Genomic DNA, 115,343 nt, shown 5'->3' on the forward strand with positions numbered 1-115,343 from the left:
AAACAAATAGTAAATTGTCGTTTATAGTTCTATCGGTTAGCAATTTAAAATCTTGAAAAATAATACCTAACTTCCGTCTTAAATACGGAATGTCTTTTTCTTTAAGTGTTTTTAGGTTATAATCTACAATATGACCTTCGCCTTCGGTTAATGGTAAGTCACCGTAAAGTACTTTAATAAAACTACTTTTTCCAGTACCGGTCTTGCCAATTAAATACACGAAATCACCTTTATTTACTTCAACATTAACCTTAGAAAGCACTAAATTATCGCCTTGATAAATAGCGGCGTCTTTTAACTGTAAAATGGGACGAGACATAGTATAATTTTTAAGTCGTGTAAATGTATTACTAAAAAGTGAAATGCAAAAGTAAAGCTCGATAAGTTAATCGGGTTTAACAGCAATAAGGCTTATTAAAATCCAGAGTACATCTTTAAAAGTAATTTACTAAACAGAACATAATTAAGTATCAATTATTGCGTTATATCAATAATTAGTGTTTAAAATGCCTTTATCTGGGTTATTTATAGTTTAAGATACCTAGGTTTTAAGGTTTTTTAAAATCTAAACTTAAAATAAAAACAATTTGTTTTGAGCTTTTAATTGCAAACAAATAACCTTTAATTATCTTTGATTTTTCAAATTAAAAAACGCCTTATTAATGACTAAAAACAGTATTGTTTCTCTATTGGTAGCCTTAAGTTTTTGCGTTCAAGTGATGGCGCAAAAGTCTGCAACGTACACAAGCGATTTAGTGACATATCAAAAAGCACTTACCTTATTCAACAATCAACAATATCTCGCCGCTCAGTCGTTGTTTAAAACCATTAAAAAGGAGGCTAAAGACGAGGTTTTAAAATCGAATTGTAGTTATTATATTGCCAATAGTGCTGTAAGACTTAATCAGCGTAATGCCGATCAATTGGTGGAAGCCTTTGTGGAAGATTACCCAACAAGTACAAAACGTAATACGGCTTTTTTAGACGTGGCGAATTATTATTTCAAAAACGGAAAATACCCACATGCCAGAAAATGGTACGATAAAGTCGATGAAGATGCTCTGGCATACGGTGATAAAGAAGCGTTTAATTTTAATAATGGCTACTCGGCATTTTCTGTAAAACAATATAAGGTTGCCAAAACCTATTTGACCCGAGTTGAAAACTCTTCAGAATACGGGGCGCAAGCCAAATATTATATTGGTTTTATGGCTTATGAGGGCGATGATTACAATCAGGCAAACTCTTATTTTGATCAAGTAAGCGACCAAGAGCGATACAAAGAAAAGCTGTCGTATTACCAAGCAGATTTACATTTTAAACTCGGTAAATTTGAAAAGGCAATTGCCTTAGCAAAAGAGAGGTTGGAAACTAGCGATGCTGCTGAAGTGTCTGAACTCTCAAAAATTATTGGTGAAAGCTATTTCAATTTAGAAAAATACGCCAAGGCTATTCCTTATTTAAAAGCTTACCAAGGAAAAAAAGGCAGTAGAGATAGAACTGGGAAATGGAATAATACCGATTTCTATCAATTAGGTTTTGCGTATTACAAACAGGGCGATTACGAAAATGCCATTTCAGAATTTAATAAAATAGTTAGCGGTTCAAATACCGTTGCACAAAATGCCTATTACCATTTAGGGATAAGCTATATTAATTTAAACAAAAAACAAGAGGCTTTAAATGCATTTAGAAATGCCTCTCAAATGAATTTTAACCTAAAAATTCAAGAAGATGCTTGGTTAAATTACGCGAAAATTAGTTACGAGATTGGGAATCCATATCAATCGGCACCACAGGTTTTAGCTGCATATTTAGAGAAGTATCCTAATTCTAGTTATAAAGCAGAGATAGAAACCCTTTTAATCGATTCTTACATCACCTCGAAAAATTATAAAGAAGCGCTAAAGCTTTTAGAAGGTAAAAAGAGTTTTGAGAATAAGGCAGCCTATCAAAAAGTGGCATTCTATAGGGGTCTTGAATTGTATAACGACACGAAATACTTAGAAGCCGAATCGTTTTTCGATCGCTCTTTAGAGCAAGCCATAGATCCAAAATATACAGCGAGAGCAACCTTTTGGAAAGCCGAAGCAGATTACAATCTAACCAATTATAATGATGCTTTAGTGGGTTTCAAGCAGTTTGAACAGCAAGCAACTTCAGAGGCAACTCCAGAAATGGAAAACATAGATTACAATCTCGCTTATGCCTATTTTAAACTTAAAAACTACGTTCAAGCTGTGAAGCATTTCAATCAATTTATCGCCATCGATAGAGATGATGTAGTAAGACTAAACGATGCGTATTTACGATTAGGCGATGCACATTTTGTGTCTAGCCAATACCACGACGCTATAAAAGCTTATGAGGACGCCATAGAAATGAGTGCGATAAACGCAGATTATCCGTTTTTTCAAAAAACAATAAGTCTGGGCTATATTGGACAATCTTCTAATAAAATAAAAGGTTTAGAGCAATTTATCGAAACCTATCCCAAATCAAAATTAAGGGATGATGCCATGTTCGAATTGGCAAATTCTTATGTTAAAGTAAATGAAAAAGACAAAGCATTGCGCATGTATAATCGTTTAAATAACGAGTATAAAATGAGTTCTTTTGTTCCAAAAGCCTTATTGCGTCAAGGTTTGGTGCATTATAACGATAGTGAAAACGAGCAGGCATTACGTACATTTAAAAGTATAGCCAGTAATTATCCAGGCACGCCAGAGGCGGTACAATCGGTATCTACTGCGCGATTAATTTATATCGATTTAGGGCGTGTTAACGATTATGCAAAGTGGGTGAGAACCTTAGACTACGTTGAGGTAACTGATGTAGATCTCGATAATACCACTTATGAGGCAGCCGAGAAACAGTACCTACAGAATAATACAGACAAAGCCATTAAACAATTTAATGGGTATTTAAATGAATTTCCAAACGGCTTAAATGCATTACAAGCACATTTTTATGTCGCGCAATTATATTATAAAAAAGACTTATTAGCAAATGCAGCACCGCATTATAAATATATTATCGAAGCCTCGCAAAACGAATATACCGAACAGGCTTTACTGCGATTGTCTCAATTTCATTTAGAGAATAAAAGCTGGGAAGAAGCCCTGCCATTACTATTGCGTTTAGAATTAGAAGCCAATTTCCCGCAAAACACCATATTTGCACAATCTAATTTAATGAAAGCGAATTATGAATTAGAAAATTATAACGAAGCGGTTTCTTATGCCGAGAAAGTCCTTTTAAATTCTAAAATCGATAATAAAATTAAAAGTGACGCCCATATTATTATAGCGCGTTCTGCGATGAAAACAGGCGACGAAAGTCGTGCGCAAACCGCTTATGCCGAAGTAGAAAAAGTAGCTACTGGCCAAATGGCAGCAGAAGCCTTATATTACAAGGCTTACTTTAAAACCAGAGATGGTGCCTATGAGGCATCAAATAAATCTGTTCAAAAGTTAGCTAAAGACTTCTCTGGATATAAATATTATAGTGCTAAAGGTCTGGTGCTTATGGCGAAAAATTATTACGCATTAAAAGATGCCTTTCAAGCTACTTATATTTTAGAAAGCGTGATATCGAACTTTACAGAATTTGAAGATGTTGTAACTGAAGCTAAAGCAGAATTGAGCAAAATTAAAGCAGAAGAAGCCAAAACCAATGCCTCTGTTAAAACCGAACAAAACTAGTATTGTTACAGTCTGTAAAGTGTCAGGCCCAACAGATTAGTACCGTTGGTAGTCGAAGTGAAGTATTGTATAAATTAAAAAATCGAAAATAAATCCTTATGCGAAAGCACAAAAAATATATTTTATTAGCCATTGTTACTTTAAGTGTAACCACTGTTTTCTCTCAAATAAGAAAAAATGATACCATTAATACAGGTGTTGTAGATATCGTAAAACCTTACAAGCCAACTATTTCTGATGCTTTTAAGGTTAAGGAAGTCCCACCTTTGGTAGATGAAGAAACGGCGACAAAAAAAGAACTTAAATATAATATTTTGTCATTTCCTGTAGCCTCAACATTTACACCAGCAAAAGGCAAGGCTGCGGTTGTAGAAAAAGCAAAACCCATAGAATTGTTCGATAATTATGCAACTTTGGCCGTTGGGACCTATACTACTATTTTGGGCGAAGTGTATTTAAATCATGCCCTTAGCAGAACTGAAAGTGTTGGGGGGTATTTAAGTCATCACTCATCGCAAGGTGGGATTGAAGGTTTAGCCTTCGACGATAATTTTTCGAGTACAAAGTTAAATGCTAAGTACTCGAACGAATTGAGAGATTTCGCTTGGCAGGTAGAAGGTGGTTTTCAACATGATATGTTTAATTGGTACGGTGTGCCAGAATCTCAAATCACGGTAGCACAAGCAAATAGTATCGATGTCGATCATACATTTTATAGTGCGCATTTAGCTGGCGATATTACATTCGAGAATTCTTATATTAATTCAGCTAGTTTGTTATTAAGACATTTTGGAGATGATCAAGATTCTGAAGAAAACAGGTTTATAGCCAAAGCAAAAGTAGATGTTCCCATAAATAGCGAAGAAATCTCTACAGAGGTAAAGTTAGATTATATAGGAGGTACTTTTTACCGAGCTTACTCTGTAAACACCCCGTTAGAACATCGCAATATTCATCTAGCGGTGTCACCAACCTATCAATTAAAACAAGATGATTTAACGGTAAATGTTGGGGCATCAGTATCTTATTTAAGAAATTTTGAAACTAAGGACAATAATTTCTATGTGTACCCCAATGTTACGGCAACCTATCGCTTGGTAAGTGATGTATTAATCGCTTACGGCGGAATTACAGGCGAACTCATTCAAAATTCGTATTACGATTTTGCTTCAGAGAATCCATTTGTGTCGCCTACATTATTTGTCACGCCAACCGATCAACAATATAATGGCTACTTGGGGTTAAAAGGTAAAATAACTCGTAATTCAAGTTATAATATTAGTGCGAGCTATGTTGCTGAAAATAATAAAGCTCTAATCAGAAATAATGAGATTAGTTTAACTACTCAAAATTATGCCTACGGAAATTCTTTTGGTACCGTATACGACGACGTAGAAACCTTTGGTATTGCTGGAGAAATTGCTATAGATGTCGCCAGAAACTTTAAAATGAGTGTAAAGGCCGAATATTTTAAATACAGCACAGATAATGAAGCCGAAGCTTGGAATTTACCCGAGCTAAAAGGCTCGTTGTTTTTAGACTATCAGGTTACCGAGCAAATTTTTGCTGGCGCGAATCTATTCTATGTAGGCGAGCGTAAAGATCAATTTTTCTTGAATGATGGTTTTATATTTATAATGCCATCTACAGTGGTTTTAGAGAGTTATTTTGATGCCAATGCGCATGTAGGATACCATATAAACGATAAATTTTCGGTCTTTGCCAAAGCAAATAATATAACCAATGAAGGCTATCAGAAATGGCAGAATTTCCCTGTGCAAAGTTTTCAGGTTTTGGCAGGTGCGACGTATAAGTTCGATTTCTAATGTCGTTACGAGGCGTGTAACAAGGTGCTAATCTTTTGAGCTAAACTATATTTTTATTCATTAATGTCCGACAAAAGACATAAGACCGCTTCGCTAATAGACATAAGAACCAAGACTTGACTCTAACTAACTGATAAACAGAAGTACTTTAAATTAACAAAATAGTTCCTTTAAATCTTAATAATTATTTCAAGTAAGCAAGGTGACATTTTAAAAAACGTACAAAGTTCTTGATTTTAAAAGGATTGACAGCATTTTAATATTTTTAATCGGACACTAGTGATTTTTAATTAAAAATTAGTTTTCTGATCTCATAAATAGAACATTTAATTTTAAACATTTTAATAAAGACCAAACATCGAGTAATTTTGTTCGTAACGGAGACCTAAAAGGTTTCAAAAACCTGTTAGGTCTGTCAGGTTTTTATTATCGTGTAAATCGGTAGTGGTTAGTGCTCTAAAATAATGTTTATCATGTACTTAATGAAAACCTATACACTCTTCATAGCTTTCCTATCTCTCAACATTGGTATGTCACAAAGTGATGCACAAGTATTAACCTTGTCTCAGGCAGCATTAGAACTAACTCATCAAAAAGTAACTTACGATCCAAGTTATTTTTCGATTGCTTACCCTAATGGCTATGTGCCTAGTGATAAAGGGGTTTGTACCGATGTGATAATTAGAGCCTTCAGGAGACTTGGTGTCGATTTGCAAAAACGGGTTCATGAAGACATGAAAGCAAACTTTAGCGCCTATCCGAAAAATTGGGGTTTAAAAAGTACCGATAGAAATATTGACCACCGGCGTGTGCCTAATTTAAGGACGTATTTTGAGCGCCATGGCACCGAATTGCCTATTACTCAAGACCCCAATAATTATCTGCCAGGTGATATTGTGACTTGGAATTTAAAAGGCGGTGCCAAACATATTGGAATCGTGGTTAATAAAAAATCGAAAGACAATAAACGCAACTTAATTGTTCATAATATTGGGGCAGGACAGGTTATTGAAGACTGTTTGTTTAGGTTTAAAATTACGGGGCATTATCGATATCCCAAAAAGTAATATCAATTATAATCTTTAAAAGGGTTTGTTTTAGCACGTTTTTTTTATTTTTATAAAAAATTCTAATCATGACAAAACCTCTTTTTCTATTATTCGTAATCCTTATTGTAAGTTGTTCTAAAAAGCAACAAGTGGATTTAATTGTCACAAACGCCAATATTTATACCGTAAATAGTGATTTTGAAACTGCTACCGCTTTCGCGGTTAAGAGCGGAAAATTTGTTGAGGTTGGTCATGCTGAAGACCTGTCGTCAAAATACGAAGCTTCAAATATAGTAGATGCCGAAGGAAAAACTATAGTTCCTGGTTTTATAGATGCGCACTGCCATTTTTTAGGCTTAGGACTTAATAAACAAGCAGTAGATTTGTTTGGTACTAAAAGTTTTGATGAAGTCGTGCAACGCGTTGTTGAGTTTCAATCTGAACACAATTTAGATTTTATTAAAGGTAGTGGTTGGGATCAAAACGATTGGGACGATAAGGTTTTTCCTAACAAAAAGCAGTTAGATGAATTATTTCCTAATACACCAATCTATTTAACGCGAATAGATGGACATGCTATCATTTGTAATCAAGCCGCTTTAAATTTGGGTAATGTCACTAAAGACAGTGAAGTTGATGGCGGCGAAGTGGTTATCGAAAATGGAGAATTAACTGGTGTTTTAGTAGATAACGCCGAACGTTTAGTGCTCGATTATTGGCCAAAAACCACAAAAAAGGATATGGCAAATGCTTTATTAGAAGCACAAAAAATATGTTTCGATTATGGGTTAACTACGGTTGATGATGCTGGTTTAGACAAAGAAGCCATAGAAGTTATTGATAGTTTACAACAAGCAGGCGATTTAAAAATGCGTGTTTATGCTATGGTTTCGGCTTCAGAAGAGAATCTAGATTATTTTTTAAATAAAGGTATTATTAAAACCAATAGGCTTAATGTAAGGTCTTTTAAGTTTTATGCAGATGGTGCTTTGGGTTCAAGAGGGGCTTTATTGAAGGAGCCGTATAGCGATAAACAAGATCACTTAGGTTTGCTATTAACCGATTACCAGACTTTTAGTAGTGCAGCAAAAGCTATAGCCAATTCAGAATACCAAATGAATACCCACGCTATTGGCGATTCTGCAAACCATGCGATTTTAAACGTTTATAAAGAGGTTTTAGAAGGAAAACCCAATAGACGCTGGCGTATAGAGCATGCTCAAATTATTTCGCCAGAAGATTTCGATTTGTTTGATGATATTATTCCATCGGTACAACCAACACACGCCACAAGCGATATGTATTGGGCAGAAGATAGACTGGGTAGTAAACGTATTAAAGGGGCCTACGCTAATAAGGACTTACTCGATAAATACGGAAAGATAGCTTTAGGAACAGATTTCCCTGTGGAGCATGTTAGTCCGTTTTATACCTTTTACGCTTCAGTTGCGCGTCAAGATTTAAAAGGCTATCCAGAAAACGGCTATCAAATTGAAAATGCTTTGAGCAGAGAAGAAACTTTAAAAGGGATGACTATTTGGGCGGCTTATTCTAATTTTGAAGAAGAAGAGAAAGGCAGTATTGAAACGGGTAAGTTAGCCGATTTTATCATATTAGATAAAGACATTATGGAAGTTCCTGTTGAAGACATACCAAATATAAAAGTGCTTAGTACTTTTGTTGATGGTGAAAAAATGTAAGCTATTAAGCTGCTATTTTAAAAAGAAATAGCTGGGTACAGAACAAAAATTACTTAAAGAACTAATATCTGTGAATTTTCGTGACAATTTAAACCTAACATAAGAGGTTTCTAATCTGTTAGGTTTTCGTTAAAAACAGAAATACAGTACTTTTAAAACGATATATTCATATGTGTGCTAAATATATGAAATGAACTGAAAAAATCAGGCTTAAATTTGGAGTGTCTTCCAAAAAATCGACGTTCAGAAAACAGAATAATTAACTCAATCGTGCCAAATAATCAAAATGTTCGCCTTCAATTATCAGTTCACATTTAAGCCCAACAGCGGTACAAGCGGTTAATAAGGTGTTAAAATCCAAATAAAGCCATTTCATTGGGGATTCTTTCTCGCCTTTATACGATAAAAAATAATCGAGTTCACCATAATAGTTGGCATTGGTATCTATCCAAAAACCGCCATCGTCGTCTTCGTACATGTATTTAATGTCTGACGAATCCATTAATATTTGTCCGTTTGGCTTTAATAAACTTTTTAAATGCGATAAATATTTTGAAACTTGTGCTAATTCTTGAAAAATACCCGTTCCATTCATCAGTAGTAAAATGGTATCAAAGCTGTCTGTTTCCTCTAAAATAGGTTTGACTTCAGCTTGTAATACACCACGCTTTTTTGCGACTTGAATAGCGCCATTAGAGATATCAATAGCTTTAACTTTTAGTCCTTTTTCTTGTAAATATAAACTGTGATTTCCTGCACCACAGCCAACATCTAAAACCGTGCCTTTAGCAAGTTTTAAGGCCTGTTGTTCTAGTTTTGGCATGGCTTTATAATCTCGAAATAAATAGGGAATAGGTAGGGTGTCTTCGTCAGAAATATGTGTTGAGGTAATCAGGTCTTCAGAATAATTTCCGTTGTAATAATCTAATAAAGCGTTTCCAAAAAGGTCTTTCATAATTTATGTCATTGCGAGACTTTTTTTAAGTCGCGATAATTGTTTTGTTGTTTCTAAAAGTTGTTACACCGAGTTACACTGAGTTTACACAGAGATACACGGAGTGTTTTGAAAATTTATTATAATAGTGTTTAAATTTTTTAATAATACCTTTTCATAATTTACGTCATTGCGAGACTTTTTTTAAGTCGCGATAATTGTTTTATTGTTTCTAAAAGTTGTTACACCGAGTTACGCTGAGTTTACACAGAGATTCAGAGAGCGTTTTAAATATAAAACATGGTAGCACTTAAAAATCTAATCATTTCCAAAAAGGTCTTTCATAATTTATGTCATTGCGAGACTTTTTTTAAGTCGCGATAATTGTTTTATTGTTTCTAAAAGTTGTTACACCGAGTTACACTGAGTTTACACAGAGATACACGGAGCGTTTTAAATATAAATTATGGTAGCATTTAAAATCTAATCATTACCAAAAAGGTCTTTCATAATTTACGTCATTGCGAGACTTTTTTTAAGTCGCGGCAATCTTTTGTTTAAGCGTTACAATTTTAAATTTTATTTCAGTTATACTTCATTTGTGATGGCTAAAACACGTTTCATATTCCACGTCATTGCGAGACTTTTTTTAAGTCGCGGCAATCTTTTGTTTAAGCGTTACAATTTTAAATTTTATTTCAGTTATATTTCATTTGTGATGGCTAAAACACGTTTCATATTCCACGTCATTACGAGACTTTTTTTCAAGTCTAAGTAATCTTTTGTTTAAGCGTTACAATTTTAAAAACTATTTCAATCATATTTCCTTTGTAATGGCAAAACCAACTTTCATAATTCCCTTCATTGCGAGACTTTTTTCAAGTCGTGGCAATCTTTTGTTTTGTTGTTTCTAAAAGTTGTTACACCGAGTTACACTGAGTTTACACAGAGATACACGGAGCGTTTTAAATAGAAATTATGGTAGCACTTAAAAATCTAATCATTTCCAAAAAGGTCTTTCATAATTTACGTCATTGCGAAACTTTTTTTAAGTCGCGGCAATCTTTTGTTTAAGCGTTACAATTTTAAATTTTATTTCAGTTATACTTCATTTGTGATGGCTAAAACACGTTTCATATTCCACGTCATTGCGAGACTTTTTTTAAGTCGCGGCAATCTTTTGTTTAAGCGTTACAATTTTAAATTTTATTTCAGTTATATTTCATTTGTGATGGCTAAAACACGTTTCATATTCCACGTCATTACGAGACTTTTTTTCAAGTCTAAGTAATCTTTTGTTTAAGCGTTACAATTTTAAAAACTATTTCAATGATATTTCCTTTGTAATGGTAAAACCAACTTTCATATTTTACGTCATTGCGAGACTTTTTTCAAGTCGTGGCAATCTTTTGTTTTGTTGTTTCTAAAAGTTGTTACACCGAGTTACGCTGAGTTTACACAGAGATACACGGAGCGTTTTAAATAGAAATTATGGTAGCACTTAAAAATCTAATCATTTCCAAAAAGGTCTTTCATAATTTACGTCATTGCGAAACTTTTTTTAAGTCGCGGCAATCTTTTGTTTAAGCGTTACAATTTTAAAAACTATTTCAATGATATTTCCTTTGTAATGGCAAAACCAACTTTCATAATTTACGTCATTGCGAGACTTTTTTTAAGTCGCGGCAATCTTTTGTTTTGTTGTTTCTAAAAGTTGTTACACCGAGTTACACTGAGTTTACACAGAGATACACGGAGTGTTTTGAAAATTTATTATAATAGTGTTTAAATTTTTTAATAATACCTTTTCATAATTTACGTCATTACGAGACTTTTTTTTAAGTCGCGGCAATCTTTTGTTTAAGCGTTACAATTTTAAAAACTATTTCAATCATATTTCCTTTGTAATGGCAAAACCAACTTTCATATTTTACGTCATTGCGAGACTTTTTTTAAGTCGGGGCAATCTTTTGTTTTGTTGTTTCTAAAAGTTGTTACACTGAGTTTACACAGAGATACACGGAGCGTTTTAAATAGAAATTATGGTAGCACTTAAAAATCGAATCATCCCCAAAAACACCTTTCATAATTTACGTCATTGCGAGACTTTTTTCAAGTCGTGGCAATCTTTTGTTTAAGCGTTGCAATTTTAAAAACTATTTCAATGATATTTCCTTTGTAATGGCAAAACCAACTTTCATAATTCCCGTCATTACGATACTTTTTTTAAGTCTTGGCAATCTCTTGTTTCAGCCTTACAATTTAAAAAATATTCTCAGTCCTACTTCATCTGTAATGGCGAAAACACTACTTTTGCGCCATGGAAAACACGATAAAAACGCTTCCAAAACGCGCCAAAGATAAGCATAACGAAAACAAAAAATTCTTTAAAAAGCTTAAAAAAAAGCCACCAAAGAATTTGGACTATGTCATGCAAGAACTACACGATAACGAGTTTGAAAAAACCGAATGCTTAACTTGTGCCAATTGCTGCAAAACCACAGGTCCCTTATTTACCAACAAAGATATTGATAGAATAGCCAAACATTTTAGGCAAAAACCACAGCAATTTATAAACCAGTTTTTACGAATTGATGAAGATAACGATTACGTTCTGCAAACGGTACCTTGTACTTTTTTAGGTGCAGATAATTATTGCTCTATTTATGAGGTACGACCAAAGGCTTGCCGTGAATTTCCGCATACCGATAGAAAAAAATTTCAGCAAATCTCAAATCTAACCTTGAAAAATGTAGCCATGTGTCCTGCGGCTTTTAATATTGTTGAGGCTATGAAAAAGCGTATTAAAGTTTAGTTTCAGTTTTTATTTTTACTTCTATGTTAATAATTAATGGTGTATCTGTTTGGTGTCATTCTCGTAAAAAAATCAGCGTTACCTGGCAGCCGGCAGGTCTGCGTTATCCATAGGAAATAAATAGAATTTTTCCGCAGATTGGGCTGATTTATGCAGAAGAAAAACAAAGTTTTGTTCTTATAATGAAATTAGAGACGTCCCTTTAAAGTTACAAAGGATCGAATTATGATGTTTTATCACCAAAAAACAACAAAAGATTTACTGATAAAATTTGAGAATTAATGTTTTTGAAAAAAATTATTTTTTATCTTTAGAGACAGATCTTTATTTAATGGAAGCATTTTTAAACTATTTTGAGACCATTCCGGCTTTACATCGAGGCTTAATTATTGTTGGCGGATTAAGCTTATTTTGGCTTCTAGAAGGGGCCATGCCCTTATTTAATTTTAAGTATAAAAAATGGAAACACGCCATTCCCAATATCTTTTTCACCTTAACCACGGTGCTTGTTAATTTGCCTATGGCGTTCCTTTTGTTATGGACTGCCGATTGGACCTTAGCTAATAATTTTGGGATACTAAACTGGTTACCAGAAATGACATTAGGTATTTATATTTTTTTAGGGGTGTTGTTTATGGACTTTTTTGGAGCTTATTTACCACATCTAATAGAGCATAAAACACCTGTGTTATGGAAAGTACATTTGGTACATCACTCAGACCATAAGGTTGATGCCACCACAGCCAATAGACACCACCCAATCGAGAGTCTTATTAGGTATTTATTCACGTTACTCGGTGTGGTTATTATTGGGGCGCCCATTGGTATTGTTATGTTGTATCAATCGTTATCGATTGTGGCAACACAGTTTTCACACTCCAATATTAGCATACCCAAAAAAGTAGATAAACTTATAAGTTATGTGTTGGTATCGCCCAATATGCACAAGGTACATCACCATTATAAAATGCCGTTTACAGATTCTAATTACGGTAATATTTTTTCGATATGGGATAGGCTGTTAGGCACATATATGGAACTTGATACCGATAAGATTGTTTACGGCGTTGATGTTTTTCCAGATGAAAAAGCAAACAGTAGCATTAAAAATTTACTGAAACAACCATTTCAGGACTATCAAAATCCGATTAAAACTGAAAATTAATCGTAAATTAGATATTTTGCTCTCGTTTTTTTAAAGGCCGTTATATCTTCTTGCCAAGTGGCTCTAATAGCCGCTTCGCTAAGACCTGCTTCAATTTGTTTTTGTATTTTTTCGGTGCCTGCATGTCTTGTAAATCCGTTGGTGATAAAAAACAAAGACTTATCGGTCGAATTATTATAAGCCTTGATAATCCATTTTAAGGTCATAATCCTATCAATAGTTTCATCTTTTAAATCTTCACCATAGCACACCTCGTTTTTGTGTTTCGGATTTTTAGCACCAAAATTCTCAATAGGCGTGTAGCTAAATTTAAAAAAAGTGCTGTCTAAAAATGGTGCACCGTAGCGTTGAAATTGAAACTCTGTACCGCGACCAGCATTTACGTTTGTACCTTCAAAAAGTCCTAAACTTGGGTAGAGTTTAATAGATTGGTCGTTTGGTAAATTTGGTGAAGGCCTTATGGGTAAACTGTAAAAGGTGTCGTGTGTATAGTGCTTAACAGGTATAATGTTTATATCGCATTTTAAGTTATTCGGCAACCAATTTTCACCATTTACCATTTGCGCATATTCACCAATAGTCATACCATGAACTAGGGGGATGGGGTGCATACCAATAAAACTTTTATGTTCAATTTCTAGGGTGGGGCCATCAACATAATGGCCATTTGGGTTGGGTCTATCTAATATAATTAGGGGAATTTTGCCTTCGGCACAAGCCTCCATAATATAGTGTAAAGTCGAAATGTAAGTATAAAAACGAACACCAACATCTTGAATATCAAAAATCATCACATCTAAATCTTCAAGATGTTCGGCCTGCGGCTTTCTGTTTTTTGCGCCGTATAGAGACACCACTGGCAAATTAGTTTTAGTATCTATACCATCTTTAACGACCTCACCAGCATCGGCAGTACCACGAAAGCCATGTTCTGGTGCAAATACCTTTTTAATGCTAATGTTTAAAGCCATTAGGGAATCTACTAAATGGGTGTAGTTTTTATTTTTAGAATGTGGTTTGCGGTCTTTAAAAATTACCGATGTTTGGTTGGCAACAATACCAACACGTTTACCTTTAAGTAAATGTAAATAGTTTTCGGTTTGATTGGCACCAACAATAATAGGGTCTTGGTTTTGAGCCGTTTTATGCAAGTCTTGCACTTGCGTACCCATAGTATCTTTATTTTTCGATTTGCTTCCGCAAGAAATCATTAAAATAAACCCGATAATTATTGGGATTAAAACTGTATTTTTGAAACCGTTAATTAGCATCATATAAATTGAATTACGAGTTTTTTATAGCAAAACGCATTATTGGTAGTAAAGCGTATAAAAGTAGCATATCTGCACCAATAATAAAAATTGGTATTGCGGCGATTACTATTGGTATGGTGGTCATGATGATTGCTATTGCCACAGGTATTGGCTTGCAGCAAAAAATACGTGATAAAGTGGTGGCTTTTAATGGGCATGTAAATATCACCAATTACGACAGTAATAACTCGCAAGAAAGCTTGTTTCCCATTTCTAAAAACCAAGACTTTTACCCAGATTTTAAAAGCGTTGAGGGTATTGCGCATATCCAAGCGATAGCCACAAAATTTGGGGTAATTCGAACCGAAACCGATTTTGAAGGCGTTATTTTAAAAGGGGTTGGACCCGATTATAATTGGCGTTATTTTAAGGAGTTTTTAATAGAAGGCCAACTTCCAGATTATAGCGATACACGTAATGAAGACGTTTTAATTTCACAATATCTGGCCAATCGATTGCAATTTAATTTGAACGATACCTTCCAGATGGTGTTTAAAAAAGACGATCCCAATGCCATACCAAACATCATAACCTACAAGGTTGTTGGAATTTATAACTCAGGTTTTCAAGATTTTGATAAACAGTACCTTTTAGGCGATATTCGCCATTTACAGCGTATAAATCGTTGGGGAAAAGACCAAATAGGGAGTTTTGAGGTTTTTATAGACGATTATGATGAGCTTGAGAAAAAAGGCACCGAAATTTATCAAAATACACCCTCCACTTTAAACACGCAAACCGTGGTCGAGAAGTACTATTCTATACTGGAATGGATTAAAATTTTCGATAAAAATATATATGGCATCATTGGCATCATGATACTTGTAGCGGGTATAAACATGATCACGGCCTTGCTGGTTTTAATACTGGAGCGCACACAAATGATTGGTGTTTTAAAAGCCTTAGGGAGTAACAATTGGAGTATCCGAAAGCTCTTTCTTTACAACGCCTCCTATCTTATTATTTTAGGCTTATTTTGGGGTAATATTTTAGGATTAGGTTTGTTATTTGCTCAAAAGTATTTCGGAATATTTAAGTTAGACCCGAGTACATATTATGTTTCCGAAGCCCCAGTTTACATCAGTTTAGATTATATTTTGGCTTTAAATTTAGGCACCCTTATATTGTGTTTGCTCATGCTTTTAATTCCCACCTACATCATTACCAAAATATCGCCAGTAAAAGCCATTCGTTTCGAATAATAATTTGGGCGTTTTAACACGCTTTCACTACTCAATCTTTTTAAAAAGAGCCTTACTAAATAAGCGGCTTGGGTATGTTTTTTATATGCGGTACTGCACCAAGTTATCTACTATTTTGTTTTTAAAAAGGATTTCAAACAGGCCGTTCAATCGTTAACGCAATTTACAACAGGTTTTAATATTATCGGTCTTAAAAAAACTAAAAACAATAGCTTAAATTTGTACTATAAAAACAGAGTATGCAATACGCCAAAAACATATTAGAAACCATTGGGAACACGCCGTTAGTCAAGCTTAATGTATTAACAAAAGACTTGCCGTGTCTAGTCTTATCAAAATACGAAACCTTTAATCCGGGTAATTCTACAAAAGATAGAATGGCATTAAAAATGATTGAAGATGCCGAGGCCGACGGGCGCTTAAAACCTGGAGGCACCATTATAGAAGGCACTTCTGGAAATACTGGCATGGGCTTAGCTTTGGCCGCCATTGTAAAAGGCTATAAATGTATTTTTGTGATTAGTGATAAGCAGTCTAAAGAAAAAATGGATATTCTACGCGCAGTAGGCGCACAAGTTGTGGTGTGTCCCACCAATGTAGAGCCTACAGACGCGCGAAGTTATTATTCGGTATCCAAACGCTTAAGCGAAGAGACGCCTAACTCCTGGTATGTTAATCAGTACGATAACCCCAGTAACACCTTGGCACATTACGAGAGCACAGGACCAGAAATTTGGAAGCAAACCAACGGTAAAGTCACCCATTTTGTTGTGGGCGTAGGCACAGGCGGTACCATTTCGGGGGTTGGTAGATATCTAAAAGAACAAAATCCAGATATTAAAATCTGGGGTGTCGACACTTATGGTTCGGTATTTAAAAAATATCATGAAACTGGTGTGTTCGACAAAAACGAAATTTACCCCTATATCACCGAGGGTATTGGTGAAGATATTTTACCTGAAAATGTAGATTTTGGTGTTATTGACGGTTTTACTAAGGTAACCGATAAAGATGCGGCTATCTATACTCAGAAATTAGCCAAGGAAGAAGGGATGTTTTTGGGAAATTCGGCAGGCGCTGCCATAAAAGGGGTGCTACAACTAAAAGAACATTTTGCAAAAGATGATGTTGTCGTGGTATTGTTTCACGACCACGGTAGCCGCTACGTCGCTAAAATGTATAACGACGATTGGATGCGTGAACAAGGGTTTATCGAAGCCCCAGAAACGCAGTAGTATTACACGAACCTTTTGCTATAACTCATAAGTTTACTTTACCAATTTAAAGCGTTTTTGTATTTATTAATTCTAAAATTTAAAAACCTTATGAATGCTACTTACAAGAATCACTTGTAATATTAGCGGCTTATTCTAAATGAAAGGTCATCGGATTCGGGTAGGTAAACCTATATTCTAATTCGGTTTGCAGTTTATCAGATTGCACCCGTCTTCCAAATGAATCATCAATCTCCTCATGGGCTTTATCGCCTTTTTGATAGCTAATCACTGCACTTTTAGTAGGGTGTAGTGGCGCCACTACGTTATATGTTTTATTAGAAATCTTTAAGGCAATCATTTTTTCAATGATGTTACAAATATCGACATAGTGCACGTGGTTTACCACCTGATTCAAATTCGAGACCTTATAGTTACTAAAAACTCTGTTGGCACCCATTAATCCGCCTAAACGTAGAATATTAATTTGTGGATACCGTTCTCTCATAAAACGTTCAACAAATAAAATACTGGGGTTAAGGTCTTTTTCTGTAAAGGTGGTTTCTGTGATTTCGATATCTGTTTGGGGATAAATACCAATGGAACTCATTAAAAATACTTGCTTGTCAAAATTATCGATAAATAAGGATAAATTTGAGAATCTGTTTTTTAGAAGCGTTATGCTTGTTCGTTTAGAAAACGGTACGGTAATAATGAGGCTATCGATTTCATGTAATCGCTCCCAATAGTTATGGTTTTCGATAATGTCGGAATCCAAAAAATTAATAAGCGTCGGATTAAGACCTAAATCTTGGAGGTGATTTTCTTTGGTTTTCGAGGTGGTTGTTACAAAAATATCGTGCTCTTGTTTTAGGTGCTTTGCAATTTTTAAGCCTAGCCAACCACAACCTATAATCCCTATTGTCATATTAAAGTGCTATTTGTGAGGTAAATTAATGTAAAGAAGTTAATAATGCAATTATTGTTTTTTTAACAGGCTTTTGGTTATTTAACAGCGTCTCGAGTCTCCAATTCATTTAAAAAAAATCGGTGAGATTTTACATTGTTTCAGAGCGAAAATTCTAACTATACGTATCAAACCTTAAGGTGTCGTAACCTATTAAAAAACGAATATATTATAAAATCATTATATTTTGTTTAATAAAAACATTAAATAATTAAACAAAACAAAAACTATTCATTATATTTACACAAATCGAATACTTAAAAAATATAAATTATGAAAAAGTTAGCTTTTATTTTAACCATGACACTGTCTTTAGCCTTCTCAAAAAATACTTTGGCTCAAGGAACTATAGTTGATGTTGCTGTAGGAAATGAGAATTTTTCAACTTTAGTTACGGCATTAACGGCGGCCGAGCTAGTGTCGGCGCTTCAAGGTGATGGGCCTTTTACCGTTTTTGCTCCCACAAACGATGCTTTTGCTAAAATCGACTCGGCCACATTAAATTCTTTATTAGAGCCAGAAAATAAAAAGGCTTTAGCCAATATTTTAACCTACCACGTTGTTTCTGGTAAGTTAGTAGCTACCGATGTTGTAGCCGCTTTAAAGAAAGGTGACGGCACTGTAGAATTAGAAGCCTTAAATGGTGAAACCTTAACAGTGGTACAAAAAGACGATAAAATCCTATTGAAAGACGCTGCGGGAAACCATAGCGAAATTGTGGCCACCGATGTTATGGGGAGCAATGGGGTAATTCACGTTATTGATACCGTAGTAATGCCAGAATAATCAATTAGTTATTGAATATTTAAAATGATAAAGCCTCGGGAGAATTCGAGGCTTTTTCTTGATGCTAGTTTTTATGAAGCTGTTAACCTATAGCTCAACCGCATTATTATTCACAAAAAAGATAGCGTTGGCTAAAAATAGTTTTCCGTTTTCCCAAAAGCCTCTAAACACCACATCGTCTACCATATAAATCATACTGCCTTTACCAATACGTTCTTCGCCAAAAATTAATGAATGGTTTAGCTTTTTCAAGGTCTTACTCCCGACAAATCCAGAAACTTGTAAAGGATTATCACCTAAATACGCCACATTAAAGTTAGAATCGCCTAATAATTTATAAGAGCTGCTACCTAGCTTGAGCGAGTAATACGTGTCACCATAGCCAAAAGCCATAGGGTGTGTATTATCTACTTTTGTTTTAAAAATAGCCCCAGAAATCATGTTTTTTACAGCCTCACGCTCTCTATTGGCATAAGGTATTAGGTTGCTGCTATCTTTTGCCTTGTTATTGGTTTCGTTCTTTTTTAGCTTAAAGCCTTTTTTGCCTGCAAAAGCACTCATCGCGTTACCTATAGCGATAACTTTACCACCTTTGGCAACCCATGATTTTAATTTATTTAAACCTTTTTCATTTAAAATAGGCTTGTAATTTCCACTAGGCAGGATAAGTATATCAAATTTATTGATGTTGAAAGTATTAAAATTCTCGGTATTAATAGCAGTAACAGGGTAGTGTAATTGCTTCTCGAAAAAGTGCCAAAGCGCACCGTAGTTTAAAGAGGAGGTACCTTTGCCCGAAAGCATGGCAATTTTCTGTTTGTTAACCAATTTAATATCTGGTGATCCAAAATCGGGCCCACTTGTGGAAAAGCCTGAGGCTACAGCATGTAATTTTCGTCGATAGGTGTTGGCTGTCTTTAATAGCTTAGCTTCAAAATTATTTATGGTTTTATTATCACCTTTTACAATGATTAAGGATCCGCTGTTAAAGGTTTTTCCATCGGTTTTTAAGGGTTTCTCGGTAAACCTAACTTTAATATTCTGTTTTAGTAAATCAGCTAAAAATTCGGCATCCTTTAGGTGGTTCCACCTAACTATATAACCCGTTGCCGTTTCGCTTAGGGTATTTTTAAGTTCACTTGGTTGGGTGGTTTTCGTAGCTATTAGTTTATTACTGGCAACAGCATTTAAGCCATATGCATAGGGTAAACTCCAGGCTGTAATATCGTAAGTTAACGAATCGCTTAATTTGGCATTTGGCTCAAAAAGCACTTTTACCATTTTGCCTTTGGGTTGGTTGGTGCTCACTACTAAATCTTCCGATGTTGCGTTAATTCTCCCTTGGGAAGATGTGGCATAATGGTAACCGTTCACTCTTCCGCCTTGAGCGAAACCATAATTAATGTCGTGTTTATCTAAGAACTGGGTTAGCGATTTAATTTTATCGGCATCGCCTTGCATGACGTAGCTTTTATATTTTAAATTGGCAGTATTAAAGAATTTTTTAAACTCCGTATTTAACGCCTTAGCATGTTTTGAAGCCATTTCTACCGTCGATAAACCTGCAGAGGTATGGTGTTTAATGCGGTCTACAAGCGTTAAAACTTCACCTTCGTCGTTTAAAATACCTAAGCCTGCGCGTCCGTGTCCGGCCTGCTCGTAAGTCATTCCAATTGCTCCCAGATACGTTGGGTAGGTGTCTCCATAACTAGGGTAAAATAAATCGAAACGCTCTCGAGTAAAGTACAACCAGCCTTCAGCATCGAAATATTTTGCATTGTTTTTACCAATCTGAGTTTGGAAATCGCGCTGCCAATCGGTAATAATTTCATGAAAAGGTTCTGCTGCCGGCGCAAAATAATACGGCTCGTTTATGCCTTGCTCATGAAAATCGACATGAATATGTGGCAACCATTTATTGTATAATTTTAGTCTTGAGGTCGTTTCAATTTGTGTAGCCCAAGCCCAATCTCTATTCAAATCGAAAAGATAATGGTTTGGTCTGCCACTTGGCCAAGGCTCATGATGTTCGCTGGCTTGTTGACTAATATTGTAAGGTGTACTTGCGGTTTGGTTATACCAATTAACGTAGCGGTCGCGTCCGTCTGGATTTAAGGCAGGGTCTATAATGACTACAGTATTTTTTAACCAATCTTGTTTTTCGGTTAAAAGGGTGTAGATGGTTTCCATGGCAGACTCGGTAGCAGAAGCCTCGTTGCCGTGTACATTGTAGCTTAACCAAATTATGGCAACATCAGGTGATGTTGAATCACCGTCTATTACACCAGCATTTTTTAGATTATTAAGACGAATGGTTTCAATGTTTTTTAAATTTTCTTCTGATGAAATATATGCCACCATAAGGGGTCTGCGTTCGTAAGTCTGGCCGTATTGTTCAAGTTTTACTTGATTTTTATGCGCCTTTGAAACATGTTCAAAATAACTAACCACCTGATGGTGTCTAGTAAATTGAGTGCCTAAATCGTAGCCTAAAAATGCTGAAGGCGATTGAAGATTTTGAGAATTAACCGAAATGGTTACTACCAAAAAAGTTAGAACGAAAAACGGACGTAAAAAACGTTTCATAATATAAAGTATAAGATTGAAGGTAGCGAATTTACCCAATTTGTTTAAAAGATAAATGCTTTTACCTATTTTTAAAATTGAAAATATAGGAAAGGAGTATTGCACCTAGTTTTTAATTAAATAGACAAGAGAATTATCTTCCGTTCTGTAATATGGTTTGTCTTTTGTAGCTTATTTATTAATAAGATAATTTCTGTTGCACCAAATATCAATGTTTAATTAATCATTTTAAGAAAAAGACTTCATTTTTTTTTTTTTTTAAGTTAAATATTTGTATTTTCAGTCTTTATTGGTTTCGTTCGAGTTAAAAAACTATTTTTTGAAACGTAAATTTTGAGCAAAATACTTAAGTTAGACATGTTCTACATTTTCAAAAAAAAATAAATCCATATAATATTGCTGCTAATTTTAATATTTTCAAGAATTAAGAAGAAGATTTTTTTATGATTGTAAATCTTATCTAAGTCAGTATTTAAATGGAAGTATCAGTTTTTAATTACTTTCCCATCTTTCATTACAAAATATATATTTTCCATAGTTTTAATATTTTCAGTAGGATCATCATCTGTAGCAACAATATCTGCAATAAAGCCAGTTGTAATTTGGCCAATTTCATTTTCCATATTTAATAGTTTTGCATTTGTAATGGTTGCAGACTGGATGGCCTCTAGAGCAGGCATTCCGGCTTCTACCATATAACCAAACTCTTTACCGTTTTCACCATGATTAAAGACGCCAGCATCTGTGCCAAAGGCAATACCAACCCCTTTGTTGTAAGCTTTTCCAAAAGTACTCTGTATTTTTGGACCAATAGCTAAAGCCTTAGGAACAATAATATCGGGGAAATAACCTTTAATTTTGGCATTTTCTTCAACCGATTTTCCTGCAGTTATTGTAGGTACGTAATAGACGTCATGTTTTTTCATAAGGTCCATTGTTTTTTCGCTCATCATAGTGCCATGCTCAATAGTTTTAACACCACCTAAAATAGCTCTTTGCATGCCTTCATCGCCGTGGGCGTGTGCCGCTACATGCATACCATAATCTTTAGCAGTTTCTGTAATGGCTTTAATTTCTTCAACAGTAAATTGAGGATTTTGTCCATTCTTAGCAACACTAAGTACACCACCTGTTGCAGTGATTTTAATTAAATCAGCACCATTTTTATAGCGCTGTCTAACAGCTTTTCTCGCCTCTTCAATACTATTAATAACCCCATCTTTAGGCCCAGGATTACCCATAAGTTCTTTTCTTCTGCCGTTGGTTGGGTCTGCATGACCACCTGTGGTTGCCAAAGATTTCTCAGAAGTAAAAATTCTTGGTCCAATAACTTTTCCTTGATTAATAGCATTACGTAAGGAAACATTTACGCCAGTTCCTCCAAGATCTCTAACTGTTGTAAAGCCTGCCATTAATGTAGATTTTGCATAAACTTGTGCGTTGTAAGCAATATCAGCATCATTTAGAACAAAAGGTTGAATATATCGTTTTGGATTCATTTCACCTTCAAGATGCACATGCATATCAATAAGTCCAGGCATTACTGTTTTTGATTTTAAATCAATAACTTGATCTTCTGCTGATTTCGGATTAATATATCCTGATTTCACGTCTAATATTTTATCATCTGTAACAATAATGGTCATTTCTTTTTGAATTTCACCTTTTTTAGTGTCAATCAATTTTCCGCAATGCAAATACGTGCTTTGTGCAGATAATAAAAAAGTAAATAATAGTGTGAAAGTGGTTAGAAGTATTTTCATAATATTTGTTTATAAAGTCTTATGGTAAGCGTATTATCTTAAAAATACGTAGATGTAATTTGATTAGTAAATTTACGAAAATTGATTAGAATCACTAATTTTGATCTAAAATAATGTAAAAATTGATAATGCAGACGTAAACCCATTATCTAGAATTATTTTGAATCTTTAAAATAAAAAGTCTTGTTAAAGGTTTTAGAGAAGAACTAAAAAAACGACTAAAGAAAGTAAAATACCCCAATTTGTATAAAAGATAAATGCTTTAACGTATTTTTTACAATGATAAAAATGGAATAACTGTATATTTACATAATTTTTAAAGTTAATATGCAGCAAAATTATATTCCGTTTAAAGATACCGGTTATTTTTCACCGTTAATAACTGATTATTTGGATGAAAAAGATGAATTAAAACCGTTTTATAATCGTTTTCCAAAGCTTGAGAACTTTAAAGCGCAAGTAGAGGAAAAACAACAATCGTTTTCAGCCAATTCTCGAGCTGTTTTGGCGGCACGCTTAGAACATCAATACAAAAATATAGAGGCATCAAAATCCACCTTAAAGAATATAGAATTATTAAAAGCCGATAATACGTTTACGATTACCACAGGGCATCAGCTTAATTTATTTACAGGGCCTTTGTATTTTCTGTATAAAATAATTTCAACAATAAATCTAACTACGCAGCTAAAAGAACGCTATCCTAACTACAATTTCGTCCCAATATATTGGATGGCGACGGAGGATCACGATTTTGAAGAAATTAATTACTTTAATTTTAAAGGCAAAAAAATACAGTGGAATACAACATCACAAGGTGCGGTTGGTGGATTATCTACCAACGGATTAGATAGGGTTTTAGACTTGTTTTCTAAAGACCTTGGTCATGGTCAAAATGCCGATTTTTTAAAAACACTCTTTGAAAACGCCTACGTAAAACATGATAATTTAAGCACTGCAACACATTATTTGGCCAACCAATTGTTTAAAGCTTATGGTTTGGTCATTATAGATGCCAATGATGCGTCTTTAAAAGAACAATTTACACCATTTATTGAAAATGAGTTGTTAAATAGTACATCGTATAAAACGGTTGCTGCTACCAATACACAACTTGAAAAAACCTATAATATTCAGGTTAACCCAAGAGAAATTAATCTGTTTTATTTAAAAGAAAATTTACGCGAACGTCTTGTTTTTGAAAACGGACTTTATAAAGTGAATAATACGGCTATTACGTTCACAAAAGACGCTATTTTAGATGAAGTAAAACAGCATCCCGAACGGTTTTCGCCAAATGTGATTATGCGGCCCTTATACCAAGAAGTTATCTTGCCAAACCTGTGTTATATTGGTGGCGGTGGCGAATTATCGTACTGGTTGCAGTTAAAACCGTTTTTTGATGCGGTTAAAGTGCCCTTTCCTATTTTGTTATTGCGTAACTCGGTTTTAATTCAAAACGAAAAGCAGCAAGAAAAGCTCAAGAAATTAAAGATATCGAAAGCAGACTTGTTTTTACAACCCGATGCCTTTATTAATAAAAAGGTAAGACAGATTTCGGATATTGACATCGATTTTTCGCCTCAAAAAGAACAGCTTAACAAGCAATTTCTGGCATTATACGAATTGGCAGCACAAACCGATAAGAGTTTTTTAGGTGCCGTAAAAGCTCAAGAAGTTAAACAATTAAAAGGCTTAGATCATCTTGAAAAACGTCTGCTTAAAGCCCAAAAACGAAAATTGGCAGATCAAGTTTCTAGAATGCGCGACCTTCAAAGGGACTTATTCCCTAATGGCAGTTTGCAAGAACGAAACAGTAATTTCTCGGAGTTTTATCTGGAATATGGAGATTCCTTAATCGCGAATTTAGTTACAAGTTTACAGCCTCTAAAAAACGAATTTTTAATACTTAGTTTATAGCCAATGCATAAAATTGACATGGATTTAGTCGAAATGACTATGGATGTTATGAAATATACCATCGATAGGATTTCTTCAACAAAACATAAAATTGGTAAGCCTAAAAAAGCCGAAGAACTCAAGGCTTTAGTTGGCGAAACCGTCACAAAAAAGGGAATTGGGGGTGAGTACGCCTTCGATCTGTGGAAGAAACATTTAGCCAAAGCCAATGTGCCTATAGACCATCCCCGGCATTTAGCCTTTGTACCTGCAGCGCCCACACGAGCGTCTATCATGTTCGATTTGGTAACATCGGCATCTAGTATTCACGGCGCGTATTGGATGGAAGGTGCTGGTGGTATTTTTTGCGAAAACGAAGCCATGCGCTGGATGGTGTCTTTAACAGGATTACCAGAAGGGGCTTTTGGTGTCTTTACGAGTGGAGGTACAGCTGCAAATTTATCGGCTATTGTCACTGCTCGAGAGCATTGGAGAGAAAATGAAGCTTTTAAAGGCGAAAAAGGCTTAATCATCACTTCAATTGGTGCCCACTCTTCAATTAAAGCTATGGCAAAAGTGGCCGATGTGGATATTTTGCTAGTCGATACCGAAGATGTTATGCACGGTAAGGCCTTACAAGACACCATCGATAATTTAACAACACATCAACGTAGGCGTTTATTTGCAATTGTAGCAACTGGAGGCACTACCAATGCTGGTATTATTGACGATTTAGAGGGTATTGCTACTATTTGTGAAGAAGAAAATTTATGGTTTCATATAGACGCTGCCTATGGTGGTGGCGCATTAATGGCCGATTCGGTAAGGCATTTGTTTAAAGGTATTGAGCGCGCCGATAGCATTACTATCGACCCACATAAATGGATGTTCTCGCCTTACGATTGTGGTGCGGTAATTTATAAAGACCCAGAATTGGCAAAGCGAGCCCACGCTCAAGAAGGCTCTTATTTGGACATTTTTAAAGATGAAGGGGCGCATGGTTTCAATCCATCCGATTATCAAATACAGTTAACACGACGTGTTAGAGGTTTGCCGTTGTGGTTTTCGTTAGCCACTCACGGTACAGATCGTTATAAAGAAGCGGTTGAGCGTGGAATTGAACTCGCACAAATAGCAGGGCGATTAATTGAAGAAAACCCAAATGTTGAATTGGTGCGCGAACCCAGTTTGTCTTGTGTATTATACAGAAGAATAGGTTGGGAGCCTGAAGATTATACGCATTGGACATATGAAAACCATAAAAAAGGATTCGCCTTAGTCACGCCAACAAAATGGAAAACAGGCAATACCTTTGAAACCGTTTCGCGTTTTTGTTTTGTCAATCCAGATACAACTGAAGAAGACATCAAATTAATTTTAGATTCTATGGTTTAAAAAAAAAAAGCAAAAAATTGTTAAACAAGAACTAGTCCATATCAAATCAATTATTATTTTTGCGCATGCAACATGATAAAGTATTAATTTTAGACTTCGGATCGCAATACACTCAACTTATTGCACGTAGAGTTAGAGAACTCAATATTTATTCCGAGATACATCCATTCAACAAAATTCCAACAAATTTAGACGATTACAAGGCTGTGATTCTGTCTGGTAGTCCATTTTCTGTAAGAGGAGATGCTGCTTTGCATCCAGATTTATCTGAGATAAGAGCTAAAAAGCCATTGCTAGCCGTTTGCTACGGCGCGCAATATTTAGCGCATTTTTCTGGCGGCGAAGTCACACCATCGAACACTAGAGAATATGGTCGTGCTAATTTGTCTTTTGTTAAAAGTGATGACGATTTCTTTAAAAATATAAATGAAGGCAGCCAAGTGTGGATGAGCCATAGTGATACCATTAAGCAATTACCTACAAATGGTGTTTTATTGGCCAGCACAAAAGATGTTGAAAATGCTGCTTATAAAATTGAAGGTGAAACGACTTATGCCATTCAATTTCATCCAGAAGTGTATCACTCAACCGATGGGAAAAAGCTTCTAGAAAACTTTTTAGTGGGTATAGCTGGACTTAACCAAGATTGGACACCAGATTCTTTTGTTGAAGAAACGGTTGAAGCCATTCAAGAAAAAGTAGGAAATGATAAGGTGGTTTTAGGGCTCTCTGGTGGTGTCGATTCCACAGTATCTGCGGTTTTGTTAAATAAAGCTATTGGAAAAAACCTATATTGTATTTTCGTAAATAACGGCTTGCTTCGAAAAAATGAATTCGAAAGTGTGTTAAAGCAATACGAGGGTATGGGCTTAAACGTAAAGGGCGTTGATGCTTCAAAACGTTTTTTAGCTGCCTTAAAAGGTGTTGAAGATCCAGAAGAAAAGCGCAAGGCCATTGGTAATGCGTTTATCGAGGTTTTCGATGATGAAGCCAATAAGCTGGAAGACGTAAAATGGTTGGCACAGGGTACTATTTATCCAGATGTTATCGAGAGTGTTTCGGCAACAGGTGGCCCATCGGCAACTATTAAATCTCACCATAATGTTGGTGGTTTACCAGATTTTATGAAGCTTAAAATTGTGGAGCCACTTCGTGCTATTTTTAAAGATGAAGTGAGACGCGTTGGGGCGACTTTAGGCATAGATCCAGAATTATTAGGGCGTCACCCCTTTCCAGGACCAGGACTAGGCATTCGTATTTTAGGCGATATTACAGCCGAAAAAGTACAAATGCTTCAAGAGGTTGATGCGATTTTTATTAACGGTTTAAAAGAATGGGGACTATACGATAAAGTATGGCAAGCAGGCGCCATGTTGCTCCCAGTAAATAGTGTTGGTGTAATGGGCGATGAGCGTACTTACGAAAAATGTGTGGCCCTTAGAGCCGTTGAAAGTACCGATGGTATGACTGCCGATTGGGTGAATTTACCTTACGAGTTTCTTCAAAAAATATCAAACGATATAATAAATAAAGTAAAAGGCGTTAATAGAGTAGTGTACGATATTAGTTCGAAACCACCAGCAACTATTGAATGGGAATAATTTTGAATGGCTAAAGGCTTAAACAAGTGTGCCTGCATTTGGGATTGAACGGTATGTTCCAGCTCGCCGACTATAAAAGGAAGCGAGTAGTGAAATTAAAAACATAAAATAGTAATTTTGGCATACTGTATGCTTGTAAAACTATAGAAGTAGCTTTTATTTTAAAAAGAAACGTATATAATTTAAATAGCTATGTTTGCAATACTTATTTTCGATTAGACATTAATAATATGAATAAAATTTTATTAGCATCGCTTTTGTTTTTAGTATTTGGTTTTACAACGGTTACTGCTCAAGATTTCGAGATGCATCAAGTTAAAAGCGGTGAAACCGTCGAGGCTTTAGCGCGACAATATGCCGTTTCGCCATCTGATATTTATAAATTGAATCCAGATGCGAAAAAAGGCTTGAAACCAAACACGATTTTAATTATTCCAGTTTCTAAAGCTCAAGAACCTAAAATCACGACGGTGAAAACATTAGATGGTTTTAAAAGTCATAAAACCAGAAGAAAAGAAACCTTGTATGGCTTGTCTAAAAAATACAATGTATCTGAAGATGAGATAAAAAAATACAATAAATTTTTATACTCAGCACCACTTAAAAAAGGAGATAGGCTTCAAATTCCCGTTTTTAAAGTTACCCACGAAACTGAAGAAACTAATAGAGTTTACGTGGTAAAACCTAAAGAAGGTAAATGGCGAATTGCTTATAAATTTGGAATCTCGGTAGCCGAATTAGAAGCGCTTAATCCTGAAATGGGTGAGGTTTTAAAGGAGGGACAAGAAATTTTAGTGCCCAAAATTGCTGAAGATGATAAACGCTTAGTAGACGAAAGATATAGCTATTATGAGGTGCTTCCTAAAGAAGGGTTTTACCGTTTAAAAATTAAACTGGGCTTAGACCAAGAGCAATTAGAACTCTTAAACCCAGAATTGAAAGAAACAGGTTTAAAGGTTGGTATGATTTTAAAAATACCGTTTTCTAAGGCGGATTCCTTAGAAGATATCAAAGCCATCAATTTATCTGAAAATATTACAGACTTTAAAGAAAAGCGCATTGCTGTCATGTTGCCTTTTAGGTTAAATAAAGTCGATTTTAAATCGAAATCAAATACTACAAAAAGCATCACTAATGACCCGTATTTAAATGCGTCCTTAGATTTTTATTCGGGTGTTTTATTAGCTGTAGATTCCTTAAAAAAATTAGGAGTTTCACTAAGGATGGATGTTTACGATACTAAGTTTGATGTTAACGAAGTTTCAAAGATAATCGATAATGGCGATTTTAAAACTGTCGATGCCGTAATTGGTCCTTTAACCTCAAATACTTTTGAAAAGGCAGCAACCAAATTAAAAAACTATAATGTACCAATTGTTTCTCCAATTGGTTTGAATTTGAAATTACATGATAATGTGTTTCAATCCAGACCAACAAACGATAAATTAAAAAGTGCCATCGTTCATTTTGTAAAGAAAGATAGTACGACAAATAACATAGTTGTTATTTCAGATTCGAAACACACTCAAGTTTCAAACGGCGTAAAGCGGGATTTTGCTCAAGCCGAACAAGTGTATTCCAGAAAGAATGACAAAACTGGTGATGATGAGTTTTTTGTAATGAAAGAAGATATTGAAGCTGCGTTAAAACCTGGTAAAAATATTGTGTTTTTAGAGACCAAAGACGAGGGGTTTGTTTCTAATGTAACAAGCATTTTAGCATCGTTGATAAAAGAGGAGGATAAAAGAACGAATACTCCAGCGGTACATATTACTTTGGTTACAACAAACATGAATGCTGCTTTTACCGGCGATGGGGTGTCTAACGAGCATTTATCGAAATTGCAGTTTCATTATGCAACCACATCTAAAACCTATAATGAAAGTGATAATAATACGTTTGTAAATCGTTACAAAAAACTGTACAACGCGACGCCAAATAGTGCAGCGGTTAAAGGTTTCGATCTAACGATGGATGTTGTGTTAAGACTGGTAACCTCTGAAAATTTATATAGTTCTGTCACCAATAGTCCACTAACAGAATATGTAGAAAATAAATTTTTATACAAGAAAAAACTTTTAGGAGGCTATTATAATGACACGGTTTATTTAGTGAAGCTTCAAGACTTAGAAATTGTTGAGGTTGTGCAATAAACATGGTTTTTAAAAAAATACAAAGTATCTATTTAGTTTGTTTAAGTTTCTTCTAGCTTTATATTTTACCTTTTTGGTTTATAATGAGCCTCCAATGGTTTGGCGGGAGTCTTATAAATTATCATGGTCGGATTTTAAAGGAGAACCAAACTACGAGGTGAGCGCTTCGGCAATCACGGCGTCTGGAATTTCTTTTCGGTTTTCAATCACTGAAAAAGACGCGCATATTATGAGTTTTACGACGGAAGTGCTTTGTCATTTCTACCCCGAAAAATCATGGTACAAACCAGATGAGCGTAGTGATACCCTTTTAAAGCACGAACAATTGCATTTTGATATCACAGAACTGCATGCGCGTAAACTTAGATATGCTATTGCAGAGCTCAAGGTCTCTAAATCGCTTAAAAAGGAGTTAAAAACACTAAATAATCGTGTAATTAAGGCGCTTACAGCAATGCAAAAACGTTACGATAACGAAACCAATTATTCTAGAAATGATGAGAGTCAAATAAAATGGCAAACCTTCGTTTCAGAAGAACTCGAAAAACTATCACAATTTAAATCAAAGCCCTAGTTTTTTACACAACCATTTTATACCAAATTAACCATACGACATTTCAAAACTTAATTGGTATAATGAATAGCAAATTCAATTTTTAATTTGGTATGGTATGTTTAGTTGTGTTATCTGTTCTATTTTAATAAAATGCCTAAAAGTATATTTATGATTCCTGATAAAGAATTTTTAATAAAACTGGCCTATACCAAAATGCCATATGGTAAATATAAAGATCGGTATTTAATTGACTTACCCGAGTATTATATAGTTTGGTATAATAATAAGGGGTTTCCTAAAGGGAAATTAGGGGATATGCTTAAACAGGTCTATGAGCTTAAACTAAACGGATTAGAAGATTTAATACGTAATATTAGGAAACAGTATCCCAGATAATATTGGCGTTTCTTTTTAACTGGGGCAACCTATACTTTTTAAAATTTTTATACGATTTTGAAAAGGTTGCAATAGACATTTTTAATTCTAAACACATAAAAAAACCACTTTTTGTAATTTGCAAAAAGTGGTTTTTAAGTGTAAGGATAAAGTTCTTGTTTTTATTTTAACCATTCAACTTTTCCAGTATCCATATCGTAAACCGCACCAGCTATTTTTATTTCGCCATTAGCTTCCATTTCTTTTAGAATTGGGCTCTGAGTTCGAATTTGGTCTATGGTGTTTTTTATATTGCTTTCGCAAACCATGTGCACAAACTCCTCATTTTTCGATGTGCGCTCGCCTTCATATTCTACAGTTTCAAGTGCAGGCTTTATTTTGCTTAACATTGGTGTAATGTTTCCTAATTTTACGTCGTCTATAGTCGATTTTACCGCACCACAGTGTTCGTGTCCTAGAACTAGTACTAATTTTGAACCTGATACTTTACAAGCATATTCCATACTTCCTAAAATATCTTCATTCACAAAATTACCAGCAACACGTGCAACAAATAAATCGCCAATTCCTCTATCGAAAACATCTTCAACAGGAACTCTACTGTCTACACAAGATAAGATAATGGCTTCCGGAAATTGTCCTGAGATTGTTTTTCTTCTTTGCGCCGAGAGGTCTCTTTGAGTTAAATCGTTATTAGTGAATCTAACATTTCCTTCTTGAAGATTTTTTACAACATCATCTGGTGTTAAAGCATCTTGTTTTTCTTTGGTTAGAACGTCCTCCACGAGCACATTGGTCTCAGGTGCTTCTGTTACGGGAGTTGTTTTTTTCTCTTGATTACATGCAGTAATAGCAAAAATTGCTAAAGAAAGTGCAATAAATTTAATTTTACTTTTCATTGTTTTGTGTTTAATTTTAATAATTGATTATGCTTAGTTTATATTTTAACGGTTTTAACACGATGGGTACTAAATTAATTTAAAGCATGTCGAGCTTGCGGTTATGCCCTGCTCAGAGCTCATCGAGTAAAAGCAAACATATAAAATTTAACAGTATTAACCAATATATTCTTTAAAAAAATAATAATTGTTTGCTATTATATCATTTGACTTCTAATAATGGTATTAAGTTTTAAATTCCACTTCGCTAATAAGTTTGCTTTTAGTTTCTTGTAATTTAAAAATCGTTTAAGTGGTATTATGTAGTCTAGTTTATACTAGTGTTTATAAATTAATTATATGAATTAGAAGCTTGCAAACACAAAATAAACTTGCTTGATAGACTATGTTCTGCTTATAATTTTCTTCTTTGATTATTTAAAAATAATTCAGTTTCGAATATAATGATGCATTAATTTTTGAAATATTTATAAAAAAAATAAGCCTGTTTCAACTTATTGAAACAGGCTTAAAATTATTGATCTGTAAAAAAGATTAATTAATCCTCTTTTTTATCTTCTCTTGGTTTTCTATCATCACGTCCGCGATTATCTCTACCTCGGTTATTATCACGACCTCCAGAGCGTTTATCATCTCTTGGTGGTCTAGCCACATAACCTTCTGGTTTTGGTAATAGGGCTTTACGCGATACTTTTTCTTTACGTGTTCTTGGATCTACACCAAAATATTTCACATCAAAAACATCACCCATATTTACAACATCTGTAACGTTTTCGGTGCGTTCCCAAGCCAATTCACTGACGTGTAATAAAACTTCGTTTCCTGGTGCTTCGGTATATTCTACAACGGCACCAAAATCTAGCATTTTAATAACTTTAACCTCGTAAACGCTGCCTACTTGAGGTTTAAATAATAAGGCGTCAATTTTGGCTAAAACAGCTTCAATACCTTCTTGACCAACTCCTAATATTTCTATAATACCTTCTTCAGTAACGGGGTCTTCGTTAATTACGATAGTGGTATTGGTTTCTTTTTGCATTTCTTGGATCACTTTTCCGCCAGGTCCAATTAAGGCACCAATAAATTCGTTTGGAATGCGTCTAGTCACGATTTTTGGAGCGTGAGCTTTCACATCTTCGGCAGGAGCTGCAATGGTTTCTGCCATTTTATCTAAAATATGCAAACGACCTTCGCGCGCTTGTTTTAGTGCATTTACTAAGATCTCGTAGCTAAGGCCTTTAATCTTAATATCCATTTGGCATGCCGTAATTCCTTGAGAAGTACCTGTTACTTTAAAGTCCATGTCTCCTAAGTGGTCTTCATCGCCCAAAATATCAGACAATACCGCATAGCGATCACCATCGGAAATTAAACCCATAGCAATACCAGAAACTGGTCTTTTCATTTTTACCCCAGCATCCATTAAAGCCATTGTACCAGCACAAACGGTTGCCATAGAAGACGATCCGTTAGATTCTAATACTTCAGAGACTACGCGAACTGTGTAAGGACAATCTTCTGGTATCATTCCTTTTAAACCTCGTTGTGCTAAGTTACCATGTCCAATTTCTCGTCTTGACGTTCCTCTTAGTGGTCTAGCTTCGCCTGTACAAAAAGGAGGGAAGTTATAATGTAAGTAGAAGTTTTCTTCACCTTCGTACGATGGCATATCAATTTTATTGGCATCTCTTGAGGTTCCAAGGGTAACCGTTGCTAGTGCTTGAGTTTCACCACGTGAGAATATTGAAGAACCATGTGCAGATGGTAAATAATCTACCTCCGACCAAATCGGTCTAATCTCATCGGTTTTTCTACCGTCTAATCGTAAGCCCTCACTTAGGGTTAACTCTCGAACGGCTTCTTTTTCGGCTTTATCGAAGTATCCTCCAACAAGATGACCAAATTCTTCCATTTCTTCTTCGGTGAACGAAGCGATTATCTCTTCTTTTACTGCAGCGAAAGCGTTGCCACGCTCGGTCTTAGAAGTTCCTTTCTTGGCTATGGCGTAACATTTATCGTATGCTAAGTCGTGTATTCTTTTTTCTAAATCTGCGTTTACTTCGGCAGTTTCGTATTCTCGAACTTCTTTTTTGCCAAATGCTTCAGCTAAACGTAATTGTGCTTCAATTTGAACTTTAATAGCATCGTGGGCAAATTTAATAGCATCAGCCATTTCTTCTTCAGAAATTTCATCCATTTCACCCTCTACCATCATTACAGAATCTGTAGAGGCGCCAATCATCATCTCTAAATCAGAATCGGCTAATTGCGCTCTTGTTGGGTTAATAACAAATTCACCGTTAACACGGGCCACTCGAACTTCAGAAATTGCACATTCAAATGGTATGTCAGACAATTGAATGGCTGCAGAAGCCGCTAAACCAGCCATGGCTTCAGGCATAACATTGTCATCATGAGACATTAATTGAATCATGACTTGGGTTTCTGCATGATAATCTTTTGGGAACAATGGTCGTAAAACGCGATCCACTAAACGCATGGTTAAGACTTCACTATCACTTGGTCTGGCTTCTCTTTTAAAGAACCCTCCAGGATAACGACCTGCTGCGGCGTATTTCTCACGGTAATCTACTGTTAGAGGTAAAAAGTCCACATCAGATTGTTTGTAATTAGAGACTACAGTACCTAATAATACACAATTTCCAGACTTTACAACAACGCTTCCATGCGCTTGTTTTGCTAATTTTCCAGTTTCAATAGAAATTTCTCTACCGTCACCTAGGTCAATGACCTCTTTAAAAACTTTTGGAATCATAAATTTTTTAATTCTAATTAAACAATGGTCGTTGTGTTGTGTGTAGTTGTTGTGTGTGACCAATGAAAAACTAATTATCTCGAATTTAATTCAAGATCTGCTTAATTATAAAAATACGCTGTTTAAAACTCTTGCGTTCGAGTGTTTTTTATTTGGGCGTTCCTTAAAGGCCGGGCTTTCCACTGTATCTTTTTTGCTTTTAATGGCAAAAAAGGATGCCGTATCAATCCCTAACGCAAAAACAAAAAAGAGGCTTTTAAAGCCTCTCTTTCTTATTTTCTTAAACCTAATTCTTTAATGATAGCACGATATCTTAAAATATCTTTCTTGGTTAGGTAATCTAATAGCGCACGACGCTTACCAACAAGCATTACTAAAGAGCGCTCGGTATTATAATCTTTACGATTGTTTTTTAAGTGCTCGGTTAAGTGGTTAATACGTTGTGTAAATAACGCAATTTGTCCTTCTGCGCTGCCAGTGTCGTGCTTTCCTTTACCGTGTTTGGCAAAAAGCTCCTGCTTTTCTTCTTTTGATAAATACATTCTAATATTATTGTAAATGATTGTTATGTACATGGAAGCTTTTCTTCCAAGCGGCAAATATACTAATTAAAATTATATTTATATTTATTTTTTGTGATAAAAATATTTTGAGCATTAAGACCTCACGGTTTTTGGCACGGCTGCTTTTTGGGTTAGTGTTTGCGTGTTTAAAATAGATAAGGCTAATCGCTTGGCTAAAGCTTTTGAGATAATGCTTTTGATGTCTAATAAAAAAAAAACGACTCATAAATTTAAGATTACGAGCCGTTATATTTATTAAATACAGATTACTAATTAAGCACGCATAGGCTGGTTAGTAATAAGATCGATATATTTATTTACTTGATCTTTTAACTCTTTTCTATGGCTTATAAAATCTAAAAAGCCGTGTTCTAGCAAAAACTCTGAAGTTTGAAAACCTTCTGGCAATTCTTTACCTGTGGTATCTCTTACAATTCTCGGACCAGCAAAGCCTATTAAAGCGCCTGGTTCGGCAATATTAATATCGCCTAGCATGGCAAAAGATGCCGTTGTACCTCCTGTGGTTGGGTCTGTACATAGTGAGATGTATGGTATGCCTGCATCTGCTAATTGCGCCAACTTTACCGATGTTTTTGCTAATTGCATGAGAGATAAAGCAGCTTCCATCATACGTGCACCTCCAGATTTGGAGATTATCATGAAAGGAAGTTTGTGTTTTAAAGCATAGTCTGCCGCTCGTGTAATTTTTTCACCAACAACACTACCCATAGAGCCACCTATAAAACCAAAATCCATACAAGAAATAACTATTTCTTTGCCTTTAGATTTTCCTACGGCACTGCGAACGGCGTCTTTTAACTTTGTTTTTTCTTGAGCTGCTTTTAAACGGTCTGGATACTTTTTGGTATCCTCAAACTTTAAGGGGTCTTTAGATTCTAAATTAGCATCTAATTCTTTAAACTTATTGTCATCAAACAAGATTTCAAAATATTCCTTACTGCCAATTCTAACATGGTAGCCATCTTCTGGACTTACATAAAAGTTTTTTTCTAATTCTTCAGCGTCTACAATTTTTCCTGTTGGGGATTTGTACCAAAGTCCTTTCGGGGTATCTTTTTTTTCTTCTGTACTCGTGTGTATTCCTTTTCCTTTTCTTTTAAACCAAGACATAATGATTTGCTGTTTTAAATTTACGATGTTTAAGATTGTTTAATCTATTTCTATCGTGAATTGTGTTGTGGATTGTAGTTTTTCGTTGTATATCTATGTACACTACAAGCCTGATTACAAAATTAAAGCTTTATTTCAATTTCGTGGCAAGCCTTAAGCGATTTTTGTTAACGAAACTCTAAAAACCCTTCTGTAGTCTATTTTTACCACAGTTTTTTATGAAAATGACCTTCCGTATGGTAAGATCTTTACGGTGTTCTCATACCGTTTATAATGTATTTACATTGTTTAAATCTTCAAAAGCCTTTTTTAAACGTGCTATAAATGTTTTTTCGCCTTCACGCAGCCAAACACGAGGATCGTAGTATTTTTTATTTGGGAGGTTTTCACCATCAGGATTTCCAATTTGCCCTTTTAAATACTCGGCTTTATCTTTCATATAATCGCGTACTCCAGTAGTGAAAGCATACTGTAAATCGGTATCGATATTCATTTTAATAACACCATAACTTATGCCTTCTCGAATTTCTTCAAGCGAAGACCCAGAACCTCCGTGAAATACAAAATCAATATGATTGTGCTCTACCCCATATTTTTTTGAGATGTATTCTTGTGAGTTCTTTAATATTTTTGGGGTGAGTTTTACGTTACCTGGTTTGTAAACACCGTGCACATTACCAAACGCCGCTGCAATTGTAAACTGCGAACTTACTTTGCTTAATTCTTCGTAAGCATAAGCTACCTCTTCTGGTTGCGTGTATAATTTAGAGTCGTCTACATCGGTATTATCCACACCATCTTCTTCGCCTGTAATTCCCAACTCAATTTCTAAAGTCATGCCAATTTTCGACATTCTTTCTAAATAGGTTTTACAGATGGCAATGTTTTCTTCGATAGGTTCTTCTGATAGGTCAATCATATGTGAACTGAATAAAGATTTTCCAGTTTCTTTAAAATGAGTTTCACTAGCATCTAATAAGCCATCTATCCAAGGTAATAATTTTTTTAGCGCAATGGTCGGTGTGCAAAATAACGGTAGCACCATAAGCCTCAGCTAAAGTGTGTATATGTTTTGCCCCAGCAACGGCACCAGCTATGGCCGCTTTTTGATTTTCGTTACCGAGTCCTTTACCGGCATTAAATTGGGCACCACCATTGGAGAATTGAATAATTACTGGCGCATTTAAATCTTTTGCGGTTTCTAAAACAGCATTAATAGTATCTGAACCTACTACGTTAACTGCAGGTAGTGCATAATTATTCGCTTTTGCATGGTTAAAAATAGCTTGCACTTCTTTACCTGTCGCAACACCTGGCTTTATATTGTGTCCCATTGTAATTTTAAATTGATTAATAGTTTAATTAAGCTTTCAAAAGTAATGAATTTTAAATAATTATTTTTATTGTTCGGCTTGAAAGACTTAATCCTAGACTAAAACGATGTAGTTTTTTGTTTTTTTACATCTTTTTTACAAGCGTTTAATACCAATTTAGTTTTGAAATGTCGTCTTATTAATTTCAATTATTTTTTGTTCAGATGAGATATAAAATCAAAGTATAGCAGCCTGGGTTATGGTTTTATTTTATACCGAAATATGAGCGAAAAAGAACTGCGAAGCACATCATGAACACCTATTTATAAATATAGAGAAATGTGAGTAAACGAATTATGGGCGACATGACATGGCTAAGTTGGTATAAAAGATTTATGAAACCACTTGTAGGTTATTTGAAGATAGCCTTACTACAAATAGGATTAGATTGTAACTGAGGTGTGTACTGTAAAATTTTGTTTAAGCACTTGTTAAAACGGATAGTTTATACCTATATTATATACCGCCTTGGCGAAGTTATAATCGTTAAACCAACGATTTTGATCTCTGTAAAACGGATCGTAAGTTTTAAAACCGATATCGAATCTGAAAACAAAAAAGCTAAAATCGTAGCGTAAACCAAAACCAGAGCCAATGGCAATATCTTTTAAAGAGTTAAAATTGGTAAACGTGGCGTCGTTGTCTTCTACATCGTCTAACACGTTCCAAATATTTCCTGAATCTATGAATACAGCGCCATGTAATTTTTCGAAAATTTTAAAACGTTGCTCTATACTTAACGCTAACTTTAGGTTGGCTTCATTAAACTCGTCTGTGGTCTCCGAGCTACCTGGACCTAAACTATAAGCAGTCCAAGCTCGATTATCGTTTACACCTCCAGCAAAAAAACTTTTAGAAAATGGTATGTTTGACGAGTTTCCATAAGGAATAGCGATACCTAAAAAACTGCGCACCGCTAATACGTTATTTCGACCTAAATCCCAATGCTTAATATAATCAAATTCTGTTTTTACGTATTGAGAATAGGCCACATTAAACAGCTCATATTGATTGGAATCATTTTTATTAATTCCAAATAGCTTAGAGGCGTTTGCTAGCAAGTTTCCTGCGGCTTCTATTTTAAAACGGAATATGGAGAAATCATCATCAAATAAATTCTCTCGGTTGTTTTCTGTAAAACTAAAGCTAGTGGAGAAAATTAGGTTGTTTTCGGTAAGTCGTTTTTTTCGTTCATCAATACTATTTACGGTCTTATACGCTTCAGGATTGTTAGTTTCGAAACTGCTATCGTCTAATACTAAATTAATAAACTGGTCGGCACTTTCCTGTATTAAAATTTCGTTGTTGTTTTCATCTAGCGTTATAAATTCGGCTGGTGTGTTGTACTGATTAATGGCGATGTTTTCGAGTGTTTTAAACGTATTTTGATAAATTCCGAAATAATTCGCAATATTCAGGTTTCTAACATATTGTACATTAAATAAATCCAATCTGTTGGTCGCTTTAGATGTTGGTTGCCATTTGTAACTAAATGTACCTGTAAAGGTTTGTTTGTCTAAACCTATATTAGTTTGGCTTGTGGCCGATAAACTAATTCTAGTACTTGCTAGCATGTGTTTAGGAACAATTTTCTCGGTATTAAAGGGTGAAAATAATCGAGGTATCGTTAATTTTAAATCGGCTCCAAACTCATTAATATCAAAAAACTGGTCGCGTTTGTTCGCAGCATCTTTAGAAGCACCAATAGATGCTATAGCCGATATTTCCAGAGTTTCTGCCCCTCGAAATATATTTCTTATCATTAAGCTTGGATTTAATGCGAAACCAAAAGATTGTATGTTACTTTGCGATACTTCGGCACTAAAACCTAAACCGAATTTTTTTAGAGGCGCTAAGTTTATATTTGCCGTTAGGGTAGAATCTGTATTTTCTACATAATTAATATCTGGGTATTTAAAGGTGCGTAATTCGCTTAAATGCCTGTATGTACGCGTACGATCTATGTCTCTAAAAGCTTTGAATGGGCTTATAAAAACAGCATCTGTTAATGCTTTTGGTCTAAAACGCATTTTATCGTAGCTATATAATTTATACCCATTATAAAGTAAAGAATCTTGGTAAGCTTTAGTTCTGTTTTCGAAAGCGTAATCGGTTACTATATTTACATTTTTCACCTTATAAATCTTAAAAGGTTGGCGTATGGTGGTATCTTGAGTCCGAATCGCTCTGTCTTGAATAATTAGGTTAATGTTGGCTTTTTTATTGGTTTTAACAGTATCTACAGTAAAACGTATATAATCTTGATTGAAATGGTACACACCAGAGTTTCGCATTTCGGTTGCAATTCTTTCACGCTCCATGCCTAAAACGGGAATATTGTACTGATTGTTTTGTTGTATTAACGATTCTTTTTTAATGTTTTGGTATAGTGAATCTATTACGGGCGATTTAATACTAACAGTTAGAGAATCGATAATAAATGGTTCTCCGTGTGTCACAAAGTAATCTATAGAAGCTCTTTTATTGTCGGTTTTATCGATTTCATAAGCAACATCAACAGCGCTCCAACCATTAAATTTATAATAGGCTTCTAGTCGGTTTGCCGTCTTTTTTGTTTTTTCTTCATCAACAATAACAGGAGGTTCCCCAGTTTCTTTTAACCAATTATTGAAACCAAGAGCAGTGGCTTTAAGTTTATCCACTTGTTTTTGAGAGTACCTTCTTTTTAAGCGTTCCCGTTTTTTAGGTTTTTTATCTAACCAAACTTCAAAAATGGAATCTCTGTTTGGGCGTGCTAAATTAAAAATGTGCAGTCTTAAATTCCCAATTATAGGAAGCTTGCTATTGGTTTTTTGATGTATTAAACTATTTACGGCTTCGGTCTTGTTTTTTTTGTCGTTAACATATACCGTGTTTTCTGTAAGTAAATACTCATTGCTAGAAACCCTTTTAACGGTAGTACAAGACGCTAAAAATGCGGTAATACATAGAAATATCGATATTTTATAGAGGCGTTTCTGCAATGAAATTAAATTTAATTCAAATTAACGATCAATTGTTAAGAAATGTTGTTCTGACTAACAAAAATAATGGCGCGATATAATATCTTCAAAAATACATTATTTCTGTAAAAATCTACCTAAATAAATGCAACGAGATGTGACTGTGTTAATATTTTTCATTTCTTTATCAAATTAAAAACTAACAATCAAAAAAAGATGGCATGCTCTCTAAAAACCAGATTAAATTAATAGCGCAGTTAAAGCAAAAAAAATATAGAATACAGCAGGGTTTTTTTGTGGTTGAAGGCTTAAAAACAATCCAAGAACTGCTGCAGTCTAACTTAAAGCTTCATGCATTATATACTACTGAAAGCTTCAATATTGATGCCAAACATGAAGTTTTAATTTCCGAAAGAGAACTAAAACGCATTAGTTTTCTTAGCACCCCTAACAAAGCGCTTGCAATTTTCGAAATACCAAAACCAAAACCTGTGAACATTAACGGATTAATTGTCGCCCTCGATGCCATTAGAGACCCCGGGAATTTGGGTACAATTATTAGACTTTGTGATTGGTTTGGAATAAAAGATTTGGTTTGTAGTAAAGAAACGGTTGATTGTTTTAACCCTAAAGTTGTACAGGCGACCATGGGGTCGATAACACGAGTTAATATAAATTATGTGGATTTGGTAGATTTCTTAAAAGAAACAGATTTACCTGTTTTTGGTGCCTTTATGGACGGTGAAACCATTTACACAAAGCAATTGCCAGAAAAAGGTGTGTTGGTTATGGGAAATGAAGCTAATGGGATATCGAAACCTGTTGAAACACTTATAAACGAAAAAATTTCAATCCCCAGATTTGGCGATTTACAAGCTACCGAAAGTTTAAATGTAGCCACAGCAACGGCCATTCTGTTAAGCGAGTTTAAGAGGCGAATATAAGATTTAAAATATAATTTTATTGAAACGTGAAATTAATAAAAATCCCACGTGTTTTCATGCTGGCAACATTACCAGTCCAAGGACTATTAGGGTCTTCGTCTCTAATAAGCTCATCGTTAATGGCAAAAAGACCTCGAATGGACGGCGTAAATTTAAAATTGTATAGGTATAGATCTATACCGAAACCCAGTTCGTAAAAAAACATGTTTTTTTTAGTTCTAAATTGTCCGTTGCTATTATCGTCTGGGTTATTTTCGTTACTCGATAAATTTAAAGCCGTAGAAAATCCGCCAACAATAAAAGGTTTGAAATTATTAATACGCTTTGTGGAGAATTTTACTAATAACGGAATGTGTATATAAGTAGATTTAACTTCCCTGGTTAAATCTGAATTATTTAAATCTGGAAAACCAGTAAAATAAGTTTGACTGTAATACAACTCACGATTGGTTATAATTAAACCAGGCTCTAAACGAAAATCTATAAAATCATTGAGTCTTAAATTTCCAATGAGACCGACACTAAAACCAGCGCTTTTTTTTACGTATATGTCGCGTAAATCCTCGTTGTAATCAAAATTAAAATCGTAGCTGTTTATCCCTAAAAAATATCCCCAACGCAATAAGTTGTTGTCTGTGCTTCCTCTTCCTGAATTGGCATCGTAGGTTACTTTTTCTCTATTAAAAAGCTGCGCATTACAAGTATGTACAGACAAAAAGAATATAAATAATAGGCTAAGGTATTTCATTTTTATTGTTTTGATGCTGTGTAGATCGTTGCCACGCCAAAAGTTTGTGGTAAATCTGTAACATTAATAAACCCGGTTTTTCTTAAAATATTGTTTAACGCTTCGCCGTAAGGGAAAGCAGATGCCGATTCGCATAAATATTTATAAGCACTTTTGTCTTTAGAAAAGATGCTACCAATAACAGGTAAAATGTTTTTAGTGTAAAAATTATAGCCTTGTTTATAAGGCGTTTTATTGGGCACAGAGGTTTCTAAAATTACAAAAAGACCATTTGGCTTTAATACGCGAAGTATTTCTTGTAAGCCTTTTTCAAGCGTTTCAAAATTTCGAACACCAAAGGCCACCGTTATGGCATCAAAAGTATTGTCCTTAAAAGGTATGTTTTCAGAGTCACCCAAAACCATCTCTATTTTTTGCTGTAAATTTTTAGTCTTTATCTTTTCTTTACCAATCTCTAACATCCCGCTACTAATGTCTAAGCCCACAATTTTACTAGCATTCGTTTCGGCAAGATTGATGGCTAAATCTCCCGTTCCTGTGGCAATATCTAAAATGGTATCGGGATTTTTCTCGGCAACAAGAGCAACTACTTTTTTACGCCATTTTATATCAATACCAAAGGAAATAACACGGTTTAAACCATCGTAATCACCAGAAATGGTGTCGAACATTTTTGTGACTTGTTCTTTTTTTCCTAAGGTACTCTCTTTATAAGGTTTTATTTTCGACAAATCTATAATTTTTATACAAAGATAATCTTTTACAAAAGCATTATGCAACAGCTAAGCAAATATTATATTGCTATTTATTAAGGTGTCAATATTATTTTTATAGTATCTTTGTTATACTTTTTATGATACACAAATAATGAAGATAATTATTGCTGGAGCAGGTGAAGTTGGATTTCATTTGGCAAAATTATTGTCTTACGAATCTCAAGAAATAACTTTAATAGACACTAATAAAGAAAGTCTCGCTTATGCCGATACACATCTGGACATAAAAGTTATTAAAGGTGATGCCACATCCATAGCTATTTTAAAAGACGCTCGCGTAGACAGTAGTGATTTGTTAATTAGCGTGACCTCCTCAGAAACGACTAATATTACCGTTTGCGTTTTAGCGAAACAATTAGGTTCTAAACGCACTATTGCAAGAATTTCGAATACCGAATTTATTAATCATAAAGATGAAGTTGGTTTTATTAAATTTGGAATTGACGAGCTTATATCTCCAGAAGCCTTGGCCGCTTCAGAAATTCAATTATCGCTAAAAACCTCTTCATTTGATGATAATTATGAGTTTGAAGAGGGCGCGTTAACGATGGCCGGTTTAACCTTGTCTAAAGAAGCCTCTTTTGTTGGAAAAAAGGTAAAGCAAGCGGCTTCAATTTTTCCGGAAATTCATTTTATGCCCATCGCCATACAACGCTCAGGAACGCATACTACAATTATTCCTAGAGGAAACACCTTGTTTAAAGAGGGCGATAATGTGGTGTTTATAACCTCTGAAGGTGGTGCAGAAGAGCTTTGTAAACTTACAGGAAAGGTAACCCGCGAGATAAAAAACGTTATGATTCTTGGCGGGAGTCAAATTGGTTACAAAACGGGAAGAGATTTATGTAAAAAAGGCTATAAAGTTAAGCTTTTAGAGAAAAATAAAGAACGAGCTTTCGATATTGCCGACGCCTTACCAAATGTATTGGTAATTAATACCGACGGAAGGAATGTGGATATTTTAGAGGAAGAAAATATTGGTGCTATGGATGCTTTTATTGCTGTGGGCGATAATTCTGAAACCAATATTATATCTTGTTTGGTCGCCAAGTCTAAAGGTGTAAAAAAAACGATCGCTTTAGTTGAAAATATGGATTATTTTGAGTTGTCTCAATCCATTGGTATTGATACCTTAATTAACAAAAAATTATTGGCTGCAAATAATATTTTTAGATACATACGAAAAGGCGAAGTCGTTGCCATGACCAAATTAAATAACATGAATGCCGAGTTATTGGAATTTGAAGTTAAGGAAACCTCTGTGATATGTAATAAAGTTATTAAAGACATTGATTTTCCTCGCTCAGCAATTATTGGCGGTGTTATTAGAGCAGGAGAGGGGTTAATTGCCCTAGGAGATTTTAAAATACAAAAAGGCGATCGCGTTGTGGTATGTAGTTTACTTAAATCTATAAAGAGTGTTGAAAAACTATTCCTCTAATAAAGCGTTTTAATGAAGCTGAACTATAAAATTATTTTTCATTTTTTTGGCTTACTTTTATTATTTAGTGGTGGGTTTATGTTACTCGCAACACTAATTAGCCTTGTCTATAACGACGGTGTTACGCAGGAGCTATTTTCTGCGGGTCTTGTTACGCTTATAGCTGGTGGCGTAGTCATGCTTTTTACCAAACGTCACAGAAAAGAAATGAATAAACGCGAAGGTTATATTGTGGTAACTTTCGGATGGATTATTATGGCCTTATCTGGTACACTACCATATATTTTTACTGCAAGTATTCCCAGTTTCACCAACGCTTTTTTCGAGACTATGTCTGGTTTTACTACTACAGGTGCCACCATTTTAAATGATATTGAAGCGGTCCCAAAGGGCGTGTTGTTTTGGCGTAGTTTAACCCATTGGATTGGCGGAATGGGTATTATTGTACTGGCCATTGCTATTTTGCCATTACTAGGCATAGGAGGGATGCAATTATTTGCTGCTGAAGCTCCAGGGCCAAACGCCGATAAATTACACCCGAGAATTACCGATACGGCGAAGCGTTTATGGCTTATTTATTTTGCCTATACAGCTGCCGAAACTATATTGTTACAAGTAGCAGGCATGTCGTTTTTCGATGCTGTTAACCATGCCTTATCCACCTTGTCAACAGGTGGTTTTTCTACAAAAAATGCAAGTGTGGCACATTGGAACAACCAACCTATTATTCAATATATTATTATTGTTTTTATGTTTTTGGCAGGCACAAATTTCGTGCTTAGCTATTTTGCTTTTAAAGGGAAGTTTCAAAAAATATTGCACGACGAAGAGTTTAAACTCTATTTTAAGTTTATAGCTATTTTTACAGCTATAGCCGCACTTATTATTTATTTTAAGGCCGATGTTTCGGTGTCATCTATTGCACATCCCATGGTGTGGGGAGAGGCTGAAAGTGCTTTTAGGCATGGTTTGTTTCAAGTTATCTCGGTAATAACAACAACAGGTTTTGTAACCGCAGATTTCACCTTGTGGACGCCTTTTTTGGTGGTGCTCTTTTTTGGTCTTATGTTTTTAGGAGGTTCGGCAGGGAGCACATCGGGAGGTGTAAAAGTGGTACGGCATTTATTGCTCATTAAAAACGGCTTTTTAGAATTTAAACGCACCTTGCATCCCAATGCGATTGTACCGGTGCGCTATAATACCAAATCCATTTCTGGCGATATTGTATTTAATGTATTGGGCTTTTTTATTTTGTATTTGTTGTCCTTTATAATTGGGGCTTTAGGGTTTTCTTTATTAGAGATCGATTTTCAATCTTCTATTGGCTTGGCGGCGTCAAGTTTAGGAAACGTGGGGCCAGCTTTGGGTGATTTTGGTCCTGTTAACAACTATGCAAATCTGCCAAGTGTTGGTAAATGGTGGTGTAGCTTTTTAATGCTTATTGGTCGTTTAGAACTCTTTACGGTGCTTATTTTATTTACGCCTTTCTTTTGGCGGAATAGGTAGGCTGTCTTGGTGTTTTTTTACTTAATATCTATTTCATTTAAATATGAAAATCGTTTGTTTTAGTTGTTATGCCGATGATGATTCTGTAATAAAAATTGATATTCAAGCAATGCATTGAGGGATGCTGGAATAATGGAAGTATTAATTTAATGTAGTTTAGTTTTATTGGCACGAGCGTGTCGCTCGCGCCAGTGGGTTGGCAATCTATGTAGGATAAAGATATACTGGAGTTCTATTCTTTTTTTTTGAATTCAGCAAAGACAACAAGCTAAACCTATGACATGGTTAGATTTAGTGTATCCTAAATTTCTTTATGTCAGCATTATTGTTTTTACTGTTTTGTAAAAACACTATCTGAGGGAGAATTTAGCCAACGAATCTCAGTATTAGAAACTTTTTCAAAATTATAAGTTTGGATAGAAGAGCCAATTGTTACTTCGATAGAATAATTAGAATCACTTATTTCCTGTGTCACATTAGTAGTTATTTCAGAACCTTCATATAGTTCTAGAGTATCTTTATGACAAGTTGCAGAGGTTAAGGCTATCAAACAAAAATCATTGGAAGAGAATTTATAGCCACTTGAAACAGGACTTCCTTCAAGCAACCATGTTCCCTGAATCCATGAAGGTGGCGTTATTTGATTTGCTTTATTACCGTCGTCAGAAGAAGAACAAGAGATTAATCCAATAAATAAAAGAGATAAAAGTAAGATTTTTTTCATAATAAAAATATTTGTGTTTAAATTGGTTTCTTAAGATTAGCTACAAACATATACAAAAAAGCTTACAAATTAATATTAATATTAAAAACAAAAAAAAACCAGTTAATTCATTAAAAACTAACTGGTTTTATATATTTCAATTCATTAATGTCCGACAAAAGACATAAGACCGCTTCGCTAATAGACATAAGAACCAAGACTTGATTCTAACTAACTGATAAACAGAAGTACTTTAAATTAACAAAATAGCTCCTTTAAATCCTAATAATTATTTCAAATAAGCAAGGTGACATTTTAAAAAATGTGCAAAGTTCTTAATTTTAAAAGGATTGACAGCATTTTAATATTTTTAATCGGACACTAGTGATTTCAATTATTACAGTCTAACTAAGCGCTTCTTTAATACGTTTTATCGCTTCTATAATCTGTTCTTGTGAGGCAGCGTAGGAGATGCGAATACAGTCAGGATTTCCAAAAGCTTCGCCGGTTACGGTGGCTACAAGGGCTTCTTCTAATAAATATAATGAAAAATCGGTAGCATTCTCTATGGTTTTACCACGTAATGTTTTTCCGAAGTAATGCGATACATTAGGGAACACATAAAATGCGCCTTCTGGGGTATTGGTTTTAAAGCCTTCAATATCGTTTAATAAATTTAAAATTAAATCTCGACGCACTTTAAACTCATCAATCATATATTGCACACGCGATGGCGGTTCGTTTAAAGCTGTAATTACAGCACGTTGCGCAATACAGTTTGTCCCACTGGTAATTTGGCCTTGCATTTTATTACAAGCACGAGCAATTTTTTCTGGAGCACCGATATAACCAACACGCCAACCCGTCATGGCAAATGCTTTAGACACACCATTTACAGTAATGGTACGATGGTACATATCATCAAATTGGGCCATACTGGCATGATCTGCCACATAGTTTATATGCTCGTAAATCTCGTCTGAAACCACATAGATATTCGGGTGTTTAATCAGTACATCGGCCAGGGCTCTTAACTCTTCTTTACTGTAAATAGAACCACTTGGGTTACAAGGTGAACTGTACCAAATCATTTTAGTTTTTGGTGTAATGGCGGCTTCAAGTTGCTCAGCTGTCATTTTAAAATCGTTCTCGATAGTCGTTTTCACTTCTACTGGAACACCATCATTTAGCTTTACAATATCAGAATAACTTACCCAGTACGGACAAGGTAAAATAACTTCGTCGCCAGCATTAAGCATCACGGCAGCAACATTGGCTAAACTCTGCTTGGCACCAGTAGAAACAACTATTTGGGGTAGGGTATAAGTCAAGTTGTTATCACGTTTAAACTTTGTTATAATGGCCTCTTTAAGTTCGACATACCCATCAACGGGAGAGTACGAGTTGTAATTATCATTAATGGCTTGTATCGCAGCTTCTTTAATAAAATCTGGTGTGTTAAAGTCTGGCTCGCCAAGACTTAAACCAATAATATCTTTGCCTTCACCTCTAAGCGTTCTAGCTTTAGCCGCCATGGCTAAAGTAGCAGAAGTAGCCATGTTTAAAATTCTGTCTGATAATAATTGCATGTAATCTATTTAAAAGTTGAATAAAAATTTAAGCTAAACTCGGTTTTTGTCCCAGTTCTTTTAACTGGTTGTAGTGTTCTGAAACGGCCTTCCAAAACGTGTTGTATTCGTTGTAAGGTAAGTTGAATTCCTTAGCAGTTTCTTTAACTATTTTTGCAATGTGTTTGTAATGCACATGGCTAATGTTAGAGTATAAATGGTGTTCTACCTGTCGGTTTAATCCGCCAGTGTAAAACTCTACAATCCAGCTTTTTGGCGAGAAATTTGAAGTGGTAAATAATTGATGAATAGCCCAAGTGTTCTTCATGTTACCGTCTTCATCTGGTAAAGGTGTTTCTGTGTTAGGCATGACGTGCGCTAATTGAAAAATAACACTTAAAATAATCCCCGCTGTATAATGCATGACTATAAAACCAATTAAAACGTGCCACCATACAAAACCTAAAGATAGCGGTAAAATAATCCACAAGGTATAATACACTATTTTACCAATAATTAGTTTAGTCCATTGGGTTGCTGGATTTGGGAATTTACCGTAAGCTAATTTTCTTTTTAAATATTTATAAGTTTGAATAAAATCTGTAGTAATTGCCCAATTCACAGTAAGTAATCCGTAAAGAAAAAACGCGTAGTATTTTTGATACTTATGGATTTTTAACCATTTGGCATGTTTTGAAAAACGTATAATTTTACCCGCATCAATATCTTCGTCATGGCCTTGAATATTCGTGTAGGTATGGTGTAATACATTGTGTTGTACTTTCCAGTTGTAGTCGTTTCCGGCTAAAATATAAATGCTACTTCCCATTAATTTATTAACCCATTTTTTACTAGAAAACGAGCCGTGATTCGCATCGTGCATTACATTCATGCCTACACCAGCCATACCTACGCCCACAACCATCATTAAAAGAAGTTGAACCCAAGCAGGGAGAGAAACCGTTAGTATAATTACCATTGGCGCTATGAGTAAGAAAAACATAACAAATGCTTTTATATAGAGTTCCCAATTTCCGGTGCGTTTTATATTGTTGTCTTTAAAATAACTATTAACACGTTTGTTTAATGTTTTAAAGAAGTTTGCGGGGTCTTTTCTGGAGAAAGAAATATTTTTTTTCATGCTATAATTGTTTAATATGATTGATAATCTATAAGATACATCATACTACTTACAAATATAAGTATAAACCAATGTAATTAATGCGGAGTTCATGCTAAAATATGTAATGAAATAGTATATTTTTGCAAAAAATTAACATTGTATGGAACTCATTTTAAAATACTTTCCAAACCTAAGCGTAGATCAAATTGAAAAATTCAAAAAATTAGAAACCTTATATAAAGACTGGAATTTAAAAATTAATGTAGTGTCCCGCAAAGATATAGACGAGTTGTATTTGCGCCATGTTTTGCATGCTTTGGCCATTGCAAAGGTCATAGAATTTAAACCAGGTACTCAGCTTTTAGATGTGGGTACTGGAGGCGGATTTCCAGGCATTCCACTAGCCATTTTATTTCCAGAGTGTTCTTTTCATTTGGTAGATAGTATTGCTAAAAAGCTAAAAGTAGTGAACGAGGTTGTTGAAGGCTTAGGTTTAACCAATGTAAAAACAACACATTCTAGGGTTGAGGAGATTAACGAACAATACGATTTTATTGTAAGCCGTGCTGTTGCAGCGATGCCCACTTTTGTGCATTGGGTAAAAGGTAAAATTGCTAAAAAACAAAATCACGATTTAAAAAATGGCATATTGTATTTAAAGGGAGGTGATTTAGCCGAAGAACTTAAAGACTACAAAACCGCTACCATTTACAATTTGAGTGACTATTATAATGAGCCATTTTTTGAAACTAAAAAACTGGTGCATTTACCTTTAAAGTACAAAGCCTAAATTTTAAGTATGCGATCAAGATTTTCTTTAAAAAAGTAAAACTGATGTATGTACCAAAACGTGTCTGTAAAAGATTCGACCGTAATTGGTTTTTCTGAGTCAACTGCTAAAACAGACCTAACCTTCTCTAAGTTTAACTTTGCATTTTTTAAGTCGTTAAGTTTATAATAGGTAAGTGCTAAGCCTAAAAGTGCTTCGTAATCTAAAGGGTTATTGTTAAGGGTAGTTGTAAAGTCTGAAATAGCCTCTTTATATTTTCCTAAAAGCAAATGCGCTGCGCCTCTATAAAAATGAGCTGAAACGTTATTGGTGTCAATAGTTATAGATTTATCAAAGTCATTTTTGGCAGCTTCAAAATAATTTATTTGCAATAAAGCGAGCCCTCGGCTGTAATAGGTGTTTGTATTTGGGTTTATTAAAATCGCGGTAGTAAAATCGGTCATAGCAAATTCGTATTTTTTTAGTTTTAAATACGCATTCGCACGATGTAAGTACAATTCAGAATGCTTAGGTGCAACTTTAATTAATGTGTTTATATCTGTTATTGAGCCTTGGTAATCCTCTAAAAAATATTTAGTAAGCGCTAAATTATACAAAGCGTCGTAAAACTCGGGATCAAGCTTAAACGCATGCTCATAATCGAGTTTAGCACCTTCGTAATCTTGTAAGCTAAACTTAGAATTACCCCTGTTAAAATAAGAATTGGGATCGGGATTAAAAACAATTATCTTCGAGTAATCCATAATGGCTCCAAAATAATCACCTATATCGTTTTTAGCAATACCACGGTGAAAATAAGCGTCGTAGTGTTTGGGTTCTAAGGCGATAACTTGCGTGAGCAACTCTATTTTCTCTTGAACATTGTCCGTTCTCAACGCCTTTCTGTATATTTTTTTAGCTTGACCAAAAGTTAAAACAGGCATTAAAACTATCAAACAAAGCAGATAAATTTTTTTCATTTTGTTTTTCCTCTAAAATTACAAAATTTTAAATAGATTTCTATGTCCCTTGTAATTCATCTGTTTTTCAAGTGCTTTAGGTTAAATATGCATACAGAATTTAGAAGCTTGAAGTTTTACAATATTAAAACTTGTACGCTGTCTTTTTCTTGGTTAATTGCCTCGATGATTTTTAATTTGAATGCCTTGTTTTAGTTGAACTCAAAAAAATAATTATATTCGTTTTCAAAAAATGAATTTATGGCCTTTCTGTTTAAAATTATTGACAAAAAAGATATTGATTTAGTGGTGCCTTTAATCCAAAAGTCGAACGATCATAAAATTCCCGAAGCGGTTTTAAAACAGCGTTTTGCCGAGATGGTGAATCAGAATTACGAGTGTGCGGGAATTTTTGACGGTGAAACCTTAATTGGTGTCTCAGGATTATGGTTTTGTACCCGGCATTACTCTGGAAAAAGCGTTGAACCCGATCATGTGTTTATTGAAGAGGACTATCGTGGTAAAGGTTTGGGTAAACAGCTTTTCGAGTGGATTTACAATTATGTCAAGCTAAAAGGTTGTGAGTCAATTGAGTTAAATACATATGTGAGTAATTACCCCTCTCATAAATTTTATCACAATGAGGGTTTTAAAATTCTAGGCTATCATTTTTTTAAAAAGTTGTAGAAATTGTTTGCAATTTATCTTTGAGATTGTATATATTTGCATCGCTAATGCGGGAGTAGCTCAGTTGGTAGAGCGTCAGCCTTCCAAGCTGAATGTCGCCAGTTCGAACCTGGTCTCCCGCTCTAAAAGGTCTCATTAAACATGAGGCCTTTTTTTATTTCAAATCGCTTAGTTGAGTGCCTGGATCCACCTCGTACGGTGGCCTATTATACTCGAAAATACGTGCTTTTAATGCGCCTTTTAAAATTATAGAATTATCTTTAACCCGCAGCCAACTTCCTTCGCGTAAACCAATTACTGGTGATGTGTTGTAATGGTGAAATTCTTTGATTCTAGTTTCTCTAGTTTCGCCCATGTGTTTACTATTTACATCGGGATCTAGATAATGAGGATTGATATTAAACGGTACCATTCCAATAGTATTAAAACTTGGTGGATATACAATAGGCATATCATTCGAGGTTTTCATTGTAAGTCCGCAAATATTACTACCAGCACTCGTACCCAAATAAGGTGTGCCGCTTAAAAGTTTTTCTTTTAGGGCGGGTATGATATTATGTTTATACAACGCGTTTACCAAAACAAATGTATTACCACCACCCGTAAAAATGGCTTCGGCATTATTAATAGCTTGAATAGGGTCTTTAAACGTATGAATGCCAATTACTTTTTTACCTATTTTTGAAAACGCGACTTGTGTTTTTTTTGTGTAATCGTCATGTGATATACCGCCTGGCCGCGCATACGGAATGAATAAAATATTGCTTACATCCTTATAAAATAAGGCCAATTCATCCATAAGATATTCTAAATAATCACTACCATGTAAGGTTGAAGTACTTGCTATTATTAAGTTTTTCATATTTTTTTTGTAAATTTAGTATCAGGTCTTAGTAAAGGGTTCATGTAGTGGTGAATCGAATTATTTTGTTTTATATATAATTTTTAACAGCATTTATGTAAATAAAAAATTAGCCTCGAACGCCACTTAAAACGTAAAAACTATTTAGGTAAAAGTAGCCAAAAGATCATTTTAACAAAAGTTTATCACGACATTTCATTTTATTTAAGATTTGAAAAACTTTCTTTATAACTAAAACAAACTTAGTGAAGCCTTTATTACTTCTTATTATATGCTTTTTTTCTTTTGATTTACTATGGAGTCAGAACAAAGACCGTGTCGAGATACAAGGCTTTATTTTTGCTGAAGATAACGATGTAGAAAACATTAGCATTTACAATTCCTCTTCTAACAAAGGCACCATTACAGACCAAAACGGCGAGTTTTCACTTCAAGTTTTGTTAAACGATGTCATTGAAATTTCAGCCTTGCAATTCACCCCTGTTACAGTGACTATTACCGAGGATATTATAGCGTCTAAACAAATAAAAGTTTATCTAAGCGAGCATTTTCATGAATTAAAAGCTGTTTTATTATCTAGTGGACTTACAGGAAATTTAATTGCCGATATCCATGATGCTGAAGCGTTACCCGAGTTAAATTTTGATATGGGGAATTTGGATGCTCTTAATTTTTTTGATGATAATGCTTTTAATAACCAAATTGTAAAACATGAATTAAATAAAGTGATGAATAAAGGTGGTCTTTATAATGGTGTAAATTTAGGGGCGGTGTTCGATTTAATATCTAACAATTTATTTAAGTTTAAGAATAAAAACCATGATAAAAATAAGCGTGTTAAGCATGAAAAACCTATCGAAATATTAGATGTTTATTCTCATGCAACCCTTAGCGATATCTGTAATATTCCAGTAAGTAAAGTTGAATTATTTATTGCTTTTATTGAAGCTAAAGGTGTTAAAGACGATTTGTATAAGCCAGAAAACGAGGTGTATTTAATTGATTTTCTGGTAAATCAAAGTAAAACATTTTTAAAGCTTAATAATATTAAAGATTAAATACGGGACCTGTAAATTTTTTTTAGAATGATTGACAAAAAATGACATTTACAATAAAATAACTTTAAAACTAAGAGGATTTCTTTATCAAAAAGTATTAAATATTTAATTTAGCAAAAAAAACATAGAAACATGAAGTATATAAAGATTTTTATATGGTGTTTAATAGTGCCTCTTTTTGCATTTAGCCCGCCTCATAAATACCACGTGAGTGTTACGCAAATAAATTATGTAAAAGAGGAAGCATCGGTACAAATTATATCTCGAATTTTTACAGACGATTTTGAGTATGCGTTGCGAAAACGTTACAACGATAGTATTACACTAGAAGGGAAAAACGAACCAGAAAGTACAGACAGCTTTGTGGAGCAATATTTAAACGACAAAATTAAAATTGAAATTAACAATAGTCCAGTTAAATTTAATTTTATTGGCAAAGCGTACGATGCCGATATTATGCGTTGTTATTTAGAAATTGAAAATGTTAAAACACTACATTCTATTAAAATTACGAACCAATTTTTATTTGATGTATTTGAAGAACAACAAAACATTGTAAAATTAGACATCAATTCAACTCAAAAAAGTTATTTATTTACGCGCCAGAAAGATTCGGCCGAACTAAATATTAATTAATTTTGATTAATCGTATTTTAAACAATTTAAAATCTAACGATATTACACCATTTAAAATCCAACTATAACCATTACAATCATGAAAAAACTAAGGTACTATCTATTGGCCGTAACACTTATATCGACAAGTGTTTTTGCTCAAAGTAAAGGCGAACAGGAACGTAAAACGGGGCATACAAACACCAATAAATTTAAGCAATTGTACGATGAGTTTTCTACACCAAATATGTATAGAGCGGCATCTGGTGCACCTGGCGTAGCTTATTATCAGCAACGGGCCGACTATAAAATGGATATTGTTTTAGACGACAAAAATGCAAGGTTATCAGGTTTTGAAACCATTACCTACACCAATAATTCTCCTGATGTTTTACAATATCTTTGGGTGCAATTAGATCAAAACCAACGGGCAAAAGATTCTAAGTCACCTTTAATTCAAAGCCGAGAATTGGCTCCCGTTTACACACCAGAAAAATTTGTGTCAACTCACATGAAAGCCCCTTTAGAACGCGGTTTTAACATTGAAAGCGTAACAGGAATAAATGGTAAACCATTAACGTATATGATTAATAGAACCATGATGCGTATAGAACTACCAGAAGCCATGAAATCTGGAGAGACCTTCTCGTTTTCTATTAAATGGTGGTACAATATCAATAATCATGTGGTTGAAGGCGGTCGCTCTGGTTACGAATATTTCCCAAAAGATGGCAATAAAGCTTATGTTATTGCACAATTTTTTCCAAGAATGGCCGTGTATAGCGATGTGGAAGGTTGGCAAAATTCACAATTTTGGGGTCGTGATGAATTTGCATTACCGTTTGGCGATTACGAGGTTAACATTACAGTGCCAGCCGATCACATTTTAGATGCTACTGGAAAATTGCTCAATAGAAAAGAAGTGTTTTCAAAAACCATGTTAAAACGATATGAGCAAGCCCAAAAGTCTTACAACGAGCCTGTTCTAATTGTTACTCAGGCTGAAGCCGAGGCGGCCGAGAAGAAATTCTCAAACAAAACAAAAACTTGGAAGTTTAAAGCAGAAAATGTGCGTGACTACGCTTTTGCAACATCTCGAAAATTTATTTGGGACATGATGGCGGTAAAAATTGGAGATAAAGATGTTATGGCTGCGTCTATGTATCCAAAAGAAGGCAACCCGTTGTGGGAAGAATGGTCTACCAAAGCCGTTGCAAGTACCTTAGAGACCTATTCTAGAATGACTTTCGATTATCCGTACCATAAAGCGATTTCGGTACATGCGAAAAGGCAAGGAATGGAATACCCGATGATTTGTTGGAATTTTGGCAGACCAGATGAAGAGGGTAATTATAGTGACCGTACAAAATACGGTATGATAGGCGTGATTATTCATGAAGTTGGCCATAACTACTTTCCGATGATTGTGAATAGTGATGAGCGTCAATGGACTTGGATGGACGAGGGTTTAAATACCTTCTTGCAATATGTCGCAGAACAAGATTTTGGAAAAAAACATCCAAAAGCCTTATCACCACAACACGATAACTTTCCTTCTCGTCGGGGTCCAGCACATTTAATTGTACCCTATATGGGCGGCAATCAAGATTATATTGCACCAATAATGACAAAAGGTCTCAATACCTATCAATTTGGTAATAATGCCTATGGCAAGCCAGCAACCGCTCTAAATATTTTGAGAGAAACTGTAATGGGACCCGAGTTGTTCGATTATGCCTTTAAAGTTTATGCCCAGCGTTGGATGTTTAAACACCCTACACCTGAAGATTTTTTTAGAACCATGGAAGATGCGTCGGCATTCGATTTAGACTGGTTTTGGAGAGGCTGGTTTTACACTACAGATTGGGTAGATATTGGGATTAAGGATGTTAAAAAATACTATGTATCGTCTAGCCCTAATCAATACATAAAAGATTATGTAAAAGAACAAGGAGAGTCTTTGAGTGATTTACCACCATTAGTTTATATGGTTGAAGAAGGAAGTGATGCGTTTAATAAAACCCAAATGAAAAATGGAACTCCAAAAGAAAATTCAATACCACTTAAAACGTATCTCATGGATAATTTCTCGCCAGAGGAACGAAAAAACATGAAAAATCCTAAGTTTTTCTATAATATTACTTTCGAAAAACCAGGCGGTTTGGTTATGCCTATACTCGTAGAGTATACCTATGCCGATGGTACAACTAAAACCGAAAAATATCCAGCGCAAATTTGGAGACTAAACGACAATGAAGTCAATAAAACGATTGCTTCAGATAAAGAGCTTGTTGGTATTAAAATCGACCCTAATTTACAAACAGCCGATGTCGATGTATCCAATAATTCTTGGCCAAGAGTTGTAGAAAAAAGTCAATTCGATAAATTTAAAGAAAGAAAATAAAATCACTAAAGCCAACTTTTTAATAGTTGGCTTTTTTTTTCTAACCAAAACACTTCCTATATTTGTAAAGTGATATTTCAATCTACATATTTGTTTATAAGCGGTGCCGAAATAGCATTTATACTATTTATTGCTATAATGGTTTTTGGTGCCGATAAATTACCTGAGATTGCTCGAGGTTTGGGTAAAGGTATGCGCACTCTTAAAGATGCAACCAATGATATTAAGCAAGAAATCACAAAAACAGCCGAAAAAAACGGCATCGATTCTAGCATAACTTCCGATGTTAAAAAAGAAATCGATAAAGTAAAAGACGATTTAGAAGACTTTACAGGCTCCGTGAAACGTAAATTTTAAGATTTCTGGGTATTATTTTTTTTATTTGTGAGAAATTTAGGCTTAAAAAATTATAATTCAAGTTAATAATAACATATCTTTAGCTGAATAAAATATAATTTGATAGAACCCCAAATCTAAGCCTGTCAAACACATGAGAAAAATCCTGCTTTTAAGTTTTCTTTTTGTTAACATATTTTCCTTTGCTCAGAACGACCGAGAGGTTATAAAAAAAATTGATGATTTAAATGCATCTGCTTTAATTCTCTACAACGACAAGCAGATAGTTGAGGCCTTTAAAGTGTTTAATAAAGCTAAAGCACTAGCAGATTCTATTGAAGACGATTATGGTGCGGCCACTGCAAATTTTAGTTTAGGTAATATTTATTATTTAATGCAAAATTATGAGTCTGCGAAAGTTCACTATGATTTAACCCTAGACGCTTTAAAAGGAATAAATGATTATTATTTAATTTCTGCTGCATATTTAAACCTAGCGAAGATTTTTAAAGAACAGAACAATTATGATGTAAGTGTTCGATATTTAAAAAAAGCACTTCAAAATTCTATTGTCGGTAGTGGTATGAGTGTTATCGATAAACAAAACGTTCAAAATATCTATTTTGAGTCTGGAATTAATCTTTGCGAATTATACATTGAAAACAACAAGCTAGATGAAGCTTTAATTAAGCTTTTAGAGTATGGTAATTACTTAAAAGTTAACGCTATAAAACCAAAATTAGAGAGTTATTATAACTTTGTTTACGGTATGTATTTTACAAAGAAAGCGTTTTATAATACCGCACGAGAAAAATTTGGTGAAGCCATTCTTTTATTAGAGCAAAATAATAAAGAAACGGATTTAGATTTAATGAGCAATATCTATATGCAATTATCCATTTCCTTCGCGAAATCGGGTAAAAACGAAGCAGCGTATACAGCTTTACTCGAACACATTAATTATCAAAATAAATTTTACAAAGAAGATAAAGATGCACGCGATTTAATTATTAAATCACAATTTTTAATAGAAGATTATAAAAATGAAGCGGAAACGGCAAATTATCAGAGACTCCAGCAATTAGAAATTGCGAATAAATTCAAGAAAATTAATATTGTAATTTTTATATCCTTATTGCTATTGGTGATTTCACTTTTGGTTATTTATAAAGGAGCCTATTCTAAAATAAAATTAAGTGATACTTTAAAGCAAAAGAATTTAGAATTGGAAATTGCAAAAGACAACGCCTTAAAAGCCTCAGAACTTAAAACTAAATTCATCTCTAACGTGTCTCATGAATTGAGAACACCGCTATACGGTGTAGTTGGTATAAGCACATTGTTGTTAAACGAGAAAAAAGACCTTAGTGAGCGCGATACAAAATACTTGGAATCACTTAAATATTCTGGCGACTATCTTTTAAATTTAGTTAACGACATCTTACAAATGAATAAAATAGAAGCTCAAAAAATAGAGTTAAAAAATGTCTCGGTTAATTTAAAAGCTTTGGCGCAGAGCATAACCGATTCTTTTGGTTATAAACTTCAAGAATCTGGCAATCAGATTAAAATTGCTATTGATGAAGGTGTTCCAGAATTCGTTAAAGTTGATAAAGTAAGAATCTCTCAGGTTCTAATTAATTTAATTGCAAATAGCATAAAGTTTACCCAGAGTGGTGTAATTAATTTAAGGATAAAATTATTAAAGTTGGGAGATAAAAAGGTGACCTTACGTTTTGAAGTTGAAGATGATGGCATAGGCGTTCCTAAAGATAAATTTAAAACTATTTTCAATAATTTTTCGCAATTGGGTAATGAAACAAATACGAGCTATCAAGGCACAGGACTAGGGCTTTCTATTACCAAAAGTATTGTGCAGTTATTGGGAAGCAAAATTGAGCTTGAAAGTGAAGTAGGACAGGGGGCTAAGTTTAGTTTTAATGTAGAATTGGAAATAGATAAAAAAAAGAAATCAATTTTAGATGCCAATAGGTTTAAAAAGATAGATGGCGATACCGACAGTAAGTTTAATATTTTGATTGCTGAAGATAATAAGATTAACCAGATTGTGACTAAAAATTTGTTAATTGGTCAAAATTACAGTTGTGAAGTTGTGAATAATGGTGCTGAAGCCGTCGAAAAGGTGAAATTAAATAATTATGATCTAATTTTAATGGATATAAATATGCCTAAAATGAATGGTTACGATGCCACGGCTGCAATTAGAGAATTTGATAAAGAAATACCCATTATTGCATTAACCGCGGCAGATGTAGAAGAGGTAATGCATAATTTTAAAACCATTGGGTTTAACGATATTATCACAAAACCTTTTGATAATTACGAGTTTTTTCAAACCATTGCTTTTCATATTGAAATAACAAATTATCGAAGAGGAAAAGCCGGTTTTTTATAATGTCGGTCTGTTTTGTCCTGTATTTGCTTAGAGTTTTCTGCTTATGGTGAGACCATCTCTAATAGGTAGTAAAACAGTTTCTATTCTTTTATCATTTTTAAGTAAAACATTGTATTCAATTAAAGCTGGAGTACAAGCGTCATTTTTTTTGAAAGAAGTTTCTAAAATTTTACCACTCCACAATACGTTATCAGATAAAATGACACCTCCAGTATTAAGTTTATCAATTACGGCATGGAAGTAGTTGGAATAATTCTCTTTATCGGCGTCTATAAAAACTAAATCGAACATTTTGTCCAATGTCGGTATAATATCTAAAGCATTGCCCAAATGCTGAAAAATTTGATGGCCGTAGTTAGATTTGTCAAAATATTTACGCTGAAAATCAACTAATTCTTCATTTTTATCAATGGTGTGTAATTCGCCGTTAGGCTGTATGCCTTCAGCTAAACACAATGCAGAATACCCTGTATAAGTACCAATTTCTAATATGTTTTTAGGGTTCACCAATTTAGAAATCATACTTAATAAGCGACCCTGGTAATGACCACTTAGCATTCGAGGTACTAATATTTTTTGATTGGTTTCTCTGTTGAGTTGCTGTAACAATTCGGGTTCGTTTTCTGAATGGTTTACAACATATTTGTCTATATCTTCTGGTATAAAATGCATATTTCTGTGTATTAAAATAAAGTAAGTACAGTTGTTTTTGGTTTTAGTCTACTCCCAATACGTTCTTTCGAGTTAAGTTTTAATTTAAAATTAGATTAACTAATTTTTCCTTGGCTATATCATCATCACCAAAGAGCCAACGCAAAACATTCGCTTCCCAAATGTCGTCATACTGTTCTTGGTTAATAATGTTTTTTTCTATGGCCAAATCTAATAATTTTCCTGGATAAGACGATTGGGCATCGCTTTCCATTTCTCCTAAAGGATAAGGGTCGTCTAATCCCATAATAACCTGATTTGAACCTTGTCGATCTATCATTAATTTTAAAGAATCGGTATCGTGTACTAAGGTATCAAAATAAATATTTGGATGTCCAACGGCTTTTCTTGGATGGTGTTTACCTTCAAATAAATCTGGTCTGCCATCAAAGCCCTGGATACGTCTGCCTAAATTCATTTGTGCCAGTTGCCCACCATGCGCAAAACAGGTTCTAATATTTGGGTAACGTTCTTGCATGCCGTTTAAAGTGTAAAAATGATAAGCATCACCACATTGTGCTAGCATCCAAATAAGATGAAAGCGCCACGCCGTGTTTTCTAAATTAATCATTTTATCACCATCGTAGGGGTGAATTTCTATGGCTAATTTGTATTTGTTTGCCAGTTCAAAAATGGCATCATTTTCTTTGTCGAAAACCGAACGCCATTGTCCGATGGAATCCATAAAATGCGTTGGTAAACACAACACTTTCATATCTAATTGTTCAACACAGCGTTCTATCTCCCATAGTGCGCCATGAATAAAACCTGGGTGTACTACAAAACCGCAGGTAAATTTAGCGGGATTGTCATGTTGCACTTTGGCGTTAAAATCATTTTGAAATCGCAAGGCTTTTTTCATATCTTCTAAACGTAATCCGTTGCCATAAAGCTGAGATAGATTTAAAACCACGGCATGGTCGAGCTTGTTTCTTTCCATCCATGCGATCTTTTCGTCTAGAAAAAAACTAGAGTGTGTCACAGGTCGTTTCCATCCTTTTTGCCACATGTGTTTACGCTCATCGTCTACCCAAAATATGTCTTTCTCCTTCATAAATTGTGGAATTTGTTCTGGGTAAGGTAGTAAATGGGAATGACCGTTTATACGAAGTTTGCGTTTCATTAATGTTCTAATTTAACTTGTTTTGGGGGTTGCATTACGGCACTGCAATTTGGGCATGTACGTTTGTTTTGGTCACTGTAATAATTGTCGAAAATTTTTGGCATATCGGTTTCAATATTGTGTAGCGTAAAATCTTCTTCATACAATTTGGTTGAGCAATTTTCACAAAACCAAAGCAAAGCGTCTTTTACATCTTTTTCTCTAGGATATTCAATAACTAAACCTACAGTATTTGCACCACGTTGTGGTGAATGTGGTACTTTTGGAGGTAGAAGAAAAATATCACCTTCTTTAATATGAATATCTTTTGGTGTCCCATTATCAATAATTTTTAAAACCATATCGCCTTCTAATTGATAGAAAAACTCTGGTGTTTCGTTATAATGATAATCTTTTCTGTTATTGGGGCCACCAACTACCATAACAATAAAATCGCCATCTTTCCAAACCACTTTATTACCCACAGGTGGTTTTAGTAAATGTCTGTTTTCTTCAATCCAAGCTTTGAAATTTATTGGCGGATATACTTTACTCATAAATAAACCCTACTTAAACTACCAAAAGGGCAGAAACTTAAACGGGTATTTAAGTTTTATTAATCTATTGTCTCTGACTTAAAGATAAGATATTCTGAGTAATTTTTATGGTGTTTTATGAAGCTTAAGATATTTTTAAAGACTTTTAGTGCGACCACCATCAACAGGAAGGTTAATTCCGTTAACATAACCAGCTGTTTCACTAGCTAAAAAAGTTATAACGTTTGCGGTTTCTTCAGGTTTGGCGAAACGTTTAGCAGGGGTGTAGTTTTTCATTATTTCTGTCATTTCCTCGATACTTCTTTCTTCTTGCGCCGCTTTAATTTTTATAATGTCATTTAAACGCTCGGTTTCTGTAAAGCCGGGTAATACATTGTTTACAGTAATGCCAAAAGCAGCAACTTCGCTAGCTAAAGTCTTACTCCAATTGCCAACCGCTCCTCTTATGGTATTACTCACGCCTAAACCAGGAATGGGCTCTTTTACCGAAGTAGAGATGATATTAATAATTCTACCAAAACCCACTTCTTTCATAAACGGAATAGTGGCTTGTGCTAAAACGTGATTGCATTTTAAATGCTGGGTAAAGGCATTGACAAATTCTTCGAGCGCGGCTGTTAAAATGGCACCACTTCTTGGCCCCCCAGTATTGTTAACGAGGATATGAAATCCGTGATTTTTTTCAATAAATTTTATAACTTTTTCTTGTAAATCTCGTGGGTTAGAGAAATCGGCAACAATATAACTGTGGTTTCCCTGTTGAGGTAACTCTGCTAAAACCGTTTTTAGTTTCTCTCTGTTTCTTGCTACTAAGGTGACATTTGCACCTTGGGTGGCTAAGGCCATTGCGGTGGCCTTTCCAATGCCTTGTGTGCTACCGCAAACTAAGGCGTTTTTATTGTTTAAATTAAGGTTCATATTTTTTATGTCCCACAACGGTAGGAATCGTTTTAATTAATAATTGAGTTTCAATTTATAACATTCTCCGCTTTACGGAAACTAGTATTTTATGCATATATTTTTAGCTTCAGTAAAAAAACGTAAAGCTTCAAATCCGCCTTCACGACCAAGTCCTGAGGCTTTAGTACCGCCAAAAGGCGTTCGTAAATCCCGAAGCATCCAAGTGTTTACCCAAACTAGTCCCACTTGTAGTTGGTTGCTTATTCGAATGCTGCGTTTTAAGTTGTTAGTCCACAATGTTGCCGATAAGCCGTACTTTGTCGTATTAGCCATTTGTAAAACCTCATCTTCTGTATTAAATGGCATAATACTAACAACAGGTCCAAATACTTCTTCTTGATTTATGGTGCATGTATTGGTTTTAACCTCAATAATGGTGGGTTCAAAGTAATATCCGTTTTCAAAATTCTCGACTGTAAATTCATTTCCGCCACATAAAACAACACCGTTTTCTTCTTTCGCAATGGTAATATAGTTTTTTATTTTTTCGAGCTGTGATTTAGAAACTAGGGCTCCAATTTGGGTGTCGCTTTTCGAGGGATGCCCTATTTTGAGCTGTTTGGTTTTTTCAACAAAATCTTTCTTAAATTTCTCATAAATTGAAGACTCAATAAAAATACGACTTCCACATAAACATATTTGGCCTTGATTTGCAAATGAGGAACGAATGGTAGTCTCTAACATATCGTTATAATCACAATCATCAAAGATGATATTAGGATTTTTACCGCCAAGTTCTAAGGATAACTTCTTAAACATGGGAGCCGCAATTTTTGCAATATGAGCCCCTGTTGTTGTGCCGCCCGTAAAACTAATGGCTTCAATATCTGGATGCTCAATAATGGCTTGTCCTGTTGTTTTTCCTAGACCGTGAACAATGTTTAGTACACCTTTTGGTAAGCCGGCCTCCTTACAAATTTCGCCTAATAAATAGGCTGTCATTGGAGTAATTTCGCTAGGTTTGGCCACTACACAATTTCCAGCAGCAATGGCTGGTGCGATTTTCCAAGTAAAAAGATAGAGTGGGAGATTCCAAGGAGAAATACAGCCCACAACCCCAATAGGTTGTCGTAATGTATAGTTTATGGCTTGATGCCCAACGCTCTCGTGACTTTCACTAGAGTATTGCGTAATAGCATTTGCAAAAAATCTAAAATTGCTGGCCGCTCTTGGTATATCGACCGTTTGAGCTAAGTTAATAGGTTTGCCATTGTCTATGCTTTCGGCTTCTGCAAAGCGTTGTAAATGAGTTTCTAATAACTCTGAGATTTTAATTAATATTCTACTGCGTTCCTCCAGTGTGGTTTGGGACCATGTTGGAAAAGCAGACTTTGCAGCGATGTATGCATTATCTACGTCTGCTTTTGTAGAATTTGGTAATTTTCCATAAACTTCTCCGTTTGCAGGATTGTAGTTGTCTAGCCACTTATTAGATACAGAGGGTAAAAACTGACCGTTTATGAAGTTTTGGATTTCCATGGGATCGATTTTGTTTTTACAAGTTATATCATGATTTTGGCTTATAAGCCATTACTTTAATCTCCACAACCAAATCTGGATGTGGTAATTGGTGCACTGCAACCGTGGTTCTTGCAGGGCCAGTTTCGGCGTTAAAAAATTCAGCGTAAGCTTTGTTGTATCCCGCAAAATCGTTCATGTTTACCAAAAAACTGGTAACATCGACAATATCTTTTAAGGTAGCGCCTTCTTGAGCTAGATTTTTTTCAATGTTGAGTATAACTTCACGAGTTTGTACTTCAATATTTAAACGTTTGGTACCCATGTTGTCAATAATCTCTACACCAGCAATGGTATTATCTGCACGACGAGCACTAGTGCCCGATACAAATATAAAATCGCCCACGCGCTTGGTGTGTGGGTAAGCTCCTCTTGGGGTTACTTTAGTGCTTGTTGAAACTGGAATCTCATTTTTTTTTCTATTCATTTTTAATGATTTTTTTAATGATTTTTTGCCTTGATACAAAACGAACCAAATCAACTTTTATCTTATTCTCGCAATTCTATCGTCCTCTAAAATCGCTTCGGTTTCTTGTTTTACTTGCTCTAAAATAATTTTTAAATCGTCTTTTAAGTTTATCTTCTTATCAGATAACAAATTCAAAATGGCCTTATCTTGGGCACGTCCTGTGAGCATGGCTTCACGATATCCAATATTTTCATTAAAAGTTACTAAGGCATATTTAGACTCGTATTCATTCGGAAAATTTTCCTCTAAGGCAATTTCTAATTTACGCTTTTCTTGGAATATAGGGTTTGCGGTGTGCGCTTTCATTTCATGGAAATTATCAATGGCTAAATCTGCTATGGCATCGGTATCTTTTTTACGAATTTTCTCATAAGTTGAAAACACGGCTTCCCAAGTGTTTAAATTTTTGTCTAGAACCTTGTCAAATTCTACAACATCTTCAAAGGAGGCATTCATCCCTTGGCCGTAAAACGGTACAATGGCATGAGCCGCATCACCCATTAAAAGCGTGTTGCCTTTATAGTGCCATGGCGAACATTTTACAGTGCCTAAAGGTGCTGTTGGATTTTTAAAGAAATCGTCCACTAAATTTGGCATTAAAGCTAAGGCATCTGGAAATTCTTTTTTAAAAAACTCAAGTACAATAGCTTCGTTTGTTAAATTGTTAAAGTTATATGCGCCTTCACTATAACTTAAAAATAAGGTAACCGTAAAACTGCCATCTAAATTGGGTAGGGCGATGAGCATAAAATCACCACGAGGCCAAATGTGTAAAGCGTTTTTATAGGTTTTATAGTCGCCATCTTGAGTGGGAAGAATGCTTAGCTCTTTGTAGCCGTGTGTTAAATAATCTTGAGAAAAACTAAATAAAAACTTTTTACTTAAATAATAGCTTTTGCGAAGTACAGAACCAGCGCCATCTGTCGCTAAGATGATGTTGGCATTTGCTGTAAACTCCTCTTTAGTGTAATAATCTTGAAATAACGCCGAGGGGTTCTCAAAGTCAACCGACTTGCATTTTTTATTAAAATGAATGGAAACATTTTCATGTTTTTCAGCTTCGGTTAAAAGTAAAGCATTAAGGTCGCCACGAGAAATGGAGTTTATGTATTCGTGGTTTCGACCGCTATAATTAGATAAATGTGTATGTCCATCTTTATTGTGAATCATTCTGCCATACATAGGAATACAAAGTGCTTTGACTTGCGTTTCTAGACCCACTAATTTCATGGCTTTGTTACCGCGATCTGAAAATGCTAAATTTATAGATCGCCCTGCAGAAATATCGGTTTTACGTAAATCTGGGCGCATTTCATATACGGTAACTTTAAAACCTCTTTGCGCTAAGCGAAGGGCTAGGAGAGAACCACAGAGACCGGCACCTATTATTAGTATGTTTTGTTGTTTGTCTTTCATTTTTTATTCCTGCAAATATTGGAGTCTTACAGTTTTAAGACTTTTAATTTTATTTTGATGAAGCAGAAATTACGACTCTCGAATTTCTAAGCATTCAATTTTTTTTAAGATTTTTTGCTTTATATATGACAAAAACTTCAAATAAAAACACAAAACGGCCATATTCAATATGTTGCAGTTTGCACGTTATCCAGACCTAAAAATTCCATTTAGATTATTTTTCAAATTTAATTTTGTCATGTACTAAAGATTTTTTGTTTTGTTCAATTCTGCAAATTGATTTGCGACCAGACTTCTTTTAATTCGTTTTCTATCCAAAATTATTTTGAGCTTAAAATCTTCTTTAACTTTTCAACCAATCGATATACATCTTCAAACGAATTGTAAAGTGGTACAGGTGCACATCGAATAACATTAGGCGCTCTCCAATCGCTAACCACTCCGGCTTCGGTTAATTTATGGTGTAAATTTTTGTCACCGTTTTTTACTTGAATGGATAATTGGCAGCCGCGTTGTTCAGGCTTGCTGGGTGTTATTATTTTTATGGTGTCCGTCCCGAGTTGCTTTAAAAGAAACTCGAAATACCCCGTTAATTTTTTAGATTTTTCGGTTAGTTTTTTCATACCAACTTCTTCAAACATATCCAGTGAAGCTTTAATGGCTGCCATTGATAAAATTGGGGGATTGCTAAGTTGCCAACCTTCTGCTCCGGGAAGCACATCAAATTCATCGCGCATTTTAAAACGGGTTTTTTTATTGTGGCTCCACCAGCCGGTAAACCGGTTTAAATCTGTATTATAGGCATGACGCTCGTGTACAAAACATCCGGCTAAGCTTCCAGGGCCCGAGTTTAAGTATTTGTAGGTACACCAAACGGCAAAATCGGCTCCAGAATCATGTAAATCTAAGTTCACATTACCAGCGCCGTGGGCACAATCGAACCCGACTAAACAGCCGTATTTATGACCTAAAGTGGTGATTTGTTTTAAATTAAAAAATTGTCCTGTGTAGTAATTAACACCACCAATCATGATAAGCGCAATGTCGTTACCATGTGTTTTAAGAATGTTTTCTAAATCTTCGTAACGTAAAAGATCTTCATTTTTGCGGGGTTTCCAGAGAATTAAGCCGTCTTTATGGTCAAATCCGTGATGACGTAGTTGCGACTCTACCGCGTATTTATCAGAAGGAAAGGCGTCACTTTCAATAAGTATTTTATAACGGGTTTTTGTCGGTCTGTAAAAGGATACCATCATAAAATGAAGGTTAGCGGTTAAGGTATTCATTACCACTACTTCAATGGGTTTTGCGCCAACCACTTTGGCCATACTTTGGGTTAGCAGCGTATGGTAGTCTAACCATGGGTTTTTAGCTTCAAAATGGCCTTCAACTCCCAAATTAGCCCAATCTTCGAGTTCTTGATTTACATATTTTTTAGTCGTCTTTGGTTGTAAACCAAGCGAGTTACCCGTCATATATATGAGATCACTACCTTGTTTGTTTTTGGGAATATGAAACTGATTTCTGTAATGAGACAAGGCATCGTTTAAATCGAGTTGTTTAGCAAAATCAGGTCCTAGTTTATAATCGTACAAAGTGAAACGTTTTGGTTTATAACAAAAATAACAAGTATAAATTTAGCAATTAAAGCGCGAGTTTTATTAAAATATTGGTTTTATTTTAAAGAATTAGAAAAATTTGTGAGGTTAATTAATAATGAGCAATAAAAGTAAAGGTATAAAATGGAAAAGGGCTTCAACCATAGGATGAAGCCCTTTTCATTTATATAGACGCAAATCGCGGAAAAAACTATCTTTATTACATATACGTCCACAAAGGGGTTTTGGATGTTTTAACTGCCATTGCTTAAAAAATGCTATTCTAAAATTACCTGTATGTTAGTGAAATTGAGATTCCAATCTGAGTCTTGTTTTTTATGTTCTAAGGCAATTGTGATACCATTAAAATTTTGATGATTCTCGAAAGTATTAACTATTGATGGTTCTTTTTGGTTTTCTTTTCTGTAAATCCATTCTTTTATTAAATAAGCATCGTCAAAATAAATGTCGTAGGCATCGCCTGGGGTATAACCACCATCGTTTGGGTAGCTAAGCGTAATTTTATTCATTTCAATTTTACTTATCGGTGCCTTTTCCTTTAGGGGCTCAGAAATGCTTGTACCGCTATCCCAGACCAATTGAAAGGGTATAAGGAGCCAAAATTTATCGTTTATAAAAGCTTGATCTGCTTTAATACTTGTGCTGTCAACCGTGGCTTTGTTGTATGAAACCACTTCATCATTTGTAGTCATAACCACATCGCCAGTTTTAGGTTTCCAGCGCCATGCTCTTTTAAAATGACTATTACCTCGATCTACATTAAAAGTAAATTGAATTTCTGAGACATTTTTCCAATGTTCAAGACCATGTGCATTAGCTATCTTTTCGGCTATAGAAACTTCGGGTTCGGCTTTACAGCCCATAAAAAATATGGTTATACAGGTGAAGTAAATTAAGTTTTTCATAAATTTAGATTTTTTGTAAAGATATGATTTGAAGATGACATCAAATAACGATTATTTTAAAACCAATAAAGACACTTGGAACCAAAAGGTAAAAGTACATGCCAAAAGTGCGATGTATAATGTAGATGAATTTAAAAAGGGAAAATCGTCATTAATGCCTTATGAGCTCAATGCACTGGGTAGTGTAAACGGAAAATCATTATTGCATTTACAATGTCATTTTGGACAAGATACATTGAGTTGGTCTAGATTAGGAGCAATATGTACGGGTGTAGATTTGAGTGATGCTGGCATTAATATGGCGAAGCAATTAAATGATGAATTACAGCTTAATGCTGAGTTTTTTTGCTGTAATGTTTTAGATACTTCTAGTGTTGTTAAGGCTACTTTTGATATTGTTTTTACCAGCTATGGTGTTATTGGATGGTTACCCAATTTAAAACCTTGGGCAGCCATGATTGCAGAGCGTTTAAAAAAAGGCGGGACGTTTTACATGGTTGAATTTCATCCTATTGTTTGGATGTTTGATTATCTAGAAAGTCAACCCACCATAAAATATGGTTATATGCAAGACGAGGTGATTTATGAAGAATATGAAGGAACTTACGCCAACCAAGAGTCTAAAATGCTGAGTAAAGAATATAGTTGGAATCATGGTTTAGGCGAGGTGGTTACGGCCTTGACTGAAGCTGGTTTGCATATTGACTATTTAAAAGAGCAGCATGAAAGTCCTTATGATGTTTTACCTGATTTAACCAAAACGGAAACCGGTATGTATGTTACAAAAGAAAAGTTATATCCTTTAATTTTTGAGCTGAAGGCGCGTAAATTGTAAGGCGTATAAAGAGCAAAACTTAATTTAACCTAATAATTTTTAACCGTTTATTTTTTCTCAAGTAGCCTTGAATAATATGTTGAGTATCTCTATTGTTCTCCATTGGGGTAATAATAGATTCTAATACCTCAATATTATTTATTTGATAATTCAAATTAAAATAGCCATAGCCTTTAAATACCCCGTTTTCAATTAGTATGGCACTACGTTCGTCTATTGCTCTGCCTTTGTCCACAATAACCATATTCTTGTTTTTGTAGCTGTTTTTTTCAATTAAAGATTCTACACGTTGGTTGTAAATTTCTGGAGTTTCTTTATTTATACACGCCCCATTACAGGTTTTAATCTCGTAGCCAAAACAACTGGTCTTGGTTTTGTAGAGTCCTACTAGTTTTTGGCAGAGCTTGTAATCTTCAACCGCTTTTGTAATAAAAGCTTTTCCGCTTTCGCGGTTAGTAAACGTTGTGATTGGTTTTTTTCTACCATCGGCCACATCAATTTTTAAATTAATATAACCATTTTCATCTTTAAAATGATAGAGGGCATGAGTAAATACATGGCGTCTTAATGCTCTGTTATAAATGGGCTTATTGCTTTTAATTTCTGCGCTTTCTTTTAATAGGGCTACCAATTCACTTCCAGTGGCATCGTAAGTTACCGTGGCCACATGTTGTTGAATTTTTTTAGATTTCTGATTGGTGTTTGTGAAATGCTGATTGATTCGTTTTTTAATATTGTTACTTTTGCCAATGTATATAATTTCTCCATCGGCTTTATGCATATAATACACACCAGTTACAGATGGCATTTGCTCAATAATATCTAGAAGTCTTGGCTCTAGTTGAAACTTGGGATTTAAGCGGATAGATTGTTGAATAATATTTTTTGAGGTGTCTTTATCCAACAACATTTTAAACAATTTCACGGTTGCTAAAGCATCGCCCGAAGCCCGATGCCTATCGGTAACCGGAATGCCAAGTGAGCGCACCAACTTACCCAGACTGTACGAGGCTTGCCCCGGTATTAAATCTTTTGCCAATTCTACGGTGCAGAGGGTTTTACGCTCAAAATCGAAACCCAAGCGTCTAAATTCGGTTTTTAAAATTCTGTTGTCAAATTGAGCGTTATGGGCTACCAGAATGCAATCTTCGGTAATTTCTACAATGCGCTTAGCGACCTCATAAAACTTAGGTGCATTTCGTAGCATTTTGCTATTTATACCGGTAAGATTTACTACAAAAGGTTGTATTTCGCGTTCTGGGTTTATAAGACTTATAAATTGGTCTACAACTTGGTGACCATCGTATTTGTAAATGGCAATTTCTGTAATGCCTTCTTCATTATACTTGCCTCCAGTGGTTTCTATGTCTAATATTGCGTACAAAAAGTTAAGTTAAAAGTTAAAAACTAATAATTAAAAGTTATTTAAGTTTGAGTTTCATGGTATTGGTGGTAAATCGAAACTCATATTTGTTTCAATTCATGTTTAATTGTTAACTCCTAGCGCCAAATATACTGCTTCCAACGCGAATCATGTTGCTACCGCAATCAATAGCTAATTTATAATCACCACTCATGCCCATTGAAATAGTTTCTAGTTTGCAGTTTGTAGTTTCTATAGTTTTTAAATTATCGAAAGTATGTTTTAACGTCATGAATTCCTCTTTTACTTGATTCATATCATCGGTAAATGTAGACATCCCCATGAGGCCAACCACTTTGATGTGTTGTAATTCTGAAAATTCTTTCGATTGAATAATTCGAGAGGCTTCTTCTGGTGCCATTCCAAATTTAGAATCTTCTGATGCTATTTTTATTTGAAGTAAGCATTCAATAATTCTATCGTGGTTCTTAGCTTGTTTGTTTATTTCTTTTAATAATTTTAAATTATCTACCCCATGAATTAAACTAACAAACGAAGCCATGTATTTCACCTTATTACGCTGTACATGGCCAATCATGTGCCACGCGATATCTTTTGGCATGGCTTCAAATTTATCAACCATGTCTTGAATTTTGTTTTCTCCAAAAATGCGTTGTCCAGCGTGATAAGCCTCCATTAAATCGCTTACAGGTTTTGTTTTCGATACCGCCACCAATGTAACGTGTTCTGGTAATTGAGATTTTAGACTGTTAAGGTTTTTTGAAATGCTCATTGTTATTAAGATGTACTGTTTAATTGTTTTTTTATTCGTCTATATATAAAAGACTTAATAAAATATAATGTTGCCTCTAGCCTCTAGCCTCTAAACTCTAGTTTCCATTTTCTAGCTTTTCTAGCCGAATAGTTAGCCGTATCAAGCTTACTTTAAAAACTGCTTAGAAACCTTCTCGGCTTTTCTATTTTCAGAATAATCATAAAAACCTTCGCCAGATTTTATACCGAGTTTACCGGCTTGAACCATATTTACTAATAGAGGACAAGGGGCGTATTTAGGATTTTTAAACCCGTCGTACATCACATTTAAAATAGATAAGCAAACATCTAAACCTATAAAATCTGCGAGCTGTAAGGGCCCCATGGGATGTGCCATACCTAATTTCATTACGGTATCAATTTCTTCAACACCAGCTACGCCATTGTATAAGGCTTCAATCGATTCGTTTAGCATAGGCATTAAAATTCTATTGGCTACAAAACCAGGATAATCGTTTACTTCTACAGGAACTTTACCTAAGGTTTTAGAGAGTTCCATAATGGTATGTGTAACCTCGTTGCTTGTGTTGTAACCGCGAATTATTTCAACCAATTTCATGATGGGAACGGGATTCATAAAATGCATTCCAATAACCATTTCTGGTCGTTGGGTTACGGCTGCAATTTGAGTAATAGAAATTGAAGAGGTATTAGTAGCAAGAATGGTATGGCTTGGGCATGCTGCTTCTAATTGTTTAAATATATTTAGTTTTAAATCGATGTTTTCGGTAGCAGCTTCAACTACTAAATCTGCCAATTTAACGCCTTCAGCTATAGTGGTAAAGGTCGAGATATTGGCAAGCGTTTTGTTTTTATCAGTTTCATTTATTTTTTCTTTGGCAACCATTCGATCTAAATTCTTAGAAATGGTTTCCATGCCTTTTTTTAGCGAAACCTCACTAATATCGATAAGCTGAACTTTAAATCCGCTTTGTGCAAAGGTATGAGCAATGCCATTACCCATAGTTCCTGCTCCAATTACTGCGATGTTTTTCATATTAAGCTATTTTTTATTTCCGCGAAAGCGAAAATTTTTATGTTATTATCTTTTAAATTGTTCTGGATTACAATAGTACAACCTTAAACGTTTTTAAAATTGATTGATAATCATGGTTGCTACACGTAAAGCTTCAGTACCGTCGTGCAAAGTCACCACAGGTGTGGTGTTATTATTAATGGCATCGGCAAAAGATTCTAGCTCGTCTAAAATAGCATTATTATTGGCAACTTCTGGGTTATCAAAATAGATTTGCTTTTTTACACCTTCGGCATTTTGAAGAATCATATCGAAATCACCAGGATGCTCTGGGGCATCTTTCATTTTAACCACTTCGCATTTTTTTTCTAAAAAATCGACCGAGATATAGGCGTCTTTTTGAAAGAAGCGTGTTTTGCGCATATTTTTTAGTGATATTCTACTGGCTGTTAAATTGGCAACACAGCCATTTTCGAACTCAATACGGGCATTGGCAATATCTGGTGTTTCACTAATTACGGAAACCCCACTTGCAGAAATATTTTTTACTTTCGATTTTACGACGCTAAGAATAATATCAATATCATGAATCATTAAATCTAAGACTACAGGCACATCGGTTCCACGCGGATTAAATTCGGCCAATCTATGCGTTTCAATAAACATGGGCGATTTAATATCGTTTTTTACCGCTGTAAACGCAGGATTAAAGCGTTCTACATGACCTACTTGGCCGCGAAGGTTGTGCTCGGCTAATAATTCTCTAATATGTTCGGCCTCTTCAACCGTGTTGGTTATTGGTTTTTCAATAAAAATGTGTTTGCCTTTGGCAATGGCTTGCTTTGCACATTCATAATGCGATAATGTAGGGGTTACTATATCGACCATATCTACGGCTTCGATAAGGGCTTCAATAGTATCGAAAAATTTATAACCAAACTCTTCTTCAACTTTTTTACCATTCTCGGCATCTGCATCATAAAAACCAATAAGGTTGTATTTGTCAGACTGATTAAGAAGTCTTAAATGAATTTTGCCTAGATGTCCAGCACCTAGTACTCCAGCTTTTAACATACATATACGTTTTCAACAAAAATAATATATTTAACATTCGAAATAGATGATTTTTCTCTAATTTTTTGATTAATCGGTACTTAAAAGAAATTGTGTTTAAAATGACTTTTACTTAAAAATGTTTGTTAATTTTAGCCTTGAAAATAACCCAACCATTGAAAGATACATTTAAACACAAAGGCCTTCGCCAACAACTAGTTGAGTTGATAAAAAACAAAGGCATAACTAACGAAGCGGTTTTAAAAGCTATTGGTAATATACCAAGACACTTATTTATGGACTCTGGTTTTTTAGATCACGCGTACCAAGATAAGGCATTTCCTATTGCGGCAGATCAAACTATTTCGCAGCCATATACCGTAGCTTTTCAAACGGAACTATTAGACGTAAAAAAAGGTGATAAAATTTTAGAAATTGGCACAGGTAGCGGCTATCAAACTGCTGTTTTGTGCGAATTGGGTACTCATGTTTACAGCATTGAACGCCAACAAGAATTGTTTAAAAAAACCAGTAAATTTTTACCAAAATTGGGGTATCGCGCTAAAAAACTTATTTTTGGTGATGGTTATAAAGGTTTAGCAGAAGAAGCGCCTTTTGACGGTATTATTGTTACCGCTGGCGCACCATTTGTGCCAAAGCCATTACTGAGCCAGTTAAAAGTAGGCGGAAGGCTGGTTATTCCTGTGGGCGATGAGGTGCAAACCATGACGCTTTTTGTACGAAAAGGTCCAAAAGAATTTGAACAACACGAATTTGGTGACTTTAGATTTGTACCCTTATTGGAAGATAAGAACTAGTGGAGATTATTAGCTTCGTCTAGATTGTCATTTCGACCTTAGGATAAATCTCATAGTTTTACTAGGCTTTGTTATTGTTTGAGCAGGATTATGCTAAGTAGATTGCAAAAATTTTATACAAAAACCCAAACCACACATATTCATTGTTTTTCAGTTTGCATGTTATACAGACCTAACAGGTTTCGAAACCTGTTAGGTCTTGGTTAACCTGAAAATTACATGTAGGAAATTTTTTAAATTTAATTTTTGTCATGTGCTAAGATATTATTATTGGTCTCAATAGTGCCTCATTTCGATATGACAATTTGTAGAGGATGTCATTTCGAAGTTAGGAGAAATCTCATAATTTTATTTGGTTTCATTATTTTTTTAGTAGGATTGTGGGATGTCTCCATCGTGTCTCATTTCGACATGACAAATTTATTTTAATTTACAATTTCAAGAATAAACTAAATAAATAATTGATTTAGCATGGCTATAAAACTTAAAAAACTGTACCAAAAGCAATTAAATCTTGGTACAGTTTTTTAAGTTTTATGAAGAGCTGTTATGGCTATAGAGCTGCCTTGAGTTCTTCAATCCCACCAACTACAGGAAGCATCAACTGTGTGCTATCCAAATCAATAGTTAATTCGGTACCTGGTTTAGGGTGTAAGGTAAATTCTTTATCGCTAGAGAATATCATTAAACCAATTTGTTGTCCTGCTTTTATAATCTGGTCATCAGGTTCTAAATTAAATGTGATGTCGTAAAATTTGCCTGGTTTTAAAGGTTTGCTTTCGGTTAATGATTTATGGTTTTGGGGGTCTGCCCAACCACGAGTAATAATATTATCGGTTATTTTTGCTTTTCTGCTGTCATTCCACGGCAGTGAAACCAGCCAAACCGATAAATTTGCAGCAGGCTTACTACTCGCTAATTTTACTGTAATTTGGGGAATGCCCGAAATGTGAACATCTTGTGTTAGTTTAGGGGTTACATATAGTAAACGGTGGTCGGTAATTTCGGCTCGAGCCAAAGCTTCACCTGTAAACGAATAATTATCAACTAACGTTTCTTTACCTTGATTAGGGGTGTTTGTAAGGGTTAAACCACCCGTTTGTGGAGCACCAGAGGTTAAATATAAGGTTACATTTTTAGCATCGGGATTTGGGTAATCCTTATAAGGTGTTGGGGCATCTATTTCGTCTCCTTCACGAACAATCCAAGCTTTGTTGGTTTCGGCTTCTATATTGTTCTCAATGCCATGTAAGTACTGAGTAAACCATTTGTTCATCATACTAACAGGTGGTGGTCCACCATGACCAAATTGGTGGTAATATATCTGTGTAGTTAAACCCATTTCTTTCGCTTTCTTATAAATACGGTAGCTGTGTTCTGGCATAACATTCCAATCGTTAAAGGCGTGGGCCATGAGCATGGCGGCTTTCATGGGAGCCATTTGGTTTAGGTAATCACGTCCCGCCCAAAAGTCGTTATAATCGCCAGTAATTCTATCCATACCATTTTTCATTTCGGTATCTCTTACTTTAGCGTTGTTATGAGGGCGTTTAGACACGTCGCCACTATGAATGTAATCGTATAAAACATCAATGTCTTCTCCTAAATAACCTCCTGGAGAACGCACTAGACCGTTAGCACGGTAATAGTGATAATACGAGGTGTTTGGCGCTACAGGTATAATAACTTCTAAACCTTCTACACCAGTTGTCGCGGCTGCTAGGGGGATGGTGCCGTTATAAGATGTTCCAGTCATGCCTACTTTTCCCGTACTCCAATAGGCGTTAACCTCCTCATTGCCCTCAGGTTCGGTATAGCCCTTTGCACGCCCATTTAGCCAGTCGATTACTGCTTTTGGGGCTAGGGATTCATTGCTGCCACCAACAGTTGGTGAGCCTTGGGAAAACCCAGTGCCAGGAGACGATGAATGTACAACAATATAACCTCTGGGTACCCAAGTTTTAATTTGAGAATTCGATATTATTGGGCGTTCACCCCTTCGCGTTACCTCTGGATGTGTGCGTTCTGGGCCCATTGCGCCCAACTCATGCTTCACATTCCAAAACACGCCTTCCACATCTGGCGCAACACCAGCGTAATACGGACTAGACTCGTAGATAACCGGAAGTTTTAAACCTTCGGTATCGGTTTGATAGGGTCTTGTTACGCTCACATGCATGCGGTCTAATTTACCATCGCCATCGGTATCAAAAGAAGTTTCAACAAACAAATCGTGTCTTATCCATTTATCTGGCGTGTTAAAGGCTTCAACAATTTGTGCTTTACCATCTTTAAAAATAGGAGTTGCTTTTTCTTGAGCGACAGCATAAAAAGTTGTGATGATTGCAATAAAAACTGAAAGAATAACAGGTTTTAATTTAAAAGAATTTTTCATAAATTATTGTTTTGGAAGGTATTCGCTTGGTATAAGTTTGTTTCTGGTTTCTTGAGTCCAATACACATTAACAATCCACCAACGTTTACCGTCATTTAAAAGTTGAAAACTTATGATCCCACGTTTTTCTGGGGTTGTATCTGCGCTGGTTTTATAGGTTTCGTAAGTACTAAAAACTTGACTAATATTACTAAACGTATTTACCGCCCTGTTTATTTCTTTTTTAAAATAACCGTGGTCTACCAGCCATTTACCTGTTGTTTTTATATAATCATCTGGCGACAGGTAACCTACGGTGTAAAGACCTTTTTCATTTTTTATAGATGGAATTAATTTGGCATTGGTTTTAAACAAATATTTAAACAAGTCCCAATCTCTAGCTTCTCCTTTTTCACCAGAGATTACTTGGTAGTAGGTTTTAATAATGCTATCTATGGATAAAACATGACTCGTGTAATCTTTAGGTTCCTCCTTAGGTTCTTGTGCGTTTATTGAAAAGCTTAATAAACAGATAATTAGAGTTATAATGCTGTTTTTCATGTTAAAAATTTTAAAACACTAGTTGAGTGAGTAGTAAAAAGTTAAATTATACCATGGCTAATATCATGTGGCGTGTTATCTAGAAAACTATTAAAAATTCAAAATCAATTATAAGCTTTTTTAATGCGATCTAAATCACGCTTGTTATCACGGTCTTTAATGGTTTCGCGTTTATCGTAAAGTTTTTTACCTTTTGCTAAAGCAATAATGACTTTGGCGAACCCTTTTTCATTTATAAACAAGCGTAAAGGGATAATGGTAAGACCTTTATTTTGCACGTCTTTTTGAAGTTTTTTTAATTCCTTTTTATTTAAAAGTAATTTTCTTTCAGCCTTAGGCTTGTGATTGTAATAATTGCCAAACGCGTATTCTTCAATCGTAGCGTTAATTAAAAACAGTTCACCTTTATCGTTAAATTCACAAAAACTTTCAGCAATAGAGGCTTTACTATGTCTTATAGATTTTATTTCGGTACCCCTTAATACTATTCCAGCGGTGTATTTGTCTAGTATTTCGTATTGAAAGTGCGCCTTTTTATTCTGTATGTTTATTTTTTTCTGCATGGTTTACAAAGCTAAACGATTTTGCTTTAAAGTTAAAAGATTACGTCAAAATTAAATCTAAAAAGGCTATCAAAATTATAAAGAGTTAAGCCGTTTATTAAAAACAATAATTATTGTACTTTTGCCTTTTATTTTTGCTTGAGCATGTAAAGCGCATGTTGAAGTTTTTTTTTGATAACTTAAACCAACATAATATATGAATTCATACGATGTAGCCATTATTGGTTCTGGTCCTGGAGGGTATGTTGCAGCAATACGTTGTGCGCAGTTAGGCATGAAGACTGCTTTAATTGAGAAGTATCCAACACTTGGAGGTACCTGCTTAAATGTAGGCTGTATTCCAAGCAAAGCGCTTTTAGATTCATCGCATCACTACGAGCATGCGGTGAAAGATTTTGAAGCCCACGGTATTGAAATTCCTGGTGATGTTAAAGTGAATCTTGAAAAAATGATTGCTCGAAAGCAGGCCGTTGTCGATCAAACTACAGGTGGTATTGATTTTTTAATGAAGAAAAACAATATTGATGTTTATGAAGGTTTAGGAACTTTTAAAGATGCCACACATATTGTTATTAAAGGTGAAGAAACGACTGAAATTGAAGCCAAAAACACCATTATAGCAACAGGAAGTAAACCTGCAAATTTACCATTTATCAACATCGATAAAGAGCGTATCATAACATCAACCGAAGCTTTAAAGCTTAAAGAAATTCCAAAACACATGATTGTAATTGGCGGTGGTGTTATTGGTTTAGAACTTGGTCAAGTATACAAACGCTTAGGCGCAGAGGTAACGGTTTTAGAATATTTGGACAGAATTATACCGACAATGGATGCCGGCTTATCTAAAGAATTAAACAAAGTTTTAAAGAAACAAAAAATTAAAATCAATACGTCTCATCAAGTAAAATCTGTTGAGAGAAAGGGTGATGAGGTTATCGTTAAAGCAAATAATAAAAAGGGGGAAGAAGTTGAGTTTAAGGGTGATTATTGTTTGGTTTCTGTTGGGCGTCGTCCATACACCGATGGTTTAAATGCTGAAGCTGCAGGCGTTAAGTTAAATGCTAAAGGTCAAGTTGAAGTAAATGATTATTTACAAACTTCAGCATCAAATATTTATGCTATTGGCGATGTTGTAAAAGGTGCTATGTTAGCGCATAAAGCTGAAGAAGAAGGCGTGTTTGTGGCCGAAACCATTGCAGGACAAAAACCACATATCGATTATAATTTAATTCCTAACGTGGTTTACACCTGGCCAGAAGTGGCTGCTGTTGGTAAAACTGAAGAGCAATTAAAAGAAGCTGGAATAGACTATAAAACGGGACAATTTCCTATGCGTGCTTTAGGTAGAAGCAGAGCAAGTATGGATTTAGACGGATTTGTAAAAGTTTTAGCCGATAAAAAAACAGATGAAATTTTAGGCGTACACATGGTTGGTGCCCGTGCAGCAGATATGATTGCCGAGGCCGTTGTGGCCATGGAATTCCGTGCATCGGCAGAAGATGTGTCACGCATGTCTCATGCCCACCCTACATTTACTGAAGCGATTAAAGAAGCTGCCTTAGCGGCAACAGACGATAGAGCATTACATATTTAGAAACAATATTATGATAATTGAACCAAAAACTAGAGGTTTTATATGTTTAACCGCTCACCCAGAAGGTTGTAAGCAAAACGTATTAAATCAAATAGCGTACATTAAAGAAAGACCAGTTAAAAATGGTCCTAAAAAAGTTTTAGTCATAGGAGCATCCACTGGGTTTGGTTTGGCTTCTAGAATTACAAGCGCCTACGGATCTGAGGCTGCAACGATTGGGGTTTTCTTCGAAAAACCGCCTGCCGAAGGTCGACCAGCATCTGCGGGTTGGTACAATAGTGCCGCGTTCGAAGAGCAAGCACATAAGGATAATTTATATGCTAAAAGCATTAATGGCGATGCGTTTTCTCATGAAATAAAAGCACAAACTATTGATTTAATTAAGGAAGATTTAGGCGAAATTGATTTGCTAGTGTATAGTTTAGCCTCACCAGTGCGCACACATCCAGATACGGGAGAGCGCTTTAAATCGGTTTTAAAACCTATTGGAGAAACCTTTACAAATCGTACAGTAGATTTTCATACTGGCGAGGTTAAAGAGGTTTCAATAGAGCCTTGTAATGAAGAGGATATTAGAAATACCGTTAAAGTCATGGGTGGTGAAGATTGGCAAATGTGGGTTGATCAACTTAAAGCAGCTGGCGTTTTATCTAAAGATTTTAAAACGGTGGCTTATTCATACATCGGACCAGCATTAACCAAAGCGGTTTACAGAAACGGCACCATTGGTCGTGCTAAAGATCATTTAGAAGCTACCGCCTTTAAAATTACAGACGATTTAAAGGGTATTGGCGGTCAAGCATACGTCTCTGTTAATAAAGCCTTAGTAACACAAGCGAGTTCTGCCATTCCTGTAATCCCTTTATATATTTCTTTATTGTATAAGGTCATGAAAGAAGAGGGCGTTCACGAAGGATGTATCGAGCAAATAGAGCGTTTGTTTAACCATCGTTTATATGGTGGAGATTTAGCATTAGATGAGGCAGGTAGAATACGGGTTGACGATTGGGAAATGCGTGAGGATATTCAAGAAAAAGTACAAGAACTTTGGGCAAATGTAACGACTGAAACTCTACCAGAAATTGGCGATTTAGAAGGCTACAGAGCAGATTTCTTTAATTTGTTTGGATTTAAAGTGCCAGGTGTAGATTACGATAAAGACGTGAATGAAATGGTTGAAATACCTTGTTTGCAAGAGTAAGTTCAAAGGTTTTTTAAACTTAGCATAAAATAAAAACGAGGCACGCATTTAAGTGCCTCGTTTTTGGTTTTAAAACATTTTTGTTTCGTTTATATTAAAAGACAAATAAGAATGTCGTGGTCACTTAATCTTACTTCATGCGTTGCGAAGACCTCACAGATACTGTATTGAATCTTAAGAGATCTAACTTACAGTTGAAAACACCAGATTTCACTGCGAAAAATATTTTGTTGTTTTAAATCTTGCTATTAAACGGGGAGTTGTATTCTTTTAAGCTTTCAATTTGTTTTAGTACAAACAATTACAATCTTGTTATTTTCAACATCGGTGGTAAAAAACAAGTATAAATTCCCACCATCTTTAATATGGAGTTTTTTTCTAATATTTTGTACCGTTTCAGGGAAATTTCTGGTAGTAATATTGGCTTTTGTAATTCCTTCTTTTTTAAAGATTTTTTTATTGAAGGGTAATACGTTTTCAATTTTAAAGCCTCTGCCAGGAAACTCTAAAAGGGTTTCACTCGTGTATAAATGCGAGTGTTGATGCAGTTTAAAAACATGCAGTTTATTTGAAATGGTATCAAAGCCGCCAGCCTTTAAAATGGCACTATTGGGTTCGTACAAATAGGCGAGCGGTTTGTTGTAATTTGATTGAATACGGCTTTCTTCATCTATTAAAAAATCAAAATGAGTGCTTTTATCTTTTCTAATATTCACCGTTTTTATTGAAATATCTTCGGAAGAATCCCGTTTTAAAATCCACAGCAATTCTTTTACCTCGTTATTTACAGCCACCACATGAATGGTTTTTACCTGTTTTAACTCCTTAATACCTACCGTTAAATCTAGTAATGGCGAGGTTTTAATTAGTATATTCTCTGAATGTTTAAATAGCAAATCCAAATGCTCGGGAATATTAGGTAAACAGTCGTTTAAATAAAACACCTTGCCTTTGCTATCGTGACGCCTTGAAGGATCTACATAAATCCAATCATATAATCTGTTACTAGATTTTAAATATTCAATGCCATCGCTTTGTTGTGTCTTTATATTTTTAACCCCTAATTGCTCGTAATTATGAGCTACAATTTTAGAGAGTGTTGGGTTTATTTCACAGTGTTCAACGGCTTTAAAAAGTTTAGAAAAGTAGAAACAATCTACACCAAAACCGCCTGTTAAATCTATAATAGATGTGCCCTTAATTAAAGTAGATTTGTAATGCGCTGTAATTTCTGAAGAGGTTTGCTCGATATTTAATTTATTCGGGTAGTAAATATTTTTAGTATTAAACCAAGTAGGCAGTTTCTTTTGGCAACGCCGTTTGGCTTCAATTTGTTCAATGATTGCTTTGGTATCAACTAAAGCGAATGTGGTTCCTTTTAAAATGAGTTTAGAAACATTACTGTCTAAATTTTCATTTATAAAATTTTGAATTTCAGTATTTATAATAGAATGATTCAATAGAAATTATAAGCCTTTAGTAAGATTTTTAACTATTTTGTTTTCAGATAAAAAAGTCTTTAAAATTACTTTTAAAGCGGTATAAGCGGGAATTGCAATAATTAAACCCACAACTCCAAAAAGAATACCCGTTATTAGAATTACTAAAAATATTTCTAACGGATGCGATTTTACACTTTTAGAGAATATAATGGGTTGACTGGCAAAATTATCGACCAATTGACCGATTAAAAATACAATTAGTACCCAGAAAGCCTTAGGTAATGTAACCTCGCTAAAAGATTCTGTGAGGTTGCTTGTCATCGTTAAAGTTACCATTAAAACTCCACCAATTAAGGGCCCTACATAAGGCACTAAATTTAATAAGGCACATAAAAAGGCGATAACCACGGCATTTTCTACACCAATAATGAGTAGTCCAATAGTGTAAATGATGAATAGAATTAATATTTGAAAAATGAGTCCGACAAAATATCGCGACAGGAGGTTCTTTATTTTCATGGTAGATTGTTTCCAGCGCGACTCTTTGTTTTCTGGAATAAATGTAAGTATGCCATTTTCAAACAATTTACTGTCTTTTAAAAAGAAAAAAGAAATAAATAAAACAGAAAATAAACCAATACTAAAATTTCCTAATCCACTTACAACAACATTTAAAAAATTAGGTATTATTGAATAGTCAATTTGAGATAAGGGATTATAATTTTTGATAAATAGCTCTAAATCTATTCTGTTTAGCTGAAAATAAGAGGTTATTTGGGTGTATAAAGTTTCAATTTTAGTTTTTAGTAATTCTATATCTAAAAGCGATAAATTTTGTCCTTGCTTAATAATTAAAGGTACAAATAAGCTTGCCAGTCCTAAAAACAATCCAATTAAAACAACCATTGTTACTATAACAGCCAGAGTGTTTTTAAATTTTAGCTTGTGTTGTAAAAAAAGCACAATGGGTCTGCCAATTAACGAGATTACGGCGGCAATTGCGATATAAACGATTACAGATTGTATTTGATACAAAAAATACAATAGCAACGCAATACCCACTACAATAGCTATTGCTTTTAAGATACCATGTGATATGGAGTTGGAAGTCATGTTGTAAATATAGTATTATTTGTTGTTTTAGCTTGTGGGTACTTTTAAATTTTTAGATGAATTTAAAGTATTTAACCAATCTGCTTGGTCATTTCGTAAAGTACAATATTGGTGGCTTGTACCACGTTCATACTGCTATTTTGTCCAAACATATCAATATGAATTGTGGCATCCGATTGTTTTAAAATAGCATCAGATACGCCAAAATTCTCGTCGCCAATAACTAAAGCGATTGGTTGTTCTTTTGAAAATTTAAATTTGTGAACGGGGGTACTCGTTTGAGTTATTTCTAAAGCAATAATTTGATAGTTTTCGTTTTTTAAGTCTTCAACAATTTTTAAAGCCGACTCCGCAAGCTCAAAATTCACTGCCTTTTCGGTAGATCTTGAGGTTTTTTTCATTTTACGACCCATAGGGATATGCTCACCACAAAGTATGAGCTTTTCAACACCAAAAGCATCGGCTATTCTAAATAAACTCCCAATGTTTGGTGCGTTGGAAACATTATTACTAACCAAAATGATTGGGAATTTTTTTGGCGTGAAACTGGAGTTGTAATGATTGAGTTGCAAGTTTTGTTGATTTTTTTTTAGTATTCAGATAAAAATATCATATTTAATATTTAGGAGCTGTATTGCTTTGGGTCTTTCCTATTTTGAGAGAAAAAACATTAATTCTCAAAAGCATACTTAACAATATTGGCACCCATTTTCAGTGCCTTTTCTCTTACTTCGGCAGAGTTGTTGTGTATTTGGGCATCTTCCCAACCGTCGCCTAAATCACTTTCATAGGTAAACAGTACAACCAGCCTAGCCTTATGAAAAAGGCCGAAGGCTTGCGGACGCTTACCATCATGTTCATGAATTTTAGGTAAGCCCTTCGGGAATTTATAGGCAGTATTAAATAGGGTATGTGTTACGGGTAACTCCACTAAATCTTGATTGGGGAACACTTTTTTTAATTCTTTGGTAATATAAGGTTGCATGCCATAATTATCGTCAATATGTAAAAAACCTCCAGAAATAAGGTAATTACGTAAATTTTCGACATCAGTTTCGCTAAAAAATACATGTCCATGTCCTGTCATGTGCAGTAACGGATATTGAAAAATATCTGTGCTACCCACCTCTACAGTCTCTGGTTTCTTATTAATTTTAGTGTTTATGTTGGCATTACAAAAAGCAATTAAATTTGGTAATGCCGTTGGGTTGCTATACCAATCGCCACCACCTTTGTATTTTAAAATAGCTAAATCTTGAGCATTTAAAATAAAAAGTGAAAAAGTAAAAACTGAAAATAATAGCGCTTTTTTCATAGTTATTCATTTATAAAGGCAACGGCGTGGCAGGAAACAATCGCTGCGGTTTCGGTGCGTAATCTAGTGTCTCCCAAAGTTACTGGAATAAAATTATGAGCACGTGCGATTTCTATTTCTTTAACAGAAAAATCACCTTCTGGTCCTATTAAAATGGTAATGTCTGTATTTGGTTTTAATTCCTGTTTTAGTGATTTTCTATCGTTTTCTTCGCAATGCGCAATAAATAAATCGGATTTAAAATCTTGTTTTATAAAATCTTTAAAGGCGATAGCCTCATTTAGTTGGGGTAAATAACAACTTAAAGATTGTTTCATGGCCGCTTGTAAAACTTTTTGATAGCGTTCTGGTTTTATCACTTTTCGTTCGCTGTGTTTGCAAATAATAGGGGTAATACTATCGATACCTATTTCTGTAGCTTTTTCTAGAAACCACTCGTAGCGGTCGTTCATTTTTGTAGGGGCAACCGCTAAATGTAAGTGGTAATGTCTCTTTTTTTGTTTAGTTTTAGCAGTTACTGTAGCGTGACATTTATTTGTATTGGCGATGGTAATTTCAGCATTAAAGAGCCAGCCGTTGCCATTTGTAATATGTAAAACATCAGCAACATTTTTACGTAGCACTTTTACAATATGTTTGCTTTCCTCTCTGCTAAACGTAAATTCTGTGGTATGTTCTGTAAGGTCTGGATTATAAAAAAGTTGCATGAGGCTAATATTTTAATGAATTATGACTATCGATTTATAATTGGGTGTTTATTAAAAGAATTTACATTCAGTACAGGTCTATTGTATCGTTTTGAGCGTCTTGTTGTTAGTTTACGGTGTTGATAATTTGTAGGATGCCATGGTTTTTAAGTGTAAACGAAAATTTAAAGTCATAAACATTAATTTTTGAGGTGTACGCTGTAAAAAGTAAATGTCTGTGTAATAGCGAATCATTAAATCTTCAATCGTGCCGAAGCCATAACATCTTGTTCTGCAAAATTGTTTTCTAAATATTTTAAATACCCAACAATAGCAATCATGGCGGCATTATCGGTAGTGAATTCAAATTTCGGGACATAGGTAGTCCATCCAAATTTCTGTTCGCCATCTTTTAAAGCTTGTCGAATTCCAGAATTTGCCGAAACACCACCACCAATAGCAATATGCTTTATCCCTGTTTGTTTACTGGCCAATTTTAGTTTATCAATTAAAATACCAATAATCGTGTATTGAATAGAGGCGCAAATATCGTTTAGGTTTTCACGAATAAAATTAGGGTTAGCTTTTACTTCGCGTTGTATAAAGTATAAAATTGCTGTTTTTAGACCCGAGAAGCTAAAATTTAAACCTTCAACTTTTGGTTTGGTAAAGGAGAAGGCTTTGGGGTTACCCAGTTTTGCGCGTTTATCGATTTCTGGTCCAGCAGGATAGCCTAAACCTAAAATTTTCCCGCTTTTATCAAAGGCTTCGCCAACGGCATCGTCAATAGTTTCGCCAATTACCTTCATATTAAAATGGCTTTCTACCTTCACAATTTGAGTATGGCCGCCAGAGATAGTCATCGCTAAAAAAGGGAGGGGTGGTTTTTTAAACCCCTCTTCGTCTATAAAATGCGCCAAAATATGTGCTTGCATGTGGTTTACATCAATTAGCGGAATGTTTAAACCATAGGCCAAAGATTTTGCGAACGATGTTCCTACCAAAAGCGAACCCATTAAACCAGGTCCGCGTGTAAAAGCAACGGCACTAAGCTGTTCTTTAGTGATTTTTGCTTTTTTTAGAGCTTGATCTACCACAGGCACTATATTTTGTTGGTGGGCACGAGAGGCCAGTTCTGGCACAACACCGCCATAGGCTTCATGTATTTTTTGGTTGGCCACAACGTTGCTTAAAATCTTGCCATTGTGTATAACTGAAGCCGCTGTATCGTCACAAGAAGACTCAATTCCTAAAATGTAAATATTTTGTGAAGACATTAATAAAAATTAGGCATAATAATTGTTAATTTTGACGATGTATAAACATCTGTCGATCTTAATATAATCGTAACTACAAAATTACTCATTTATTTTTTTAATTGAATAATTATAATTTTTATTATTAGTTTTTAACTTTTAATTATTAGCAGATTCGTAGATAAAAAAACATGGTTTATTCTCATTAAAATTATAACTTTAGCCTTATTAAAACAGCCTTAAAAATAGTATCTAAAATTGCCGGCATTTTGCTGTTGCTTTTCATCATTTTGGTGTTGGTACTTTCTATTCCTTTTGTTCAAACAGGCTTAGGTAATTATGCGACTAAACGCCTAAATGAGGAGTTTGGAACTCAGATAAATATTAATAAAGTGGGGTTGCGGTTTAATGGAGATGTCGCGCTAAAAGACGTGTATATTGAAGATTATAAACAAGATACGCTTATTAATATAGCGGCACTTAATACTTCAATTTTAAATTTTAGAAATCTTTACCAAGGCAAATTGGTTTTTGGAGATATTGACATTATCGATTTAGATTTCAATATTAAAACCTATAAAGATACTACCGATACGAATTTAGATATTTTTGTAGCCAAGTTCGACGACGATAACCCAAGGTCTGGCAAAAGTAGTTTCTTGTTGTCATCTAGCGACGTGTCTATCTACAACGGAAATTTTAGACTTATAGACGAAAATCGCGATACCGCTAAACGTTTAGATTTTACAAATTTAAATATTAATGCTACCAATTTCTTAATTAATGGAAGTGATGTTAGTGCCAGAATAAATACACTAAATTTTGTAGATAGCAGAGGCCTTGAGATGAAAAATATGATGACTAATTTTAGTTATACGCCTTCTCATATGTCTTTTAAAAATATTAATGCCAAAACGCCATTTTCTACTTTAATAGGTGATTTGGAGTTCGCCTATAAGCGTGAAGATTTGCAATATTTTGTCGATAAAGTACAGGTAAAGGCAAGCTTTGAAGATTCTAATATTGCCTTAAACGAACTCAATGTTTTCTATAACGAGTTTGGGGTGAATCAATATGCTAACTTTAGCGCAAACTTCTCTGGAACTCTAAATAATTTAAGCGCCACTAATTTAAGGCTAAGAAGTAGTAGAAATACAAGAATTGTTGGAGATATAAAGTTTAAAAACTTGTTTAGTAAAGCAGATGGTGATTTTTACATGAATGCCAATTTTAGAAACTTATCTTCTACCTACCGAGATTTAACAGCATTATTGCCGAATGTTTTAGGAGAAGCTATTCCTTCGTCTTTCGACAGGTTGGGTAAATTTAAAATGGTTGGTAAGTCTAAAATCACGGCTTCAACAATACATGCAAATCTTGAGATTGATACCGATTTAGGTTTTGTAGATTCGGAGTTGGAAATCACCAAAATTGACGATATTGATAATGCATCCTATAAAGGACGAATAATTTTTAATGAATTTGATTTGGGGACTTTAATCGACGACCCAAACGTTGGATTAACATCGCTTAATTTAATTGTAAATGGCCACGGGTTTATTGCTGAAAATTTAGATACCCAAGTAGAGGGCAAAGTTTTTGAACTCATGTATAACAATTATAATTACTCACATATTGATGTAGCAGGTAATGTTAAAAACAAAATATTTGATGGTAACTTAGTGGTTAAGGATAAGAATTTAAAGTTAAACTTTAATGGGCTTATCGATTTCTCAGAAAAAGTTAACAAATATGATTTTAAAGCCGATGTAGATTACGCGAATTTAAACGCCTTGAATTTTATTGCTAAAGATAGTGTTTCCATTTTTGTAAGCCATTTACAAATGAACGTAAACGCCAGTAATTACGACGATGCCTATGGGCGTGTTCTATTTAAAAACACTTCCTATAAAAATCAAAGAGAAACTTATTATTTTGACGAATTTGCCGTATCGTCTCGATTTGAAGACAACACGCGGTTTATTGAAATTGATTCTCCAGATATTATTGAAGGCAAACTTCAAGGAGAATTCGTTTTGAAAGATTTAAGGAAGCTATTCGAAAACTCTATTGGGTACATTTATACCAATTACATCCCGTATCAAGTAAAAGCAAATCAAAACATTAATTTTAATTTTAAAATATACAACAAAATAATCGATGTCTTCTTTCCAGAAATTAAATTGGGTAAAAACACCTTTGTTCGAGGGCGAGTAGCGAGCGACGAAAAAGATTTTCGACTTACATTTAAATCTCCCGAGATTAAAGTATTCGATTATTTCGCCAACCAAATAGAAATACAAGTAGATAATAACAATCCGTTATTTAATACCTATGTTGAAGTAGATAGCATGAGTACTAAGCATTACAATGTGTCTAAATTTAATTTAATTAATGTAACGGTAAGTGACACCTTGTTTATGCGTTCTGAGTTTAGAGGCGGAAAGCAAAATAAAGACATTTTTAATTTGAGCTTTTATCATACCATTAATGAGAAAAACGAATCGGTAATTGGTTTTAAAAAATCTGATGTAACTATTAAAAATAATAAGTGGTTTATTAACGAGGCTCAAAATAGATTTAATAAAATCTCTTTCGATAAAAAGTTTACAACCTTTAATATTGATAAATTTCATGTCAATCATAATAACGAAGAGATAAAGCTTTCAGGGTTTTTAAAAGATTCTACCGAAAAAGATTTAAAACTTAATTTTAAAAATGTAGATCTGGCAAAAATTACGCCACATATCGATAGCTTATCTCTGGCGGGCAACGTTAATGGCAAGTTAGATGTTATTCAGAAAAGTGGAAATTATCTGCCTAACTCGTCCATTATTATTGATAATTTTAAAGTCAACGATTTTCCTTTGGGAGAATTTAATGCTGAAATTCAAGGCAATGAAGATTTAACCAAGTACAATGTAGAGGCCAGTATTAAAAACGAATTCACAAAATCTTTTAAAGCAGCAGGAGATATTATTGTTAAAGGTAAGCAGTCTAATATCGATATTAATTTAGATTTCGATGATTTTAATTTACAACCGTTAAACCCATTATTAGATGGAATTTTATCAAACATACGGGGACTTGTATCGGGCAAAGCTCAAGTTGTAGGTAATCTAAAAAAACCAGACATAAATGGCGATCTAATATTAAATAATTCTGGCTTAGGTGTGCCTTATTTGAATGTTGATTATAAGTTTAACGACAAAGCCGCAGTGAGCTTAGAAAACCAAAGTTTTATTTTTAAAAATTTAAGACTAACCGATACTAAATATAACTCTAAAGCCCGATTAAACGGGGTATTAAGTCATATTAATTTATCGAAATGGAGTTTAGATTTAAATATCGATACCAATAGACTATTAGTATTAGATACCAAAGAGAGTGAAGAATCGTTGTACTTTGGTACTGGTTTTATTGGAGGTAGTGCGAGTATAAAAGGTCCAGCCACCGAACTGGTTATTAATGTTAATGGCGAAACCAAAAAAGGTACAGTGTTTAAAATACCATTGAACGATACCGAGTCTTTTGGCGATAATTCTTTCATTCACTTTATTACCGATGAAGAAAAACGTGCTAAAGAGCAAGGTATAGATTTTGTTTTTAAAGAGATTAAAGGATTAGAATTAGATTTTGATTTAGACATTACTGAAGATGCCGAGGTTGAAATTATTATAGACAAAAATACAGGGCACGCTTTAAAAGGCCGCGGAGTAGGAGGTCTTTTAGTTGAGATTAACACCAATGGTAAGTTTAATATGTGGGGAGATTTCTCGGTGTTCGAAGGGGTTTATAATTTTGCGTTTGCCGGCTTGGTTCAAAAAGAATTTATCGTACAACCCGGCGGAACATTAGCTTGGGATGGAGCACCGCTAAAGGCTAGAATAGACATGAATGCCATCCACAAAGCGCAAGCAAATCCGTCACCACTTCTCGATAACCCCATTAACCGAAGTATTCCCGTAGAATTAAATATTAGTTTAACTGGCGAACTGGAGCAGCCAGAACCTGAATTCGAATTCGAATTCCCGAGTGTTAGTTCTACAGTCAAATCAGAACTTCAATACAGATTAGAGTCTAAAGACGATAGGCAAAATCAGGCATTATATTTATTGTCAACCGGTGCCTTTTCGCGTAGTTTAAGTGATTTGAACTTTTCAGGCACCATAGCCGAGCGTCTAAATGGTATTGTTAATGGTATTTTTACGAGCGAAAACGGGAAGTTTGATTTCGGATTTAATTACGAGGTTGGAGAAAATAGACCAGATTATAAAACAGACGATCGAGTGAGTGCAACGCTTCAAACCCAAATTAGCGATAAAATAAGTATTAATGGTAAAATAGGAGTGCCAATTGGTGGCGCTACAGGAACCGCAATTGCCGGTGATGTTGAAATAAATTTCCTCTTAAATGAAGATGGGACTCTTACAGCCAAAGTATTTAACCGAGAAAATAGTATTCGAAATTTTGGTGAAGATATTGGTTATACCCAAGGTTTAGGTTTGTCTTACAACGTCGATTTTGATACCTTTAAGGAGTTGCTTAGAAAACTAGTTAAAAAAACATCAAGAAGAGAAGAGGAAGCTGTATTATCTCAAGACCCTACAGATGAAACCGATTCGAATACCGCGCCAAGTTTTATAACACACAAATCGCAGTCCAATAAAAACAATTAATAATTGATTAAGTTTCGGTAAAAAACTTTGTGATTTGTTTTTTATATCCACGCAAACGTTTTAGTGTGTTAGAGGCATTAAATTGTGATATATGTTGTATTATTATGATTTTAGTTTAGTAAATTTACTTTCATAATAATAAAACTAATGCCAAAAAAAATAAAAAAAATAGGAGTGCTTACCTCAGGAGGCGATTCTCCAGGAATGAACTCGGCCATTAGGTCTGTGGCACGAACTTGTGCGTACCATAATATCGAGTGTGTAGGGGTATATCGGGGTTACGAAGGACTAATAGAAGGCGATTTCAAGCCTATGGATGCTAGAAGCGTAAAGGGTATTTTAAATAAGGGGGGAACCATACTAAAGTCGGCCCGCTCTAAAGAATTTAGAACCAAAGAAGGTCGTCTGCAGGCGTTTAACAGTTTAACAAATGCAGGTGTTGATGGCCTTATTGTTATAGGGGGAGACGGTTCTTTTAGTGGAGCCTTAGTACTTAATCAAGAATATAATTTTCCTGTAATTGGAATACCAGGCACCATAGATAACGATATTTATGGCACATCGCATACCTTAGGTTTCGATACTGCCCTAAACACCGTGGTTGATGCTATCGATAAAATACGCGATACCGCAAGTTCTCATAATAGATTGTTTTTTATCGAGGTTATGGGTCGCGATGTTGGGCATATTGCTTTAAACGCGGGCATTGCCGGTGGTGCAGAAGAGATTTTAATTCCTGAAGAAGATTTAGGTTTAGATCGGCTAGTAGAATCTCTTAACCGTAGCAGAAAATCGGGTAAATCATCGAGTATCGTTATTGTTGCAGAAGGTGATAAAATCGGTAAAAATGTGTTTGAGCTAAAAGATTTTGTAGATGAAAACCTAGAAGATTACGATGTTCGAGTTTCGGTTTTAGGGCACATGCAACGCGGTGGCTCACCCTCTTGTTTCGATCGTGTTTTAGCAAGTCGAATGGGCGTAAAAGCTGTCGAATCTTTGCTTGAAGGCAAATCGAATTATATGGTTGGTTTGAAGAATGGCGAAATGAAATTAACACCTTTAGAAAGCGCCATAAAAGGAAAAACAAAAATAAATTTAGAATTATTACGTGTCTCAGATATTATGAGCATTTAACTTTAATACAAAGTATTATGTCAAAATTAAAAATTGGAATTAACGGATTTGGAAGAATTGGAAGAATAGCTTTTAGAATTGCTGCCGAAAGACCAAACGTTGAGGTTGTTGGAATTAATGATTTATTAGATGTAGAACATCTGGCTTACCTTCTAAAATACGATTCTGTGCATGGAAAATTTAACGGCACTATCGAAACACAAAAAGGAAAATTAATAGTAAACGGAAAGGAAATAAGAGTTACGGCAGAGCGTAATCCTGAAGATTTAAAATGGGATGAAGTGGGAGCAGAAATCGTTCTAGATTGTACGGGTATTTTTAAAGACCTTAAGGGCGCTCAAAAACATATTACTGCTGGAGCTAAAAAAGTGGCTATTTCTGCGCCTTCTGCAGATGCTCCAATGTTTGTAATGGGAGTTAATCACAACCATATTACAGCATCAGACACGATTGTATCTGCTGCATCATGTACAACGAATTGCTTAGCGCCTTTGGCTAAAGTAATTAATGATAAATTTGGAATTGCAGAAGGATTAATGACTACAGTTCATGCGGCAACAGCAACACAATTCACGGTCGATGGTGCCTCTGCAAAAGATTATAGATTAGGTCGCGCTTCTTTAAATAATATAGTACCAGCCTCTACGGGAGCAGCAAAAGCGGTGGGTAAGGTTATTCCAGAATTAAATGGTAAATTAACTGGTATGGCTTTTAGAGTACCAGTTGTTAATGTCTCTGTGGTAGATTTAACTTGTCGTTTAGAAAAAAGTGCTACTTGGGATGAGGTAAAAGCGGCTTTAAAACAAGCTTCTGAAAACGAATTAAAAGGCATCTTAGGGTATACAGAAGAAGGTGTAGTATCTCAAGATTTTGTATCCGATCCCGTAACGAGCACCTTCGATGCTAATGCAAGTATGGCCTTAAACGATAACTTTGTTAAACTGGTATCTTGGTACGATAATGAGTATGGCTATTCTTCGAAATTAGTCGATTTAGCCGAACATATTGGCGCACTATAATATTAATATACTGCCGCAGAATTAAAGCTTAAAAACAAACCATTCTGCGGCATTTTTATCTCGAAATTTATGATTTTAATTGTTGATAGTGGTTCTACAAAATGCGACTGGATTGCAGTAGATAATAACGGTAATCAGTTGTTAGAAAAAATGCGTACTAAAGGTTTAAACCCTGCGATACTGCCAGTTAAAAAATTAAAAAAAACTATAAAAAAAAATAAGGAGTTAATCGCTATCAGTGATCAAGTTACTAATATCTATTTTTATGGTGCTGGTTGTGGTACCGACAAACCCAAAGAACTCTTAAAAGGTGTTTTAGAGAAATTATTTAAAAAAGCCGCTGTCGAAGTTCAGGAAGATACTATGGCTGCAGTTTACGCTACGATTAACAGTCCAACCGAAGCCGCCGTGGTTTGCATTTTAGGTACAGGATCAAACTGTAGCTATTACGATGGTAAAATAGAACATAAACGGGTTAAATCTCTAGGGTATTCCATTATGGACGATGCCTCAGGAAATTACTATGGGCGTCAATTAATTAGAGACTATTACTTTAATAATATGCCTGAAGATGTTAAAATTGCTTTCGAAACCAAGTTTAATGTGGACGACGACTATATTAAATATAATTTATACAAGCAGCCCAATCCGAATGCTTATTTAGCCAGTTTTGCTGAATTTATGTTTTTACATAAAGACTCAGCATACATTATAAACCTTATAAAAACAGGTATTCGTCTATTTGCCACGACGATGATTATGCAGTTTAAGGAAGAAATTAAAACAGTTCCTGTTCATTTTGCCGGATCTATTGCTTTTTTCTCAAAACCAGAAATTGAACAAGTGGCACAAGAAATGGGATTTAAAGTTGGTAATATTGAGCGCAGACCAATTGAAGGTTTAGTGGCCTTTCATACTGGCAAATCTTAAGGTAATTTATTTTAAAACATCATCTCTGTGGTCTCTCACACTGCGCTTTATATCTCTAATAGCGAGGATAAGGAAAAACTTATCAAGCGTATTATTTGCGAAGATTTATTCGGGGAATTCTCAGGTTTAAATGGGGCACTTTTCTCAAAATCAACTTTAGATAAATTTATGCAAGACGAAGTGCGTCATGATAAATATGACGTACTTACCAAAACAAATAATAGCTTGGTTAACTCTTCTGAAGGTGAACGGAAAATTGCCCTATTAGAACATCTTATAAATCTGAATCCACAATATCTTGTAATCGATAATGTATTTGGTAATTTAGACACAAATGCTCAAAAGTCTATTGTAAAAACTCTAGAGGGTTTAGCGCAAAGCATACCTATAATTCAAATAACAACTCGCAAACGAGATATTTTACCTTTTATAGATAAGTGTTACAAAATTGAAAATAATACTCCGGTGTTATGTAAAAAAGCAACGCTTTTAGAAAAGCAAACAAACTCCATTTTTAATTTGCATTTACCCAAACCTTATATTGCTCATGTAAAGGAGTATGATACCTTGGTTAAGTTTAATCAGGTTACCATAAGTTATGAAAGTAAATGCATTGTTAAAAATATTAATTGGGAAATTAAACCGGGTGAGTTCTGGCAGCTATCAGGGCCAAACGGTTCAGGAAAAAGCACACTTTTAAGTCTCATTTCGGGAGATAATCCAAAGGCTTATAATCAAGATATTAGTTTGTTTGGAGTTAAAAAAGGCAGTGGTGAAAGTATTTGGGATATAAAAAGAAAAATAGGGTATTTCTCCTCAGAATACCTACGTGGATTTGAGCGTTCTCAAGCCATCGAAAAGATGATCATCTCTGGTTTTTTTGATTCTGTAGGACTTTATAAAAAACCAAATGAAAGGCAAGTTGCAATAGCCCACCAATGGTTAAAAATTTTAAATATGTACCACTTAAAAGATAGTCCTTTTCTATCTTTATCTGTTGGGCACCAGCGCTTAGTTTTAATTGCAAGAGCCATGGTTAAGCAGCCACCACTGCTTATTTTAGACGAGCCCACCAATGGATTGGATGATTTCGACGCTGCGTTGTTTACTACCTTAGTTAACAAAATTGCTACAGAAACCCAAACTGCCATGTTGTACGTTTCGCACCAAGTTGAAGAAAATTTATTAAAACCAGATTTTATATATCAATTACAACCACACGAAACTGGGTCTACTGGTAAATACTTGAAATGTAATTGATTTTAAATAGTCCATAAAATAATATTATATCATTTTAATTTTGAAATGTGGTATGGTTAATTTGAACTATTTTTTGTTGAGATGAGATAGAAATCGCAGATTCACGAACGCGTTTTTTTACTGTAATAGAAGCGTGAGCTAAAATCAAAGTATAGCCGGAGTTATGGTTTTATTTGATACCCAAATACGGGCGAAAAAGAACTGCGAAGCACATCAGGAACACCTATTTATAAAATAGAAAGATGTGAGTAAACGAATTGTATACGACATTACATTGTTAATTTTTTTTTAAGCAAGTGTTCTAGTGTAATAGACCATTAAAAACATATTGTTTTATTAAAATTGAAACCATAACTTTAAAAATTTATAAACCCGTAAAACATGATGAAATACCTTTTCGTATTCGTTCTAGCTTTAATCTTGAGCTGTAATTCTTCAAAAAAAGATAAAACTGTTTTAGAATCCCCTAAAGAAACGGTTGGTGTATCTCCGCGTATGGCTAAAACTCCTAAATTGGATTTAAAAGAGGCAAACATATTAGCACAACTACCTTTAAATTGTATTCAATTAGAATACCCGAATAAGTTGTCTCAAACATTAGGTAGTGCAGACGATTTAAAACCACCTAGCGCATTACATCCGACGTTTTATGGTTGTTTTGACTGGCATTCGTCGGTTCATGGACATTGGACTTTAGTTAGTTTATTAAAACAGTTTCCAAACCTTGATAATGCTGATGTTATAAAAAAAGGTTTACTTGAAAACATTTCCAAAGAAAACATAGAAGCCGAATTACATTTTTTTAATAATAAGCACAACAAGTCTTTCGAGCGTACTTACGGTTGGGCGTGGTTACTAAAGCTTGCCGAAGAATTACATACTTGGAATGATAAAACGGCGAGAACTTTAGAATCTAATTTGCAGCCATTAACGCAATTAATAATCGATAAGTACTTGGAGTTTTTACCAAAATTAAATTATCCAATTCGTGTTGGTGAGCATACAAATACCGCTTTTGGGCTAAGTTTTGCTTGGGATTATGCAAACACCCTTAATAATCAAGAGCTAAAAAGTTTAATTGAACAACGCACCAAAGATTTTTATTTAAAAGATGCAGATTGCCCTATAACTTGGGAACCTAGTGGTTTCGATTTTTTATCCCCGTGTTTGGAAGAGGCGGCTTTAATGAAACGCGTGTTGCCCTTAAAGGATTTTAAAATATGGTTAGCTGAATTTTTACCACAATTAAGTGATGAAAATTTTAAACTAGCCCCTGGTAAGGTATCCGATAGGGGCGATGGTAAACTAGTGCATTTAGACGGTGTTAATTTTTCTCGAGCTTGGAACTTAAACAAAATTGCTAAAGATTTACCCGATTATGAACATCTTAAAGATATAGCGAATTATCATCTAAATTATTCTTTACCAAGCATCGTTGGCGATAGTTACGAGGGCGGGCATTGGTTAGGGAGTTTTGCCATTTATGCACTTAATGCGAGTAGTGCATTAGAGTAGGTTTATTACCTAAATAGATTAAGGTCTTAAAATAAGTACTTGTCTAAATATTATGTTAAAAAACACAGGTTTAATATCTGTGTTTTTTATTTTAGTACATTAAAAACTAATCCAACCCTTTTATGAAACGACATTTACTACTAATAACAATAATATTACTGAATATTAATGTTAGTTTAGGTCAAAATCCCATAGTACATTTACCAGCATTAAGTCCTAATGGCACACAAATAGCTTTTAATTATCAAGGCGATATCTGGACAGCAAATAGTAATGGTGAAAACGCAAAACGATTAACGGTTCACGAGGGTTACGATACCAATCCAATCTGGAGTGCAGACGGTCAATCTATAGCTTTTCAAAGTAATCGATTTGGCAATAACGATGTTTATATTATTCCATCGAATGGGGGGTTGTCTAAACGCCTAACACACCACTCTGCAAACGATATTTTAACAGATTATACAAAAAACGGAGATATTCTTTTCGCGACTCGACGAGATTTTGCCCAGGTAGAACGAGAATATGAAGTACATTTAGTTAGCGATAAAGGCGGTACACCAATGCGTTTTATGGACGCTTTAGGTTTCGATTTTAAGGTGTCTCCAAATGGTCACTTTGTGGTCTTTGTTAAAGGCAGTTGTAGATTAGAGCGCGAGGCCTACCGTGGTTCGGCGAATCGAGATCTTTGGTTGTACAACATAAAAAATGATACATACACCCAGTTAACCACTTTTAACGGAAACGATTTTTACCCGCAATGGGGCGATAATAACACCATATATTTTCAATCGTCTCGGAGTGGGAAATACAATGTGCATAAACTCAAAATTTCAGAGACGGGAGAAAAACAAGATCAAATTGAGCAAGTGAGTGCATTTAAAGATATGGGGCTTTTTTCGTTTAATGTGAGCAGAAATGGACAGGCCATAATCTTAGCTAAAGCCGATAAAATTTTTATTATTAATACAGCTACAAATTCTCAAAAAGAAGTAAATATTAATATCGCTGCCGATTATCGATTTGATCCTATCGAGCGCAAAACATACACGAGTAACATTAATGACATTGCAATATCGCCTAACGGAGCATATACCGCTTTAAACCTAAGAGGAGAAATATTTCTAAGAGGAAACTCAAAGGACGAAAATAGGACTGTAAATGTTTCGAAGTCACCTTACAGAGACAGAATGGCCTCGTGGATTAACGATAGTACTCTAATCTTTATTTCCGATAGAGATGGTCAAAATAACATATATACCCTACGTTCTGGCGATAACAAAGAAAGTAATTTATTTAAAACCCTAAAGCACAAGATAGAAAGGATTACAAAAACCAATGAAGGCGAAAGTAATCTTGTTATCGCACCCAACGGAAAACAAATGGCATTTATTCGTGGTCGAGGAAAACTTATTGTAGCAACTATTAGCAACACAGGAAAAATAGAAAACGAAAAAACCTTACTCGACGGTTGGGATACCCCTAGTGGTGTGTCTTGGTCTCCAGACTCTAAATGGTTGGCCTATAGTTTAAAAGATTTAGATTTTAATAGCGAAATTTATATTCATAAAGCAGATAATACTCTAGACCCTGTTAATATTTCTATGCATCCTAAACAGGATTATGGGCCAATTTGGAGTAACGATGGAAAAAAATTAATGTTTTCATCAAACAGGAATAATAGCGATTATGATGTTTGGTTTACTTGGTTAAATAAAGCAGATTGGGAAAAAACACCTGAAGATTGGAAAGAAGAAGATAAGGAAGCCGATAAGAGTAAAAACAAAAACGGTAAAGATAAAAGCAGCAACGGTAACCAAGAGAAAAAGGAAGAGATAAAGGATGTTATAATTGACTTTGAAGCCATTCACGAGCGACAAATACAAGTTACTTCCTTTACGGGAGGAGAATTTGCTCAAGCATTTTCTAAAGATGGTAAAACAATTTATTACACTACCGGTAATGGAACTCGAGGAGATGCCGATACAGAATCCGATTTATTTAAAATTTCATGGGATGGTAAAGATAGAAAAGCAATAACAAAAGCGAACAAAAGACCATCTAATATTGTGGTCGATAAAAAATATCAAAATTTATTTATGACTCAGGGGACTGGTAGTCTTTCAAAAATTATTTTGGCCTCCGACAACATTGAAAGTTTACCAATTTCGGCAAGATTAAACGTGAATTATCACGAAGAATCTAATCAAATATTTGAAGAAGCTTGGAAAGCCATTAATGATGGTTTTTACGACCCTAATTTCCATGGACAAGATTGGAATGTATTAAAGGAAATATACAAACCCTTAGCCATGCGAGCGTCTACTCGAATAGATTTTCAAAACATGTTTAATTGGATGTTGGGTCAGGTAAATGCCAGTCATATGGGCTTTCGCTCAAGAGAATTTCGAGAAGATTTGCAACGCCAGCGTACGGGCTTATTAGGTTTAGAGTTTGTGCCTAATACTAACGGTAGTTTAAGAGTGGAAACCGTTGTTGGTAATATGCCAAGCGATAGAATTAGCAGCAAAATACAGGTTGGCGACGTAATAACGGCTGTAAATGGAACAAAGTTAACAAAGAATTTAAATGTTTATAATGTATTAGAGGGTACAGCAAACGAGAAAATCTACCTGGATCTTAAACGCGGAAATAATTCTATTGAAGTGGTTATTAGACCAAAAATTAGCAACCGACTTGAAAATTATACCGCTTGGGTTAAAGCGCGAAAACAATTAACAGAAAAATACTCAAACGGCCAATTGGGATACATCCATATTCAGGGCATGAATTGGACCAGTTTCGAGCGGTTTGAGCGTGAACTCACAGCGGCTGGTTTAGGAAAAAAAGGACTGGTAATTGATGTGCGTTTTAATGGTGGTGGTTGGACAACCGATTACTTAATGGCGGTATTAAACGTAAAACAACACGCTTATACCATACCACGTGGTGCCTCGAATAACTTAAATATTGGACATGACAAATTTAAGAATCATTATCCATTTAGCGAACGACTACCATTAGCTTCTTGGACAAAACCTTCTATAGCGTTGTGTAATCATACAAGCTATTCCAATGCTGAGATTTTTTCGCATGCCTACAAAGCATTAGGTTTAGGAACTTTAGTAGGTGAGCCCACTTTTGGAGCGGTTATCTCCACAGGTTCTGCACGTTTAATTGACGGTTCTAGCGTTAGAATGCCGTTTAGAGGGTGGTTTGTAAAAGAAACCGGCGATAATATGGACTTCGTCCCAGCTGTTCCAGATATTTTTGTGCTCAATAATCCAGACGATAAAGCCAAAAATAAAGACACACAATTAAAAAGAGCGGTAGATGAGTTGCTGAAGCAAATTTAGGTTGTACATTAAACACACAGGCGCGAAATTGAATAGAATAGTTCGTTTTATTTGCATTTATGCCTAACTTAATACTTTGTACTAGAATGGTAAATATGAAAAAATGGATTCTAATCATCAGCGTTTTCGCTTTATTTTTAAGTTGTGAAAATACGAAAGACAGCTCGGCTCAAGATGTGGTCGACAAATCGATCGCAATTTCAGGTGGCGCCATAATTGCAAATGCAACCCTGTCGTTTAACTTTAGAGACAAATATTATAAAGCGACTCGAAATAACGGCATATTTCAGTTGGAGCGTCGATTTAAAGACTCCTTAAACACCGTTAGAGACCTCTTGTCAAATAATGGATTTGAGCGATTTATAAATAATAAGCTTACTGAAATTACTCCAACTGAAGTTAAGCGTTATTCGACCGCAGTAAATTCTGTTCATTATTTTTCAGTCTTGCCATTTGGTTTAAATGACAAGGCGGTAAATAAAGAATATTTAAAAAAGGTTGATCTGAAAGGAAAACCGTATCACAAAATTAAAATTACGTTTAATAAAGAAGGTGGAGGTGAAGATTTTGAAGATGTTTTCGTGTACTGGATTAATACTGAAGATTATAAAACAGAGTATCTTGCGTATTCGTTTAAAGAAAAACAGGGTATAGGATTACGCTTTCGAGCGGCGTATAACGAGCGGTATATAAAAGGGGTAAGAGTTGTAGATTATTATAATTATAAACCCAAAGACCACAATATTTCTTTATTAGACTTAGGGGAGTTATTTGAAAATAACCAATTGGAATTGCTATCTAAAATTGATTTAAAGAATGTTGAAATAGAACCATTAAAATAGTTCTAAACCCGGTAAAAATTGTTCTAAAACCACATAAATTATAAGATTAATCTTGCACACATATCTACTAGTGTGGTCTTACCGTTTATGCGTTTGTTTTTTAGGCCAGTTCCATCGCAATTTCTACCATTTCAGAAAATGTCGTTTCGCGTTCTTTACTTGTGGTGCGTTCACCTGTAACTAAAGAATCAGATATGGTTAAAATAGATAGGGCGTTAACATTGTGTTTGGCTGCAACAGTATATAAACCAGCACTTTCCATTTCTACACAAAGCACACCAAATTGCGACCATTTTTCGTACGACTCAAAATCGTCGGCATAAAATTCATCTGAAGTAAAAACATTGCCTGCTTTAATTGGAATTTTCTTCTCTTTTGCAATTTCAACTGCTTTTTGAAACAATTCAAAATTTGCAGTAGGAGCGTAGTCTGCACCACTAAATCGCAAGGCATTAACACCAGAATTTGAAGAAGCCGACATGGCTAAAACAATATCTCTAATTTTAATATGCTTTTGGTACGAGCCTGCACTACCAACTCTAATCAGGTTTTTAACAGCATATTCTGTAATTAACTCGTGCGCATAAATAGATATTGAAGGTACCCCCATCCCAGTACCCATAACAGAAATAGGAGTGCCTTTATAAGTTCCAGTATAACCGAGCATGCCTCTTACTTGATTAAAACATATGGGGTTTTCAAAAAAGGTTTGGGCTATCCATTTTGCACGTAAAGGATCTCCAGGAAGTAAAATAGTTTCGGCAATATCGCCTTTTGCTGCTTCAATATGTACGCTCATGCTTTTAATAGTTTGAATTAGATGTTTTATCTGTAACAATGGCAATTCCAGATGATGTTCCAAGGCGTTCCACACCAAGGTTTATATATTCTAATGCCGTTTTTTTGTCTCTTATCCCTCCAGAAGCTTTAATTTTAGCTGTGTTTTTCGCAACACTTTTCATAAGCTTTACGTCATTCATGGTAGCACCACCTGAACCAAACCCAGTAGATGTTTTAATAAAATCTGCTCCACTTTGTACCGCCAGTTCACTAGCTTTTATGATTTCTAAATGGTCTAAATAACATGTTTCTAAAATAACTTTTAATACATTTTTAGGCATTATTTTTTTTACGGCTTCAATATCTTGCCAAACGGCATCAAAATCTTTGCTTTTAAGAAAACCTAAGTTAATTACCATGTCAATCTCATCAGCACCATGACTTAATGCTGTTTTAGCCTCATCAACTTTAGCTTGAGTGGATGCAGCACCTAGCGGAAATCCTATAACGCTACAAACTTTAACATTAGTATTTTTAAGTTGCTCTTTTGCTAAAGAGACATAACAACTATTCACACACACCGAAAAAAACTCATGAGCAATAGCTTCTTTGCAAAGTTCTATAATATCAAGATTGGTTGCTGTTGGTTTTAAAAGGGTGTGATCTATGTAGGTGTTTAAAGGCTTCATAATTAGTGTTTAGATACGTTTTTAAATTTAAATAGATTACGTATTGTTATTAGCGCTAAAGTTAGTGTAAATATTAAGCTTAAAAAAAAGCTAAACAAATTTAAATGTGGTTTAGCTTTTTTGGTGTTTACGTAGGATGTTAAATATTATCTGAAAAATGTTTTGTTTCAAGAACATCTTCTTCTTTAAAAGTTTTAATGTATTGTTTAAATATTTTAGAGTTTTTCTTAGCGCGAGTTTTTCCAACAAGCTGTACGCCGTAATTAACTCCAATTCTGTCGGCACCAGCTTCTATATATTTAAGAGCCGTCTCATAATCTTCAATACCATCAAAAGCAGCTATTTTAATGTGATTTCTTACTGTTTTTCGTATAATTTTTACGGTACTTAGGGTGGCTCCATTTTTAGAAAAACCACTAGATGTTTTTATATAGTCGATGTTAGCATCTAAACAAATTTCACAGATTCTAATAATTTCGTTTTTATTTAATTCAGAAATCTCAATGATGACCTTAAGTGGTGTATTTCCAATAGCCAATTTTACGTCGGTGATATCTTTTAACACAGAAACGTAATTTTTACTTTTAAGCAAGCCTTGGTTGATTACCATATCAATCTCATTAGCGCCAAGCTGTCTCGCTTTTTCAGCTTCGTAAACTTTAACTTCTGAGGTTGTTGCACCTAACGGAAAACCAACGGGCGTGCAGATTTTAATATTGGTGTTTTTTAGCAATTGTTTAGCTAAGGTTAGGTAAGAGGTATGAATATTAATAAACTTATAATTGTGTGTCTGCGCATCTGCGCATAAATCTATAATGTTTCTTTCTGAAGTTGAAGGATGTAATAACGCGTATTCTAAATAATCAGCAATTTGCATATAAATAAGTAGGCTTTAAATGTGTTTTATTTGGAAACGAATTGGGGTATTGGGTTTACAAATAAAAATATAATTTAACTGAAAGTAAATCTATGAAATTAAATCTGTTTTGTATGAATTTTAACAAGTTTTTAATTAACAATCATCGGTTAATAATATTGTTGTCGGTAATATTTTTTGAGATTTTTTTTGTGATAAGTCCATGGTATTTTATGAAGGTACAGCGCATGTTATGAGATACAGAAGTTTGGCTTCTATTGATCTAATGCTCTATGTTGACCAAAAGGGTATTTGTGGATTGTTGAGTTATAATAGAAAAAAACCAACCCTATTCTAATTTTAGAACAAGGTTGGTTTTTATGACTAATTATAGTTATTTATAAAATAAATTATAGAGTTTAAATCTCTTCACTAACTACTTTATTTTGGTTTCTAAAAACTAACTCATCATTAAAAGCATCTAAAAGTATAATACTATCTGTCGTTATTTTTCCAGCCAAAATTTCTTTACTTAGCGCGTTTAAAACTTCTTTTTGAATAACACGCTTTACAGGTCTTGCTCCGTATTCTGGATTATAACCCTTGTTAGCTAAGTAGTTTATAGCTTCGGGAGTGGCATCGAAAGTTATACCTTGTTCTGCAATCATTTTACTTACATTTTTTAACTGTAATCCTACAATATCTATAATGTTGTCTTTGCTTAAAGGCGTAAACATAATCGTGTCATCAATTCTATTTAAAAACTCGGGACGCACGTTTTGTTTCAATAAACCTAAAACATCAACTTTTGCAGCTTCAATTGCAGATTCTATATCGTTTGTGGCCTCAAAACGTTCTTGAATTAAGTGGCTTCCCATGTTAGAGGTCATTATTATAATGGTGTTTTTAAAGTCTGCTACTCGTCCTTTATTATCGGTTAAACGACCTTCGTCTAGAACTTGAAGTAAGATGTTAAAAGTGTCTGGATGTGCTTTTTCAATTTCATCTAAAAGCACTACAGAATAGGGTTTTCTTCGAACCGCTTCTGTAAGTTGTCCGCCTTCATCATACCCCACGTATCCTGGAGGCGCACCTACTAATCTACTAACGGCATGACGTTCTTGGTACTCACTCATATCAATTCTGGTCATGGCATTATCATCATCAAATAAATATTCGGCTAATGCTTTAGCCAGTTCGGTTTTTCCTACTCCAGTTGTTCCTAGAAAAAGAAATGTACCAATAGGTTTTTGCGGATTCTGTAATCCGGCTCTAGAGCGTCTTACGGCATCACTTACCGCGATAATGGCTTCCTCTTGACCAACAACACGTTTGTGTAATTCGTCTTCTAAATTTAAAAGCTTTTCGCGTTCACTTTGTAGCATTTTAGTTATAGGAATACCAGTCCATTTGGCCACTACTTCTGCAATATCATCATAGGTCACTTCTTCTTTTATTAAAGTGTTTTCAGCTTGTTCTTGCAATTGTTTTTGGTACTTCTCTAAGGTTTCTTGAGCTTCTTTTATTTTACCGTAGCGCAATTCGGCTACTTTGCCGTAATCGCCGTCACGTTCTGCACGCTCTGCTTCAAGTTTGTAGTTTTCAATATCTTGTTTAATGCTCTGTATATTATCAACAACCTCTTTCTCACTTTTCCATTTGGCATTTAATTCATTACGCTCCTCTTTTATATTAGCCAAGTCTAAGCGCAGTGATTTTAATTTGGCCTCGTCTTTTTCGCGTTTAATGGCTTCAATCTCAATTTCGAGTTGCATGATTTTTCGGTCTAAAACATCTAATTCTTCTGGTTTAGAGTTGATTTCCATTCGAAGTTTTGATGCGGCCTCATCCATTAAATCAATGGCTTTATCTGGTAAAAAACGGTTTGTTATATAACGTTGTGATAGCTCTACAGCTCCAATAATGGCCTCGTCTTTAATACGTACTTTATGGTGTGTTTCGTATTTTTCTTTAATACCTCTTAAAATTGAGATCGCACTTTCTGTATCGGGTTCATCGACCATTACTTTTTGAAAACGTCGCTCTAAAGCCTTGTCTTTTTCAAAATATTTTTGATATTCATCTAAGGTGGTCGCACCAATAGCTCTAAGTTCTCCTCTAGCTAAGGCTGGCTTTAAAATATTTGCGGCATCCATAGCGCCTTGTCCGCCACCAGCGCCAACAAGTGTGTGGATCTCGTCTATAAATAGTACAATATCACCATCGCTAGTAGTCACTTCCTTAATAACAGCTTTTAAACGTTCTTCAAATTCGCCTTTGTATTTTGCTCCAGCAATTAGAGCTCCCATATCGAGTGCGAAAATTTGTTTGTTTTTTAAATTTTCTGGGATATCACCATCAATAATTCGGTGAGCTAAACCTTCGGCAATGGCAGTTTTTCCTGTGCCTGGTTCACCGATTAATATGGGATTGTTTTTGGTTCGACGTGTTAGAATTTGAAGAATTCTACGTATTTCTTCATCTCGACCAATAACCGGGTCTAATTTTCCGTCTTTAGCTAATTGATTTAAGTTTTTAGCGTATTTATTTAATGAGTTGTAAGTGTCCTCTTGACTTTGTGATGTTACATTTTGACCTTGACGTAATTCCTCAATAGCGGCTTTTAAGCCTTTTTCGGTTACGCTTTGGTCTTTTAGCATTTGAGCAATTTTACTATTAGATTTATAAACCGCTAATATTAAGTGCTCAATAGACACGTATTCGTCTTTCATGCTTTTGGCAATTATCGCAGCTTCGTTTAACGTTTTTCCAGCGTCGCGCGAAAGCATAATTTCACCACCAGTAACTTTAGAAAAGCTTTCTAATTGCTTGTCTATGGTTTGTTTAAGTATGCCAATGTTAACGTTTAGCTTTTTTAATAGGAATGGTAATACATTTTCATCAACCTCAAAAATGCCTTTAAAAATATGCTCATTTTCTATTTGCTGATGCCCGTAACCCTGAGCAATTTGCTGTGCTTGCTGTATGGCTTCCTGCGATTTTATTGTAAAGTTACTTAAATTCATATGGTTTTTTATTTTTTTGATTTTCTCTCTCGAGTAAATCATGTTAATATTTCCGTTTTGTCATTGTAAAACTATTTTCATTAGCTTTACTTTTACACAATGAGTCAATAACCTTACCAACTCAACTAGAGCGACAAAATGTCTGTAAAAAAATTTACGATCACGACTTTTAGTCAGTTTGTAAGGTTGTTGAAAGGTTACGACTTATAAGGTTGTGAAATAAAGATTTCTAAACGCTTAGGAATTTATAAAATAAAAAATCATCTATCCTTGTTTTCAAGGATTAATACGTTTGTTATGGGAATATTAAAGAAATTATTTGGTAGTAGTGAGACAGAAAACAAGAAGGAACTCCCTTGGATTGCTCTCAATGATTTGAATCAACTTAGTCTTATAGAAAAAAAATCGGCTACTAAAACTCAGGTGATTTTTAAGCACTCCACGCGTTGTGGTATTAGCTCTATGGTGATGAAACAGTTTGTTGCGACCTATAATTTTACCGAAAATGAAATGGATTTGTATTATTTAGATTTGTTAAGTTACCGTGATGTGTCTAACGAAGTGGGTTATAAATTTCAAGTCATGCATCAGTCTCCTCAACTTTTGGTAATAAGAAATGGTGTTGTAGTTGCGCATGCCTCTCATGGTGCGATTAACGATTTAGATTTGAATCGGTTTTTGTAAAATACGAGGTGTAGCTTTCGTATTACAAAGAATAAACCAGTCCATATTGTTAATTCATTTTTAGTAAACGCCTTAGTAGAGTTTTGGTAAAGCGCCAAGAGGGTACAGCTGTAAGTATTTTTAAATCTTCTAATACATGAGTTTTTTCATCGAGAAACCTAAAAATGGTGGTGATTTTAGCCTTTTTAAATAAGCTTGAAAATAATTTTGAGCCATAAGCGTTATCTTGAGATAAAACATCGAGCATAAGCACATCGTAATACCAAAACTTATTGCGTTTATAGAATTTGGAAACATCGGTTTCAAATTTTAGAAATTCGACCAAAGCCTTGGTTTTTTTAGCCGTATTCATAAAGGTATAACCTGTGCTGGCCTTGGTCCAACCCCCAGCGGTACCAATATTTAAAATATGTTGAGAATTTTGTTTTGAAAACTCATAACAAGTCATGGGTATGGCACCTGTTTCGGTTTCAGTAATACTGTAGTTTTCAATGCCTTTGTTCTGCAAATATTTTTTTATACCATTTTCGTAGTCTTTTTTTTCTAAGATATCTTTCGAAAATAAAGTGTACTCGAATAGGGCTTCTGTTTTACTTGTTGGTAAGACATACATAAAGCGCGTATTGCCGTTTTGCGGAATTTTAAAATCCATAAATGTCGCAAAAGTATCGTCAAATTGCGGCGTTTCTGTTTTTATAAACCATCCTATAAAATGTTGCTGTAAAACGGGGTATTGGGTTTGAGTTTTATAGTAATTAGTAAGTATTGAGCTATTAAATACTTTTGAAGCCTCTAATATTTCAGAATCTGTAGTAACTAAAGCTTTGTTTTCAATAGTTTTAATACGGAGTACTTCGGCTTGAAGAAATGAAATGTTTGGTGTTTTGTCTATAATTTGCCATAATTTTTTATAAAATGAGGCACTTCGTATCATTTTGTACGTATAGGGTGCAATGTTTATTTGTTCTGAGTGATAATCACTTCCAAAGTAAACTGTTTTCCAATCTTTATAAATGATATCTTCCCATTCGCCATTGCCTTTTTCCCAAAAACACCAGGTGCGATCGTTCTTTTTGTCTTTTATCTTATCGATTATAATAATAGATTTATCCCTAAAAAAAGGATCATTAGCCATGCGGTACGCCAATAACAATCCCGATGCTCCAGCACCTGCTATGATATAATCTGATTTTATCATTTTTAAAAGAATAAAAATACGGTAAAAAATACGGCTATCGAAATCAAAATATGCCACGAAATAGCGGTGTCGGTTTTTATTTTAAAATACTGATAACCCAGATGTGCAAAAAAAGCCGTTACCACCCAGCCTACGTAATTTTGAAGGGGTACCACACCATTTTCAAACTCCCAGAAGTCAAAACGCGGTGCAGACTGCTCTAAAAGCATATCTAAAGCCGTCATTATAACACCGCCAATTAAAGATGCTATAATTATATTTTTTGAGAACATACGTGCTACATCGGCAGATGCGGCTGTTAATAACGCCCAATTAAAACAAATAATTATGGGGACGCCAGCTATTTTCCAGCCCAAGTTTTCTCCATATTGGTAGGTGCCAAAAATAAGTCCGTAATTTACACCTAAAGCTTCTGTTATAAAACCTAATGTAAACGGAATACTTAAAGCTATTATAGCTTTGGTTTTTAAGGCGTCTATGTTTAGTAATAGGATGGCAAATGTGATTAATAAATTTAATGGGGTTAAACTTAAAAACCAATCAGAATACGTGTTTGATAAAATACCAAAAACCCCAGAGATCGTAAATAACCAAAGGGTAAATATGGATAAGAATCTTTTAAGTTGTTTTAGTGTTATCATTTGGAGTCGTTTTCAATGAGTTGAGATACTATTTTTCCTGAAAGCAGGCAGAGCGGAATACCACCACCAGGGTGTACACTGCCACCACAGAAATACAGATTTTTAATGTTACTTTTATAATTTGGATGTCTTAAAAATGCTGCGTACTTGTTGTTACTAGAGGCTCCATAGAGTGCACCTTGATAACTTTGAGTGTTCGATTCTATACTTCTTGGGTCTAAAATGTCTTCAAAAGCAATAAGATTAGAAATGTCTTCACCTAATAAGCGGCTAAGTTTTTTAATAATATTTTGTCGTGTTCTGTTAATAATTTCATCCCAATCTTGCCCTGTATTGCTCGGTACGTTTACCATGGTAAACCAGTTTTCACAGCTGTTGGGTGCATCGCTAGGCTCGTCTTTTGAGGTGATATTTATATAGACAGTAGGGTCGTTACACACATTTTTTTTATTAAAAATATATTCGAATTCCGTTTTGTAGTCTTTTGAAAAGAAAATGTTGTGCAAATCTAATTGATGAAACGCCTTAGTAATTCCCCAATAAAATATAAGAGCCGAGCTACTTCTTGGCTGCTGTAATATTTTTTCTGGTGCTTTTTGATCTTTTAACAGCTGGCGATAGGTGGGTACAATATCTGAGTTTGAAACTATAACATCTGCAAAAACTGTGGCATTACGATTTTGTATGCCTACCGCTTTTTTGTTTTGTATTACAATTTTATCAACTTTTTTGTCAAATTGAAAAATGACTCCAATATCTTTAGCCAATTCGAACATACTCAGAGTAATTTGATGCATACCACCTTTTGGAAAATAGGTGCCAAAATGTTGTTCTAAATGCGGGATCATAGACATAATACCCGGAGTTTGATAAGGAGAAGAACCATTGTAGGTTGCAAACCTATTATAAAATTGCGCCAATCGTTCGTCTTTAAAAACTTTGGTATTATGGTCTGCAAGTGTTGTGTTTATATCTAAACTATTTACATTAAAAAGAGCTTTTAATGTATCTGTATTTAGATAAGTAGAAGTTTTATGCAGTGATTTTTCAAGGAATAAGGAGGCGGTTAAATCGTATTTTACTTTACTGCGTTCAAGGTAATTGCGTACAGTTTGGGCATCAACATTAAAGGTTTTAGAGGCGTTTTTTGCAAACTGTTCTTTATTGGCAACGGCAGAAAATGTTGTACCATCTTCGTAAAAGTAATTACACACCACTTCTTTTTTAATGTACTGAAAATAATCTTTTATTGGTTTGTTTGCTAGCTCAAAAAGTTCCTCTATAAAATGAGGCATGGTAAATAAAGACGGTCCTTTGTCAAAGCGATAACCTTGTTTTGAGAAAGCACTTAACTTTCCTCCGGGATAGGAATTCGCCTCATAAACCGTAACCGCATAGCCTTGAGCTTGTAAGCGAATAGCAGTAGCAAGTCCTGCAATACCAGCACCAATAATGATAACTTTTTTCTTTTTCATAAGCCTTACAAAGATACAATGAAATCCAAAAAAGTGTTCTAATAAAGCAGAATAAAACTCCTTGTTTTGGAGCTAAATTAATTTTTTCTAAACAGGATTGAAGGAAGCTTAGGGGAAAAGAGTATTAAAAAGCGAATACGTCTTGCGTTTTAGTTTTGATGGAATTTGACGAGCTTTGCTTAGTTTATTTGGAATAATTTACAGCGCATCATATTTAATCATCAAAAAAAATAAGAGTGTTACTAGCTAAGTAATACCAATTTAGTTTTGAAATGTAGCATTATTAATTTGAATTATTTTTTGTTCAGATGAGATAGAAAATCAAAGCATAGCCTAAGTTATGGTTTTATTTTATACCGAAATATGGGCGAAAAAGAAACGAATTATATGCGGCATGACATGGCTAATTTGGTATTAAACAGCAACACTCTTACTTAAGATGTCATAATTTTATTTTTTCTTATAAATAGGTAATAATTTGGTGGAAACTTCGCCAAAACCAATTCGAGTTCCATCTTTTTCACAATAGCCACGCATTATAACGGTATCGTTGTCGTTAATAAATTTGCGTTCAGAGCCATCTTTTAATTTAATGGGTTTTTCGCCACGCCAAGTGAGTTCTAACATCGAGCCGTAAGAATCTGGTGTTGGTCCAGAAATAGTACCGCTTCCCATCATGTCCCCAGAGTTTACGGGACAACCATTTACGGTGTGATGCGCCAATTGTTGCGACATGTTCCAGTACATGTGTTTAAAGTTTGATTTACTCACAACGGTTTCTTTTGCGCCGTTTGGTTGAATGGATACTTCTAGGTTTATATCGTAACTTTTCTTTCCTTTAGACTGCAAATATTCTAATTGTGGTTTTAATGGTTTCGGACCATGGACTCTAAAAGGTTCTAAGGCATCTAAAGTTACAATCCAAGGTGAAATGGATGAGGCAAAACTCTTTGATAAAAAGGGGCCTAAGGGTACGTATTCCCATTTTTGAATATCGCGTGCACTCCAATCGTTAAATAGTACAAGTCCGAAAATATATTCTTCAGCTTCATTTACGGGGATAGGTTCGCCTAAATCGTTTGCATCGGTTGTAATAAAAGCCATTTCAAGCTCAAAATCTACTAATTTGCTCGGTCCAAAAACAGGCTCTGAAGCTCCGTTTGGAAGGGTTTGACCTTGAGGTCTGTGAATTGGAATTCCAGATGGTATAATGGAAGAGCTTCGACCATGGTATCCAACAGGTATATGCAACCAATTAGTTAACAAGGCGTTGTCTGGATCTCTAAACATGGTGCCTACATTGGTGGCGTGCTCAATACTAGAATAAAAATCGGTATAATCACCAATTAACACTGGTAATTGCATTTCAATTTCATCTAAACGAAAAAGTACAATTTCTTTGTGTTTAATATTGTTTTTTAAGGTGGTATTTTCAGCATCAAAAATTTCGGCAATTCTATTTCTTACCAAACGCCAAGTTTTTCTTCCGTCGGCAATAAAATCATTTAAAGTATCTTGAAGAAAAATATCGTCGGTTAATGGAATACCATCAAAATACCCCAATTGATGCAGAGCGCCAAGGTCTATGGCGGTATCACCTATACGAGTACCAATAGTGATAATATCGTCACGGGTAAGAAATACGCCGAAAGGAATGTTTTGAATTGGAAAATCTGAGTTTTTGTCGACGTGCAACCACGATTTTCTATCTGGATTGTTAGCTGATAAGGACATAGCTATTTTTTTTATGTTTAAAATTTCATACCAAACCTACATAATTTTTTTTATTTCAATACCCAAAATAAGATTTATTTATAATCGTTAACAAAGCTGTTCAAAACTAAAGTTTTAAAGTGTTTTTTTTCCTTTAAATAAGGAATCTATTTGCTATTTTTGCTTAATTTTTAATTTCAATTTAAACACTATGCAACGCGACGAAATAATTTTTGAACTTATACAAGACGAAAAAGAACGCCAATTAAAAGGCTTAGAACTTATTGCATCAGAAAATTTTGTAAGCGACCAGGTTATGGAAGCTGCAGGATCTGTATTAACCAATAAATATGCCGAGGGTTACCCAGGAAAGCGTTATTACGGCGGTTGTGAAGTTGTGGATAAAGTGGAGCAAATTGCTATCGATAGAGCTAAAGCCTTGTTTGGTGCCGCTTATGTAAATGTTCAGCCACACTCCGGAAGTCAAGCCAATACAGCTGTTTATCATGCGTGTTTAAATCCAGGTGATAAAATTTTAGGATTCGATTTATCTCATGGCGGTCATTTAACCCATGGATCACCAGTAAATTTTTCAGGAAAATTATACAAACCTTCTTTTTATGGTGTAGAGAAAGAAACCGGGGTTTTAAATTATGATAAAATACAAGATATCGCAACTAAAGAGCAACCAAAACTTATTATTGCTGGTGCTTCGGCTTACTCTCGTGATATGGATTTTAAACGTTTTAGAGAGATTGCAGATAGTGTAGGCGCTATTTTACTTGCAGATATTTCTCACCCTGCAGGATTAATTGCAAAGGGTATTTTAAACGATCCTTTACCACACTGTCATATTGTTACCACTACAACGCATAAAACACTACGTGGCCCAAGAGGTGGATTAATAATGATGGGGCAAGATTTTGACAATCCCTTTGGTATCACTTTAAAAAACGGAAGTTTACGAAAAATGTCATCCTTACTTGATTCTGCTGTTTTTCCAGGTAACCAAGGTGGACCATTAGAGCATATTATTGCTGCTAAAGCCATTGCTTTTGGGGAAGCCCTAACCGATGATTTTTTACATTATCAGTTACAAGTTAAGGCAAACGCCAACGCTATGGCAAATGCATTTGTTTCTAAAGGTTACCATATTATTTCTGGAGGAACAGATAATCACTGTATGTTAATCGATTTACGTAACAAGGACATTTCTGGTAAAGATGCTGAAAATGCTTTAGGTAAAGCCGATATCACAGTGAATAAAAACATGGTGCCTTTTGATGATAAATCACCATTTGTAACCTCGGGTATAAGGATTGGAACATCGGCCATAACAACCCGCGGGTTAAAAGAAGACCAGATGCAAATTATTGTTGATTTAATAGACGAAGTTATCACTAATCACGATAATGATGCGGTTTTAGAAACTGTTAAAGATAAAGTAAATACGATGATGGAAGTTAAACCATTGTTTGTATAAAAATTAAGTATAATTATGTGTTAAAAAATCCTGCTGAATGCAGGATTTTTTTTTGGAACCCCATTTGTAAGGTCTTTAAATACGCTCGAATTTTAAAACAAAAAGTATATCATAACAAGTTTTCGATGGATAATCGATAAGTTGGGGTCTTTTGCATATTGTTTTCTCAGTGTTTGAAAGAATGTGGTGTAGACTAGGCTAAAATTATAAGAGCATGTTTTAGGGTTATTCTACTTAACATTTTATTTTTTGTAGTTTCTTTTAAAATTTAAGTACTAGTAGTTTGTTCATCTACAGATTAAGCTTAAATTTGAGGCTTCAAAAACCAATCGATTATGACCAATTTTATTAGAAAAATCACTCCGAATGCTAAAGATGATGTCCTCGCGGGTATAACAACCTCGTTCGCCATGGTGCCAGAAGTTGTAGCTTTTGCATTCGTAGCGCAAATAGACCCCTTAGTAGCCCTTTCTGGTGCATTTATAGTGGGATTAATTGCTGCTATCTTTGGAGGAAGACCCGGACTAATTACTGGTGCTGCTGGCGCTGTAGCTGTAATTTTTGTAACCATGATTTCAGAAGGCCATACTAAAGGTATGCTTTTCGATAATCCTGTTGAAAATATGGGCTTTTTCTATTTGTTCGCTTGTGTTATTTTAATGGGAATTATTCAGGTTTTTGCAGGGGTTTTTAAACTTGGTAAATTTGTTAGACTTATTCCGCACCCAGTAATGATGGGGTTTGTTAACGGATTAGCGATAATTATTTTTTGGGCTCAGGTAAAAATGTTTTCTCATAAATCCTTAGTAGTTTCTAGCGATGGTGTAAAAGAATATGTTACAACATTCATGACAGGAACAGAATTGTACATTATGATAGCTTTAGTGGCTTTTACCATGGCAATAATATGGATTCTACCAAAAATTACCACAAAACTACCGGCTTCACTAACTGCAATTTTAATAACAACCTTTTTAGTTGTCTTTACCGGAATGGAGGTCAGTACCGTTGGATCTTATATAATTGAAGGTGGGGGAACCGGACTAAAAGGTGAATTTCCAACTCCTAATTTAGAGTTATGGCAAAATTTACCAATTAATCTGGACACTTTTGCTTTTATATTACCCTATGCGTTTTTAGCGGCTTCGGTTGGATTAATTGAGTCGTTAATGACC

At 34.7% G+C, this 115,343-nt stretch carries 88 protein-coding genes, 1 tRNA gene and 1 pseudogene (2 of these 90 cut by a window edge); 41 read left to right on the top strand and 49 right to left on the bottom strand.

What is annotated here, in order from left to right; translation table 11 throughout:
* A protein-coding gene (locus FEZ18_RS11475) for a cell division ATP-binding protein FtsE (RefSeq protein ID WP_153268443.1) crosses the window boundary here: on the bottom strand, positions 1-319 show its start. 365 nt of this gene lie to the left of the window's left edge; only the first 319 of its 684 coding nucleotides appear in the window; its start codon is at positions 317-319; its stop codon lies off the left edge, out of view.
* Positions 320-662: 343 nt separating this feature from the next.
* Here FEZ18_RS11475 and FEZ18_RS11480 point away from each other — a divergent pair, with 343 nt between their 5' ends.
* From FEZ18_RS11480 to FEZ18_RS11495, 4 genes are all read left to right on the top strand, one after another.
* Entirely contained in the window at positions 663-3,704 is a 3,042-nt protein-coding gene (locus tag FEZ18_RS11480) for a tetratricopeptide repeat protein (protein WP_153268444.1), read from the top strand.
* 98 nt (positions 3,705-3,802) lie between these two features.
* Positions 3,803-5,530, top strand: a complete 1,728-nt coding sequence (locus FEZ18_RS11485) for a TonB-dependent receptor (protein WP_153268445.1) — start codon at positions 3,803-3,805, stop codon at positions 5,528-5,530.
* 482 nt (positions 5,531-6,012) lie between these two features.
* A complete protein-coding gene (locus tag FEZ18_RS11490) occupies positions 6,013-6,597 on the top strand; it encodes a DUF1287 domain-containing protein (RefSeq protein ID WP_153268446.1) in 585 nt (194 codons plus the stop codon).
* Between the two features lie 68 nt (positions 6,598-6,665).
* Entirely contained in the window at positions 6,666-8,279 is a 1,614-nt protein-coding gene (locus tag FEZ18_RS11495; protein WP_153268447.1) for an amidohydrolase, read from the top strand.
* Between the two features lie 259 nt (positions 8,280-8,538).
* Here FEZ18_RS11495 and FEZ18_RS11500 read toward each other — a convergent pair whose 3' ends face one another.
* Complete coding sequence (locus tag FEZ18_RS11500; RefSeq protein WP_153268448.1) at positions 8,539-9,234, bottom strand: class I SAM-dependent methyltransferase; 696 nt, start codon at positions 9,232-9,234, stop codon at positions 8,539-8,541.
* 2,299 nt (positions 9,235-11,533) lie between these two features.
* Between FEZ18_RS11500 and FEZ18_RS11505 the strand changes: the two genes are divergently transcribed.
* Both FEZ18_RS11505 and FEZ18_RS11510 read left to right on the top strand, forming a co-directional pair.
* The gene (locus tag FEZ18_RS11505; RefSeq protein ID WP_153268449.1) at positions 11,534-12,028 is read left to right on the top strand and encodes a YkgJ family cysteine cluster protein; all 495 of its coding nucleotides are present in this window, start codon (positions 11,534-11,536) and stop codon (positions 12,026-12,028) included.
* 331 nt (positions 12,029-12,359) lie between these two features.
* A complete protein-coding gene (locus FEZ18_RS11510; RefSeq protein WP_153268450.1) occupies positions 12,360-13,193 on the top strand; it encodes a sterol desaturase family protein in 834 nt (277 codons plus the stop codon).
* Here the strand turns inward: FEZ18_RS11510 and FEZ18_RS11515 are convergent.
* Positions 13,190-14,467, bottom strand: coding sequence for an exo-beta-N-acetylmuramidase NamZ domain-containing protein (locus tag FEZ18_RS11515; protein WP_153268451.1), 1,278 nt, complete (start codon positions 14,465-14,467; stop codon positions 13,190-13,192). The two genes, FEZ18_RS11510 and FEZ18_RS11515, sit on opposite strands and share 4 nt — an antisense overlap.
* A gap of 5 nt (positions 14,468-14,472) precedes the next feature.
* Here FEZ18_RS11515 and FEZ18_RS11520 point away from each other — a divergent pair, with 5 nt between their 5' ends.
* Positions 14,473-15,708: an ABC transporter permease gene (locus FEZ18_RS11520; protein WP_153268452.1), complete on the top strand. Its 1,236-nt coding sequence runs from the start codon at positions 14,473-14,475 to the stop codon at positions 15,706-15,708.
* Positions 15,709-15,947: 239 nt separating this feature from the next.
* Entirely contained in the window at positions 15,948-16,943 is a 996-nt protein-coding gene (locus tag FEZ18_RS11525) for a PLP-dependent cysteine synthase family protein (RefSeq protein ID WP_153268453.1), read from the top strand.
* 130 nt (positions 16,944-17,073) lie between these two features.
* Here FEZ18_RS11525 and FEZ18_RS11530 read toward each other — a convergent pair whose 3' ends face one another.
* Positions 17,074-17,850: an epimerase gene (locus FEZ18_RS11530; RefSeq protein WP_153268454.1), complete on the bottom strand. Its 777-nt coding sequence runs from the start codon at positions 17,848-17,850 to the stop codon at positions 17,074-17,076.
* Positions 17,851-18,162: 312 nt separating this feature from the next.
* Here FEZ18_RS11530 and FEZ18_RS11535 point away from each other — a divergent pair, with 312 nt between their 5' ends.
* Positions 18,163-18,675 (top strand): fasciclin domain-containing protein, encoded by a 513-nt coding sequence (locus FEZ18_RS11535; RefSeq protein ID WP_153268455.1) that lies wholly within the window; start codon positions 18,163-18,165, stop codon positions 18,673-18,675.
* An 87-nt stretch (positions 18,676-18,762) separates the two neighbouring features.
* Here the strand turns inward: FEZ18_RS11535 and FEZ18_RS11540 are convergent, their stop codons facing one another.
* Both FEZ18_RS11540 and FEZ18_RS11545 read right to left on the bottom strand, forming a co-directional pair.
* Positions 18,763-21,261, bottom strand: coding sequence for a M14 metallopeptidase family protein (locus FEZ18_RS11540; protein WP_153268456.1), 2,499 nt, complete (start codon positions 21,259-21,261; stop codon positions 18,763-18,765).
* A gap of 485 nt (positions 21,262-21,746) precedes the next feature.
* On the bottom strand, positions 21,747-23,024 hold the full coding sequence (locus tag FEZ18_RS11545; protein ID WP_153268457.1) for a metal-dependent hydrolase family protein: 1,278 nt from the start codon (positions 23,022-23,024) through the stop codon (positions 21,747-21,749).
* Positions 23,025-23,351: 327 nt separating this feature from the next.
* Between FEZ18_RS11545 and bshC the strand changes: the two genes are divergently transcribed.
* From bshC to FEZ18_RS11575, 6 genes are all read left to right on the top strand, one after another.
* The gene (gene bshC / locus FEZ18_RS11550) at positions 23,352-24,944 is read left to right on the top strand and encodes a bacillithiol biosynthesis cysteine-adding enzyme BshC (RefSeq protein ID WP_153268458.1); all 1,593 of its coding nucleotides are present in this window, start codon (positions 23,352-23,354) and stop codon (positions 24,942-24,944) included.
* 3 nt (positions 24,945-24,947) lie between these two features.
* Entirely contained in the window at positions 24,948-26,318 is a 1,371-nt protein-coding gene (locus tag FEZ18_RS11555) for a pyridoxal phosphate-dependent decarboxylase family protein (protein ID WP_153268459.1), read from the top strand.
* 65 nt (positions 26,319-26,383) lie between these two features.
* On the top strand, positions 26,384-27,919 hold the full coding sequence (guaA, locus tag FEZ18_RS11560; RefSeq protein WP_153268460.1) for a glutamine-hydrolyzing GMP synthase: 1,536 nt from the start codon (positions 26,384-26,386) through the stop codon (positions 27,917-27,919).
* 230 nt (positions 27,920-28,149) lie between these two features.
* Positions 28,150-30,072, top strand: coding sequence for a LysM peptidoglycan-binding domain-containing protein (locus FEZ18_RS11565; RefSeq protein WP_153268461.1), 1,923 nt, complete (start codon positions 28,150-28,152; stop codon positions 30,070-30,072).
* 37 nt (positions 30,073-30,109) lie between these two features.
* A complete protein-coding gene (locus FEZ18_RS11570) occupies positions 30,110-30,646 on the top strand; it encodes a DUF922 domain-containing protein (protein ID WP_153268462.1) in 537 nt (178 codons plus the stop codon).
* A 150-nt stretch (positions 30,647-30,796) separates the two neighbouring features.
* Positions 30,797-31,024, top strand: a complete 228-nt coding sequence (locus FEZ18_RS11575; protein ID WP_153269109.1) for a DUF3820 family protein — start codon at positions 30,797-30,799, stop codon at positions 31,022-31,024.
* 161 nt (positions 31,025-31,185) lie between these two features.
* On the opposite strand, the gene FEZ18_RS11580 is transcribed toward FEZ18_RS11575, so the two are convergent.
* The 6 genes and pseudogenes from FEZ18_RS11580 to FEZ18_RS11605 form a co-directional block, all read right to left on the bottom strand.
* Entirely contained in the window at positions 31,186-31,923 is a 738-nt protein-coding gene (locus FEZ18_RS11580) for a carbonic anhydrase family protein (RefSeq protein WP_153268463.1), read from the bottom strand.
* 538 nt (positions 31,924-32,461) lie between these two features.
* A complete protein-coding gene (locus tag FEZ18_RS11585) occupies positions 32,462-34,699 on the bottom strand; it encodes a polyribonucleotide nucleotidyltransferase (protein ID WP_153268464.1) in 2,238 nt (745 codons plus the stop codon).
* 272 nt (positions 34,700-34,971) lie between these two features.
* Entirely contained in the window at positions 34,972-35,241 is a 270-nt protein-coding gene (gene rpsO, locus FEZ18_RS11590; protein WP_153269110.1) for a 30S ribosomal protein S15, read from the bottom strand.
* A 294-nt stretch (positions 35,242-35,535) separates the two neighbouring features.
* Entirely contained in the window at positions 35,536-36,393 is an 858-nt protein-coding gene (gene accD / locus FEZ18_RS11595) for an acetyl-CoA carboxylase, carboxyltransferase subunit beta (RefSeq protein WP_153268465.1), read from the bottom strand.
* A 268-nt stretch (positions 36,394-36,661) separates the two neighbouring features.
* Positions 36,662-37,727: pseudogene (gene fbaA, locus FEZ18_RS11600) on the bottom strand (class II fructose-bisphosphate aldolase).
* A gap of 470 nt (positions 37,728-38,197) precedes the next feature.
* Positions 38,198-40,750 carry a BamA/TamA family outer membrane protein gene (locus FEZ18_RS11605; RefSeq protein WP_153268466.1) on the bottom strand — a complete coding sequence of 851 codons (2,553 nt, stop codon included), beginning with the start codon at positions 40,748-40,750 and terminating at the stop codon, positions 38,198-38,200.
* A gap of 200 nt (positions 40,751-40,950) precedes the next feature.
* Here FEZ18_RS11605 and FEZ18_RS11610 point away from each other — a divergent pair, with 200 nt between their 5' ends.
* Positions 40,951-41,673, top strand: coding sequence for a TrmH family RNA methyltransferase (locus FEZ18_RS11610; RefSeq protein WP_153268467.1), 723 nt, complete (start codon positions 40,951-40,953; stop codon positions 41,671-41,673).
* A 16-nt stretch (positions 41,674-41,689) separates the two neighbouring features.
* Here the strand turns inward: FEZ18_RS11610 and FEZ18_RS11615 are convergent, their stop codons facing one another.
* On the bottom strand, positions 41,690-42,421 hold the full coding sequence (locus FEZ18_RS11615) for a porin family protein (protein WP_153268468.1): 732 nt from the start codon (positions 42,419-42,421) through the stop codon (positions 41,690-41,692).
* A gap of 2 nt (positions 42,422-42,423) precedes the next feature.
* A complete protein-coding gene (ubiE, locus tag FEZ18_RS11620; protein WP_194269476.1) occupies positions 42,424-43,152 on the bottom strand; it encodes a bifunctional demethylmenaquinone methyltransferase/2-methoxy-6-polyprenyl-1,4-benzoquinol methylase UbiE in 729 nt (242 codons plus the stop codon).
* Positions 43,153-43,288: 136 nt separating this feature from the next.
* Here ubiE and trkA point away from each other — a divergent pair, with 136 nt between their 5' ends.
* Complete coding sequence (gene trkA / locus FEZ18_RS11625) at positions 43,289-44,638, top strand: Trk system potassium transporter TrkA (RefSeq protein WP_153268469.1); 1,350 nt, start codon at positions 43,289-43,291, stop codon at positions 44,636-44,638.
* Positions 44,639-44,650: 12 nt separating this feature from the next.
* Positions 44,651-46,144, top strand: coding sequence for a TrkH family potassium uptake protein (locus FEZ18_RS11630; RefSeq protein WP_153268470.1), 1,494 nt, complete (start codon positions 44,651-44,653; stop codon positions 46,142-46,144).
* 331 nt (positions 46,145-46,475) lie between these two features.
* On the opposite strand, the gene FEZ18_RS11635 is transcribed toward FEZ18_RS11630, so the two are convergent.
* The 3 genes from FEZ18_RS11635 to FEZ18_RS11645 all read right to left on the bottom strand — a co-directional run bounded on the left by FEZ18_RS11635 (position 46,476) and on the right by FEZ18_RS11645 (position 49,556).
* Positions 46,476-46,868: a hypothetical protein gene (locus tag FEZ18_RS11635; RefSeq protein ID WP_153268471.1), complete on the bottom strand. Its 393-nt coding sequence runs from the start codon at positions 46,866-46,868 to the stop codon at positions 46,476-46,478.
* Positions 46,869-47,251: 383 nt separating this feature from the next.
* On the bottom strand, positions 47,252-48,436 hold the full coding sequence (locus tag FEZ18_RS11640) for a pyridoxal phosphate-dependent aminotransferase (protein WP_153268472.1): 1,185 nt from the start codon (positions 48,434-48,436) through the stop codon (positions 47,252-47,254).
* 28 nt (positions 48,437-48,464) lie between these two features.
* Positions 48,465-49,556, bottom strand: a complete 1,092-nt coding sequence (locus FEZ18_RS11645; protein WP_153268473.1) for a fatty acid desaturase family protein — start codon at positions 49,554-49,556, stop codon at positions 48,465-48,467.
* A 142-nt stretch (positions 49,557-49,698) separates the two neighbouring features.
* Between FEZ18_RS11645 and rsmG the strand changes: the two genes are divergently transcribed.
* Entirely contained in the window at positions 49,699-50,328 is a 630-nt protein-coding gene (gene rsmG / locus FEZ18_RS11650) for a 16S rRNA (guanine(527)-N(7))-methyltransferase RsmG (RefSeq protein WP_153268474.1), read from the top strand.
* On the opposite strand, the gene FEZ18_RS11655 is transcribed toward rsmG, so the two are convergent.
* Positions 50,325-51,287: a tetratricopeptide repeat protein gene (locus FEZ18_RS11655; RefSeq protein WP_153268475.1), complete on the bottom strand. Its 963-nt coding sequence runs from the start codon at positions 51,285-51,287 to the stop codon at positions 50,325-50,327. The genes rsmG and FEZ18_RS11655 overlap by 4 nt on opposite strands.
* A gap of 240 nt (positions 51,288-51,527) precedes the next feature.
* Between FEZ18_RS11655 and FEZ18_RS11660 the strand changes: the two genes are divergently transcribed.
* A complete protein-coding gene (locus FEZ18_RS11660; protein WP_153268476.1) occupies positions 51,528-51,953 on the top strand; it encodes a GNAT family N-acetyltransferase in 426 nt (141 codons plus the stop codon).
* Between the two features lie 49 nt (positions 51,954-52,002).
* Positions 52,003-52,075, top strand: a tRNA-Gly gene (locus tag FEZ18_RS11665).
* 32 nt (positions 52,076-52,107) lie between these two features.
* Here the strand turns inward: FEZ18_RS11665 and pepE are convergent.
* Positions 52,108-52,815, bottom strand: coding sequence for a dipeptidase PepE (pepE, locus tag FEZ18_RS11670; RefSeq protein WP_153268477.1), 708 nt, complete (start codon positions 52,813-52,815; stop codon positions 52,108-52,110).
* 245 nt (positions 52,816-53,060) lie between these two features.
* Here pepE and FEZ18_RS11675 point away from each other — a divergent pair, with 245 nt between their 5' ends.
* The 5 genes from FEZ18_RS11675 (at position 53,061) to FEZ18_RS11695 (ending at position 59,644) form a co-directional block, all read left to right on the top strand.
* Positions 53,061-53,873 (top strand): hypothetical protein, encoded by an 813-nt coding sequence (locus FEZ18_RS11675; RefSeq protein WP_153268478.1) that lies wholly within the window; start codon positions 53,061-53,063, stop codon positions 53,871-53,873.
* Between the two features lie 132 nt (positions 53,874-54,005).
* The gene (locus FEZ18_RS11680) at positions 54,006-54,509 is read left to right on the top strand and encodes a DUF6702 family protein (protein WP_153268479.1); all 504 of its coding nucleotides are present in this window, start codon (positions 54,006-54,008) and stop codon (positions 54,507-54,509) included.
* 79 nt (positions 54,510-54,588) lie between these two features.
* Entirely contained in the window at positions 54,589-56,892 is a 2,304-nt protein-coding gene (locus FEZ18_RS11685; RefSeq protein WP_153268480.1) for a M1 family metallopeptidase, read from the top strand.
* Positions 56,893-56,961: 69 nt separating this feature from the next.
* Entirely contained in the window at positions 56,962-57,249 is a 288-nt protein-coding gene (locus FEZ18_RS11690) for a twin-arginine translocase TatA/TatE family subunit (protein ID WP_153268481.1), read from the top strand.
* Positions 57,250-57,382: 133 nt separating this feature from the next.
* Positions 57,383-59,644: a response regulator gene (locus tag FEZ18_RS11695; RefSeq protein WP_153268482.1), complete on the top strand. Its 2,262-nt coding sequence runs from the start codon at positions 57,383-57,385 to the stop codon at positions 59,642-59,644.
* Between the two features lie 27 nt (positions 59,645-59,671).
* Here FEZ18_RS11695 and FEZ18_RS11700 read toward each other — a convergent pair whose 3' ends face one another.
* The 9 genes from FEZ18_RS11700 to FEZ18_RS11740 all read right to left on the bottom strand — a co-directional run bounded on the left by FEZ18_RS11700 (position 59,672) and on the right by FEZ18_RS11740 (position 68,901).
* On the bottom strand, positions 59,672-60,316 hold the full coding sequence (locus tag FEZ18_RS11700; RefSeq protein ID WP_153268483.1) for an O-methyltransferase: 645 nt from the start codon (positions 60,314-60,316) through the stop codon (positions 59,672-59,674).
* A gap of 79 nt (positions 60,317-60,395) precedes the next feature.
* Positions 60,396-61,478 carry an amidohydrolase family protein gene (locus FEZ18_RS11705; RefSeq protein ID WP_153268484.1) on the bottom strand — a complete coding sequence of 361 codons (1,083 nt, stop codon included), beginning with the start codon at positions 61,476-61,478 and terminating at the stop codon, positions 60,396-60,398.
* Positions 61,478-62,014, bottom strand: a complete 537-nt coding sequence (locus tag FEZ18_RS11710) for a 3-hydroxyanthranilate 3,4-dioxygenase (protein WP_153268485.1) — start codon at positions 62,012-62,014, stop codon at positions 61,478-61,480. Before FEZ18_RS11710 ends, FEZ18_RS11705 begins: the two co-directional genes overlap by 1 nt.
* Positions 62,015-62,149: 135 nt before the next feature.
* Positions 62,150-62,932, bottom strand: coding sequence for an SDR family oxidoreductase (locus tag FEZ18_RS11715; protein ID WP_153268486.1), 783 nt, complete (start codon positions 62,930-62,932; stop codon positions 62,150-62,152).
* Positions 62,933-63,013: 81 nt separating this feature from the next.
* Entirely contained in the window at positions 63,014-64,453 is a 1,440-nt protein-coding gene (locus FEZ18_RS11720; RefSeq protein ID WP_153268487.1) for an aldehyde dehydrogenase, read from the bottom strand.
* Between the two features lie 28 nt (positions 64,454-64,481).
* Positions 64,482-64,919: a RidA family protein gene (locus FEZ18_RS11725; protein WP_153268488.1), complete on the bottom strand. Its 438-nt coding sequence runs from the start codon at positions 64,917-64,919 to the stop codon at positions 64,482-64,484.
* 57 nt (positions 64,920-64,976) lie between these two features.
* The gene (locus FEZ18_RS11730; RefSeq protein WP_153268489.1) at positions 64,977-66,377 is read right to left on the bottom strand and encodes an FAD-dependent oxidoreductase; all 1,401 of its coding nucleotides are present in this window, start codon (positions 66,375-66,377) and stop codon (positions 64,977-64,979) included.
* A 320-nt stretch (positions 66,378-66,697) separates the two neighbouring features.
* Entirely contained in the window at positions 66,698-67,972 is a 1,275-nt protein-coding gene (gene kynU / locus FEZ18_RS11735) for a kynureninase (RefSeq protein ID WP_153268490.1), read from the bottom strand.
* A gap of 281 nt (positions 67,973-68,253) precedes the next feature.
* A complete protein-coding gene (locus FEZ18_RS11740) occupies positions 68,254-68,901 on the bottom strand; it encodes a hypothetical protein (protein WP_153268491.1) in 648 nt (215 codons plus the stop codon).
* Positions 68,902-68,935: 34 nt separating this feature from the next.
* Here FEZ18_RS11740 and FEZ18_RS11745 point away from each other — a divergent pair, with 34 nt between their 5' ends.
* Entirely contained in the window at positions 68,936-69,736 is an 801-nt protein-coding gene (locus tag FEZ18_RS11745; protein WP_153268492.1) for a class I SAM-dependent methyltransferase, read from the top strand.
* A 19-nt stretch (positions 69,737-69,755) separates the two neighbouring features.
* Here FEZ18_RS11745 and FEZ18_RS11750 read toward each other — a convergent pair whose 3' ends face one another.
* From FEZ18_RS11750 to FEZ18_RS11765, 4 genes are all read right to left on the bottom strand, one after another.
* Positions 69,756-71,120: an exonuclease domain-containing protein gene (locus FEZ18_RS11750; RefSeq protein WP_153268493.1), complete on the bottom strand. Its 1,365-nt coding sequence runs from the start codon at positions 71,118-71,120 to the stop codon at positions 69,756-69,758.
* A gap of 109 nt (positions 71,121-71,229) precedes the next feature.
* Entirely contained in the window at positions 71,230-71,892 is a 663-nt protein-coding gene (locus tag FEZ18_RS11755) for a YggS family pyridoxal phosphate-dependent enzyme (RefSeq protein WP_153268494.1), read from the bottom strand.
* 147 nt (positions 71,893-72,039) lie between these two features.
* The gene (locus FEZ18_RS11760; protein WP_153268495.1) at positions 72,040-72,930 is read right to left on the bottom strand and encodes a 3-hydroxyacyl-CoA dehydrogenase family protein; all 891 of its coding nucleotides are present in this window, start codon (positions 72,928-72,930) and stop codon (positions 72,040-72,042) included.
* A gap of 93 nt (positions 72,931-73,023) precedes the next feature.
* The gene (locus FEZ18_RS11765) at positions 73,024-73,983 is read right to left on the bottom strand and encodes a Gfo/Idh/MocA family protein (RefSeq protein WP_153268496.1); all 960 of its coding nucleotides are present in this window, start codon (positions 73,981-73,983) and stop codon (positions 73,024-73,026) included.
* A gap of 155 nt (positions 73,984-74,138) precedes the next feature.
* Here FEZ18_RS11765 and FEZ18_RS11770 point away from each other — a divergent pair, with 155 nt between their 5' ends.
* The gene (locus FEZ18_RS11770; RefSeq protein ID WP_153268497.1) at positions 74,139-74,780 is read left to right on the top strand and encodes a protein-L-isoaspartate(D-aspartate) O-methyltransferase; all 642 of its coding nucleotides are present in this window, start codon (positions 74,139-74,141) and stop codon (positions 74,778-74,780) included.
* Positions 74,781-75,333: 553 nt separating this feature from the next.
* On the opposite strand, the gene FEZ18_RS11775 is transcribed toward FEZ18_RS11770, so the two are convergent.
* From FEZ18_RS11775 to smpB, 3 genes are all read right to left on the bottom strand, one after another.
* Positions 75,334-77,175 carry a Xaa-Pro dipeptidyl-peptidase gene (locus FEZ18_RS11775; protein WP_153268498.1) on the bottom strand — a complete coding sequence of 614 codons (1,842 nt, stop codon included), beginning with the start codon at positions 77,173-77,175 and terminating at the stop codon, positions 75,334-75,336.
* A gap of 3 nt (positions 77,176-77,178) precedes the next feature.
* Positions 77,179-77,715, bottom strand: coding sequence for a hypothetical protein (locus tag FEZ18_RS11780; RefSeq protein WP_153268499.1), 537 nt, complete (start codon positions 77,713-77,715; stop codon positions 77,179-77,181).
* Positions 77,716-77,819: 104 nt separating this feature from the next.
* Positions 77,820-78,278, bottom strand: a complete 459-nt coding sequence (smpB, locus tag FEZ18_RS11785) for an SsrA-binding protein SmpB (RefSeq protein WP_153268500.1) — start codon at positions 78,276-78,278, stop codon at positions 77,820-77,822.
* Positions 78,279-78,474: 196 nt separating this feature from the next.
* Between smpB and lpdA the strand changes: the two genes are divergently transcribed.
* Both lpdA and fabV read left to right on the top strand, forming a co-directional pair.
* Positions 78,475-79,875 carry a dihydrolipoyl dehydrogenase gene (gene lpdA, locus FEZ18_RS11790; RefSeq protein ID WP_153268501.1) on the top strand — a complete coding sequence of 467 codons (1,401 nt, stop codon included), beginning with the start codon at positions 78,475-78,477 and terminating at the stop codon, positions 79,873-79,875.
* Between the two features lie 10 nt (positions 79,876-79,885).
* Complete coding sequence (gene fabV / locus FEZ18_RS11795; protein ID WP_153268502.1) at positions 79,886-81,076, top strand: enoyl-ACP reductase FabV; 1,191 nt, start codon at positions 79,886-79,888, stop codon at positions 81,074-81,076.
* Between the two features lie 278 nt (positions 81,077-81,354).
* On the opposite strand, the gene FEZ18_RS11800 is transcribed toward fabV, so the two are convergent.
* From FEZ18_RS11800 to tsaD, 6 genes are all read right to left on the bottom strand, one after another.
* The gene (locus tag FEZ18_RS11800) at positions 81,355-82,536 is read right to left on the bottom strand and encodes a THUMP-like domain-containing protein (protein ID WP_153268503.1); all 1,182 of its coding nucleotides are present in this window, start codon (positions 82,534-82,536) and stop codon (positions 81,355-81,357) included.
* 6 nt (positions 82,537-82,542) lie between these two features.
* Complete coding sequence (locus FEZ18_RS11805; protein ID WP_153268504.1) at positions 82,543-83,631, bottom strand: AI-2E family transporter; 1,089 nt, start codon at positions 83,629-83,631, stop codon at positions 82,543-82,545.
* Between the two features lie 71 nt (positions 83,632-83,702).
* On the bottom strand, positions 83,703-84,149 hold the full coding sequence (locus FEZ18_RS11810) for a TrmH family RNA methyltransferase (protein WP_317164439.1): 447 nt from the start codon (positions 84,147-84,149) through the stop codon (positions 83,703-83,705).
* 152 nt (positions 84,150-84,301) lie between these two features.
* Positions 84,302-84,946 (bottom strand): DUF4159 domain-containing protein, encoded by a 645-nt coding sequence (locus tag FEZ18_RS11815; RefSeq protein WP_153268506.1) that lies wholly within the window; start codon positions 84,944-84,946, stop codon positions 84,302-84,304.
* Positions 84,947-84,948: 2 nt separating this feature from the next.
* Positions 84,949-85,653: a 16S rRNA (uracil(1498)-N(3))-methyltransferase gene (locus FEZ18_RS11820; protein WP_153268507.1), complete on the bottom strand. Its 705-nt coding sequence runs from the start codon at positions 85,651-85,653 to the stop codon at positions 84,949-84,951.
* A 233-nt stretch (positions 85,654-85,886) separates the two neighbouring features.
* A complete protein-coding gene (gene tsaD / locus FEZ18_RS11825; protein WP_153268508.1) occupies positions 85,887-86,909 on the bottom strand; it encodes a tRNA (adenosine(37)-N6)-threonylcarbamoyltransferase complex transferase subunit TsaD in 1,023 nt (340 codons plus the stop codon).
* A gap of 248 nt (positions 86,910-87,157) precedes the next feature.
* On the opposite strand from tsaD, the gene FEZ18_RS11830 reads away from it, so the two are divergent.
* The 8 genes from FEZ18_RS11830 (at position 87,158) to FEZ18_RS11865 (ending at position 101,623) form a co-directional block, all read left to right on the top strand.
* Positions 87,158-91,567 carry a translocation/assembly module TamB gene (locus FEZ18_RS11830; protein WP_228122742.1) on the top strand — a complete coding sequence of 1,470 codons (4,410 nt, stop codon included), beginning with the start codon at positions 87,158-87,160 and terminating at the stop codon, positions 91,565-91,567.
* Between the two features lie 147 nt (positions 91,568-91,714).
* Complete coding sequence (pfkA, locus tag FEZ18_RS11835; protein ID WP_153268509.1) at positions 91,715-92,701, top strand: 6-phosphofructokinase; 987 nt, start codon at positions 91,715-91,717, stop codon at positions 92,699-92,701.
* A 17-nt stretch (positions 92,702-92,718) separates the two neighbouring features.
* On the top strand, positions 92,719-93,720 hold the full coding sequence (gene gap, locus FEZ18_RS11840) for a type I glyceraldehyde-3-phosphate dehydrogenase (protein WP_153268510.1): 1,002 nt from the start codon (positions 92,719-92,721) through the stop codon (positions 93,718-93,720).
* A gap of 69 nt (positions 93,721-93,789) precedes the next feature.
* Positions 93,790-94,650: a BadF/BadG/BcrA/BcrD ATPase family protein gene (locus FEZ18_RS11845; RefSeq protein ID WP_153268511.1), complete on the top strand. Its 861-nt coding sequence runs from the start codon at positions 93,790-93,792 to the stop codon at positions 94,648-94,650.
* Between the two features lie 27 nt (positions 94,651-94,677).
* Positions 94,678-95,910, top strand: coding sequence for an ABC transporter ATP-binding protein (locus FEZ18_RS11850; RefSeq protein ID WP_153268512.1), 1,233 nt, complete (start codon positions 94,678-94,680; stop codon positions 95,908-95,910).
* Between the two features lie 384 nt (positions 95,911-96,294).
* Positions 96,295-97,425: a DUF2891 domain-containing protein gene (locus tag FEZ18_RS11855; RefSeq protein ID WP_153269113.1), complete on the top strand. Its 1,131-nt coding sequence runs from the start codon at positions 96,295-96,297 to the stop codon at positions 97,423-97,425.
* A gap of 122 nt (positions 97,426-97,547) precedes the next feature.
* Positions 97,548-100,781 carry a S41 family peptidase gene (locus FEZ18_RS11860; protein WP_153268513.1) on the top strand — a complete coding sequence of 1,078 codons (3,234 nt, stop codon included), beginning with the start codon at positions 97,548-97,550 and terminating at the stop codon, positions 100,779-100,781.
* Between the two features lie 95 nt (positions 100,782-100,876).
* Complete coding sequence (locus tag FEZ18_RS11865) at positions 100,877-101,623, top strand: DUF6503 family protein (protein WP_228122744.1); 747 nt, start codon at positions 100,877-100,879, stop codon at positions 101,621-101,623.
* Between the two features lie 100 nt (positions 101,624-101,723).
* Here FEZ18_RS11865 and deoD read toward each other — a convergent pair whose 3' ends face one another.
* The 4 genes from deoD to clpB form a co-directional block, all read right to left on the bottom strand.
* Positions 101,724-102,422, bottom strand: a complete 699-nt coding sequence (gene deoD / locus FEZ18_RS11870; RefSeq protein ID WP_153268514.1) for a purine-nucleoside phosphorylase — start codon at positions 102,420-102,422, stop codon at positions 101,724-101,726.
* Between the two features lie 4 nt (positions 102,423-102,426).
* The gene (deoC, locus tag FEZ18_RS11875) at positions 102,427-103,092 is read right to left on the bottom strand and encodes a deoxyribose-phosphate aldolase (protein ID WP_153268515.1); all 666 of its coding nucleotides are present in this window, start codon (positions 103,090-103,092) and stop codon (positions 102,427-102,429) included.
* A 139-nt stretch (positions 103,093-103,231) separates the two neighbouring features.
* Positions 103,232-103,969, bottom strand: coding sequence for a deoxyribose-phosphate aldolase (deoC, locus tag FEZ18_RS11880; protein ID WP_153268516.1), 738 nt, complete (start codon positions 103,967-103,969; stop codon positions 103,232-103,234).
* Between the two features lie 398 nt (positions 103,970-104,367).
* The gene (gene clpB / locus FEZ18_RS11885) at positions 104,368-106,974 is read right to left on the bottom strand and encodes an ATP-dependent chaperone ClpB (protein ID WP_153268517.1); all 2,607 of its coding nucleotides are present in this window, start codon (positions 106,972-106,974) and stop codon (positions 104,368-104,370) included.
* Positions 106,975-107,271: 297 nt separating this feature from the next.
* Here clpB and ytxJ point away from each other — a divergent pair, with 297 nt between their 5' ends.
* Entirely contained in the window at positions 107,272-107,658 is a 387-nt protein-coding gene (gene ytxJ / locus FEZ18_RS11890; protein ID WP_153268518.1) for a bacillithiol system redox-active protein YtxJ, read from the top strand.
* A gap of 49 nt (positions 107,659-107,707) precedes the next feature.
* On the opposite strand, the gene FEZ18_RS11895 is transcribed toward ytxJ, so the two are convergent.
* From FEZ18_RS11895 to fahA, 4 genes are all read right to left on the bottom strand, one after another.
* Positions 107,708-108,856, bottom strand: a complete 1,149-nt coding sequence (locus FEZ18_RS11895) for a lycopene cyclase family protein (RefSeq protein WP_153268519.1) — start codon at positions 108,854-108,856, stop codon at positions 107,708-107,710.
* Between the two features lie 2 nt (positions 108,857-108,858).
* A complete protein-coding gene (locus FEZ18_RS11900) occupies positions 108,859-109,497 on the bottom strand; it encodes a carotenoid biosynthesis protein (protein WP_153268520.1) in 639 nt (212 codons plus the stop codon).
* Positions 109,494-110,972, bottom strand: a complete 1,479-nt coding sequence (crtD, locus tag FEZ18_RS11905; protein WP_153268521.1) for a 1-hydroxycarotenoid 3,4-desaturase CrtD — start codon at positions 110,970-110,972, stop codon at positions 109,494-109,496. Before crtD ends, FEZ18_RS11900 begins: the two co-directional genes overlap by 4 nt.
* A 450-nt stretch (positions 110,973-111,422) precedes the next feature.
* Complete coding sequence (fahA, locus tag FEZ18_RS11910; protein WP_153268522.1) at positions 111,423-112,706, bottom strand: fumarylacetoacetase; 1,284 nt, start codon at positions 112,704-112,706, stop codon at positions 111,423-111,425.
* A 190-nt stretch (positions 112,707-112,896) separates the two neighbouring features.
* On the opposite strand from fahA, the gene glyA reads away from it, so the two are divergent.
* Both glyA and FEZ18_RS11920 read left to right on the top strand, forming a co-directional pair.
* The gene (glyA, locus tag FEZ18_RS11915; RefSeq protein WP_153268523.1) at positions 112,897-114,168 is read left to right on the top strand and encodes a serine hydroxymethyltransferase; all 1,272 of its coding nucleotides are present in this window, start codon (positions 112,897-112,899) and stop codon (positions 114,166-114,168) included.
* A gap of 335 nt (positions 114,169-114,503) precedes the next feature.
* On the top strand, positions 114,504-115,343 hold the 5' portion of the coding sequence (locus FEZ18_RS11920; protein ID WP_153268524.1) for a SulP family inorganic anion transporter. It continues 816 nt past the right edge of the window; only the first 840 of its 1,656 coding nucleotides appear in the window; the start codon lies at positions 114,504-114,506; its stop codon lies beyond the right edge, outside the window.

It is taken from the genome of Oceanihabitans sp. IOP_32 (genome assembly GCF_009498295.1).
Taxonomy (GTDB): Bacteria; Bacteroidota; Bacteroidia; order Flavobacteriales; family Flavobacteriaceae; genus Wocania; species Wocania indica.

Coding starts and splice junctions, on each gene's coding strand:
- FEZ18_RS11480 (WP_153268444.1), top strand. CDS start 663: ATGACTAAAAACAGTATTGTTTCTCTATTGGTAGCCTTAAGTTTTTGC.
- FEZ18_RS11765 (WP_153268496.1), bottom strand. CDS start 73,983: ATGTTAAAAGCTGGAGTACTAGGTGCTGGACATCTAGGCAAAATTCAT.
- FEZ18_RS11845 (WP_153268511.1), top strand. CDS start 93,790: ATGATTTTAATTGTTGATAGTGGTTCTACAAAATGCGACTGGATTGCA.
- FEZ18_RS11610 (WP_153268467.1), top strand. CDS start 40,951: ATGCTCTCTAAAAACCAGATTAAATTAATAGCGCAGTTAAAGCAAAAA.
- tsaD (WP_153268508.1), bottom strand. CDS start 86,909: ATGTCTTCACAAAATATTTACATTTTAGGAATTGAGTCTTCTTGTGAC.
- FEZ18_RS11565 (WP_153268461.1), top strand. CDS start 28,150: ATGAATAAAATTTTATTAGCATCGCTTTTGTTTTTAGTATTTGGTTTT.
- FEZ18_RS11630 (WP_153268470.1), top strand. CDS start 44,651: ATGAAGCTGAACTATAAAATTATTTTTCATTTTTTTGGCTTACTTTTA.
- FEZ18_RS11720 (WP_153268487.1), bottom strand. CDS start 64,453: ATGGAAATCCAAAACTTCATAAACGGTCAGTTTTTACCCTCTGTATCT.
- FEZ18_RS11780 (WP_153268499.1), bottom strand. CDS start 77,715: ATGAAAAACAGCATTATAACTCTAATTATCTGTTTATTAAGCTTTTCA.
- deoD (WP_153268514.1), bottom strand. CDS start 102,422: ATGAGCGTACATATTGAAGCAGCAAAAGGCGATATTGCCGAAACTATT.
- lpdA (WP_153268501.1), top strand. CDS start 78,475: ATGAATTCATACGATGTAGCCATTATTGGTTCTGGTCCTGGAGGGTAT.
- fabV (WP_153268502.1), top strand. CDS start 79,886: ATGATAATTGAACCAAAAACTAGAGGTTTTATATGTTTAACCGCTCAC.
- FEZ18_RS11540 (WP_153268456.1), bottom strand. CDS start 21,261: ATGAAACGTTTTTTACGTCCGTTTTTCGTTCTAACTTTTTTGGTAGTA.
- smpB (WP_153268500.1), bottom strand. CDS start 78,278: ATGCAGAAAAAAATAAACATACAGAATAAAAAGGCGCACTTTCAATAC.
- FEZ18_RS11640 (WP_153268472.1), bottom strand. CDS start 48,436: ATGCAATTATTATCAGACAGAATTTTAAACATGGCTACTTCTGCTACT.
- rsmG (WP_153268474.1), top strand. CDS start 49,699: ATGGAACTCATTTTAAAATACTTTCCAAACCTAAGCGTAGATCAAATT.
- FEZ18_RS11715 (WP_153268486.1), bottom strand. CDS start 62,932: ATGAACCTTAATTTAAACAATAAAAACGCCTTAGTTTGCGGTAGCACA.
- gap (WP_153268510.1), top strand. CDS start 92,719: ATGTCAAAATTAAAAATTGGAATTAACGGATTTGGAAGAATTGGAAGA.
- bshC (WP_153268458.1), top strand. CDS start 23,352: ATGCAGCAAAATTATATTCCGTTTAAAGATACCGGTTATTTTTCACCG.
- crtD (WP_153268521.1), bottom strand. CDS start 110,972: ATGAAAAAGAAAAAAGTTATCATTATTGGTGCTGGTATTGCAGGACTT.
- FEZ18_RS11485 (WP_153268445.1), top strand. CDS start 3,803: ATGCGAAAGCACAAAAAATATATTTTATTAGCCATTGTTACTTTAAGT.
- trkA (WP_153268469.1), top strand. CDS start 43,289: ATGAAGATAATTATTGCTGGAGCAGGTGAAGTTGGATTTCATTTGGCA.
- FEZ18_RS11855 (WP_153269113.1), top strand. CDS start 96,295: ATGAAATACCTTTTCGTATTCGTTCTAGCTTTAATCTTGAGCTGTAAT.
- rpsO (WP_153269110.1), bottom strand. CDS start 35,241: ATGTATTTATCAAAAGAAGAAAAGCAGGAGCTTTTTGCCAAACACGGT.
- FEZ18_RS11495 (WP_153268447.1), top strand. CDS start 6,666: ATGACAAAACCTCTTTTTCTATTATTCGTAATCCTTATTGTAAGTTGT.
- FEZ18_RS11545 (WP_153268457.1), bottom strand. CDS start 23,024: ATGAAAATACTTCTAACCACTTTCACACTATTATTTACTTTTTTATTA.
- FEZ18_RS11695 (WP_153268482.1), top strand. CDS start 57,383: ATGAGAAAAATCCTGCTTTTAAGTTTTCTTTTTGTTAACATATTTTCC.
- FEZ18_RS11510 (WP_153268450.1), top strand. CDS start 12,360: ATGGAAGCATTTTTAAACTATTTTGAGACCATTCCGGCTTTACATCGA.
- FEZ18_RS11530 (WP_153268454.1), bottom strand. CDS start 17,850: ATGACAATAGGGATTATAGGTTGTGGTTGGCTAGGCTTAAAAATTGCA.
- FEZ18_RS11655 (WP_153268475.1), bottom strand. CDS start 51,287: ATGAAAAAAATTTATCTGCTTTGTTTGATAGTTTTAATGCCTGTTTTA.
- FEZ18_RS11645 (WP_153268473.1), bottom strand. CDS start 49,556: ATGAAAAAAAATATTTCTTTCTCCAGAAAAGACCCCGCAAACTTCTTT.
- deoC (WP_153268516.1), bottom strand. CDS start 103,969: ATGCAAATTGCTGATTATTTAGAATACGCGTTATTACATCCTTCAACT.
- FEZ18_RS11635 (WP_153268471.1), bottom strand. CDS start 46,868: ATGAAAAAAATCTTACTTTTATCTCTTTTATTTATTGGATTAATCTCT.
- FEZ18_RS11685 (WP_153268480.1), top strand. CDS start 54,589: ATGAAAAAACTAAGGTACTATCTATTGGCCGTAACACTTATATCGACA.
- fahA (WP_153268522.1), bottom strand. CDS start 112,706: ATGTCCTTATCAGCTAACAATCCAGATAGAAAATCGTGGTTGCACGTC.
- FEZ18_RS11805 (WP_153268504.1), bottom strand. CDS start 83,631: ATGACTTCCAACTCCATATCACATGGTATCTTAAAAGCAATAGCTATT.
- clpB (WP_153268517.1), bottom strand. CDS start 106,974: ATGAATTTAAGTAACTTTACAATAAAATCGCAGGAAGCCATACAGCAA.
- FEZ18_RS11775 (WP_153268498.1), bottom strand. CDS start 77,175: ATGAAAAATTCTTTTAAATTAAAACCTGTTATTCTTTCAGTTTTTATT.
- deoC (WP_153268515.1), bottom strand. CDS start 103,092: ATGAAGCCTTTAAACACCTACATAGATCACACCCTTTTAAAACCAACA.
- FEZ18_RS11680 (WP_153268479.1), top strand. CDS start 54,006: ATGAAGTATATAAAGATTTTTATATGGTGTTTAATAGTGCCTCTTTTT.
- FEZ18_RS11525 (WP_153268453.1), top strand. CDS start 15,948: ATGCAATACGCCAAAAACATATTAGAAACCATTGGGAACACGCCGTTA.
- FEZ18_RS11555 (WP_153268459.1), top strand. CDS start 24,948: ATGCATAAAATTGACATGGATTTAGTCGAAATGACTATGGATGTTATG.
- FEZ18_RS11535 (WP_153268455.1), top strand. CDS start 18,163: ATGAAAAAGTTAGCTTTTATTTTAACCATGACACTGTCTTTAGCCTTC.
- FEZ18_RS11745 (WP_153268492.1), top strand. CDS start 68,936: ATGACATCAAATAACGATTATTTTAAAACCAATAAAGACACTTGGAAC.
- FEZ18_RS11710 (WP_153268485.1), bottom strand. CDS start 62,014: ATGAGTAAAGTATATCCGCCAATAAATTTCAAAGCTTGGATTGAAGAA.
- FEZ18_RS11820 (WP_153268507.1), bottom strand. CDS start 85,653: ATGCAACTTTTTTATAATCCAGACCTTACAGAACATACCACAGAATTT.
- FEZ18_RS11575 (WP_153269109.1), top strand. CDS start 30,797: ATGATTCCTGATAAAGAATTTTTAATAAAACTGGCCTATACCAAAATG.
- FEZ18_RS11505 (WP_153268449.1), top strand. CDS start 11,534: ATGGAAAACACGATAAAAACGCTTCCAAAACGCGCCAAAGATAAGCAT.
- glyA (WP_153268523.1), top strand. CDS start 112,897: ATGCAACGCGACGAAATAATTTTTGAACTTATACAAGACGAAAAAGAA.
- FEZ18_RS11895 (WP_153268519.1), bottom strand. CDS start 108,856: ATGATAAAATCAGATTATATCATAGCAGGTGCTGGAGCATCGGGATTG.
- FEZ18_RS11815 (WP_153268506.1), bottom strand. CDS start 84,946: ATGAAAAAAGCGCTATTATTTTCAGTTTTTACTTTTTCACTTTTTATT.
- FEZ18_RS11740 (WP_153268491.1), bottom strand. CDS start 68,901: ATGAAAAACTTAATTTACTTCACCTGTATAACCATATTTTTTATGGGC.
- guaA (WP_153268460.1), top strand. CDS start 26,384: ATGCAACATGATAAAGTATTAATTTTAGACTTCGGATCGCAATACACT.
- FEZ18_RS11515 (WP_153268451.1), bottom strand. CDS start 14,467: ATGATGCTAATTAACGGTTTCAAAAATACAGTTTTAATCCCAATAATT.
- FEZ18_RS11900 (WP_153268520.1), bottom strand. CDS start 109,497: ATGATAACACTAAAACAACTTAAAAGATTCTTATCCATATTTACCCTT.
- FEZ18_RS11865 (WP_228122744.1), top strand. CDS start 100,877: ATGAAAAAATGGATTCTAATCATCAGCGTTTTCGCTTTATTTTTAAGT.
- FEZ18_RS11615 (WP_153268468.1), bottom strand. CDS start 42,421: ATGAAATACCTTAGCCTATTATTTATATTCTTTTTGTCTGTACATACT.
- accD (WP_153268465.1), bottom strand. CDS start 36,393: ATGTCTTGGTTTAAAAGAAAAGGAAAAGGAATACACACGAGTACAGAA.
- FEZ18_RS11760 (WP_153268495.1), bottom strand. CDS start 72,930: ATGAAAAACATCGCAGTAATTGGAGCAGGAACTATGGGTAATGGCATT.
- FEZ18_RS11490 (WP_153268446.1), top strand. CDS start 6,013: ATGAAAACCTATACACTCTTCATAGCTTTCCTATCTCTCAACATTGGT.
- FEZ18_RS11755 (WP_153268494.1), bottom strand. CDS start 71,892: ATGAGCATTTCAAAAAACCTTAACAGTCTAAAATCTCAATTACCAGAA.
- FEZ18_RS11660 (WP_153268476.1), top strand. CDS start 51,528: ATGGCCTTTCTGTTTAAAATTATTGACAAAAAAGATATTGATTTAGTG.
- FEZ18_RS11585 (WP_153268464.1), bottom strand. CDS start 34,699: ATGATTCCAAAAGTTTTTAAAGAGGTCATTGACCTAGGTGACGGTAGA.
- FEZ18_RS11725 (WP_153268488.1), bottom strand. CDS start 64,919: ATGAATAGAAAAAAAAATGAGATTCCAGTTTCAACAAGCACTAAAGTA.
- FEZ18_RS11730 (WP_153268489.1), bottom strand. CDS start 66,377: ATGAAAGACAAACAACAAAACATACTAATAATAGGTGCCGGTCTCTGT.
- FEZ18_RS11705 (WP_153268484.1), bottom strand. CDS start 61,478: ATGAAACGCAAACTTCGTATAAACGGTCATTCCCATTTACTACCTTAC.
- FEZ18_RS11500 (WP_153268448.1), bottom strand. CDS start 9,234: ATGAAAGACCTTTTTGGAAACGCTTTATTAGATTATTACAACGGAAAT.
- FEZ18_RS11580 (WP_153268463.1), bottom strand. CDS start 31,923: ATGAAAAGTAAAATTAAATTTATTGCACTTTCTTTAGCAATTTTTGCT.
- ytxJ (WP_153268518.1), top strand. CDS start 107,272: ATGGGAATATTAAAGAAATTATTTGGTAGTAGTGAGACAGAAAACAAG.
- FEZ18_RS11700 (WP_153268483.1), bottom strand. CDS start 60,316: ATGCATTTTATACCAGAAGATATAGACAAATATGTTGTAAACCATTCA.
- pfkA (WP_153268509.1), top strand. CDS start 91,715: ATGCCAAAAAAAATAAAAAAAATAGGAGTGCTTACCTCAGGAGGCGAT.
- pepE (WP_153268477.1), bottom strand. CDS start 52,815: ATGAAAAACTTAATAATAGCAAGTACTTCAACCTTACATGGTAGTGAT.
- FEZ18_RS11860 (WP_153268513.1), top strand. CDS start 97,548: ATGAAACGACATTTACTACTAATAACAATAATATTACTGAATATTAAT.